Source organism: Streptomyces sp. HM190, assembly GCF_009857135.1.
Classification (GTDB): domain Bacteria; phylum Actinomycetota; class Actinomycetes; order Streptomycetales; family Streptomycetaceae; genus Streptomyces; species Streptomyces heilongjiangensis.
The window spans coordinates 7,400,025-7,514,100 of record NZ_CP047318.1 but is presented as its reverse complement, the minus strand read 5'-3'; the positions used below and the strand labels follow the sequence as shown (position 1 = coordinate 7,514,100).

96 protein-coding genes, 1 tRNA gene and 5 pseudogenes (2 of these 102 only partly in view) are annotated in these 114,076 nt (G+C 72.4%); 53 read left to right on the top strand and 49 right to left on the bottom strand.

Annotated elements, in window-relative coordinates:
* Positions 1–1,758, bottom strand: partial view of an ATP-binding protein gene (locus tag GSY65_RS32170; RefSeq protein WP_159775156.1) — the 5' portion only. It extends 915 nt beyond the left edge of the window; the window shows 1,758 of its 2,673 coding nt (coding positions 1–1,758); its start codon is at positions 1,756–1,758; its stop codon lies beyond the left edge, outside the window.
* Between the two features lie 238 nt (positions 1,759–1,996).
* Between GSY65_RS32170 and GSY65_RS32165 the strand changes: the two genes are divergently transcribed.
* From GSY65_RS32165 to GSY65_RS32155, 3 genes are all read left to right on the top strand, one after another.
* Positions 1,997–3,262, top strand: a complete 1,266-nt coding sequence (locus GSY65_RS32165) for an MFS transporter (RefSeq protein WP_236580149.1) — start codon at positions 1,997–1,999, stop codon at positions 3,260–3,262.
* A gap of 6 nt (positions 3,263–3,268) precedes the next feature.
* Positions 3,269–4,444, top strand: coding sequence for an anhydro-N-acetylmuramic acid kinase (locus GSY65_RS32160; protein WP_159775152.1), 1,176 nt, complete (start codon positions 3,269–3,271; stop codon positions 4,442–4,444).
* Positions 4,445–4,722: 278 nt separating this feature from the next.
* The gene (locus tag GSY65_RS32155; protein WP_159775150.1) at positions 4,723–5,757 is read left to right on the top strand and encodes a DUF2510 domain-containing protein; all 1,035 of its coding nucleotides are present in this window, start codon (positions 4,723–4,725) and stop codon (positions 5,755–5,757) included.
* A gap of 130 nt (positions 5,758–5,887) precedes the next feature.
* Here GSY65_RS32155 and GSY65_RS32150 read toward each other — a convergent pair whose 3' ends face one another.
* Positions 5,888–6,502, bottom strand: coding sequence for a TetR/AcrR family transcriptional regulator (locus GSY65_RS32150; protein WP_159775148.1), 615 nt, complete (start codon positions 6,500–6,502; stop codon positions 5,888–5,890).
* 260 nt (positions 6,503–6,762) lie between these two features.
* Here GSY65_RS32150 and GSY65_RS32145 point away from each other — a divergent pair, with 260 nt between their 5' ends.
* Both GSY65_RS32145 and GSY65_RS32140 read left to right on the top strand, forming a co-directional pair.
* Positions 6,763–7,647: a phosphatase PAP2 family protein gene (locus tag GSY65_RS32145; RefSeq protein ID WP_159775146.1), complete on the top strand. Its 885-nt coding sequence runs from the start codon at positions 6,763–6,765 to the stop codon at positions 7,645–7,647.
* On the top strand, positions 7,644–8,603 hold the full coding sequence (locus tag GSY65_RS32140; RefSeq protein WP_159775144.1) for a hypothetical protein: 960 nt from the start codon (positions 7,644–7,646) through the stop codon (positions 8,601–8,603). Before GSY65_RS32145 ends, GSY65_RS32140 begins: the two co-directional genes overlap by 4 nt.
* An 83-nt stretch (positions 8,604–8,686) precedes the next feature.
* On the opposite strand, the gene GSY65_RS32135 is transcribed toward GSY65_RS32140, so the two are convergent.
* On the bottom strand, positions 8,687–10,756 hold the full coding sequence (locus GSY65_RS32135; protein WP_159775142.1) for a phosphocholine-specific phospholipase C: 2,070 nt from the start codon (positions 10,754–10,756) through the stop codon (positions 8,687–8,689).
* Positions 10,757–11,443: 687 nt separating this feature from the next.
* On the opposite strand from GSY65_RS32135, the gene GSY65_RS32130 reads away from it, so the two are divergent.
* Positions 11,444–12,805, top strand: coding sequence for an MFS transporter (locus tag GSY65_RS32130; protein WP_159775140.1), 1,362 nt, complete (start codon positions 11,444–11,446; stop codon positions 12,803–12,805).
* Positions 12,806–12,900: 95 nt separating this feature from the next.
* Here GSY65_RS32130 and GSY65_RS32125 read toward each other — a convergent pair whose 3' ends face one another.
* From GSY65_RS32125 to GSY65_RS33440, 3 genes are all read right to left on the bottom strand, one after another.
* On the bottom strand, positions 12,901–13,506 hold the full coding sequence (locus GSY65_RS32125) for a 3'-5' exonuclease (protein ID WP_159775138.1): 606 nt from the start codon (positions 13,504–13,506) through the stop codon (positions 12,901–12,903).
* A 283-nt stretch (positions 13,507–13,789) separates the two neighbouring features.
* On the bottom strand, positions 13,790–14,719 hold the full coding sequence (locus GSY65_RS32120; protein ID WP_236580148.1) for an EamA family transporter: 930 nt from the start codon (positions 14,717–14,719) through the stop codon (positions 13,790–13,792).
* A gap of 224 nt (positions 14,720–14,943) precedes the next feature.
* Entirely contained in the window at positions 14,944–15,339 is a 396-nt protein-coding gene (locus GSY65_RS33440) for a hypothetical protein (protein ID WP_201452875.1), read from the bottom strand.
* A 48-nt stretch (positions 15,340–15,387) separates the two neighbouring features.
* Here GSY65_RS33440 and GSY65_RS34790 point away from each other — a divergent pair, with 48 nt between their 5' ends.
* Positions 15,388–15,555 (top strand): hypothetical protein, encoded by a 168-nt coding sequence (locus GSY65_RS34790; RefSeq protein WP_443043279.1) that lies wholly within the window; start codon positions 15,388–15,390, stop codon positions 15,553–15,555.
* Between the two features lie 49 nt (positions 15,556–15,604).
* Here GSY65_RS34790 and GSY65_RS32110 read toward each other — a convergent pair whose 3' ends face one another.
* Positions 15,605–16,309, bottom strand: a complete 705-nt coding sequence (locus GSY65_RS32110; protein WP_159775134.1) for a TetR/AcrR family transcriptional regulator — start codon at positions 16,307–16,309, stop codon at positions 15,605–15,607.
* Between the two features lie 82 nt (positions 16,310–16,391).
* Between GSY65_RS32110 and GSY65_RS32105 the strand changes: the two genes are divergently transcribed.
* From GSY65_RS32105 to GSY65_RS32090, 4 genes are all read left to right on the top strand, one after another.
* The gene (locus GSY65_RS32105) at positions 16,392–17,564 is read left to right on the top strand and encodes an FAD-dependent monooxygenase (protein ID WP_159775132.1); all 1,173 of its coding nucleotides are present in this window, start codon (positions 16,392–16,394) and stop codon (positions 17,562–17,564) included.
* A gap of 701 nt (positions 17,565–18,265) precedes the next feature.
* Positions 18,266–19,336, top strand: coding sequence for an aromatic ring-hydroxylating dioxygenase subunit alpha (locus tag GSY65_RS32100; RefSeq protein ID WP_201452737.1), 1,071 nt, complete (start codon positions 18,266–18,268; stop codon positions 19,334–19,336).
* The gene (locus GSY65_RS32095; RefSeq protein ID WP_159775130.1) at positions 19,333–19,551 is read left to right on the top strand and encodes a hypothetical protein; all 219 of its coding nucleotides are present in this window, start codon (positions 19,333–19,335) and stop codon (positions 19,549–19,551) included. The genes GSY65_RS32100 and GSY65_RS32095 overlap by 4 nt, the downstream gene beginning before the upstream one ends.
* Positions 19,548–20,501 (top strand): PDR/VanB family oxidoreductase, encoded by a 954-nt coding sequence (locus tag GSY65_RS32090; RefSeq protein WP_159775128.1) that lies wholly within the window; start codon positions 19,548–19,550, stop codon positions 20,499–20,501. The genes GSY65_RS32095 and GSY65_RS32090 overlap by 4 nt, the downstream gene beginning before the upstream one ends.
* A gap of 66 nt (positions 20,502–20,567) precedes the next feature.
* Here GSY65_RS32090 and GSY65_RS32085 read toward each other — a convergent pair whose 3' ends face one another.
* Positions 20,568–21,251 carry an MmyB family transcriptional regulator gene (locus GSY65_RS32085; protein ID WP_159775126.1) on the bottom strand — a complete coding sequence of 228 codons (684 nt, stop codon included), beginning with the start codon at positions 21,249–21,251 and terminating at the stop codon, positions 20,568–20,570.
* 274 nt (positions 21,252–21,525) lie between these two features.
* On the opposite strand from GSY65_RS32085, the gene GSY65_RS32080 reads away from it, so the two are divergent.
* From GSY65_RS32080 to GSY65_RS32060, 5 genes are all read left to right on the top strand, one after another.
* Positions 21,526–22,182, top strand: coding sequence for a helix-turn-helix domain-containing protein (locus tag GSY65_RS32080; protein ID WP_159775124.1), 657 nt, complete (start codon positions 21,526–21,528; stop codon positions 22,180–22,182).
* A gap of 32 nt (positions 22,183–22,214) precedes the next feature.
* Positions 22,215–22,754: a toxin-antitoxin system, toxin component gene (locus GSY65_RS32075; protein ID WP_159775122.1), complete on the top strand. Its 540-nt coding sequence runs from the start codon at positions 22,215–22,217 to the stop codon at positions 22,752–22,754.
* A 16-nt stretch (positions 22,755–22,770) separates the two neighbouring features.
* Positions 22,771–23,979, top strand: coding sequence for an MAB_1171c family putative transporter (locus tag GSY65_RS32070; RefSeq protein WP_159775120.1), 1,209 nt, complete (start codon positions 22,771–22,773; stop codon positions 23,977–23,979).
* On the top strand, positions 23,963–25,387 hold the full coding sequence (locus GSY65_RS32065; protein WP_159775118.1) for an FAD-dependent monooxygenase: 1,425 nt from the start codon (positions 23,963–23,965) through the stop codon (positions 25,385–25,387). Before GSY65_RS32070 ends, GSY65_RS32065 begins: the two co-directional genes overlap by 17 nt.
* Positions 25,388–25,498: 111 nt before the next feature.
* Positions 25,499–25,726, top strand: a complete 228-nt coding sequence (locus GSY65_RS32060; RefSeq protein ID WP_159775116.1) for a hypothetical protein — start codon at positions 25,499–25,501, stop codon at positions 25,724–25,726.
* A gap of 110 nt (positions 25,727–25,836) precedes the next feature.
* Here the strand turns inward: GSY65_RS32060 and GSY65_RS32055 are convergent, their stop codons facing one another.
* Positions 25,837–26,553 carry a 4'-phosphopantetheinyl transferase family protein gene (locus tag GSY65_RS32055; RefSeq protein ID WP_159775114.1) on the bottom strand — a complete coding sequence of 239 codons (717 nt, stop codon included), beginning with the start codon at positions 26,551–26,553 and terminating at the stop codon, positions 25,837–25,839.
* Complete coding sequence (locus GSY65_RS32050; protein WP_159775112.1) at positions 26,498–27,409, bottom strand: metallophosphoesterase family protein; 912 nt, start codon at positions 27,407–27,409, stop codon at positions 26,498–26,500. The genes GSY65_RS32055 and GSY65_RS32050 overlap by 56 nt, the downstream gene beginning before the upstream one ends.
* Before the next feature lie 275 nt (positions 27,410–27,684).
* On the opposite strand from GSY65_RS32050, the gene GSY65_RS32045 reads away from it, so the two are divergent.
* Positions 27,685–28,998 carry an ATP-grasp domain-containing protein gene (locus GSY65_RS32045; RefSeq protein WP_159775110.1) on the top strand — a complete coding sequence of 438 codons (1,314 nt, stop codon included), beginning with the start codon at positions 27,685–27,687 and terminating at the stop codon, positions 28,996–28,998.
* A gap of 278 nt (positions 28,999–29,276) precedes the next feature.
* Here the strand turns inward: GSY65_RS32045 and GSY65_RS32040 are convergent, their stop codons facing one another.
* From GSY65_RS32040 to GSY65_RS32030, 3 genes are all read right to left on the bottom strand, one after another.
* Entirely contained in the window at positions 29,277–32,324 is a 3,048-nt protein-coding gene (locus GSY65_RS32040; protein ID WP_159775108.1) for an alpha-mannosidase, read from the bottom strand.
* A gap of 93 nt (positions 32,325–32,417) precedes the next feature.
* On the bottom strand, positions 32,418–33,755 hold the full coding sequence (locus tag GSY65_RS32035) for a 6-phospho-beta-glucosidase (RefSeq protein ID WP_159775106.1): 1,338 nt from the start codon (positions 33,753–33,755) through the stop codon (positions 32,418–32,420).
* A gap of 315 nt (positions 33,756–34,070) precedes the next feature.
* Positions 34,071–34,820 carry a DeoR/GlpR family DNA-binding transcription regulator gene (locus GSY65_RS32030; RefSeq protein ID WP_159775104.1) on the bottom strand — a complete coding sequence of 250 codons (750 nt, stop codon included), beginning with the start codon at positions 34,818–34,820 and terminating at the stop codon, positions 34,071–34,073.
* Positions 34,821–34,947: 127 nt separating this feature from the next.
* Here GSY65_RS32030 and GSY65_RS32025 point away from each other — a divergent pair, with 127 nt between their 5' ends.
* The 8 genes and pseudogenes from GSY65_RS32025 (at position 34,948) to GSY65_RS31990 (ending at position 44,679) form a co-directional block, all read left to right on the top strand.
* Positions 34,948–35,967: a carbohydrate kinase family protein gene (locus GSY65_RS32025; RefSeq protein ID WP_159775102.1), complete on the top strand. Its 1,020-nt coding sequence runs from the start codon at positions 34,948–34,950 to the stop codon at positions 35,965–35,967.
* 55 nt (positions 35,968–36,022) lie between these two features.
* The gene (locus GSY65_RS32020; RefSeq protein WP_159775100.1) at positions 36,023–37,303 is read left to right on the top strand and encodes an ABC transporter substrate-binding protein; all 1,281 of its coding nucleotides are present in this window, start codon (positions 36,023–36,025) and stop codon (positions 37,301–37,303) included.
* A gap of 124 nt (positions 37,304–37,427) precedes the next feature.
* The gene (locus GSY65_RS32015) at positions 37,428–38,312 is read left to right on the top strand and encodes a carbohydrate ABC transporter permease (RefSeq protein WP_159776617.1); all 885 of its coding nucleotides are present in this window, start codon (positions 37,428–37,430) and stop codon (positions 38,310–38,312) included.
* Positions 38,309–39,178, top strand: coding sequence for a carbohydrate ABC transporter permease (locus GSY65_RS32010; RefSeq protein WP_159775098.1), 870 nt, complete (start codon positions 38,309–38,311; stop codon positions 39,176–39,178). Before GSY65_RS32015 ends, GSY65_RS32010 begins: the two co-directional genes overlap by 4 nt.
* 29 nt (positions 39,179–39,207) lie before the next feature.
* Positions 39,208–40,161, top strand: a complete 954-nt coding sequence (locus GSY65_RS32005; RefSeq protein ID WP_443043277.1) for an alkaline phosphatase family protein — start codon at positions 39,208–39,210, stop codon at positions 40,159–40,161.
* Between the two features lie 74 nt (positions 40,162–40,235).
* Positions 40,236–41,045, top strand: a pseudogene (locus tag GSY65_RS32000) (glycoside hydrolase family 2 TIM barrel-domain containing protein); the annotation flags it as partial.
* Positions 41,046–41,139: 94 nt separating this feature from the next.
* Positions 41,140–42,993 carry a LamG-like jellyroll fold domain-containing protein gene (locus tag GSY65_RS31995; protein ID WP_159775096.1) on the top strand — a complete coding sequence of 618 codons (1,854 nt, stop codon included), beginning with the start codon at positions 41,140–41,142 and terminating at the stop codon, positions 42,991–42,993.
* 24 nt (positions 42,994–43,017) lie between these two features.
* Complete coding sequence (locus GSY65_RS31990) at positions 43,018–44,679, top strand: PHP domain-containing protein (protein ID WP_159775094.1); 1,662 nt, start codon at positions 43,018–43,020, stop codon at positions 44,677–44,679.
* A 135-nt stretch (positions 44,680–44,814) separates the two neighbouring features.
* Here the strand turns inward: GSY65_RS31990 and GSY65_RS31985 are convergent, their stop codons facing one another.
* Genes GSY65_RS31985 through GSY65_RS31970 form a run of 4 tightly spaced genes read right to left on the bottom strand, consistent with a single transcriptional unit; the run spans position 44,815 to position 48,672 of the window.
* On the bottom strand, positions 44,815–45,270 hold the full coding sequence (locus GSY65_RS31985) for a MaoC family dehydratase (protein WP_159775092.1): 456 nt from the start codon (positions 45,268–45,270) through the stop codon (positions 44,815–44,817).
* Between the two features lie 32 nt (positions 45,271–45,302).
* Positions 45,303–46,805 carry an o-succinylbenzoate--CoA ligase gene (gene menE / locus GSY65_RS31980; protein WP_159775090.1) on the bottom strand — a complete coding sequence of 501 codons (1,503 nt, stop codon included), beginning with the start codon at positions 46,803–46,805 and terminating at the stop codon, positions 45,303–45,305.
* A gap of 50 nt (positions 46,806–46,855) precedes the next feature.
* Positions 46,856–47,734, bottom strand: a complete 879-nt coding sequence (locus GSY65_RS31975; RefSeq protein ID WP_159776614.1) for an amidohydrolase family protein — start codon at positions 47,732–47,734, stop codon at positions 46,856–46,858.
* Between the two features lie 20 nt (positions 47,735–47,754).
* Positions 47,755–48,672 (bottom strand): SDR family oxidoreductase, encoded by a 918-nt coding sequence (locus GSY65_RS31970; protein ID WP_159775088.1) that lies wholly within the window; start codon positions 48,670–48,672, stop codon positions 47,755–47,757.
* 221 nt (positions 48,673–48,893) lie between these two features.
* On the opposite strand from GSY65_RS31970, the gene GSY65_RS31965 reads away from it, so the two are divergent.
* Together GSY65_RS31965 and GSY65_RS31960 are read left to right on the top strand one after the other, a co-directional pair.
* Entirely contained in the window at positions 48,894–49,319 is a 426-nt protein-coding gene (locus GSY65_RS31965) for a MarR family winged helix-turn-helix transcriptional regulator (RefSeq protein WP_159775086.1), read from the top strand.
* A gap of 10 nt (positions 49,320–49,329) precedes the next feature.
* Complete coding sequence (locus GSY65_RS31960) at positions 49,330–50,211, top strand: IclR family transcriptional regulator (RefSeq protein ID WP_159775084.1); 882 nt, start codon at positions 49,330–49,332, stop codon at positions 50,209–50,211.
* Between the two features lie 38 nt (positions 50,212–50,249).
* Here the strand turns inward: GSY65_RS31960 and GSY65_RS31955 are convergent, their stop codons facing one another.
* Positions 50,250–51,350 (bottom strand): serine hydrolase domain-containing protein, encoded by a 1,101-nt coding sequence (locus tag GSY65_RS31955; RefSeq protein ID WP_159775082.1) that lies wholly within the window; start codon positions 51,348–51,350, stop codon positions 50,250–50,252.
* Positions 51,351–51,599: 249 nt separating this feature from the next.
* Here GSY65_RS31955 and GSY65_RS31950 point away from each other — a divergent pair, with 249 nt between their 5' ends.
* Positions 51,600–52,991 carry a glycoside hydrolase family 16 protein gene (locus GSY65_RS31950; protein ID WP_159775080.1) on the top strand — a complete coding sequence of 464 codons (1,392 nt, stop codon included), beginning with the start codon at positions 51,600–51,602 and terminating at the stop codon, positions 52,989–52,991.
* A 93-nt stretch (positions 52,992–53,084) separates the two neighbouring features.
* Here GSY65_RS31950 and GSY65_RS31945 read toward each other — a convergent pair whose 3' ends face one another.
* The gene (locus GSY65_RS31945; RefSeq protein WP_159776612.1) at positions 53,085–53,990 is read right to left on the bottom strand and encodes a helix-turn-helix transcriptional regulator; all 906 of its coding nucleotides are present in this window, start codon (positions 53,988–53,990) and stop codon (positions 53,085–53,087) included.
* A gap of 138 nt (positions 53,991–54,128) precedes the next feature.
* Here GSY65_RS31945 and tkt point away from each other — a divergent pair, with 138 nt between their 5' ends.
* From tkt to gnd, 6 genes are read left to right on the top strand one after another with little or no spacing between them, the layout of a single operon-like run.
* Entirely contained in the window at positions 54,129–56,180 is a 2,052-nt protein-coding gene (gene tkt / locus GSY65_RS31940) for a transketolase (protein WP_159775078.1), read from the top strand.
* Positions 56,181–56,199: 19 nt separating this feature from the next.
* Positions 56,200–57,357 carry a transaldolase gene (gene tal / locus GSY65_RS31935; protein ID WP_159775076.1) on the top strand — a complete coding sequence of 386 codons (1,158 nt, stop codon included), beginning with the start codon at positions 56,200–56,202 and terminating at the stop codon, positions 57,355–57,357.
* Entirely contained in the window at positions 57,354–58,907 is a 1,554-nt protein-coding gene (gene zwf / locus GSY65_RS31930; protein WP_159775074.1) for a glucose-6-phosphate dehydrogenase, read from the top strand. The genes tal and zwf overlap by 4 nt, the downstream gene beginning before the upstream one ends.
* The gene (gene opcA / locus GSY65_RS31925) at positions 58,904–59,842 is read left to right on the top strand and encodes a glucose-6-phosphate dehydrogenase assembly protein OpcA (RefSeq protein WP_159775072.1); all 939 of its coding nucleotides are present in this window, start codon (positions 58,904–58,906) and stop codon (positions 59,840–59,842) included. The genes zwf and opcA overlap by 4 nt, the downstream gene beginning before the upstream one ends.
* Positions 59,835–61,571: a glucose-6-phosphate isomerase gene (gene pgi / locus GSY65_RS31920; protein WP_159775070.1), complete on the top strand. Its 1,737-nt coding sequence runs from the start codon at positions 59,835–59,837 to the stop codon at positions 61,569–61,571. The genes opcA and pgi overlap by 8 nt, the downstream gene beginning before the upstream one ends.
* 1 nt (position 61,572) lies before the next feature.
* Entirely contained in the window at positions 61,573–62,454 is an 882-nt protein-coding gene (gnd, locus tag GSY65_RS31915) for a phosphogluconate dehydrogenase (NAD(+)-dependent, decarboxylating) (RefSeq protein ID WP_159775068.1), read from the top strand.
* Between the two features lie 389 nt (positions 62,455–62,843).
* On the opposite strand, the gene GSY65_RS31910 is transcribed toward gnd, so the two are convergent.
* Both GSY65_RS31910 and GSY65_RS31905 read right to left on the bottom strand, forming a co-directional pair.
* Positions 62,844–64,634, bottom strand: coding sequence for a bifunctional sugar phosphate isomerase/epimerase/4-hydroxyphenylpyruvate dioxygenase family protein (locus GSY65_RS31910; RefSeq protein ID WP_159775066.1), 1,791 nt, complete (start codon positions 64,632–64,634; stop codon positions 62,844–62,846).
* 132 nt (positions 64,635–64,766) lie between these two features.
* Complete coding sequence (locus GSY65_RS31905; protein ID WP_159775064.1) at positions 64,767–65,675, bottom strand: shikimate dehydrogenase; 909 nt, start codon at positions 65,673–65,675, stop codon at positions 64,767–64,769.
* Positions 65,676–65,798: 123 nt separating this feature from the next.
* On the opposite strand from GSY65_RS31905, the gene GSY65_RS31900 reads away from it, so the two are divergent.
* The 3 genes from GSY65_RS31900 (at position 65,799) to GSY65_RS31890 (ending at position 68,811) form a co-directional block, all read left to right on the top strand.
* Entirely contained in the window at positions 65,799–66,464 is a 666-nt protein-coding gene (locus GSY65_RS31900) for a TetR/AcrR family transcriptional regulator (RefSeq protein ID WP_159775062.1), read from the top strand.
* Positions 66,465–66,804: 340 nt separating this feature from the next.
* Complete coding sequence (locus tag GSY65_RS31895) at positions 66,805–68,148, top strand: MFS transporter (RefSeq protein ID WP_159775060.1); 1,344 nt, start codon at positions 66,805–66,807, stop codon at positions 68,146–68,148.
* A gap of 147 nt (positions 68,149–68,295) precedes the next feature.
* Positions 68,296–68,811, top strand: a complete 516-nt coding sequence (locus tag GSY65_RS31890) for a hypothetical protein (RefSeq protein WP_236580147.1) — start codon at positions 68,296–68,298, stop codon at positions 68,809–68,811.
* A gap of 4 nt (positions 68,812–68,815) precedes the next feature.
* Here GSY65_RS31890 and GSY65_RS31885 read toward each other — a convergent pair whose 3' ends face one another.
* Positions 68,816–69,268, bottom strand: coding sequence for a TIGR03618 family F420-dependent PPOX class oxidoreductase (locus GSY65_RS31885; RefSeq protein WP_159775058.1), 453 nt, complete (start codon positions 69,266–69,268; stop codon positions 68,816–68,818).
* A 130-nt stretch (positions 69,269–69,398) separates the two neighbouring features.
* Between GSY65_RS31885 and GSY65_RS31880 the strand changes: the two genes are divergently transcribed.
* Genes GSY65_RS31880 through GSY65_RS31865 form a run of 4 tightly spaced genes read left to right on the top strand, consistent with a single transcriptional unit; the run spans position 69,399 to position 72,029 of the window.
* Positions 69,399–69,977: a TetR/AcrR family transcriptional regulator gene (locus GSY65_RS31880; protein WP_159775056.1), complete on the top strand. Its 579-nt coding sequence runs from the start codon at positions 69,399–69,401 to the stop codon at positions 69,975–69,977.
* Positions 69,974–70,120 carry a hypothetical protein gene (locus tag GSY65_RS31875; RefSeq protein ID WP_159775054.1) on the top strand — a complete coding sequence of 49 codons (147 nt, stop codon included), beginning with the start codon at positions 69,974–69,976 and terminating at the stop codon, positions 70,118–70,120. The genes GSY65_RS31880 and GSY65_RS31875 overlap by 4 nt, the downstream gene beginning before the upstream one ends.
* A gap of 22 nt (positions 70,121–70,142) precedes the next feature.
* Positions 70,143–70,778, top strand: coding sequence for an MFS transporter (locus GSY65_RS31870; RefSeq protein WP_236580146.1), 636 nt, complete (start codon positions 70,143–70,145; stop codon positions 70,776–70,778).
* Positions 70,779–70,802: 24 nt separating this feature from the next.
* Positions 70,803–72,029, top strand: a complete 1,227-nt coding sequence (locus GSY65_RS31865) for a serine hydrolase domain-containing protein (RefSeq protein WP_159775052.1) — start codon at positions 70,803–70,805, stop codon at positions 72,027–72,029.
* 114 nt (positions 72,030–72,143) lie between these two features.
* Here GSY65_RS31865 and GSY65_RS31860 read toward each other — a convergent pair whose 3' ends face one another.
* From GSY65_RS31860 to ribA, 4 genes are all read right to left on the bottom strand, one after another.
* Positions 72,144–73,301 carry a saccharopine dehydrogenase family protein gene (locus tag GSY65_RS31860; protein WP_159775050.1) on the bottom strand — a complete coding sequence of 386 codons (1,158 nt, stop codon included), beginning with the start codon at positions 73,299–73,301 and terminating at the stop codon, positions 72,144–72,146.
* Positions 73,302–73,311: 10 nt separating this feature from the next.
* A complete protein-coding gene (locus GSY65_RS31855; RefSeq protein WP_159775048.1) occupies positions 73,312–74,349 on the bottom strand; it encodes a saccharopine dehydrogenase in 1,038 nt (345 codons plus the stop codon).
* Positions 74,346–75,491 carry an NAD(P)/FAD-dependent oxidoreductase gene (locus GSY65_RS31850; RefSeq protein WP_159775046.1) on the bottom strand — a complete coding sequence of 382 codons (1,146 nt, stop codon included), beginning with the start codon at positions 75,489–75,491 and terminating at the stop codon, positions 74,346–74,348. Before GSY65_RS31850 ends, GSY65_RS31855 begins: the two co-directional genes overlap by 4 nt.
* Positions 75,492–75,724: 233 nt before the next feature.
* Positions 75,725–76,384, bottom strand: a complete 660-nt coding sequence (gene ribA, locus GSY65_RS31845; protein ID WP_159775044.1) for a GTP cyclohydrolase II — start codon at positions 76,382–76,384, stop codon at positions 75,725–75,727.
* Positions 76,385–76,462: 78 nt separating this feature from the next.
* On the opposite strand from ribA, the gene GSY65_RS31840 reads away from it, so the two are divergent.
* Positions 76,463–77,245 carry a creatininase family protein gene (locus GSY65_RS31840; protein WP_159775042.1) on the top strand — a complete coding sequence of 261 codons (783 nt, stop codon included), beginning with the start codon at positions 76,463–76,465 and terminating at the stop codon, positions 77,243–77,245.
* On the opposite strand, the gene GSY65_RS31835 is transcribed toward GSY65_RS31840, so the two are convergent.
* From GSY65_RS31835 to GSY65_RS31815, 5 genes are all read right to left on the bottom strand, one after another.
* Positions 77,128–78,438, bottom strand: a complete 1,311-nt coding sequence (locus GSY65_RS31835; RefSeq protein ID WP_443043311.1) for a lysylphosphatidylglycerol synthase domain-containing protein — start codon at positions 78,436–78,438, stop codon at positions 77,128–77,130. The genes GSY65_RS31840 and GSY65_RS31835 overlap by 118 nt on opposite strands.
* A 242-nt stretch (positions 78,439–78,680) precedes the next feature.
* Complete coding sequence (locus GSY65_RS31830; RefSeq protein WP_236580145.1) at positions 78,681–79,670, bottom strand: class I SAM-dependent methyltransferase; 990 nt, start codon at positions 79,668–79,670, stop codon at positions 78,681–78,683.
* Complete coding sequence (locus tag GSY65_RS31825; RefSeq protein WP_443043276.1) at positions 79,667–80,944, bottom strand: glycosyltransferase family 4 protein; 1,278 nt, start codon at positions 80,942–80,944, stop codon at positions 79,667–79,669. The genes GSY65_RS31830 and GSY65_RS31825 overlap by 4 nt, the downstream gene beginning before the upstream one ends.
* Entirely contained in the window at positions 80,941–81,339 is a 399-nt protein-coding gene (locus GSY65_RS31820; protein ID WP_159775038.1) for a 6-pyruvoyl trahydropterin synthase family protein, read from the bottom strand. Before GSY65_RS31820 ends, GSY65_RS31825 begins: the two co-directional genes overlap by 4 nt.
* Positions 81,340–81,505: 166 nt before the next feature.
* Positions 81,506–82,486, bottom strand: a complete 981-nt coding sequence (locus GSY65_RS31815; RefSeq protein WP_159775036.1) for a zinc-dependent alcohol dehydrogenase — start codon at positions 82,484–82,486, stop codon at positions 81,506–81,508.
* Between the two features lie 108 nt (positions 82,487–82,594).
* Here GSY65_RS31815 and GSY65_RS31810 point away from each other — a divergent pair, with 108 nt between their 5' ends.
* Positions 82,595–83,413 (top strand): CDP-alcohol phosphatidyltransferase family protein, encoded by an 819-nt coding sequence (locus GSY65_RS31810; RefSeq protein WP_159775034.1) that lies wholly within the window; start codon positions 82,595–82,597, stop codon positions 83,411–83,413.
* 22 nt (positions 83,414–83,435) lie between these two features.
* On the opposite strand, the pseudogene GSY65_RS31805 reads toward GSY65_RS31810, so the two are convergent.
* Positions 83,436–84,095: pseudogene (locus GSY65_RS31805) on the bottom strand (NADP-dependent oxidoreductase); the annotation flags it as partial.
* Between GSY65_RS31805 and GSY65_RS31800 the strand changes: the two are divergent.
* A pseudogene (locus tag GSY65_RS31800) lies at positions 84,096–84,240 on the top strand (AraC family transcriptional regulator); the annotation flags it as partial.
* Positions 84,241–84,258: 18 nt separating this feature from the next.
* Here the strand turns inward: GSY65_RS31800 and GSY65_RS31795 are convergent.
* Entirely contained in the window at positions 84,259–85,287 is a 1,029-nt protein-coding gene (locus GSY65_RS31795; protein ID WP_159775032.1) for a LacI family DNA-binding transcriptional regulator, read from the bottom strand.
* Between the two features lie 136 nt (positions 85,288–85,423).
* Here GSY65_RS31795 and GSY65_RS31790 point away from each other — a divergent pair, with 136 nt between their 5' ends.
* The 3 genes from GSY65_RS31790 to GSY65_RS31780 all read left to right on the top strand — a co-directional run bounded on the left by GSY65_RS31790 (position 85,424) and on the right by GSY65_RS31780 (position 88,550).
* On the top strand, positions 85,424–86,590 hold the full coding sequence (locus GSY65_RS31790) for a phytanoyl-CoA dioxygenase family protein (RefSeq protein ID WP_159775030.1): 1,167 nt from the start codon (positions 85,424–85,426) through the stop codon (positions 86,588–86,590).
* Between the two features lie 95 nt (positions 86,591–86,685).
* Entirely contained in the window at positions 86,686–87,447 is a 762-nt protein-coding gene (locus GSY65_RS31785) for an SDR family oxidoreductase (RefSeq protein ID WP_159775028.1), read from the top strand.
* Positions 87,448–87,539: 92 nt separating this feature from the next.
* Complete coding sequence (locus GSY65_RS31780) at positions 87,540–88,550, top strand: Gfo/Idh/MocA family protein (RefSeq protein ID WP_159775026.1); 1,011 nt, start codon at positions 87,540–87,542, stop codon at positions 88,548–88,550.
* Positions 88,551–88,669: 119 nt separating this feature from the next.
* Here the strand turns inward: GSY65_RS31780 and GSY65_RS31775 are convergent, their stop codons facing one another.
* A complete protein-coding gene (locus tag GSY65_RS31775; protein ID WP_201452864.1) occupies positions 88,670–89,683 on the bottom strand; it encodes a LacI family DNA-binding transcriptional regulator in 1,014 nt (337 codons plus the stop codon).
* Positions 89,684–89,989: 306 nt separating this feature from the next.
* On the opposite strand from GSY65_RS31775, the gene GSY65_RS31770 reads away from it, so the two are divergent.
* Positions 89,990–90,955 (top strand): glycoside hydrolase family 6 protein, encoded by a 966-nt coding sequence (locus GSY65_RS31770; RefSeq protein WP_159775022.1) that lies wholly within the window; start codon positions 89,990–89,992, stop codon positions 90,953–90,955.
* A gap of 100 nt (positions 90,956–91,055) precedes the next feature.
* Here GSY65_RS31770 and GSY65_RS31765 read toward each other — a convergent pair whose 3' ends face one another.
* The 5 genes from GSY65_RS31765 to GSY65_RS31745 form a co-directional block, all read right to left on the bottom strand.
* Positions 91,056–91,331, bottom strand: coding sequence for a hypothetical protein (locus GSY65_RS31765; protein ID WP_159775020.1), 276 nt, complete (start codon positions 91,329–91,331; stop codon positions 91,056–91,058).
* Entirely contained in the window at positions 91,328–92,146 is an 819-nt protein-coding gene (locus tag GSY65_RS31760; protein ID WP_201452736.1) for a phytanoyl-CoA dioxygenase family protein, read from the bottom strand. Before GSY65_RS31760 ends, GSY65_RS31765 begins: the two co-directional genes overlap by 4 nt.
* A 162-nt stretch (positions 92,147–92,308) precedes the next feature.
* Positions 92,309–93,316 carry an NlpC/P60 family protein gene (locus tag GSY65_RS31755; protein ID WP_236580144.1) on the bottom strand — a complete coding sequence of 336 codons (1,008 nt, stop codon included), beginning with the start codon at positions 93,314–93,316 and terminating at the stop codon, positions 92,309–92,311.
* A 118-nt stretch (positions 93,317–93,434) separates the two neighbouring features.
* The gene (locus GSY65_RS34395) at positions 93,435–97,352 is read right to left on the bottom strand and encodes an nSTAND1 domain-containing NTPase (protein ID WP_159775018.1); all 3,918 of its coding nucleotides are present in this window, start codon (positions 97,350–97,352) and stop codon (positions 93,435–93,437) included.
* 177 nt (positions 97,353–97,529) lie between these two features.
* Positions 97,530–97,904 (bottom strand): hypothetical protein, encoded by a 375-nt coding sequence (locus tag GSY65_RS31745; RefSeq protein WP_159775016.1) that lies wholly within the window; start codon positions 97,902–97,904, stop codon positions 97,530–97,532.
* Positions 97,905–98,332: 428 nt separating this feature from the next.
* On the opposite strand from GSY65_RS31745, the gene GSY65_RS31740 reads away from it, so the two are divergent.
* The gene (locus GSY65_RS31740) at positions 98,333–99,703 is read left to right on the top strand and encodes a glycoside hydrolase family 43 protein (RefSeq protein WP_159775014.1); all 1,371 of its coding nucleotides are present in this window, start codon (positions 98,333–98,335) and stop codon (positions 99,701–99,703) included.
* 76 nt (positions 99,704–99,779) lie between these two features.
* Here GSY65_RS31740 and fusA read toward each other — a convergent pair.
* From fusA to GSY65_RS31720, 4 genes and pseudogenes are all read right to left on the bottom strand, one after another.
* Positions 99,780–100,115, bottom strand: a pseudogene (gene fusA / locus GSY65_RS31735) (elongation factor G); the annotation flags it as partial.
* A gap of 504 nt (positions 100,116–100,619) precedes the next feature.
* A pseudogene (locus GSY65_RS31730) lies at positions 100,620–101,126 on the bottom strand (glycosyl hydrolase); the annotation flags it as partial.
* A gap of 22 nt (positions 101,127–101,148) precedes the next feature.
* Positions 101,149–101,919 (bottom strand): class I SAM-dependent methyltransferase, encoded by a 771-nt coding sequence (locus GSY65_RS31725; protein ID WP_159775012.1) that lies wholly within the window; start codon positions 101,917–101,919, stop codon positions 101,149–101,151.
* 148 nt (positions 101,920–102,067) lie between these two features.
* Positions 102,068–103,066: an NAD-dependent epimerase/dehydratase family protein gene (locus GSY65_RS31720; RefSeq protein WP_159775010.1), complete on the bottom strand. Its 999-nt coding sequence runs from the start codon at positions 103,064–103,066 to the stop codon at positions 102,068–102,070.
* A 631-nt stretch (positions 103,067–103,697) separates the two neighbouring features.
* Between GSY65_RS31720 and GSY65_RS31715 the strand changes: the two genes are divergently transcribed.
* Complete coding sequence (locus GSY65_RS31715; protein ID WP_159775008.1) at positions 103,698–104,282, top strand: dTDP-4-dehydrorhamnose 3,5-epimerase family protein; 585 nt, start codon at positions 103,698–103,700, stop codon at positions 104,280–104,282.
* 85 nt (positions 104,283–104,367) lie between these two features.
* Here the strand turns inward: GSY65_RS31715 and rfbB are convergent, their stop codons facing one another.
* The 6 genes from rfbB to sucC form a co-directional block, all read right to left on the bottom strand.
* Positions 104,368–105,369 (bottom strand): dTDP-glucose 4,6-dehydratase, encoded by a 1,002-nt coding sequence (gene rfbB / locus GSY65_RS31710; RefSeq protein ID WP_159775006.1) that lies wholly within the window; start codon positions 105,367–105,369, stop codon positions 104,368–104,370.
* Positions 105,366–106,430: a glucose-1-phosphate thymidylyltransferase gene (locus GSY65_RS31705; RefSeq protein ID WP_159775005.1), complete on the bottom strand. Its 1,065-nt coding sequence runs from the start codon at positions 106,428–106,430 to the stop codon at positions 105,366–105,368. The genes rfbB and GSY65_RS31705 overlap by 4 nt, the downstream gene beginning before the upstream one ends.
* A 297-nt stretch (positions 106,431–106,727) precedes the next feature.
* A tRNA-Leu gene (locus GSY65_RS31700) sits at positions 106,728–106,812 on the bottom strand.
* Between the two features lie 228 nt (positions 106,813–107,040).
* On the bottom strand, positions 107,041–108,612 hold the full coding sequence (locus GSY65_RS31695; RefSeq protein WP_159775003.1) for an aldehyde dehydrogenase family protein: 1,572 nt from the start codon (positions 108,610–108,612) through the stop codon (positions 107,041–107,043).
* Position 108,613: 1 nt separating this feature from the next.
* A complete protein-coding gene (sucD, locus tag GSY65_RS31690; RefSeq protein ID WP_159775001.1) occupies positions 108,614–109,498 on the bottom strand; it encodes a succinate--CoA ligase subunit alpha in 885 nt (294 codons plus the stop codon).
* An 11-nt stretch (positions 109,499–109,509) separates the two neighbouring features.
* On the bottom strand, positions 109,510–110,640 hold the full coding sequence (gene sucC, locus GSY65_RS31685) for an ADP-forming succinate--CoA ligase subunit beta (RefSeq protein ID WP_159774999.1): 1,131 nt from the start codon (positions 110,638–110,640) through the stop codon (positions 109,510–109,512).
* Positions 110,641–110,784: 144 nt separating this feature from the next.
* Between sucC and GSY65_RS31680 the strand changes: the two genes are divergently transcribed.
* The 3 genes in view from GSY65_RS31680 to GSY65_RS31670 are tightly spaced (at most 12 nt apart) and all read left to right on the top strand, a layout consistent with a single transcriptional unit that may run on beyond the window.
* Positions 110,785–112,470, top strand: a complete 1,686-nt coding sequence (locus tag GSY65_RS31680) for a thiamine pyrophosphate-binding protein (protein ID WP_159774997.1) — start codon at positions 110,785–110,787, stop codon at positions 112,468–112,470.
* Between the two features lie 12 nt (positions 112,471–112,482).
* Positions 112,483–113,712, top strand: coding sequence for a formyl-CoA transferase (gene frc, locus GSY65_RS31675; RefSeq protein WP_159774995.1), 1,230 nt, complete (start codon positions 112,483–112,485; stop codon positions 113,710–113,712).
* A 3-nt stretch (positions 113,713–113,715) separates the two neighbouring features.
* A protein-coding gene (locus GSY65_RS31670; RefSeq protein WP_159774993.1) for an acetate--CoA ligase family protein crosses the window boundary here: on the top strand, positions 113,716–114,076 show its beginning. It continues 1,772 nt past the right edge of the window; the window shows 361 of its 2,133 coding nt (coding positions 1–361); it begins with the start codon at positions 113,716–113,718; its stop codon lies beyond the right edge, outside the window.

Sequence of the window (114,076 nt, the reverse complement as noted above, 5' to 3'; positions counted from 1 at the left end):
CTCGACGACCACCTCGGCGTTCTCGCCCCGGGTCATCGCGTCGTAGCCGCGCAGGATGAGCAGGGCGCGTTCGGAGTTGTCCCTGCCGGTGCAGGTCGACACGAGCCGGGCGAGTTCCTCGGAGTGCGCCGGCGGGAGTTCCTCACCGACGTGGATGGTGTCCCACATGTGGCGCACGGCCTGCAGCCGCATCCGGGCCGGCCCGGAGTCCGTCCGGGCGATCTCCGCGTCGACCGTGCGGATGGCCTCGTCCGACTGATCGTTGTGGAGCAGCGCCTGGGAGAGGCGGAACACCGCGTTCACCCGTTCCGCGCTGTCGAGGCCCGGTTCGGCCAGGGCCGAGCGGAGGTGTTCGACCGTCTTGGCGGGGGCGGTGAGGAGGGTGGCGCAGCCCAGTTCGTAGAGGACGCGTACGCGGACGTCGGGGCGGGGCGGTTCCTGCAGGGCGCGTTCGAGGCAGCGGCGGGCCGCTTCGGGGGCGCCGACGGCGAGGTGCTCGCTCGCCGCGGCCCGGAGTTGCTCGACGAGTTCGGGTTCGCCGTCGGGGAGCACCTCGATCAGGTGGCGGGAGGCCGCCGCCGGCCCGCGCCCGGACTCGGTGACGACGGTCGCGGCCACGCCGTGGAACGCGGTGCGGACGCTGGGCAGGATCGAGTCGTAGACGGCGGTGGCGATCAGGGGGTGGACGAAGACCAGGTCACCGTCGTCCGGCTGACGGTTGGCCGGATCGGGCGGCGTGAGGATACGGGCCTGGGTGAGCAGTTCGGCGCACTCCCGCGCCGTGGCCACGGGCAGCCCCGCGAGGCGGGCGACGATCTCCACGGTGATGCCGGTGTGCAGGATCGCGGCCGCCCAGGCGAACCGGGTGGCCTCGACGCCGAGTTCCTCCAGGCGCGCGACGAGTCCGTGGCCGCGCGCCGTCTTGTTGAGGGCGCGCAGTTCGGCGGCGGAGTCCTCCACCGGGTCCAGCTGGCTGTCCCTGACCTTGGCGAGGAGTTCGACGGTCTCGTAGGGGTTGCCCGCGGTGACTGCCCACACCTCGCGGCAGAACGCGTCGTCGGCGTGTTCGCCGACCGCGGAGCGGGTGAGTCCGGCGGTGGCGCCGGGCGTGAGCGCGCTGATCCTGGTGACGGGACCGGCGACGGCGGCGATCTCCTGCAGATAGCGGGCCGGTTCCCCGGTGGCCTCGCCGGGGCGGCGCGCGACCACCACGAGGACACACATCTCGGACAGCCGTCCGGTGAGCACGGACAGCCAGTGCAGGGTCTCCTGGTCGGCCCAGTGGGCGTCGTCGATCAGCAGGACGAGGGGCCAGGTCCGGCGGACGAGCCGGCCCACGGCGGCGACGAGGCCGTCGCACACGTGCCGGGGGTCGGCGGGTGTCACGCCCGGTTCGGCGAGTCCGAGGGCGGGGCCCGCGATGTCGTACCAGTCGCCCAGGTAGTCGCGGGTCTCGGCGTCCATCAGGGCCATCAGCGCGGGCTGGAGGAGTTGGCGCACCACGTTGAAGGGGACGGAGGTGACGGTCTCGCCGCCGCGCGCGTACCAGGCGGTGCAGCCACGCTCCTCGGCTATCCGGCGGGCCTCAGTGAGGAGGGCGGTCTTGCCGATGCCCGCCTCGCCCCGGAAGACCAGGACCCTGCCCGGTGACGCCTGGTCGGCGCGGAGCTCATCGATCGCCTCCGTGATCGCGGCGAGTTCCGCTTCGCGCTCCCACAGGGAAGCCGAGGCGGCCGTATCGGGCCGTCCCTCCGTCATCCCGCTACCTCCCCAGGTCGCCCAAACGACGTACAGGTGATTGAGCGTAGCCGTCCGGCTGCCGAAGTGGAGGCTGGTCGGGGCACCTATTGCCGTGTCGGGTGACAACGTGCTGCCGTGGGGCGACGCTTTCGGGCGCCCACCTGCCGTGTGGGAAGTGATGGGTAGTCAACTGAGCGCGACGGGGCGCTGGTTCGTTGGGCGTCGCAGGGCGCGGCCGCGGGGAGGCGACATGGGCATGACGCTCCAGGGGGGACGGTCCCGTCGGGCGCTGTTCGCGGGCTCGGTCGGCAACTTCATCGAGTGGTACGAGTTCGGGGTCTACGGTTCCTTCGCGACGATCATCGCGGCGCGGTTCTTCACCCCGGAGGGCGGCGGCGCGGTCGAAGGGCTGGTGAAGACGTACGCCTCGTTCGCGCTGGCGTTCTTCTTCCGGCCGGTGGGCGCGGCGCTGTTCGGCGCGCTCGGCGACCGGATCGGCCGCCGTCCGGTGCTGATCCTGGTGATCGGCCTGATGACGGTGTCGACGGCGCTGATCGGGGCGCTGCCGACGTACGCGGAGATCGGCGCGTTCGCGCCCTGGCTGCTGACCTCGCTGCGGGTGCTGCAAGGGCTGTCAGCGGGCGGCGAGTTCGGGGGCGCGGTGTCGGTGATGACGGAGTTCGCGCCGGCGGGCCGGCGGGGGCTGTACGGGTCGTGGCAGTCGTTCACGGTGGCGTTGGGCCTGCTGGGCGGGGCGGGGGCGGCGGCGCTGCTCGCGTCGGTCCTCAGCCCGGCGCAGCTGGAGTCCTGGGGCTGGCGGCTGCCGTTCCTGTCGGCGCTGCCGCTGGGGCTGGGCGCGCTGTGGCTCAGGTTGCGGCTGGACGAGACGCCTGTGTTCCGGCGGGCGGGGGCGACGGTACGGCCGCCGGCCCGTGCCCTCGCCCGCGCGATCGCCCTCGGCGCCGGCCGCGTCATGGGGTGGGCGGCGGCCGGTTACACCTTCCTCGTGGTGCTGCCCTCGTATCTGCAGAACAGCCTGCACGCGTCCTTCCGGCAGGCGCTGGTGGCCACGGTCCTCGCCAACGTCGGCTTCGCGGCCGTGATCGTCCCGGCGGGGTGGCTCAGCGACCGTGTCGGACGGCGGCCGGTGATGCTCGCGGGCGCCGTGTCGGTGGTGGCCCTGGCGGTGCCGCTCCTCAATCTCCTCCAGGACACGTCCACTTCGACCGCGGTGAAGGGCGTCGCGGTGTGCGCGGCGGGCGCGGTGGTCGGGCTGATGGCGGGGCCGGGCCCGGCGATGCTCGCCGAGATGTTCCCGACGAGCGTCCGCTGCACCGGGCTCGGACTCGCCTACGCCCTGTCCAATGCCGTGTTCTCGGGCTGCGCGGGCCTCATCATCACGGAGACGATCAAGCGGACGGGAAGCGTGGACATTCCGGCGTACTACGCTGCCGCGACCTGCGCGGTGAGCGCGCTGGCCCTGCTGACGCTCCGCAAGCCGGACGACGAGAACGGGAGTTGAGCGGGCGTGCGGGTGATCGGGATGATGTCGGGGACGTCGTACGACGCGGTGGACGCGGCCGCGGCCGATCTGGGGCTCGCCGGGGACACGCTCACGCTGGAACCGCTCGGGCTCGTCAGCCGCCCCTACGACGACGGGCTGCGCGAGGCGCTGGCCCGGGCGCTGCCCCCGGCGTCCACGACGGTCGCCGAGGTCTGCCGGCTGGACACCCTCATCGGGCGGGCGTTCGCGGCGGTGGCGGTCGAGGCGGACCGGGAACTCTGTTCGGGGCGGGCCGAGTTGGTGGCCTCGCACGGGCAGACCGTGCACCACTGGGTGGAGCGGGGCCGGGCCCGGGGCAGCCTGCAGCTCGGGCAGCCCGCCTGGATCGCGGAGGCGACGGGGCTGCCCGTGGTGGCGGACTTCCGCCCGCGTGACATCGCCGCCGGGGGCCAGGGCGCGCCCCTGGTGAGCCTGTTCGACCTGCTGTGGCTGCGGGGCCGGCCGGGGACGCCGGTGGCGCTGAACCTCGGCGGCATCGCCAACCTGACGGCGCCCGACGGCACGGCGTTCGACACCGGGCCGGCCTGCGCGCTGATCGACGCGGCCGTGCGGGACGGCACGGCCGGGCGCGCGGCGTACGACGTGGACGGCGCCCTGGCCGCGCGGGGCACGGTCCACGAACCGCTGCTGCGGCGCCTGCTCGACGAGCCGTACTACGCGCTGCCCGCGCCGAAGACGACGGGCAAGGAGCTGTTCCACGGTGGTTATCTGCGTGACGCCCTCACCGGGTTCCCCGGGCTGCCCGTGCGGGACGTCGTGGCGACCCTGACCCGGCTCACCGCGCGGACCGTGGCCGGGGCCGCCGTCGCGGCGGGGGCGACGGAAGTGATCGCGTCGGGCGGCGGCACCCGCAATCCGGTGCTGATGCGGATGCTGGCCGCCGAGTTGGCGGGGGTCCCGTTGCGGGTCTCCGACGAGCTGGGGCTGCCGGCCGCGGCGAAGGAGGCGCACGCGTTCGCCGTCCTGGGCTTCCTGACCGTGCGAGGGCTGCCGGGCACCGTGCCGCTGAGCACGGGGGCACGGCATCCGAGCCTCCTGGGGTCGGTGACACCCGGGCGGGCCGGGCTGCCGCCGGGGCCGCCGGGAGGCACACGACCTCCGGTCCGGCTGGTGATCGGACGGGCACCCGGCGGTCCCTGACGGGGACGGTGGGGCGGCGCACCCCGGCCGGCGCCGGACGGAGGCTCCAGGCGGCGCTCGCCGACCGGCGCCGGGTGAGGGCTCCGAGCGGTGAACGTCGGCCGAAAGCCCGGCGTCATCACCCATCAGCGGCACCGACGACACCGGCGGGACCGGCAGGACCGGCAGGACAGCAGATGATCCCCCAGAAGCACACAAGGAGGGCAGAACGGCGCTCGGTGCATCCCGTTCCGGTCCCCTCTCATCCGCTTTTCACTCCGGCCTCATACGGTGGCGTCATGACGCAGGTGACTCCTCCAGGCTGGTACCCCGATCCCGGCCAGACGAATGACGCGCCGCCCACCGAGCGCTGGTGGGACGGCAGGGCGTGGACGGACCAGGTCCGGCCCGCGGGCTCGGCCGGGGCGTTCGGCCCTCCGGCCTTCCCGCCGGCCGCCGGGCCGTACCCGCCCGGCGCCGCGCCGGCGTATCCCGGTTACCCGGCGTACGGCGCCCCGGCGCCGAAGCGCGGGCTCCGCACGGGCATAGCCGTCGCCTTGGCCGTGGCGGTCCTGGCGTGCATCGGCATCGGCGCGTACGCCCTGGTCGGCAACGACGGCGGCGACGGCAGCACGACCTCGCAGGGCCCCGGCGGGCCGGACGGCCGGGGCGGCGACGGCGGACGGGACGGCTCCGGCGGTCAGGGCGGGCCCGGCGGCTCGGGGGGTTCCGGCGGCTCCGACGGGCAGCCCCCGGCGCCGGACGGGTCCGGGAGGCCGCCGCAGACCGAGGACGGGTACGCCACCGACTCGGCGAGCGGCATCAGCATCCCGGTGCCGGACGGCTGGGTCACCTCGCCGCTGCCGGTCGGCGCTCAGGTGGTGACGGAGGCGTCGTACGAGTGCCCCGCCGACCCCTCGAAGACCTGCACGCGCGGTGGCGCCTACTCGATGCCGGCCAAGGAGCTCAACCTGAAGGCCACCACGGCGGAGGCGGCCGCCAAGGAGGACATCGCACAGAACGCCGAGGACGCGTACGGCACCGAGGGCTACGGCAAGATCAGCTCGCACAAGGAGCTGGCCTCGAAGGCGGTGACCGTGGCCGGCGAGAAGGGCTACCTGGTCCGCTGGAAGGTGGCGACCAGCAAGGGCGACGACGGGTACGTGGAGTCGCTCGCGTTCCCTTCCCCGGCGGACTCCTCGCGGCTCGTCGTGGTGCGCTTCGGCATCGACGTCAGCGACGAGGCGCCCGAGCAGTCGGTGATCGACGACATCACCAAGGGCATCAAGAAGGCGGCGATCACCAGCGGCGGAGGCAACGGCCAGGACGTGTGAGTCGGCCGGGCGGGGTTCCTCTCCGCTCCGGAGAAACCCCACCCGGCCGGGGGGTGCGCGCCGCCCCCGTCCCCACGGTGCGGCGCCGCCGGGCCGCCGTCCGGTCATCCCGTGAACGGCGGCCCGAGCATCAGGTGAGGCCGAGCGCGGGGAACACGGCTGCCTCCATGAATCTGATGATGTACGCCTCGTCCGCGTCCTCACCCTCCAGGACCGGGCGGGCCCGGAGGACGCCGAAGATCTGGGCCGGGACGAACTCCAGCGCGGGATGGTCGGCGGGCACCTCGCCGCGGGCGACACCGCGGTCGATCATCGCCTTGAGGGAGCCGATCTCGGGCTCGACCAGGGCGTCGCGCAGGGCCGCCCGCAGCTCGTCGTCCTGGACGACGGCCTGGCCGAGCGCCTGGTAGATCCGCCCCTCCAGGGCGAACCCCTCGCTCGCCTGCCGGGCCGCCTCGTACAGGTCTCCGCGCAGGGACCCGGTGTCGATGCCGCCGAAGCGCACGCTGCGGCGGGCGCGCAGCGCCGCGGCCACGAACTGGGGCTTGTTCTTCCACTGCCGGTAGAGCGTGGACTTGCTGCAGCGGGTGCTCGCGGCGACACCCTCCATGGTCACCGAGTCGTAGCCGCACTCACGGATCTGCTCGAGCACGGCGTCGAAGAACTCCCGCTCACGCTCCGGCGTGATCTTGGAGCGGCGCGAGGCGACGGCCGTGTCCGGCCCCTCCGCGGCCTGCGACGTCATGACTCTCGTCTCCTTCGGTCGGGTCACACCCCTGAGCCTGTCGAGACGCCACTGTACCGGAACGCCAACGTATCGGTACAGCGGCGTATCGATACCCCCCAGTTTCGGTACAGTGGCGTATCGGTACACTCGCGTATCGGAACTGCCTCGTATCGGAACTTCCCCGTATCGGAACAGGTCCGCATCGGTACACGTACGTGTCGTCCGTCGTACCGCCAGGGAAACAGCGCCACCAGCGCCGTCAGGGAAAGGGCCGGGGGATGGAATGCCGCACCGCGCCTTCAACGCCGTCAGAGCCGTCAGAGCCGTCAGATCGATTCGGGCCGTCGGAGCAGTCCGAGCCCTCGGGGCAGTCCGATGCCGGGGGGCCATCGGGGTCGGCCGCCTCGGCAGCGCGGCCGCCGCTCGTCCGTGAACTGCTGCTCGTCGCCGGTCTCTTCCTGCTCTACAAGCTCGGCCGGACGCTGACGAGCGGCCACACCGCCGAGGCCTTCCTCGACGCGGACCGCGTCTGGGGATGGGAACGCGCGCTCCGTCTGCCCGACGAGGGGGCCGTGCAGTCCGTGCTGCTCCACGGCGACCTGCCGGTCCACCTGGCGAACGTCCACTACGCGACCGTCCACTTCCCGGCCACCGCCGCGTTCCTGGTGTGGCTGTACCTGCGGCGCCCCGCGCACTACGTGTGGGCCCGCCGGGTCCTCGCGGCCGTCACCGCCGCCGCCCTGCTGCTCCATCTGGCGTTTCCGCTGGCCCCGCCGCGGATGCTGGAGACGGCGGGTCTCGTCGACACGGGGCAGGTGTACGGGCCGACGGTGTACTCGGCCGCCCCGGCGACCGACTCCCTGGCGAACCAGTTCGCGGCGATGCCCTCGCTCCACTTCGGCTGGGCCCTCGTGGTCGCGATCGGGCTGATCGCCGCGACCAGCTCCCGGTGGCGCGTGCTCTGGCTGCTGCACCCGCTGGTCACCCTGCTGGTGATCGTCGGCACCGCGAACCACTACTGGCTGGACTCGATCGTGGCGGGTGGGCTGGTGGGCGTCGCGCTCGCCGTGATCCGGGTGCCGCGCCCGGTGGCCGCGACCGCCCGGCGGCCGGTGGGACTCACCGCCGTCGAGGAGCCCGTGCCGGCCGGAGCGGGCCGATGAACGCCACCCTCGTCGCCGTCGCCCTCTCCCTCGTCTCGGCCGTGGCGTACGCGGCCGCCGCCGTCGCCCAGGAGCGGCTCGCCGCCCGCGACGCCGGCAGCGGGATACGGCGCATGCTGGCCAGCGGTGCCTGGTGGAGTTCGGTCGCGCTCAACGCCGGGGCCGCGCTGCTGCACGTGGTCGCCCTGAAGTACGGGCCGCTGACCGTGGTCCAGCCCTTGGGCGCGCTGACCCTCGTGGCGGCCGTGCCGCTGGGGGCGCGGCTGGCCGGGCGGCGGGTCGGCGCGGTGGAGTGGCGCGGTACGGCGCTCACCCTGGTGGGGCTCGCGGCGATCCTGGTCACCGCGTCCGGGTCCGCTCCGGACGACGTGCTGAGTGTGCCGGAGGCGGTCGCCGTCGCCGGGGCCACGGCCGTCCTGATCGGGCTGCTGTCCCGCCGCGGCACCGAGCCGGGGCTGCGGCACGCGACCGCGTCCGGGGTGGCGTCGGGCGTCGCGTCCGCGCTGACCCAGACGGTCACGGTGGCCGCCACCGACCCCTCCGGCGGGCTGCTGAGCGTCGAGGTCGTGGTGGTGGCCCTCCTCGTCGCGGCCTTCGCCGTGGGCGGCCTGTTCCTCTCGCAGACGGCCTACCGGGGTGGTCTGGGCGCCCCGCTCGCGGTGGTGACCCTGGCCAACCCGGTCGCCGCCGCGGTGATCGGCCTGTCCCTCCTCGGCGAGGGACTGCGGGGCGGCGCGGCGGGCGTGCTGCTGGCGGCGGCGGGGGCCGTCGTGGCCGGGCGCGGAGTGGTCCTCCTGACGCGCGTCCCTGCGGCCGGACCTCGACCGTCCGACGAACCCCGCCGGGTCGCACGACACCCGGCCGACGAACCCCACCCGGTGGCCGCGGTTCTTTCCCTGGAAACCCGGCAGGCCCCCGCGGAGCCGCCGTTGCTCCCGAACCTGACCCCTCTGTGAGGTCCGTCCGTGGTCCGGCCGGCGCGTGCCCGCGGAGGCCGGACCACGGCCCCCGGCCCCGATGCGTCCTCCCGGGGAGGAGGTCAGGCCCCGGAGCTGCGGCCCAGTGCGGGGTCGCTGACGCCGACGCGGCCGTTCTCCACGTGGCCCGCGAAGCGGCGGACCCAGCCGGGGGCCGCCGGCGTGGTCACCGTCAGGTCGTACCAGCGGTGGCTCGCCCGGAGGTCCACGACGCGCCGGACGGTGGCCCCGGCCCGCACCCTGACCGTACGGCCCCGGTCCGCGCCGTACCCGCTGCGGATCCGCATGCTCACCGCGCTGGAACCCTTGTTGGTGAGGGTCAGCTCCACATCCCCGCCGATGTGCCGCGCGGTGACCTCCAGCCCCGCAGACGGGCCCGTTCCCGGCCCTCGGAAGACCCGCAGGAAGCCGTTCGGTCCGTGCACCGTGAGGTCGTAGGAGCCGCCCGAGGCCGCCAGGTCCCAGGTGTCGGAGAGCGTTCCGCCCGCCCCGGTGGTGTAGGTCCACGGCCCGTCCGCGCGGTTGCCCGAGGTGACGAGGAACGCGGCGCCGGCCCGCGCGCCGGAGGCGAACGTGAGCGCGAAGGTCCCCGCGGCCGGGTCGGCCGAACCGTCCACCCTGGGCGCGTACAGCAGCGGCCGGGCGGGCCGCAGGCCCCGCTCCTGCCGCGGCATGCTCGGGTGGGTCGGCACGGTCGGCCGGTAGTCGGGGTGCCGCTCGCGGTCCGGCGGCTCGTACGCGTGCGTGTCGGGCAGCGCGGCCGGCCGGCTGTCCCGGCGGGAGAAGTCGAACGCGGAGGTCAGGTCACCGCAGACGGCACGGCGCCAGGGCGAGATGTTCGGCTCCCGCACCCCGAACCGGCGCTCCATGAACCGCAGGACCGACGTGTGGTCGAACGTCTCGGAGCACACGAACCCGCCCTTGCTCCACGGCGACACCACCAGCATCGGCACCCGCGGCCCGAGGCCGTACGGTCCGGCCACGTGCGTCGCGCTCCCGGCGAAGAGGTCCAGGCCGACGTCGACGGTCGACCCGCCGTGCGCGGCCGAGCGCGGCGGCAGCGGCGGCACCACGTGGTCGAAGAACCCGTCGTTCTCGTCGTACGTGATGAACAGCGCGGTCCGCGCCCAGACGTCCGGGTCGGCGGTGAGGGCGTCGAGGACCTGGGCGATGTACCAGGCGCCGTAGTTCGAGGGCCAGTTGGAGTGCTCGGAGAACGCCTCGGGCGCCGCGATCCAGGAGATCTGCGGCAGCCGGCCCGCCGTCACGTCCGCCCTCAGCCGGTCGAAGTAGCCGTCGCCGGCCTTGACGTTCGTCCCCGTGCGGGCCTTGTCGTACCAGGGGTCGCCGGGCTTGGCGTCACGGTACCTGTCGAAGTAGAGCAGGGAGTTGTCGCCGTAGTTGCCGCGGTAGGGGTCGGCGATCCAGCCCCAGGAGCCCGCCGCGTCCAGGCCGTCGCCGACGTCCTGGTAGATCTTCCAGGAGATCCCGGCCGCTTCGAGGCGTTCGGGGTAGGTGGTCCAGCCGTAGCCGCGTTCGTCGTTGCCGAGGACGGGGCCACCGCCGGTGCCGTCGTTGCCCGTGCAGCCGGACCACATGTAGTAGCGGTTGGGGTCGGTGGAGCCGATGAACGAGCAGTGGTAGGCGTCGCAGACGGTGAAGGCGTCGGCGAGGGCGTAGTGGAACGGGATGTCCTCGCGGGTCAGGTACGCCATCGTCGTGGTGCCCTTGGCGGGCACCCACCTGTCGTACTTGCCGCCGTTGTAGGCGGCGTGCCCGTCGGACCAGCCGTGCGGGAGGCCCTCCAGGAACTGCATGCCGAGGTCGTCGGCCTCGGGGTGGAACGGCAGGACGTCCCGGGTGCCGTCCGACTGGTGCCACACCGGCTTCCCGTTGTCCAGTGTGACCGGGTGCGGGTCGCCGAAGCCGCGTACCCCTCTCAGCGAGCCGAAGTAGTGGTCGAAGGACCGGTTCTCCTGCATGAGGACGACGATGTGCTCGACGTCCTCGATGGTGCCGGAACGGTGGTGCGCGGGCAGTGCGGCGGCCCGCTGGATACTGGCCGACAGAGCGGTGAACGCCGTGGTGGCTCCCGCCACCTGGAGGAATCGCCGCCGGTTGACTTCAGGCATGGGTGGATGACCTCTTGTCCTGACGTGGTGCGTCGGATGTGACCTGCGCGCCGGGGGTGCCGTGCGGGGCTCTCCGGTACCCCCGGGGGAATGGTCCAAGAGGAACGAAGGCCGGGGAAGGGGCCGTGGCGCGCGTGTGACCGACCGGGGTCCGGCGTGCGAACAGCGCCGGGCGGCTGTCCCCGGGGCGTCCGCCGGCGCACGTACGACGCCCCGGCCGCACGGCAGTCGAGCCCGCTCGGCGTCGCACCGCGCGTGGAGGGCTCCGTCGACAGCCCTCAGGTGCCGCCGCCCTTCCTGGTCGCCGGGACCCTGCGGGCGTGCGGGCCTAGAACTACGCAGAGTCGTTATAGGGACCCCGGGCGCGCGGGCGCGCGGCCGACGGGTGCCATCCAGCGCATGGATGATCCCCATCCCGGATCGCGATCGGAAGAGGGCTGGGCAGGGCCCGCGCGATACCCCATAGTCGACTCCACCCGGCGCCGGAGCCACCGCGCCCACCGCCGCCGGGAGGCGCGTACCCGGGGACCGGTGGGCCGGCCCCCGCGCCACCGCGGCAGTCACCGGCGCCCCCCGCTCCGGCACCGCCCGGCTCCGCCCCGTGGGCCGGGCGACCCCCGCCACGGGCGACCGGGCCCCTCTGTCCCGTCCCGTTTCCCGTCCCGCTCAGCCAGGTGGAGTTCCCGCATGCCCGCACCCGTGCCCCCGCCCCCGTCACCGACGCCGACGCAGACGCCGTCCGACGTCGCGGAGAACGCCCCGGCCGGGGAGATCAACCCGGCTGAGGAGAGCGCGCCCGAGACCACCGTGTCCGGCGCCGCCCACCGGCTGCGCATCACGCTGCTGATGGCCGGCAGTTGTCTGCCGATCCTGGGGGCCGTGCTCATCGCCCCCGTGCTGCCGCAGATGCGCGACCACTTCGCCGGCACACCGGGCGTCGACGCGCTGGTCCCGATGGCCCTGACGATCCCCGCCCTCTCCCTGGCGCTGCTGGCCCCCTTCGCCGGCGTGGTCGTCGACCGGCTCGGCCGCAGACGTCTGCTCGTCGTCGCCACCGTGCTCTACGCGCTGTTCGGCACGGCCCCGCTGTGGCTGGACTCCCTCGGCGCGATCGTGGCCTCCCGCGCGCTGGTCGGCGTCGTCGAGGCCGCCATCATGACGTGCTGCACCACGCTGATCGGCGACCACTACTCCGGGCGGCAGCGTGATCGGTACCTCGCCCTGCAGACGATGTGCGCCTCCGTCTCGGCGACCGCGTTCTTCGCGCTGGGCGGCGCGGCCGGTTCGGCGGGCTGGCGCACACCGTTCTGGGCCTACGCAGTGAGCCTGCTGCTCGCGCCCGCCATGGCGGCGGCCCTGCGCGGCCCTCGACCGAGCGAACCGACCACACCGCTCGAAGCGACCGCACCCGCGTCCTCCGTCGGCACCGCCCCCGCCGGGGCGACCCGGCGGGCCTTCCCCTGGCGGCCGCTGGCCGGGACGTGTGCGCTCACCGTCTTCGGCGCCCTGCTCTTCTACACCGTGCAGGTCGAACTGTCCTTCCTCCTGGACGACATGGGCGTGACCGACCCCGGCATGATCGGGCTGGCGTCGGCCGTCTCCAGCGCCGCGGTCGTGGCCGGTGCCGTCACCTTCGCCAAGTCGGGTCGCGGACCGGAGAGCTGGCTGCCCTTCGTCTTCGGCCTGTGCGCCGCCGGCTTCGCGGTGATCTGGTTCGCCCCCAACCCCGTCGTGCTGACCGTCGGTGCCGTGATCAACTGCCTCGGCGGCGGCATCATGCTGCCGAGTCTGCTCACGCTGGCGATGTCCCGGCTCGACTACGCCGACCGGGGCCGCGGCACGGGCCTGTGGACCGGCTCCTTCTTCATCGGCCAGTTCGTCTGCCCCCTCGTGGTGCTGGCGCTGGCCTCCGCCGTCGGTGGCCTGACCAACGCCATGGGCGTCCTGGCGGCCATGGGGGCGGCCGGCGCCGTCGGACTCGCGCTCTCGGCGCACCGGCGCCGCGCCCGGTCCGCGTCGGCCGCACCGATCCCCCGGCCGACCGCCTGACACGACCACCGCACGACCGTACTCGCCGAGGCGCACGCGCCCTGGACGACTGAGGCGGGCCGGTACGAGGGGCCTTGAGGAACCGGTACGAGGGCCTACGGGCGGGGCGACCCGACGACCGGTTCCGTGACCGGCCACGCCCCGCGGGCCACCAGGTCGAGGACGAGGGCGGCGATGTTCCACGCGTCGTCCTCGCCGCGGTGGTGGCGCCCCTCCAGCGGGAGTCCGGCGATCCGCAGCGCCTGGGCCATGCCCGGCTTCCCGCGGAGCCCGTGGGCCTCGGTGAAGACGGCCTTCGCGTTGGTGTGGGTGCGCTCCGTCGGAAAGCCGAACGGGTAGGCCACCCCGTCGGCCCGGCTCTGCCGCTCGAACTGCCGACGGTCGTACTCGCCCCAGCTCGCCCACGGGCGCTGCCCGGCGTCGTACTCCTCGACGAGGATCCGGCACGCCTCGGCGAAGGCGACGCCCCGGTCCACCTCGGCCTGGGTCAGTCCGGTCAGTTCCGTGCAGAAGTCGCTCACTGCCGATCGGACCGGGCGAACCAGGATGCGGTTCCGGGACACGCGGCGGCGCGCCGACACGTCCACCACGGCGAGACCGATCTCGATGATCTCGTTCACCGAGCCGGGCGGCGGCTGTCCGTCCCAGCAGGTCGCCTCCACGTCGATGACGTTCAGCAAGGAGGGTCGGTGGCGTCGCATGGACCGAGGGTACGACGGCCGTAGGGAGCCGTACGTGTCCCATGGACGGGGACGGCCCGGGCCGTCGACTGGTGCGTCGCATCCTCTTGGGGCACTTCCCGAGGCGGGCGGCGCTCCCGAGAGCCTGGCCGAGCCATCCGAAGCACTGCGCAGTGCGCATGCCCGACGATGTCACGTGCGAAGGGCTCCGGCGACGCCCACGCGGCGGAGGCGGCGCTACCGGTTGTCATGACGGGCGACGGCCTCAACGGCCGCCGCCCGCCTTGTGCATGGTGCTTGGGCGTCAGTCCTTCGTCGGCATGGCCGGGCGCGACTGGTGCTGACCGTGGTCGGCACTTGGGTCGGACGTCCTTCGGGAAGCCGCTCGGCCAACCCCCTCGTCAGCGGCGAGGAAGAGAACCGCGAACAGCAGCAGGGCCGTGCCTGTGAGAACGATCGCGTTGAGCCGCTCATCGAAGACCAGGATGCCGATGACCGCCGCGGTGAGCGGCTCGACCAGGGCGACCACGGACGCCGTGGTCGCCCGTACGGCGCCGAGGCCGGCGAAGAACAACGTGTACGCCAGGGCTGTAGGCGCAGCCCCCAGGTAGAGGATCAGAGCCAGGATCCATGCCGGTCGCTCCATGTCGGGCACCAGGCCCTCCAGCAGAGCCATCGGCAGAAGGCAGACCGTGCCGACCGCGAAACCGGTGACTGTGGACTCGAACGCGCCACCGGCGTTCTCCCGGCCGGAGAAGCGGCCCAGCAACGTCACGCCCGCGTACCCGGCGGCGGAGAGCAGCGCGTATCCGATGCCCAGGAGGGGAGCCGGGGCAGTGCTCCCATCAGCGCCCCCCATCAGCAGCACCAGGCCGACAACACCGCTCGCCAACGCGGCGGTTCCGGCGACGCCGGTCCGCTCGCCCAGCGTGAGCCGGGCTCCGACCGCGACCAGCACCGGACCCGAGCCCAGGGTCACCACCGTGGCCACGGTCAGCCCGGCCTGCTGCACGGAGGCGAAGTAGGCCGTCTGGTACACCGCCAGCCCGAATCCTGTGATCAGGGCCCGCCGCGGGTTCGCCGCGAACGTCGCACGCAGCGACAGCGCCGTCTCCGGCCGCCGAGACCGTCGCACCAGGTGAGCTGCCAGAAGCAGCCCGAGTCCGGTCAGGAACCGCCAGAAGGAAACAGAGATGGGGCCGATTCCGCCGACGTCGTACAGTTCAGCGGCCACCGCACCGCCAGTGCCCCACGCTGTGGCCGCCATCGCGACGTAGAGAACACCCTGCCGAACGGGCCGGGCGGAAGAGGACTGCAACTGAGGTCTCCTCGATTGATTGCCATCACGATGTCTCCGTGGGCAACCCGCGCGGCCACCCCGGGAGCCCCGGGATGGCTCTGCATGACCGCCCGCCTTAAGCGGCGGGCGGCGGAGGCGTCACAAACAGCTGCATGTGATCACCTTATCCAGCAATGGGCAGGCGCCCCAGCACGGGCCGGGACCTGTCCACCGCTCGGGGACAGGTCCCCTCGTGCGACCTGCGCGTTCTTCGAGCGCTGTCGGAGGCCGTCCACAGGAAGGGGAAGCGCGCTGTCGTACGGACCGGGCGGGATGTGGAGGGTGACGGTGTCGTAGTCGCCGCATCGCAGCACGTTGTCCCTGCGGTGCCGGCTGAGCGCGGCGATGTCGTCGGGGCTCAACTCCGAGGCCTGCGCGACCATCTGGCGCAGCGTGTCGGTCATGTCGACGGTGCTGGAGAAGATGCTGTTGGCCCCGGGATCCTTGCGGTGGCGGCAGGCGACGCCGTCGTCGCTCCGAGACTGACCGGACGCCCGCTGGACTCCCACGCCCATCGAGTCCTCCCTCCCGCCGCCCCCGCAGAGCCGCACACCGACCCCAGGGTGCGGACGCTGAGCGAGCGCGAGCACGAGGTCCTGGTGGCGATCGGCAAAAGCTGGGCCAACGCGGAGGCCGCCGAGGGCGGCAACGGGAGACTGTTCGAGTTGCCGGGCGCCGCCGTCGTCGTTGCGGAACGGTGTCGGGCCGGCCGCCGGCCCGCCCCGCGGTGATCACCGGCGCCGGGGACAGCGAAGCTGCGGCGGGCGCGGAGGGCCACCGTCAGGTCATGAGCGTGCCCCGGGCCGCCCCCAGGGCGGCGAGCACGTCCTGGGCCGCCTCACGGAGGACGGCCTCGTCCGGCGTGACGGAGGTTTCCAGGGCTGCTTTGATCGTGTGGCCGAGCAGGTCGGCCCGATGGTCCGGGCGGACGTCCTCGCCCGGGACGGCGAGGCCCCCCGTGATGAATCCGGTCAGCACCGCGTCGATCGTGTAGATCTGGTCCGCCGCCGGGGCCGTGACGGTCATCAGCCCATGCGTGCGCCATACCTCGACGAGGCGGGCGAGCAGGGTGTGGAAGCCGAGTTCCTGGATGACGGGACGGCCGGCCGGGGTGACGGCGAGCGCGCCGAGGATTTCGCTGTCACCGGCATGGATGGCCCGCGTGACGGGGTTGCGGGTTTGCTGCAGGAACACCTCCCGTACCACCTTGCTGGGCAGGGCGGCAGCGGAGTTCTCTCTGATCTCGGCAGCGAGGACGCCGAGCGCCTCGTGGAGTTCACGCCGCAGCAGTTCGGCGAACAGCGTCTGTTTCGTCTTCCAGTGGAGGTAGACGGTGCCCTTCCCGATACGGGCGCGGCGCGCGATCTCATCCACGGTGACCCGCTTGTAGCCCCACGCCAAGAGCAGTTCGCGCGCGGCGGCCAGGATGCGCTCGGCGCGTGCGTGGTCGGCCGGCGGGGCAGCGGCCGAGCGGTCCAAGGTCATGAGCACAGCATCCCACCCCCGTCACTGGATGACCAAATTTCGAATCTGGTCATCCAGTATCGATCAGGGGTACGATCGAGGCATGACCTCTTCGTCACTCCCCCCACAGGGTGTCCGTCGCGCCCTCATCGTCGGATCCGGCATCTCCGGACTGGCCGCGGCACTGAGCCTGCACCGGGCCGGATGGCAGCCCCTGATCGTCGAGCGGGCCCCCCAGCGTCGCACCGGCGGCTACTTCGTCCGCTTCAACGGCCCCGGCTACACCGCCGCCGAACGCCTGGGCATCCTGGACTCACTCCCGGACCGCCGCGACCCCGACGGGCGCATGTTCGAAGTCGATTCCCGCGGCCGTCTCACACCGGGCCTGACCTTCCCCGAACAGGTCAACGGCACCCCGATGCGACTGCTGCTGCGCAGCGACCTGGAGCGGGTCCTGTACGAAGCCGTCCAGGACCTGGTGGAGATCCGCTACGGCACCGGGCCCGCGACCATCACCCAGGACCGCGACCAGGTGACGGTGACCCTCACCGACGGGTCCGTGGAGAGCGCGGACCTGCTCATCGGGGCCGACGGCATCCACTCCACCGTCCGTTCACTGGTCTTCGGCCCCGAGGACCTCTACCGCAAGGACTTCGACCACGTCGTGGCCGCCTGTCTCATGGACGGCCCGCTGTCCGGTCTGCGAGAGGGCGACAGCGCGGTCGCCACCGCCCCCGGGCGCTCCGCCTGGATCAACAGCTATCGCGACCACCCCGCGGTCGCCTTCCTGCTCTACCGCACCGACTGGCCCGCCGCCGAGATCCGCAAGAAGCCCTCGGTCGCCCTGCGCGAGGCCTTCGCCGGCTTCGGCGGGGACCTCGTGCCGGCCATGCTGGAGGCGATGGACCGCTCCGAGTCCGTCCTGTTCGACCAGGTCAGCCAGATCCACATGAGCCGCTGGAGCCAGGGCCGGGTGGTCCTGCTCGGTGACTCCGCCTGGTGCATGACCCTGCACTCCGGCCAGGGTTCCGGCATGGGCATCGCCGGCGGCGAACTGCTGGCCCGGCTGCTCACCGAAGACGGTGACCTGGCCACCGCCCTGGGCAGCTGGGAACAGCAGATGCGCCCGCATGTCACCCGCCACCAGAAGGAAGCCCTGCGCATGCGGCACTTCTTCATGCCCGCCAACCGCTTGGGCCGCGTCGCTCGCAGCACCCTGATCCGCGCGATCTCCACCCCGGCCGGCGCCAGGCTCGGCAAAGCCCTGATGGGCTGACCCACCACACGAGACCGACTGGTGAGCCGTTTCCAGTTCGTTGAGGATCATCGCGCGCCTTCGGGGTCAAGCGGCCGTGCCGGGTCCTGGAGGCCTCCCGGTCCGGGTTCTACCGGTGACTGAAGGCCTCCCCGGCCCGCCTGGCGCGAGCCAGGGACGACGCCCGCCCAACGCCTGTCCAGCGGCTCGTCGGTCCGACTGCTCGCCGCGCCGCCCCCGTCCGCGATGCGATCCAGCACGTGCCTTCCCCCCTCCTGGCCAGCGGCGACACCCTCAACGGCGCGAAAGGGTGCGGATTCGAACCGGATTCGTCCCGAGGACCCCGGACTCCACAAGGATCAGGATCAGCAGTTGACCTGCAGTGATGCTGATTTCTTGCCGCGGTACCGAGCATCCGTCGGCAGCGGAGTCTCGCAATCGAAATCAAGGGGACATATTTGGCTGATCAACGCCACGCAGTGAGTAGTCGCTCTCGCTGTCGCCCTCTCCGACCACCCCCAAGCGCGAACCGAACGGCCGCACCACGCGGCCCTCCGCTCTGGCGCCTAGGGACGGACAGAGCAGGGCTGTGACCAGGTTCTTTACAGAAGTTCTTCCGCCTGGCAGAAGCCGCCTTGCCGAGCCGGTGCAAGTCTCACGACCCTGGTTCCCACCACGGCACGCGGGGTGACGACGCCCCGCCGACAGGGACGGGACCGCCCATGCCTCACATGACCGCCTTCGCCAGGAACCAGTGGTACGTCGCCGCCTACGCCCAGGAGGTCGGGCGGGAGTTGCTCGGCCGGACGATCCTCGGCGAACCGCTCGTCCTCTACCGGACGGAGGAGGAGGGCACGCCCGTCGCGCTGCACGACCGGTGCGTGCACCGGCGGTACCCGCTGTCCGAGACGCCCACCCGGCTCGACGGCGACCGGATCGTGTGCGGCTACCACGGCTTCACGTACGACACGACCGGGACCTGTGTGTACGTGCCGGGGCAGAAGCGCGTTCCGCGGACCGCGCGGGTGGCCTCGTACCCGGTGGTCGAGCAGGACTCGCTGATCTGGGTGTGGATAGGCGACCCGGCACTCGCCGACCCGCAGACGATCCCCCGGGCGAAGCACCTGGACTCCCCCGGCTGGGTCACCGTGCGCGGCATGGAACCGATCGACGCCGACTACGGGCTCCTCGTCGACAACCTGCTCGACCTGTCCCACGAGACGTATCTGCACGGCGGCTACATCGGCACCCCGGAGGTCGCCGAGACGCCGATCACCACCGAGGTCGACGAGGGCGCCGGCATCGTCCGGGTCAGCCGGCACATGGACGACGCCGAGTGCCCGCCGTTCTACGCCAGGTCCACCGGCATCACCGGCCGCATCACCCGCTGGCAGGACATCGAGTACTTCGCGCCCTGCCTGTACCTGCTGCACAGCCGGGTCGCCCCGGTCGGCGTGGTACCCGAGGCCGACGGCAGCGACCCGAACGGCTTCCACACCGAGGTCACCTACGCGATCACCCCGTCGACGGACGGCAAGGTGTACGACTTCTGGATGGTCTCGCGCGACTGGGCGACCGAGGACGACGAGGTCACCGAGTTCCTGCGGAACAACAACCACACCGTCGTCATGCAGGACGTCGACGCGCTCAACCTGCTGCAGAGGACGCTCGGCACGGAGCGCACCGGCTACCAGGAGCTGAGCATCAACATCGACACCGGCGGTCTGGCAGCCCGCCGTATCCTCGCCCGACTGGTCGAGGAGGGCGCGAAGCCCGAGGAGAAGGTCCGGTGAGCGCCTCCCCTGCCGCGCCCTTCCGTACGGGTGAGATCTACCGCGTGGACTGGCTGCCGGGCACAGACGTCCTGCACGGCACCTGCCACTGCGGACGCGAGCACACCGCGCAGGACCCGATCGAGATGTGGGAGTGGATGCTCGCCCATCCCCAGGGACACGAGCCCCGGGGACACGCCCCGCAAGGACACGAGCCGCAAGGGAACAGCTCATGACCCCCTCCTCGACCTCGTCGCCGCACGAGGCCGAACTCGTGGTCGCTGCAAGGGAGTTCGCCGCCGACGGCATCCTCGTGCTCACGTTGCGCCATCCGCTCGGCGAGGAACTCCCCTCCTGGGAGCCCGGCGCGCACATCGATGTGCTGCTCGGCCCGGAGCTGGAGCGGCAGTACTCGCTGTGCGGTGACCCGGCGGACCGGCACACCTGGCGGATCGGGGTCCTGCGGGAGCCCGACGGGCGCGGTGGATCGGCGTTCGTGCACACGGAGTTGCGCCAGGGCGACAAGGTGCGGGTGCGCGGGCCGCGCAACAAATTCGCCCTGGAGCCCGCGCCGCGCTACCGGTTCGTGGCCGGCGGCATCGGTATCACGCCGATCCTGCCGATGCTGGCGGCGGTCGAGGCGGCGGGCGCCGAGTGGTCGCTGCTGTACGGCGGGCGCAGCCGCGCATCGATGGCGTTCCGGGCCGAGTTGGCGCCGTACGGGGACAGGGTGACCGTCGCGCCGCAGGACGAGACGGGCCTCCTCGACCTGGGTCCGGTGCTCGACGGGCTGCCCGAGGACACCCTCGTCTACTGCTGCGGTCCCGGTCCGCTGCTCGACGCGGTCGAGGAACGGTGCCCGGGGCGGGCGCTGCGCGTGGAGCGGTTCCGGCCGAAGGAGCAGGAGACCGGCCCGGACAGCGAGTTCGAGGTGGTGCTGGAGCGGTCGGGGAAGACGGTGACCGTGCCGGTGGGGGTCTCCGTGCTGGACACCGTGCGGGCCGCCGGGGTGGAGGTGCTGTACTCGTGCGCGGAGGGCACCTGCGGGACCTGTGAGACCGATGTCCTGGACGGCACGCCCGACCACCGCGACTCGGTGCTGAGCGACCAGGAGCGCGAGGCAGGAGAAACCATGCTCATCTGCGTGTCCCGCTGCCGGGGCCCGCGGCTGGTGCTCGACCTGTAGGAGCGAGGGATTGACCTCCGGTGCCGTCGGCGACCTGAACGCCGGCGGCACCGGAGGGGGTGCCGCTCACCGGACGGGTGAGGGCACCACGCTGAGGTGTCCCGCGGTGGCCCGCCGGGAGCGGCGGGGCCTGCGGGGGGAGTCGGGCTGCCGGCGGGTCTCGCGCAGCACCAGGGTCATACGGGTGTAGCCCAGGTCGCGGAGGGTGTCGGGGGTCTCGTCGACGACCCGGCAGTGCGTGGCGCCCCAGCGGGGGTCGGGGTGGACGAGAGGACGCACGGCGCCGTCGTGCCGTACGGCGCCGGGGCCGACCGTACGGAGCCAGTGCGGCAGGCCGTGGCGGTAGGCGGCGTCCATGATGGGGTCCTGGGCTATGTCCCGGCGGATGGACTGCAAACCCCGGTCCTGGGCGTGCCGTTCCACGGCGGCGGCGAAGTGGGCGAGCATCGGCAGGCACCAACTCGACTCGTGGTCCCCGAGGACCGCGGCGGCGTCCGGGTGGAAGAGCACGAAGCGGAGGAAGTTGTCCTCCGGCATGGCCGTGGGGTGCGGCCCCACTCCGGTGAAGACCGCCCGGAACGCGGCGTTCGCGAGGACGACGTCCCAGCGGTGGTCGAGCACGACGGACGGGAAGAGGACCGAGTCCAGCATCACGGCGTAGTCCTGGAGATACGCCTGCGCTTCCTGGGCCTCGAGAGTGTCGGGGACGGGCCGCGGTACCGACCGCTGCCCTCCTGCCTGGTATGCCATCGGGAGGTCACCCCTCTTGCCTATGCGGCCTTCACGCGGCGCCTTGATCCTCCTGCCCCCGACAGAGCCATGTCAACTATCGTGGCATTTGGCGGCGGTTGACGGCTGGATCTCGCCACAGTTGTGGCGAGACCTGGATGTGAGTTCGACGAAGCGGCTAGTCTCCCCGCAGTTCACGGTGTACTTGCCGGGACCAGGGTCTCGCGCCAGGCTTGGATCCACGGATTCCGCAGTACCGCGAAATTGGCCTGAGAGAGACGTAGGAGATCTGTCGGTGACGGATGGCTTCGAGGTTCCGGACGCCGCGGCGACGGTTCTGCTGCCGGCCGTCGTGGCGCGAGTCACCGCGTTGGCGGACAAGCTGGACGTGGCGCACGCGGAGGTCTTCGACACCCGTCGGCTCTCGGTCGCGTCCGGCGTCCCCGAGGCGGTGGTGAAGGCCCTGCTGAGCGGGCAGCGCGCCGGCGAGCCCGACGTCCAGGCCCGCTTCCTGCAACGCCTGGACCTGCTGCGGCGCACCCGGCTCAAGCCCAACGGCCGCAAGTACACCCAGCAGGAGATCGCCGACGGCGCGGGGATGTCGCGCCAGCAGGCCGGTGCCCTGATCAACGGCGACCGGCGGCCCACGATGGAACACTGCGACGCCATCCAGCGCTTCTTCCGGGTCCACGCCGGTTTCCTCACCGCGGAGGACCCGGAGGCCCTGGCCAGCGCCCTGATGCGCACCGAGCAGGAACTGCTCCAGCAGCTCGCCGACCGTGAGCGCGCGGCGGCCGAGGCCGCCGACGACCCGCTCCAGCGGCTGCTGCAGAACCACGGTGTGCGCTCCATCGCATGGCGGGCGGCCCAGCTGCCCACCGACCAGCACCGCGACAAGGTGGCGGAGTGGCTGGACATGCTGCTGGAGAGCGTCAAGCGGCCCGAGTCCTGACCGGGGGAAGATCTGTGGGCATCGGAAAGGAAATGCGCCGTCTGTGCGGCGAGTTGGTCGGTGAGCTGACGCTCCCGGCGCCGGCGGACCCCGCCGACCTCTACAGCGCCCTGTGCGACGCCATGAGCAGACGCCGCGGCCGCCCCGTGCACTACCGTACGGCCGTCTTCCCGCCGGGCACGGCCAGTGGGCTGTGGCTGGACATGGCCGACCAGGACCTCGTCGTCATCGAGGAACGCACCGCCCCCGACCACCAGTTGGTGATCCTCGGCCACGAGCTGTGGCACATGCAGGCAGGGCACTGCGGCCACCCCGTGGAGGGCGCGGAGGGCGCCGCGGTCGCCGCACGCTTAGTGAACACCGACGCCGACCTGCAGGCGACGGTCCTGAAGGTGGCCGCGCGCACCCGTTTCGACCAGACCGACGAGCAGGAGGCGGAGAGCTTCGGTCTGCTGCTCGCCAGCAAGTGCCGTACCTGGCTGGCCGGTTCCGCGCTGCGCGGGCCGGTGCGACGTGATCACCTGGCCGGCCGGATCGGGGCCTCGCTGGGCTACCGCGGCCCGCAGGGCTGAGGCAGCCGCCGACACCATGGACGGGCACAGCTACTACGTACCGGCCGCCGCGATGGCGGTCGCCCTCGCCCTGAAGATGCCCGCGCTGCTGCGGAACTGGGGCGACCCCCTGATCAGGTGCGTGTGCGCCCTGATGACCCTGGCGACCCTGGTCTTCTTCTTCGCCGCGCCCCCGACGATCACCGAGGTCAACCGCCTGACCGGCATCACCAACCTGTCGGCCGCGCTGGTGTACGTCCTGCTGAGCGCGTTCAGCGGCTCCTGCCTGGTGCTGATCACCAACTGGCGGGGCGGCCCGCCCGAGGTCACCCGCCGGCTCTCGCGCCGCTGGATCGCCGGCTACGCCGGGGTGTGCGTGGCGATCGTGGTGCTGTTCGTGCTCGGGAACGCCCCGCTGGAGCGGGTCCGGGACTTCGACACGTACTACGCCAACACGCCGTTCCTGCGCGAGATGATCGTGCTGTACCTCGTCGGACTCACCGTCGCGGGCGTCGCCATGCACGTCATGTGCTGGCGCTGGGCGCTCCAGGTGAGCGGCTGGCTGCGCGCCGGGCTGCTGATCATCGCGCTCGGCTACCTCGTCAACGTCTCCTTCGCCGCGGCCAAGCTGGTCGCCGTCGCGGCCCGCTGGCTGGGCGCCGACCTGGACGGCCTGAGCACCTATCTCGCCCCCGTGCTGGCGTCGCTCGGCGCCCAGGTCAGCGCGGTCGGCTTCTGTCTGCCGCTCGCCGGTCAGCGCATCGGCGACTCCTGGACCACCTGGTCCACCTACCGCAGGCTCGGCCCGCTGTGGCGGGAGCTGCGGCCGGTGTGGGCCCAGGCCGGCCACGAGGTGCGGATCTCCTGGTGGGCGCCCGCGCAACTGCAGATGACGCAGCGGGAGTCCGACATCCACGACGGCATGCTCAGCCTGTATCCGTACTTCGACTCCGAGGTGCGCGCGAGGGCCTACGAGGCGGCCGTCGCGGCGGGCTCCGAGCCCGTGCAGGCGCGGGCCGAGGCCGACGCCGCGATGCTGACGGCGGCGGTGCGGGCCCGGCAGGACGACCCGGAGGGCCGCGTCATCAGCTCGGCCGTCGCCGCCACCCCCACCCTTCCCGCCGAGAACCCCCGTGACCTGGTGCGGATGTCCATCGCCCTGCGCCAGTCCCCCGTCGTAGCGGCCGCCCGCGAATGGGCCGCCGCGACCAGGCCAGAGAGCGACTTCCATGAGCGAACCCGTTAGCGGTCCCCACGCCCCCACGGCCGGCGCCGGCCGGCGTGCCGTCGTCGTCGGCGCGGGCCTGGCCGGTCTGCTGGCCGCCGCCGCGCTGCGCGACCACGCCGAGGTGACCGTCGTCGAGCGTGACGCGCTGCCCGAGGGGCCCGAGGCCCGCAAGGGCGTTCCGCAGGCCCGGCACGCCCATCTGCTGTGGTCCGGCGGGGCCCGCGCGATGGAGGACCTGCTGCCCGGCGTGACGGAGGCGTGGCTGGCCGCCGGGGCGCGGCGCATCCCGCTGCCGACGGGGCTGGTGTCGCTGTCGGCCCAGGGTTGGGTCCGGCGCTGGCCCGAGATGGAGTTCATGATCGCGTGCAGCCGGGATCTGCTGGAGTCGGTGGTCCGCGCCCGCCTGCTGGCCGGTCCCCGGGTCACCGTCCTGGAACGCACCGAGATCCTGGGGCTGTCGGGCGACGCGTCCCGGGTGACGGGCGTCCGGGTGCGGATGGCCGACGGTGAGGAGCGGCTGCTGCCCGCCGACCTGGTGGTGGACGCCGCCGGGCGGGGGTCGCGGGGCACCGCCTGGCTCGACGCGCTGGGGGTGCCGCCCGCGCCGATGGAGGAGGTCGACTCCGGGCTGGTGTACGCCAGTCGGATCTTCCGGGCGCCCGAGGGCACCGAGGAGTACCCCGTGGTGAACATCCAGCCGAACGCGGAGGATCCCGTGCCGGCGCAGAGCGCCACGCTCGTGCCCGTGGAGGGGGGTCGCTGGCTGGTCACCCTGTCGGGCACCCGGGGCGGTCAACCGACCGCGAAGGCGGAGGAGTTCGCCGAGTTCGCACGCAACGTCAGGCATCCGGTCGTGGGCGAGCTGATATCCCGCGCCGAGCCGCTGACCGATGTGGTGGTCACCCGCAGCACGATCAACCGGCGCCGCTTCTTCGAGAAGGTGTCCCGCTGGCCCGACGGGTTCGTGGCGATCGGCGACGCGGTCGCCACGTACAACCCGATCTACGGGCACGGCATGTCGGTCGCCGCGCAGGGCGCCCTGGGGCTGCGCGAGATGGTCGCCGAGCACGGGATCACCGCGCCGGGGCTGGCGCGCCGCATCCAGCGGGCGGTGGCCGTACCGGTGGCGCTCGCCTGGGAGTTGGCCACCGGCACGGACATCCGCTATCCGGAGGCCATCGGCAAGCAACCGAACGCCGCGCAGCGGCTGTTCGGGCTGTACCTGCAGCGGTTGATGCGTACGGCGGTGGGGCGGCCCCTGGTCTTCCGGGCCCTCCTCGGCGTGATCACCCTGTCCGCGTCGGCCGCCGCGCTGGTCCGGCCGGAGGTCGTGCTGGCGGTGCTGCGCGGCCCGGTCAAGGACCCGCTGACCGGGCCGCCGCTGACGGACCGTGAGCGGGAGATCGTGCCGGGCGCGGCGCGGTAGGGCGCGCGCCGTCCGCTGTCCGAGCGAACCGGTCTGCGGGAGAACGGGATTGTCAGTGCCGGGCGGCAAGCTGGGGGCGTGTCACTCATCCAACGAGGGGAGAGCCGTCCGATGCCGACCGCCGTACTGACCGACCGCGAGCGGACCGCCGTCCAGGCCTATCTGCGGCTGCTGGGGACCGTACGAGCAGTGTTCGACGGGCCGCCGGAGGGCCGCCGACCACCCGTCATGCCGACCGCCGCGCTCGCCGAGGCGGAGCAGGCGCTGGCGGAGGCGGGCCTTGCGGGCAACGAGGAGGAGTTCTTCCGCCTGCTGCGGAGCTGGTGTCCCGGGCGCTGACCCCGCCCGAGGATTCGCCCCCCCGACGGTCTGCCGCACCTCCGGCGGATCGTGCGGCCATCCGACCACGGCTCGCGGCCTGACAGCCGGCGGCCTCACGGCTCACGGGCTCACGGGCTCACGGGCGTGCCGGGTTCCCCCGGAGGGAAGGGGACCGACACCGACGTCACCACCAGCCCCCGGCGGACGCTCCAGCGGCCGTCGAAGGCCGTCAGCCGCCGGCCGTCCACCACCGGTCCGGGAACGAGGAGTTCGGCGCGCAGACCGCCGGTGTGGCCGCTGGGGTCGACGGACACCTCGATGTCGGCCTCGGAGAAGTCCAGCCAGCGGCCGGTGAGCGGGAACCACGCCTTGTAGACGGACTCCTTGGCGCTGAACAGCAGCCGGTCCCAGTGGACCGAGGGGTGGCCGGCGGTGAGGCGGCGCAGCCGGGCCTCCTCCGGAGGGAGCGCGATGGCCTCCAGGACACCCTCGGGCAGGGCGCTGTGGGGTTCGGCGTCGATGCCGAGGGAGGCGAGGTCGGTGGCGCGGACCAGGGCCGCGGCGGCGTACCCGTCGCAGTGGGTCATGCTGCCGGTCAGGCCCTCCGGCCAGCCGGGGGCGCCGCGCTCACCGGGCAGGATCGGCCGCGGCGGGACACCGAGCTTCTCCATGGCCCGCCGGGCGCAGGCCCGGACGACGGCGAACTCGCGGCGCCGCTTGGGCACCGCGCGGGCCACGATCTCCGCCTCCTCCGGGTACAGCTCGATCCCGTCGGCTCCCCCGGCCGTGTCAGCGTCGTACGCCTCCACGGCCACGACCGACTCCGGGAGCAGCTCCTCGATCAACGGTTCCGACCTCCATCGGCAGAATCCGGCGCAGCCTTCCCGGGGGTCCCGGGCGCGGGCGCCACTCGCGGGGGTAACCCACGGACACCTCTTCGAAGCGGACCCCGTCCAGCCAGGTGGTCCGCGGGATGTGCAGATGGCCGTAGACCATGACCTCGACGCGGAAGCGCCGGTGCCAGTCGGCGGTCAGGTCGGTGCCGCACCACATGGCGAACTCGGGGTAGCGCAGGACGTTCGTCGGGTGGCGGTCGAGGGGGTAGTGGTTGACCAGCACCGTGGGGAGGTCTGCGGGGATCTCGGCGAGCCGCCGTTCGGTCTCGGCGACCCGAGCGCGGCACCAGGCGTCGCGGCTCGGGTAGGGGTCGGGGTGCAGGACGTGCTCGTCGGTGCAGACCACGCCGGTGCCGTGCGCGTACTCCAGGCCCTCGGCCTTCGTCGCGCAGCCCCGCGGCAGGAACGAGTAGTCGTACAGCAGGAAGAGCGGCGCGACGACGACGGGACCGTCCGGGCCCTCCCACACGGGGTAGGGGTCCTCGGGGGTGACGACGCCCAACTCCCGGCAGAGCTCGACGAGATGCTCGTAGCGCGCGACACCCCGGTGCGGGACGGTCTCGCTGGGATGGGTCCACAGCTCGTGGTTGCCCGGCGCCCACACCACCTTCGCGAAGCGCCCGGCGAGGGTCCCCAGGGCCCAGCGGATGTCGTCCACCTTCTCGGAGACGTCACCGGCCACGAGGAGCCAGTCGTCGTCCGTCTCGGGGCGCATCTGTTCGACCAGGGCGCGGTTCTCGGGATAGCCGATGTGCAGATCGCTGATGGCCAGCAGGTTCCCGGGCCGGCCCACCGTCGACTCCACCCTCACTCCCTCCACGACACCTGATGGCAACAAGAGAACACACGTGTGCGCCGACGGACAAGAGTGACTGGCCGAGCGCTCGCCCACGCCGCGGCACGCCCGTCGCACGAGGATTAACACGAGCGTGACAGAACATGGGTCCCGGTGGCCTTATGATCTGCCCCAACACCACCGTCACGCCCGTCGTTCGCGTCGGCGGTTCGGCGTACCTCCATCCCCCCTGGCCGGGCACGGCCTGCTCCGCCGTGCCCGCGAACCGTAGAAAGGCGGCCTGCATGGTCTCTCGCGTACGCGTCTGGCTCAACCGCACGTACGCGGAGAACGTCTTCTTCATGGATCAGCTGCGGAATAATCCGCACGCTCGTCCGGTGGAGATCCATGCGACGCACGGTGACGCCGACTCCCCCGTACTGGCCGCCGCCGACACCGCCGATCTGGAGCCCGAAGGGCTCTCCCCCGCCGCGTACGTCGAGTACGCGCTCGACCAGTGCGCGAGGCGCGGCATCGACGTGTTCGTGCCGCGGCTGCACCAGGCGGCCATCGCCGCGCACCGCGAGGAGTTCACGGCCCTCGGTACGGCGCTGCTGGCGCCGCCCGCCGAGTCGATCGAGGTCTTCGAGGACAAGGTGACCGCGTACGAGGCCGTCCAGGCGTACGGGGTGCCCGTGCCGCCGTGGTTCCGGGTGACGGACGCCGACGAACTGATCGCCGCCGTGGAGGAGTTGGAGGCCGACGGGCACAGGGCGTGCTTCAAGCCGGCGTCCGGGGCGGGCGGTGTGGGCTTCCGTGTGGTGACCCGCACCCCGTTCTCGCTGGATCAGCTCAGCGGCTTCCCCGGCCCGTACGTGCAGCTCGACATGGTGGTCGCCGCCCTGCGGGAGGCCGGGGAGCCCGTCGACTGGCTGGTGATGCCGCGTCTCGGACAGCCGGAGGTCTCCGTCGACTGCCTGACCGGCACCGACGGACGGGTGCGGATGGCGGTGGGCCGCACGAAGAACGGGCGGCGGCGGGGCTTCTCGCTCAACCCGGCCTGGATCGAGCCGGCCCGGCGGCTCGCCGAGTCGTTCGCGCTGCACCACCTGACCAACATCCAGTTCCGGATGTTCGGGGACCGGCCGGTGCTGATGGACGTGAACACGCGTCCCGCGGGCGGCCTGCACCAGCTGGCGCTGTGCGGGATCAACGCGCCGTGGGCCGCGGTGCGGCTGGCGCTCGGCGAGGAGACCGGCGAGGTGCTGCCGACCCGGCTCGGGCAGGACTACACCGTGGTGTCGGGGCCGCGGCCGGTACGTCCGGTGACGCTGCCCCAGCAGGCCGAGGACGCGGCGACCGCCGACGTGGGCGCGGGCCTGGACGCGGGCGTGGGTGCCGGTGCGCCGGTGGGGGCAACCGCTCCGGTGGCCGCGGACATCCCGAGGGCCGTCGAGGTGCCGGGAGCCGTGGGTCTGCCGATGGTGGTCGAGGTCCCCGTGGGCGCGGTGGAGCCCGTGGAGGCCCACGCGCTCGCGGTGGCGCCCCCGGACGCCCCCACACGCGCCCAGTCCCCGACGACCTGCACGGCGTCCGCCGACCGCCCCTTGGCGGTCTGAGCCACCCAGGGACGGTACGCCGGCGATCCTGCGCCCCGGGCTGCAGGACGACGGGGCGGCTGTCCGGACCTGCGGGCACGAGCCCGCCGACGGGCGGGCCGCCCACCGGACGCACCGGGACGGGTCCCGGCCGGCCCCGGCTCACACCACACGGAACCGACACCTCAGGCGAACACGACCGGCCCTACCGCTGGTGACGGCCCGCGGGCCGCGGCCGGACGGGGGTCCGGTCGCGGCCCGGTGTCCCTGCGGGACTCGGCGCTCGCGGGGCGTCCGCGTCAGCGCTTCCCCACCGCGAGCCGCAGGGTCTGCACCTCGAACGGGCGCAGCGTCACGGGGACGCCGTCGCCGTCCGTGGCCGCCTCCGACAGGGGGCGCTCCAGCAGGTCGGTGATGTGCGCCCCGGCGAGCGGGAAGCCGGTGCGCAGGACGCCACGGGCACGGCCGCCGCCGGACTCGTAGAGGCGGACCACCACGTCGCCGGAGGCGTCGTCGGCGAGCTTGACCGCCTCGACGGTCACGCCCTCGCCCTCCACGGAGACCACCGGCTCGGGCGCGCCCGCCGCGTCGGCGACGCGCAGCGGCAGGTTGAGGGCGTAACCCTCGGCGACCGCGTCCTCGATGGTCGCGCCGGGCAGCAGCGCGTAGGTGAGGCGGTGCTTGCCCTGGTCGGCCTCGGGGTCCGGGATGCGCGGGGCGCGCACCAGGCTGAGGCGGACCGTGGTGGTCGTACCGCCGTCCTCGCGGACCGTGCGGGAGACGTCGTGGCCGTACGTCGAGTCGTTGATCACCGCGACGCCGTAGCCGGGTTCGCCGACGTGCACCCAGCGGTGGCCGGATACCTCGAAGCGGGCCGCCTCCCAGCTGGTGTTGGTGTGGGTGGGGCGCTGGACGTGGCCGAACTGGATCTCGGCGGAGGAGTGCGCGGCGCGGACGTCGATCGGGAAGCCGGCCTTGAGGAACTTCTCGGCCTCGTGCCAGTCGATGTCCGTCTCGAAGTCGATCCGGCGGCTGCCGGCCCGGACGGTGATCGTCTGGGTGATGCGGGAGCCCTTGCCGAAGGACCGCTCGACCCGGACGGCGCCGACGAGGGGACCGGCCTCGACGACCGTGACGGACTCGGCGTCCAGCAGGTCGGTGTAGCGGTTCCGGTAGTGCTTGTCGACGTCCCAGGCGTCCCAGTAGTTGGGGAGGTCGGTGTGCAGGCGCAGCAGGTTGCCCTGGTCGCCGAGGACCTCGCGGTCGGCGGCGAGGTCGCGGACCGAGGCCAGGGTGCCGTCCTCGGCGATCTCGACCCGGACCAGGCCGTTGTCGAGGGTGAGGCCGTCGACGGTGACGGGGTGCGGGGGCTCGGCGGGCGTGAGGGGCGCGCTGCCGTTCGCGGGGACCTCCACGTACACGGGTGCGCCCTCAGAGGTGCGGACGACCTCGGCCCGGTCCCGCGGGCTGGTGTTGAAGACCCGCGCGTCCCCGGCGCCGAGCGCCGTGACCGCCTGCGCCGTCAGCACCTCCAGTTCCTCGGCTACGCGCGCGTACTCGGCCTCCGCCTCGCGGTGCACCCAGGCGATCGACGAGCCGGGCAGGATGTCGTGGAACTGGTGGAGGAGGACCGTCTTCCACAGGCGGTCGAGCTTCTCGTACGGGTAGGCGTAGCCGGGCGCGTGGAGCGCGGCGGTCGTGGCCCACAGCTCGGCCTCGCGGAGCCTGTGCTCGCTGCGCCGGTTGCCCTGCTTGGTGCGGGCCTGCGAGGTGTAGGTGGCGCGGTGGAGTTCGAGGTACAGCTCGCCGTTCCAGACGGGGGCGTCCTCGTACTCGGCGCGGGCCTTGGCGAAGAACTCGTCGGGGTGCTCGATGACGACCTTCGGGGAGCCTTCGAGGTCGGCGAGGCGCCGGGCGCGCTCCATGATCTCGCGGGTGGGGCCGCCACCGCCGTCGCCCCAGCCGAAGGGGGCCAGGGAGCGGGTGCCGACGCCCTTCTCCTGGTAGTTGCGGACGGCGCGGTCCATCTCCACGCCGCTGAAGCGGGCGTTGTAGGTGTCGATGGGCGGGAAGTGGGTGAAGATGCGGGTGCCGTCGATGCCCTCCCACCAGAAGGTGTGGTGGGGGAACCGGTTCGTCTGGTTCCAGGAGATCTTCTGGGTGAGGAACCACTCGTTGCCGGCGAGCTTGGCGAGCTGAGGGTAGGCGGCGTTGTAGCCGAAGGAGTCCGGCAGCCAGACGCCCTTGGTCTCGATGCCGAGGTTCTCGATGAAGAACCGCTTGCCGTGGACGAACTGGCGGGCGACGGCCTCGCCGCCGGGCAGGTTGCCGTCGGCCTCGACCCACATGCCGCCGACGGGCACCCACTGGCCCTTCTCGACGGCCTTCTTGATGCGCTCCCACACCTGCGGGTAGTTGTCGCGCACCCACTCGTACTGCTGGGCCTGGGAGCAGGCGAAGATGAAGTCCTCGTACTCGTCGGCCAGCGCGGTCACGTTGGAGAAGGTGCGGGAGGTCTTGCGCTTGGTCTCACGGATCGGCCACAGCCATGCCGAGTCGATGTGGGCGTGGCCGACACCGGAGACGGTGTGGGCGCTGGCGTGGGCGGGCCGGGCGAGGACGGGGGCGAGGATCTCGCGGACGGCGGTGGCGCTGCCGGAGACGTCGTCGAGGTCGACGGCGTCCATGGCCCGGTCCAGGGCGTGCAGGATCTCGTGGCGGCGGGGCTCGTGCTCACCGAGGTGGACCATGAGTTCGCGCAGCACCTGGAGGTCCAGGTCGAGGTGGAAGACCTCCTCGTCGAGGACGGCGAGGTCGGCGCGCCGGAAGGTGTAGAGCGGCTTGTCGCCGGCGGTGAGGACGTCACCGAGCGGGGTGACCTTGGAGAAGTCGTCGGCGAGGATGTCGGGGTTGGAGGCGGCCTCGACGAGGTAGTCGATCACCTCGCCGCCGCGGACGGGGTTGCCGACCGGGACGTACTGGTTGAGCGGGTTGACCGCCTTCAGCGGGGTGCCGTCGGTGAGGTGGACGAGGGCCTCGGCCTGGTTGCCGGGCCAGTCGCCGACGAAGCCGAGGTCGATGACGGCCTCCACACGGCGGCCGGCCCACTCGGCGGGCACCCGGCCGTGCATGCGGAACCAGGTGGTGCCCCAGGGCGGGCCCCAGGGGGTGTCCATCGCGAAGGGGACGTACGGGGCGGCCGCGGCCTCCTCGAAGGGGACGGGCTCCCCGGGCGCCTGCCAGGCCTCGACCGTGAAGGGGACGGAGGCCGCGTAGATCGCGGGCTTGACGCGCTGGGTGTGGACGCGCTCTACGCGTTCCTCGATCCGGCGGCGTTCGTCGTGCATGAGAGGTCTCCAGGAAGAGGGCCGGGCAGGGGAGCAGGGATCGGTTCGGGCAGGCGGACGGAAAGCGCTTTCTCACTCCCGTCGCGGAGGAGCCTACTTCAGGTACTCCAGGCCAGGGTGCACCGCCGTGTACCCCTCCACCAGGCGTCGGGCCACGTTGACCGAGTCGATCAGCGGATGCAGGGCGAAGGCCTTGACCGCGGTCGTGCGGGAGCCCGACTCGGCGGCGGCGAGGACCTCGCGCTCGACGGCCTTGACCGCGCAGACCAGGCCGGTGGCGTGGTCGGGCAGCGGGGCGACGGCGACCGGGTGGGCGCCGTTGGCGTCGACCAGGCAGGGCACCTCGATGACGGCTTCGGTGTCGAGGACGGAGAGGGTGGCCCGGTTGCGGACGTTGAGGATGAGGGTGGTGCGCTCGTCGCGGGCGATGGCCCGCATCAGGGCGAGGGCGACCTTCTCGTAGCCGCCGGAGAGGTCGTCGGTGTCGCGTTCGCCGGCGCCGGCCGTCTCGCGGTTCTCCGCCATGTAGGTGGCCTCGCGCTCGGCGCGGGTGCGGTCCCACGCCTGGAGCGCGTGCGCGTCGGGGCGGCGCATCTCCTCGTAGAACCGGGCCTGCTGGTCCTTGAGGAAGGCGCCGCGGGTCTTCTCGGCGGCCTGGTAGGCGCGGACCGCCTCGCGGTTGAAGTAGTAGTAGTGCAGGTACTCGTTGGGGATGGCGCCCAGGGACCGGAGCCAGTCGACGCCGAAGAGCTTGCCCTCCTCGAAGGAGCCGAGCAGATCGCGGTCGGCGAGCAGGCGCGGGAGTTCGTCGCGGCCGGCGACGCGCAGTCCGCGGACCCAGCCGAGGTGGTTGAGGCCGACGTAGTCGATCCACGCCTCGCGCGGGTCGGCCCCGAGGACCCGCGCGATACGGCGGCCGAGGCCGACGGGCGAGTCGCAGATGCCGATGACCCGGTCGCCGAGGTGGCGGGACATGGCCTCGGTGACCAGGCCGGCCGGGTTGGTGAAGTTGATGACCCAGGCGTCGGGGGCGAGCCGGGCGACGCGCCGGGCGATGTCGACGGCGACGGGGACCGTGCGCAGCCCGTAGGCGATGCCGCCGGCGCCGACGGTCTCCTGGCCGAGGACGCCTTCGGCGAGGGCCACCCGCTCGTCGTGGGCCCGGCCCTCCAGGCCGCCGACGCGGATCGCGGAGAAGACGAAGTCGGCGCCGGTGAGGGCCTCGTCGAGGTCGGTGGTGGCGGTCACCCGGGGGGCGTCGGGGATACCGGCGGCCTGCTCGGCGAGGACGCGGGTGACGGCGGAGAGCCGCTCGGCGTCCAGGTCGTGCAGGACGACACGGGTGACCCGGCCCTCGGCGCGGTCCCCGAGGAGCGCCCCGTACACGAGGGGCACGCGGAATCCTCCGCCGCCCAGAATCGTCAGCTTCACGCAACTACCACCTTTGCCGATCGTGCATGTGTGCGGGCAGGCGCGGGGCCCGCCGTGCGGCCGTGGGGCCGCCCTGCGCGGAGGACCCGCGCCGTGGCGTGCGGGGCGGGTGCCGGTCGTCCGGACACGTGTCGACCCGGCGCGCCCCCGTGCCGCCGTGGTCGCGGTGACGGACGCGGGCGGGGCCGCCGTCGCGCACCGCACCGCCGCCCCGCTGGGGCATGCCGCCCGAGCCGTGGATCATGCCTCCGGCGGCGCGACTCGTGCCCGGTGCGCGGCTCGTGCCCGGTGCGCGGCTCGTGCCCGGTGCGCGGTTCATACAGCCACGACCTCCACCCCGGCCTCCTCCAGGGAGGAGCAGGTCGTCCGGTCCACGGGCGCGTTGGTGACCACGACGTCGAGGTCCCGGGGGCCGCAGACCCGCGCCATCCCCGTGCCGGGGAACTTCGCGGAGTCGGCGAGCAGGACCACCTTGTCGCTCGCCTTGATCATGGCGCGCTTGACCGGGACCTCGACGACGGTGGTGTCCATGACCTGGCCGCCGGGCCGCACCCCGCTGGTGCCGAGGAACAGCCAGTCCGCGTGCAGCTGACGGATGTTGTCCTCGGTGAGGAAGCCGACGAGGGAGCGGTACTCGCGGCGGACCATGCCGCCGAGCAGCACCAGTTCGATGCCCTCGTCATCCGCGAGTTCCTCGTAGACCACCAGGTTGCTGGTGATCACGGTGAGCCTGCGGCCGTGCAGCTGCCGGGCCAGGCGGTAGGCGGTGGTCCCGATGTCGAGCAGGACGGACTGGCCGTCGCGGACCATGGAGGCGGCCCGCGCCGCTATCGCGTCCTTCTCGGCCACCCGGACCTCGGCGACCTCGGCGAAGGGCTGGTCGCCCTCGTCCACGACCGCCCCGCCGTGCACCCGGGTGAGCAGCCCCTCCTCCTCCAGCTTGACGAGGTCTCGCCGGATGGTGGCCGGGCTCACCCCGAGCTGTTCGGACAGATCGGTCACGGCAGCGGGGCCGCCTGATCGCAGGGCCCGCAGGATGAGTTGGTGTCGTCTCTCTGCCAGCACACACTGAACAGTACTCGTCATCCTCAATCATTTCCATGCTCACTTCTGCTCGGGTATTGACCAATCTCTCGGATCAGCGCACGATTCCCCGCATCGAATTTGAAGAGTTCTGACGAGAGGTGCACGCGTGGACGACGACCGGCCCGATGTGCTGCTGACCGGGCTGCTCTTCTACGACCTCGTGCTCACGGGGCTGGGAGGGCCACCGACTCCCGGCGAGGAGATCTGGACCGAGGGCATGGGCTGCGGCCCCGGCGGCATCGCCAATCTCGCGGTCGCCGCCGCCCGGTTCGGCCTGCGGACCTCCCTGGCCACGGTCTTCGGCGACGACTACTACGGCGGCCACTGCCGCGAGGTCCTCGCCGGGCAGGAGGGCGTGGACCTCTCGCTCTCGCGCACCGCGGACGGCTGGCACACCCCCGTCACCGTCTCCCTGGCCCAGGGCCACGACCGGGCCCTCGTCACCCACGGCCAGGAGCCGCCGTACTCGCAGGACGCACTGATGGGCGAGCCGCCCGAGTCGCGCACCGCGCTCGTGCACATCGAGGCCGAGCCGCGCGAGTGGCTCGCCAAGGCGGCAGCGAACGGCACGCACATCTACGCGGACGTCGGCTGGGACCCGACCCGGCAGTGGTCGCGTGACCTCCTCGGCCAGCTCGCGCTGTGCCACGCCTTCCTCCCCAACGAGACCGAGGCGATGGCCTACACCCGCACCGACAGCGCGGTGGCCGCGCTCGGCACGCTCTGCGAGCTGGTGCCGGTCGCGGTCGTCACCCGCGGCGGGGCCGGCGCGGTCGGCGTCGACCAGACGACCGGCGAGTACGCCGAGGTCCCCGCCCTCGACGTGGACGTCCTCGACACGACCGGCGCCGGGGACGTGTTCGGCGCGGGTTTCGTCGCGGCCTCACTCGGCGGCTGGCCGCTGGAGGAACGGCTGCGGTTCGCCGTCCTGGCCGCCGGCCTGTCGGTACGGCACCACGGCGGGGCGCTCGCGGCCCCCGGCTGGTACGGCGTCGCGCGCTGGTGGCGCTCGCTGACCGACCCCGCCCTGAAGAGGACCTACGGCTTCCTCGCGGACCGCATCCCGGCGGACACCGGGCCCCCGGTGCGCCACGCCCCGGTCACCCCACCCGCACCGCTGCCCTGAACCCCCCGGAAAAACGCCCCTCAGCACCACGAACCGGAACAAACAGGAGTGTCCCGTGGACCTTTCTCGTAGAGGCTTCCTCCAGGCCGCCGTCCTCACCGCGGCAGCCTCCGGACTGACCGTCGCCTGCGGCGGCGGCTCCGCGTCCGGCGGTACCAAGAACGGCAAGAACCTGACCATGTGGTACTGGGGCGGCGCCCTCAGCGACAAGGTGGTCGCCGAGGCCAAGACGCACTTCAAGGGCCAGGTCAAGCTGACCAGCGCCTCCATCGGCGGCGACTTCAAGCAGAAGCTGACCACGACCCTGGCCGCGGGCGGCTCCTCCGTGCCCGACATCACCGGCATCAAGGGCGAGGACATCGCCTCGTTCCTGCCCAACGCCGACCGCTTCCTCGACCTGAACGACCTGGGCTTCAAGAAGGTCTCGTCCCGGTACCTGGAGTGGAAGACCAAGCTGGCCCGGACCAAGGACGGCAAGCAGATCGGGTTCCCGATCGACATCGGCCCCACCGCCCTCTTCTACCGCGCCGACCTGTTCGACAAGGCGGGGCTGCCGGACGCCCCGGCCGAGGTCGCCGCCGAGGCCAAGACCTGGGACGACTACTTCGCGCTGGGCACCGAGCTGAAGAAGGCGCTGCCCGGCACCTTCCTGGTCAACAACATGGGCTCGGTGTTCAGCATCGCGGTCGGCCAGGGCACCGTGCGGTTCATCGACGAGGACAACCGCTTCATCGGCGACCAGGACCACATACGCGCCGCGTGGGACACGGCGATCCGCGCCTACCGGCTCGGCCTCGACGCGAAGATCAACGACCAGAGCTGGAACTCCGCCATCGGCAAGAGCCTGACCACCGAACTCGGCGCGGCCTGGCACGCGTTGGACATCGAGTCGGCGGCCCCCGACACCAAGGGCGCGTGGCGGGTCTGCGCGACCCCGGGCGGGCCGGCGAACCAGGGCGGTTCCTACCTGACGCTGCCGAAGCAGTGCCGCAACCCCGAAGAGGCGTTCAAGATCATCAGCTGGATGCTGAGCCCCGAGAACAACGCCAAGAGCTTCACCGACGCCGCCATCTTCCCCGCCTCCCCCGCCTCGTACGCGATGCCGGCCATGACGGGCCCCGACGCCTTCTTCGGCGGGCAGAAGATCATCGAGGTGTTCGGGCCGGCCGCCGAGGCCATCCCGGTGAGCTACGAGGCGCCCGCCGACTCCGCGGTCATGGCGCCCTTCATGGCCGAGCTGACCGGCATCGAGGCCAAGGGCAAGAAGCCCGACGACGCCTGGAAGGACGCGGTCTCCCAGGCCCGGCAGATCGCCCGGCGACAGGGGGTGAGCTGAGGTGTCGTCCCCTCCGGTCACCGGCACCGCCGCGGTGCGCGAGCGCCGCGGCGGGCCGGGCCCGGCCCGCTTCCGCCCGCGGCGCACCCCGCCCGCGGGCGCCGCCCGGCCCGCGCGGCGCGGAGTGCTGTCGTACTGGCGGCAGTACCTGGCGATCTCGCCCTTCTACCTGGTCTTCACAGTCTTCTCCTTCGGGCCCGTCGTCTACTCGCTGTACCTGGCGTTCCAGCGCTACGACGGCCTGGGCACCAAGCAGTTCGTGGGACTCCAGCAGTTCGAGTTCCTCTGGAACGACCCGGTCTTCTGGCTGTCGATCCGCAACACCCTGGTCATCTGGGTGCTGTCGACCGTCCCCACGCTGTTCGGCGCCCTGGTGCTGGCGACGCTGCTGCACTCGGTGCGACGCCTCAAGGGCTTCTACCGCATCGCCCTGTACGTCCCGAACGTCACCTCGATCGTCGCCGTGGCGATCTTCTTCGGGGCGGTGTTCAGCAACGACTTCGGCCTGGTCAACGCGATCCTGGGCATGGTCGGCATCGATCCGGTGCCGTGGCTGAGCGATCCGTGGCTGATCAAGGTGGTCATCGCCCTGCTGATGACCTGGATGTGGACCGGCTACAACATGATCATCTACCTGGCCGGGCTCCAGGCGATCCCGCAGTCGGTCTACGAGGCGGCGCGGATCGACGGTGCCGGGCCCGTCCGGACGTTCTTCCGGATCACCGTCCCGATCATGCGGCCGATCATCCTGTTCACCGTCGTCGTCTCCACGATCAACGGACTGCAGAGCTTCAGCGAACCCCAGGTCCTGTTCGCCAGCAACGCCGCCAACCAGAACCTCGGCGGCCCCGGCCAGGCCGGTCTGACCACGCTCCTGTACTTCTACCAGTCGGCCTTCCTCGACAACGACTACGGCTACGGCGCCGCCATCGTGTGGGCCTTCTTCGTACTGATCATCGTGCTCGTCGTCGTCAACTGGCGCATCGTGCAGCGAGGGAGGACGTCATGACGGCCACGGCCACCACCCGGTCGGCCACCGGGGCGCGGCGGCCCCGCCGGCCCAAGGGACTGGGCACGCACGCCCTGCTCGTACTGGCCGTCGTGATCTCGGTCTTCCCGTTCCTGTGGACGATCGTGATGGCGACCAACACCACCCGGGACATCTACCAGAGCCCGCCGAAGACGACGTTCGGCTCGCACCTGCTGGAGAACATCCGCAACGTCCTCGACACGGTCGACTTCTTCGGGTCGATGCTCAACACGGTCGTCGTCGCGTGCGTCACCACGGTCCTGGTGCTGTTCGTCGACTCCCTGGCGGCGTTCGCCTTCGCCAAGTTCGACTTCCCCGGCCGGAAGATCCTCTTCGGCACGCTGCTGGTGTTCATGATGCTGCCGCTCCAACTGGCCGTCCTGCCGCAGTTCATCCTGATGTCGGAGATCGGCTGGGTCGGCATGCTCAAGGCGCTGGTGTGGCCCGCCCTGTCCAACGCCTTCGGCATCTTCTGGCTGCGCCAGTACATCGAGAACGGCGTCCCCGACGAGCTGCTCGACGCGGCCCGCATCGACGGCGCCGGGTTCTTCCGCCAGTACTGGAACATCGCGCTGCCGATGATCAGGCCCGCGATGTCCTTCCTCGCCATCTACGCCTTCGTCGGCGCCTGGAACGACTACGTGTGGCCGCTGATCGTGCTCACCGACCCGGACCACGTCACGCTCCAGGTGGAGCTGGCCCAGCTCAACGTCGGCCACAACACCGACTACAGCATGGTCATGGCCGGTGTGCTCATGGCGTCCCTGCCGCTGGTGATCGTGTTCTCCGTCTTCGCCCGCGGATTCATCGCGGGAGCCACCGAGGGTGCGGTACAAGGCACCTGACACACCGGCCGTCGAGAAAGAGGTGCACCGTGGTGGATGTCGTCGCAGCGGGACGACCGGAGCGGGGCAAGGTGCTCGTGGTGGGCATGGACGGACTGCGCTGGGACCGGCTGACGCGGTCGCCGTCCGCCGCGCCCGTGCTGCACGGCGTCATGGCCGCCGGTGCCTGGGGCAGCAGTCTGCTGCCGTACGGCGAGGCGGACGGCGAGGCCGGGCGCGGGCCGTCCACGAGCATGGCCCACACCGACTCGGGGCCCGGCTGGTCCAGCATCCTCACGGGCGTGTGGCCCGACCGGCACGGGGTGACCGGCAACGACTTCGTCGGTGCCGACTACGCCCGCTACCCCGACTTCCTCAGCCGCGCCGCCTCCGTGCGGCCGGGCCTGCGCACGGCTGCCGCCGTGTCCTGGCCCACCCTGGTCCGCCGCGGCACCCTCGGCCCCGGCATCGGCCGGCGGGTGCGCTTCAACGGCGAACGGCGCGGCTACGGAACGGCGGACCGGCTGGTCACCCGCACCGCCGTGCGCTGGCTCACCAAGCGGGACCCGGACGCACTGTTCGTGTACCTGGGCGCCACCGACGAGGCCGGCCACGACACCGGTCCCCTCTCCCCCGCCTACGACCAGGCCCTCCTCGACCAGGACGCCCACCTCGGGCGGCTGCTGGACGCCATCGAGGCCCGGCGCTCCGACCCCGCCCGCGCGGACGAGCGGTGGACGGTGCTGGTCACCACCGACCACGGGCACCGGGACGGCGGCGGCCACGGCGGCGACAGCCACGCCGAGCGCGAGGTGTTCGTCGTCCTCGCAGAGCCCGGCATGCCCGGCGGCACCCGCCTCGACGAACCCCGGCTCGTCGACATCGCCCCCACCGCCCTGGACCGGCTCGGCATCCCCGTCGCCCCGGAGTGGAACCTCGCGGGCCGCGTCCTGCCCCGGCCGGCCACACCCCGCATACCGGCCCCGAGCCCGGAGCGGTCATGACCGACGCGCTGCTCGCCCCCGTCCTCCCCCCGGGCCGGCCCCGCCGCCCGCGACCTCGCCGCGGAGGACGCCCGCCGATGAACGCCCCGTCGAGCCCCTGGCCCCGCGCCACCGATCCCCCGGCGCACGCGCTTCCCGGCGAGCAGACCAGGCCGCTGATCCGGTGCGAGTACGCGCACGCCATGGGCGAGAGCAACGGCACCCTCGCCGACACGTGGGCGGCCATCGAGGCGACCCCGGGTCTTCAGGGCGGGTTCATCGGTGAGTTCCGGGACCACGGCATCCTCCAGCGTGTGAACGACGGACGACCGGCCGGGCGTGGGGGCGCCGGGCTGTACGACAACGGTGTCACCGCCCCCGGACCGCGCCGGGCGTACGGCGGTGACGTCGACGGGACGATCCACGACGGCGCGTTCGTCGCCGACCCGGTGGTCTTCCCCGGCCGCACCCCGAAGCCGGTGATGTACGAGCACCGCGAGATCGCCGCCCCGGCACGGCTGTCCGTCGAGGGCGAGGGCGCCTGGCAGGTGCTGCGGCCGGTCGGGCACCACTCGGCCGCCGTCGACGAGCTGTTCACGCCGTGTCTGCGCCCGCAGGAGAGCGGTGGGCGGCACGGTGTACGGCACTTCACGCCGTCGGGGGCCGGTCACGAGCTGTCGGTGCGGCTCGACGGGCCCCGGCAGGTCTCCGTCAACCGGTACCGCGCGGCGGACCTCGCGGCCGTCGGGCACCACGACGAGCCGGTGCCCCGGCCGGGCTGTGTGGTGCACATCCACGCGGCGTACCGGGGCCTCGGCACGGCGTCGTGCGGGCCCGACACCTCACCGTCGTATCGCGTGCCGCCGGGCGTCCACCGCTGGTCGTGGACGCTGCGCGCGCGCTGAACCCACCCCCCTCCCCCCCTCTCACTCCTTTCCCCCTCGCTTCCCCCTCCCCCCTTTCCCTCGGACCTTCCACGGACTTCCCCACGGAGCACAGGTGTGTACTTCGCATGAGCACGACCAGGGCGAGGCGGCCCCGCAGGCCGGCGCCGGCAGACGGAACTTCCTGCGGGCGACCGCGCTGATGGGTGCGGCGGGGGCGGTCGTCCCGGCGGCCGGGACCGCGGGGGCCGCCGCCGAGTCGCCCGCGGTGGCGCGGTGGCGGCCCGACCCCGACAGCCGCCGGTTCACGCTGGCGGTGATGCCGGACACGCAGTACCTCTTCGACGGGCCGAGCATCGACAGGGCGCCCGTGGAGGCGTCCCTGCGGTACGTGCTGGAGCACGGGCGGGAGGAGAACATCGTCTTCCTGTCCCATCTCGGCGACCTGACGCAGAACGGCACACGGCAGGAGTGCGGGGCGATCGGCGAGGCGTTCCGGCTGCTCGACCGGAGGGGCGTCGGCTACAGCGTCCTCGCGGGCAACCACGACGTCCGCTCCTCCACCGACGACCAGCGGGGCCCGACCCCCTACCTGGATGTCTTCGGCCCCGAACGGTTCGAGGGACGGCGGACGTTCGGGGGCGCCTCCCCGGACGGCTACAACTCCTTCCACCTCTTCGAGGCGGGCGGGCGGCGGTGGATGGTGCTCGCTCTGGACTGGCGGCTGTCGGCGAAGGGCTACGCGTGGGCCGAGGCGGTGCTGGCGCGGCACCCGAGGACGCCGGTCGTGCTCACCACCCACGAGCTGGTCGACGCGGACGGCTCCCTCTCCCCGTACGGACAGCAGCTGTGGGACCGGCTGATCGCGGACCACGACCAGATCTTCCTCGCGCTGGGCGGGCACTACTGGCCGGCGGCCCGCGCGGTCCGGCGGAACGCGGCGGGCAACGACGTCCATCTGCACCTGACGAACTACCAGAACCGGTACTTCGGCGGCGCCGCGATGATCCGTCTCTACCGCTTCGACCTCGACCGGAACACCGTCGACGTGGAGACGGTCTCCCCGTGGATCCTCGGCCGGGCGGCCGAGGGCCTCAACGAGCTGGAGCGGCAGGAGGCCGAACTCTCAGGCCAGGCCGACCGGTTCACCGTCGGCCTCGACTTCGAGAAGCGGTTCGCGGGCTTCGCCCCGGTGCCCGCGCGTCCCGCACGGCCCGTGTCGAGGATGCTGGTGCGGGGCACACTCGCGTACTGGCGGTTCGACGGCGAGGCCGACGGGACGAGCGTCGACGGCCTCGTACGGGACCGTTCAGGGCACGGCAACGACCTCACCCTGGTCACCGTCCGCGGCGGCACCCTCACCTACTCCGCCGACCACCACCCGGACCAGCCGGGCCACGGCAGCCTGGAGTTCCGCGGCGGGAAGCCGCCGCTGACGGGCGCCTGTCTGCGGACGGTCGACGGGGCACCCCTGAACTCGGCGACGTTCGCCGACGGTTACACCATCGAGGCGTTCTACCGGCTGCCCGCCGACTGGGACCCGGCGCGCCACGCGTGGGCCGGCATCCTCGGCCGCACCGGCACGGGCGGCGCCGCGGGCAGGACCGAGGACGACCCGGACGAGCCGCTCGCCACGCTGTCGCTGTCGAACGACCGCGAACCGCAGTGGGCGGCGCGTCCGCTCAACCAGCAGGGCGTCGCGACCAACTGGGGCCACGAGACCCCGCTGGAGACGTGGTGGCACCTCGCGGTCGTCAACGACGGCCGGCACACCACGCTGTACGTCCAGGGCTGCCCGGTCGTCCGCAACCCCAGGGCCGCGGCCGTCGGCCTCACCTCCGTGGGACTGCCGTGGATCCTCGGCGGCTACGAGTACGCGGGGAGGATCGACCAGATCCTGCACGGACGGCTCGGTGACGTCCGCGTCGTCGGACGGGCCCTGCCCGTCACCTCGTTCATGAACCACTGACCTCCCGGAAGGCTTCGCACGACCATGTCCGAACAGCAACTGCCCGACTGGGCCGATCCGTCCGTCTCCCCCGCCGCTCTCGACGCGCAGGGCCTGTCGCGCCGTGGCCTCCTGCGCGCCTCGGGCCTGTTCGGCGCGGCCTTCGCCCTGGGCTCCGTGGCCGCGCCCGCGGCCGCCGCCCCCAGAGGCCACAGCGGCGACGACCCGCGCCTCGCCTACCTCGTAGGCGACCACCACGTCCACTCCGTGTACAGCCACGACGCCAAGTACACGTTCTCCCAACTGGCCGCGGCGGGAGCGAGGTACGGCCTCGACTGGATGGTGTTCACCGAGCACTCCAACGTCGGGCACGCCGACCTCGGGGCCGCGCTGGAGCACCGGGAGATCCTCCGGGCCCGCGCCGAGAACCCGCGTCAGCTGATCTTCCAGGGCCTGGAGTGGTACATCCCGGCCGCCGAGCACGGCACGGTCTTCACGACGCCCGGCCCCCACGAGGTCGACCTGCTCACCCGTTTCGAGCGCGCCTACGACGGCAAGCTGCTGGGCTACACCGACGGCTCCGTGGGCGGCGCGGACACGGCCCGCAACGAGGCGCACGCCGTCAAGGCCGTCCAGTGGCTGGCGGAGCAGCGCCGTTCGGGGTACGTCGACGACGTACTGGTGCTCGCCAACCACCCGATGCGGCTCGGCATCGACTCCCCGCACGAGCTGCGTGCCTGGCGGGACGCGGCCCCCGAGATCATGATCGGCATGGAGGGCGCGCCCGGCGCCCAGGGCGCCGCGATCCCCGGCTGGCGCGGCGCGAACTCCGTCCGGGGCGAGTACGAGAACAAGCCGTCCGCGCAGTCCTGGCCCGGCTACCCGGCGGAGGCGTACCTCACGTACGGCGGTTTCGACTGGTCGACGGCGACCGTGGGCGGACTCTGGGACTCCCTGCTCGCCGAGGGCCGACTGTTCTCGGTCACCACCAACTCGGACGCCCACCGGATCGTGTTCGACACCTGGAAGAACGGCGACTGGCCCGCCGGGCAGACCTTCGACACCACCGGCAAGCTGCCCGACCCGGTGAACACGGACACCCCGCAGCCCGGCAGCGACTTCTGGCCCGGCCAGTTCAGCCGCACCCATGTGGGGGTCACCCGCTACGGCTACCGGGCCGTGATGGCAGGCCTGCGGGCGGGCCGCGTCTGGCTGGACCACGGTCATCTGCTGGACGGCCTGGAGGTCCGGGTGAAGCGGGACCGCACCCCCGGCCGGGGCGTGACGCTCGGCGGCCGGCTCCGGGCCCGCAGGGGCGAGAGACTCACCCTGACGGTGACCGTGACGACGGCTTCCCGCCCCAACCCGCAGGGCATCCTGCCGGAGTTGGCCCACGTCGACGTCATCCGGGGCGCGGTGCGGGGCCGGGTGGCCGACCGGGACTCCTGGCGGGCGCCGGACACCAGGGTCGTGCACACCGAGGACGTCGGGGGCCGCAAGGGCACGTACACCCTGCGGGTGCCGATCACGGTCGGCGACGAGCCGTTCTACCTGCGGCTGCGGGGCAGCGACGGCAACCGCAGCGGCCCGGGGTACCTGGGGGCCTCCGTCGACCCCCACGGACCGATCCCGCACGCCCCGGGCGACGGCGACCCCTGGCAGGACACCTGGTTCTACACGAACCCGGTGTTCGTGGACGTGCGGTGAGCGTCGGGTCCGTTCGAGGGCGCGGGGGGGAGTCCGGCCGACGGCGGTCCGGCCGTCCCCGCGGGAGGGCGGAGCGCCCATGGGGGAGTGCTCCGCCCTCCGGCGTCACAGGGGTGCCCCGGTGCGGGGCCCCCGTCAGGCGTAGAACCGCGACAGGCTCTGCAGCACGGCCGCCGGCTTGGGAGCGCCCTCGATCTCGATGGTGCCGTCGACGGTGATCTGCACGCCGCCCGGAACGTCCTCCACCGAGGCCAGCCTGCCGACGAGGCGGATCTTGGCGCCGACCTTCACCGGGGAGGGGAAACGCACCTTGTTCAGACCGTAGTTGACCTTCGTGGACACGCCCTCGACGTCCAGCAGCTCGGTGAACAGCGGGATGAACAGCGACAGGGTCAGGTAGCCGTGCGCGATGGGGGCGCCGAAGGGGCCCTCGGCGGCCTTCTCCGGGTCGACGTGGATCCACTGGTGGTCCCCGGTCGCGTCGGCGAAGGTGTTGACGCGCTCCTGGGTGACCTCGATCCACTCACTGGCGCCGAGGTCGCTGCCGGCGAGCTTCTTCAGCTCGTCGATGCCGTGCACGGTGATGCTCATGTTTCCTGCTTTCGAGAGGAGTTGATGATCGGTCAGCCGTTGCCGTAGCGCTTGCGCACCCGGGCCTTCAGCAACTTGCCGGAGGCGGTGCGGGGCAGCTCCTCGGCGATCACGACCGACTTGGGGATCTTGTACTTGGCGAGCCGTCCGGCCAGTGAGGCCAGCACCTCGTCGGGGTCCAGGGCGGCGCCCTCGCGCGGGACGACCACCGCGCGCGGCACCTCGCCCCACTTGTCGTCGGGTACGCCGATGACCGCGCACTCGACGATGTCGGGGTGGGCGAGGAGCTGGTCCTCGATCTCGGCGGGGTAGACGTTCTCGCCCCCGGAGATGATCATGTCCTTGATGCGGTCGACGATGAAGACGTACCCGTCCTCGTCGACGCGGGCGGCGTCCCCGCTGCGGAACCAGCCGTCGGCGAACACCGCGGCGGTCTCCTCCGGCAGGCCCCAGTAGCCGGGCATGACGTGCGGGCCCCGGACCACGACCTCGCCGGGCTCGTCCACGCCGACCGGGGTCATGTCCGGCCGGACCACCCGCACATCGCTGAAGAAGTGCGGGACGCCCGCGGAGCCGGCCTTGCTCACGGCGTGCTCCGCGTCGAGGAAGAGGGTGCCGGGCGCGGCCTCCGTCATCCCGTAGCCCTGGAGGAAGGTGAGCCCCCGCTCCTGGAACGTCGCGATGAGCGGGGTCGGCACCGGTGAGCCGCCGCAGGACAGCATCCTGAGCGACGACAGGTCCGCGTCGGCCCAGCGCGGGTGCCGGGCCACCTGGTCGAACATCGTGGGCACGCCGAACATGAACGTGATCCGGTGCCGCTCGATGAGGTCGAAGGTGTCCTCCGGCACGAACGACTCGACCAGCACGCACGTGCCGCCCTTGAGCAGCACGGGCAGGGTGAGCATGTTCAGCCCGGCGGTGTGGAACAGCGGGGCGGAGACCAGGGCGCGTTCGTCGGCGATGACGTCCTGGTCGACGAGGACGTTGACGGCGTTCCAGATGATGTTGCCGTGCGTGAGCATCGCGCCCTTGGGGCGGCCGGTCGTGCCCGAGGTGTACATGATGATGCAGGTGTCGTCGGCGGTGACGGGCTGGTCGATCGGCTCGGTGTCCGCCCCGGCCAGCAGCGCCTCGTACTCGGCGCCGGTCTCGACGTACGTGCGGACGTCGGTGTCGCCCGGCAGTCCCGCGACGAGTGCGGTGAACCCGGGCGCGTACACGAGGGCCTTGGCGCCGGAGTCGGTGAGCTGGTAGGCGATCTCGGGTCCGGCGAGGCGGGTGTTGAGCGGGACGAACACCGCGCCGAGGGTGCCGGCGGCGAACAGCGTCTCCAGGTAGGAGGGGTGGTTCGGTCCCAGGTAGGCGATGCGGTCGCCGCGGCGGACGCCACGGGCGCGCAGGGCGTGGGCGAGGCGCGTGGTGCGCTCGTACAGCTCCGCGTAGGTGATGCCGGTGTCGCCGTGGATCAGCGCGGTGCGCTGCGGGGTCTTGCGGGCCCGCCGGGCGGGCCACGACCCCAGTCCCTCATTGCGCATGTCTGTGCCCCTGTCCGTCGTTGCACATGGGGGTGTCCCTCACGGCGTGGTCATGGCTTCGTCAGGCCGAGCAGCCGGGCGGCGTTCTCCTTGAGGATCTTCGGCTTGACCTCGTCCTTGATCGTCAGCTTCTCGAAGTCGGCGAGCCAGCGGTCGGGGGTGAGGACGGGATAGTCGGAGCCGAAGAGGACCTTGTCCTTGAGCAGGGTGTTCGCGTACTGCACCAGCTGCGGCGGGAAGTACTTCGGGGACCACCCGGACAGGTCGATGTGCACGCCCGGCTTGTGGGTGGCCACCGCCAGCGCCTCGTCCTGCCAGGGGAAGGACGGATGAGCCAGGATGATCTTCAGATGGGGGAAGTCGGCGGCGACGTCGTCCACGTGCAGCGGATTGGAGTACTTCAGCCGGATGCCGCCCCCGCCGGGGACACCCGCGCCGATGCCCGTCTGCCCGGTGTGGAAGAGGGCGATGGTGCCGGTCTCCTCGATGACCTCGTACAGGTCGTACGCCACCGAGCGGTCGTTGGGGAAGAAGCCCTGGATGCTGGGGTGGAACTTGAAGCCCTTCACCCCGTACTCCTCGACCAGGCGGCGGGCCCGCTTCACACCGGCCCGGCCGCGGAAGGGGTCGATGGAGGCGAACGGGATCAGCACGTCCGCGTTGGCGGCGGCCGCCTCGGCGACCTCCTCGTTGGGGACGGGCTCGGTGCCGGTCGCGGACTCGGCGTCCACCGTGAAGATCACGGCGGCCATCTTCCGCTCGCGGTAGTAGGCGGCCGTCTCCTCCAGGGTCGGCTTGCGCTTGCCCTCGACCTTGAAGTACGCGGAGGAGGCGTCGTGGAGGTGGTCGTCCAGCGACGACGTGCCCTTCTTCGACGACACCTCGGCGTGGGTGTGGACGTCGATCGCGACCAGTTCGTCGACGTTCATGACGGGACCTGCGGTGCTCATCACGCCTCCGGGATCCTCGGGGCGGGGATGCCCACGGTCTGCGGTTCGGCGCCCAGCGAGGTCGGCCAGACGTCGGCGAGCGCCTCGGGGGTCCAGCCGCCGTTCGCGTACGCCGTCTTGATCTCCTGCGGGTGCGACCAGAGTGCCACCTTGTCGCCGCCGATGCCGATCGCCTGGCCGGTGACACCGCGGGCGGCCTCGGAGGCGAGGAACGGGACCAGGGCGGCGCAGTCCTCGGGGGTGCCGAAGCCCTCGCCCTTGCGCAGGAAGTCCGGGAACGGCTTGCCCTCGCGCAGGGCCTCCACGTAGGGGGCGAAGACCGGGATGGTCTCGGTCATCGCGGTGGCGGCGACCGGGATGATCGCGTTCACGGTGATGTTCGCGCGGCCCAGCTCCATCGCCCAGGTACGGGCGAAGGCGGCGATGCCGGCCTTGGCGGCGGCGTAGTTCGTCTGGCCGAAGTTGCCGCGCTGTCCGGCCGGGGAGCCGACGAGGATCAGGGTGCCGCCCTCGCCCTGCTCGCGCATGCGGATCGCGGCGGCGCGGGCGCAGGTGAAGGTGCCCTTGAGGTGGGTGGTGATCACGGCGTCGAAGTCGTCGTCGGACATCTTCCACAGCACCTTGTCGCGGAGGATGCCCGCGTTGGTGACGAGGATGTCGAGCCGCCCGAACTCCGCCACGGCGCGGCCCACCAGCCGGTCGGCGGCCTCGGTGGTGCCGACCGGGACGACCTCGGCGACGGCCGTGCCGCCCGCCTCGGTGATGGCCTTCACGGCCGCTTCGGCCACGGCCTCGTCGATGTCGTTGACGACCACGGAGGCGCCGGCGGCGGCGAGGGCCTGGGCGTAGGCCAGTCCGAGGCCACGGCCACTGCCGGTGACGACGGCGACCTTGCCGGTGAGATCGATGCTGGGCACGAGTGGGGTCCCTTCGGAATGACAGCGCGGATGGCTGCGCGGCTTCGAAATCGAAGTTAAGAGCAATAGTTGTTGACGTCAATAGTTGTTGAGCCGAGGTCTTTGAGGCATCCTGTGGGGCAGTACGTACGTGCCGCCCCGCTGGGGCCTCGACCAGGGAGCCCGCCATCGCCGGCCAGCAGACTCAGAACTCCGCCTCGATCGACGCGCGCGAGCCGTGGATGCGCGGGCTGCACGCGGACACGGGGTATCTGCTGTACCGCCTGGGGCTGCGCTCGGGGCAGCTGTTCAACGCGTCGTTGCAGGAGTCGGGGCTCAGGCTGCGCCACTACGCCCTGCTTCGCTTCCTGACGACCACACCGGGCGCGCTCCAGCGGGAGCTGAGCGCCTCCCTCGGGTACGACCCGAGCGCGATCGTCGGCCTGGTCGACGACCTGGAGAAGCTCGGCCTCGCCGAGCGGCGCCCCTCACCCGACGACCGGCGCAGCCGGATCGTGGTGCTGACCGAGGACGGCCGCGCCTTCCTGCGGGACACCGACGAGGCGGGCCGGCGCGTCACCGACGAGCTGCTGGGGCCGCTGGACGCCGCCGAGCGTGACGCGCTGCACGCCCTGCTCCAGAAGGTCACCGAGGGCGGACTGGGGTGACCCGGTGCCGATGACCGCCGACGCGCTGCCGGAGCCGGGGGCCGCGCGCTCCGCCCCGGACCGGCTGCTCGCCGTGCTGGCGGCCTTCGACCACGACCATCCGGCGCTGACGCTGACCGACATCAGCCGCCGGGCCGGGCTGACCCTCACCACGGCACACCGCCTGGTGGGCGCGCTCACCGAATGGGGCGCCCTGGAGCGCGACGCGGACGGGATCTACCACGTGGGGCTGCGGCTGTGGGAGGTCGCGGCGCTCGCCCCGCGCGGACTGGCGCTGCGGCAGATCGCGCTGCCGTACCTGGAGGACCTGTACGAGGCGACGCACGAGAACGTGCAGCTGGCGGTGCGCGACGGCGACGAGGTCGTCTACATCGAGTGGTTCTCCGGGCGGTCGGCCGTCGGCGTCCACATCCGGGTCGGCGCCCGCTGGCCGCTGCACGCGACGGGCGTGGGACTGGCGCTGCTCGCGCACGGCGATCCCGAGTCCCAGGAGAGCTACTGCCGACGGGAGTTGGCCGCCTTCACGCCGTACACCATCACCGACGGCGCCCGGTTGCGCCGGGTCCTGGCCGAAGTACGGCGCACGGGAGTGGCGGTGAGCAGCCGTCAGGTCACGGAGGACGCCCTGTCGGTGGCGGCACCGGTCCGGGGACCGGGCGGGGCGGTGGTCGCCGCGGTGTCGGTGGTCGTCCCCCAGGCGGGCGCACAGGTCCCGGTGCTGACGCCCGCGGTACGGGTCGCGGCGAGGGGCATCTCCCGAGCCCTGGGCTGGCAGCCTGACGAGCCCCCGCACCCCGGAGCCCCCCGTGGCACGGGCCGCGGGTCCCTGATCCCGGGCCGCTCCGCCACGCCACCGACCCGACCGACGCCGACACCCGCCCCGCCTTCCTGAGGCGCGCCCGCGCCGACGCCGGGCGCCCCGGCGCAGGTTCAGGCGGTGAGTCCCTCGTAGACCGCCGCGAGGATCTGGAACGCGCGGTCGTCGACGAGGCCGCCGTCGTCGAGCATCTGGTTCATGGCGTAGGCGACGGACACCCGGGCGTCGAGGTCCACGAGGACGAGGGAGCCGCCCCAGCCGCCCCAGAAGCAGGTGCGGGGGTTGGGGAGGTGGCCGGTGTCCAGGGCGTAGCCGAGGCCCCAGCGCAGCGGTACGCCGAGGATCCGGTCGGTACCGTTGAACTGCTCCTCCAGCAGCCGCTCGCAGCCCTTCTCCGAGAGCAGCCGCACCCCCCGGGCCGCGCCTCCGCAGGCCGGCAGCGACTGTATCGCGGCGATCGAGCGGGCGTTGCCGTGTCCGCCCGCGGCCGGGATCTCGGCGCGCCGCCAGGCGAGGGTGTTGGCGGTGTCCGGCGGGATGACCGGGTTGGGCTTCGGGCCCCGGCGGGGTGGGGAGGAGGGCGGCGGGAGGATCGGTGCGACCCGGTGGTCGTGCTCGGCGGCGAGGCCGATGTGGAAGTCGGCGCCCAGCGGCCCGGCGACCTCCTCGGCGAAGAACGCGCCGAGGCTGCGGCCGGTGACCCGGCGGACGACCTCCCCGACGAGGTACCCCTGGGTGACCGCGTGGTACCCGACGTCGGTGCCGGGCTCCCAGGCGGGTGCCTGCGCGGCGAGCCGGGCGGTGGCCGTCGGCCAGTCGTAGAGGTCCTCCAGCGTGGTCGGCGCGTCGAAGACGGGCAGCCCGGCGGTGTGGGAGAGCAGATGGCTCACCCGCACGCCCTCCTTGCCCGCGGCGGCGAACTCGGGCCAGTACGCGGCGACCGGCGCGTCCAGGTCGAGGGCGCCGCGGTCGGCGAGGATCAGCGCGCACAGCGCGGTCATCGTCTTGGTGCTGGACCAGACGTTGACGAGGGTGTCCCGCTCCCAGGGGATCGTGCGTTCCGCGTCGAGGTGGCCGCCCCACAGGTCGACCTCCGGCTCACCGTCCACGAACACCGCCACCGAGGCCCCGACGTCCTTGTCGGCCAGGGAGGCGGCCAACGCCGCGCGCACCGGCGTGAATCGATCCGTACACGTGCCGTGAGTGTCCACCATGGGGGCAGGCTAGCGGGCGCCGCTCCGCCGGACCATGGAACAACGGGTCAGGCAGCGAACCGGTGATCTTCACAGGGTGAACTCGCCCTCCCCGCAAGCACTTTCTCTGCTTTAACTCTTGACGACCGGAGCCGCGGAGCGCACATTGGCCGCACGCTCTTCCGTGAGAGCGCTCTCAGGTACGGGACCGGCAGAGCGTTCTCCGCACGCGCACCTCACTCCGTACTCCCCCACCCCAAAGAGGCCGCCATGAGTGAACCCTCCGGCACACCCGTCGGGCGCCCCCGCCGCCCGCTCCGGCGCGTACTCCTCGCCGTCGTCAGCGCGCTGGCGCTGGCCACGGCGGGGGCGACCACGGCGCAGGGGGCCGCCCCCACACCGCCCTCCGGTTGGACCCAGGTCTTCCTCGACGACTTCAACGGCGCGGCCGGCTCCGGTGTGAACACCTCCAACTGGCAGTACGCGACCGGGACCTCGTACCCCGGCGGGCCCGCCAACTGGGGCACCGGCGAGGTCGAGACCATGACGAACAGCACCGCCAACGTCTCGCTCGACGGCAACGGCAATCTGCGTATCACCCCGCTGCGCGACTCGGCGGGCAGATGGACCTCGGGCCGTATCGAGACCAACCGCACCGACTTCCAGCCCCCGGCCGGAGGCAAGCTGAGGGTCGAGTCCCGGCTCCAGATGCCGAACGTGACGGGCACGGCCGCCGAGGGCTACTGGCCCGCGTTCTGGATGCTGGGCGCGCCCTACCGGGGCAACTACCAGAACTGGCCGGGCGTCGGTGAGCTGGACATCATGGAGAACGTCCAGGGACGCAACCAGGTGTGGGCCACCATGCACTGCGGCACCAACCCCGGCGGCCCGTGCAACGAGACGACCGGCATCGGCAACTCCACCGCCTGCCCGGGTACCACCTGCCAGTCCGGCTTCCACACCTACACCATGGAGTGGGACCGCTCGGTCACCCCGGAGACGATCCGGTTCTCCGTCGACGGCACGCAGTTCCACTCGGTCAACGCCGGCCAGATGGACGCGACGACCTGGAACAACGCCACCAACCACGGCTTCTTCGTCATCCTCAACGTGGCCATGGGCGGCGCCTTCCCCGACGCGTTCGGCGGCGGACTGGACGGCGACACCCGCTCCGGTGTCCCCATGGTCGTCGACTACGTGCAGGTGCTGTCGGCCGCCGGGGGCACCACCAATCCCCCACCGTCGGGCACCCGTGACGCGTACAGCACCATCCAGGCCGAGTCGTTCAACGGTCAGAGCGGGGTCAGCACCGAGAGCACGTCCGACTCCGGCGGCGGCCAGAACATCGGCTCCCTCGCGGGCGGCGACTGGGCGCTGTTCCAGAAGGTCGACTTCGGGTCCGTGGGGGCCACGCAGTTCGTGGCCCGGGTGGCAAGCGGGGCGAACGCCGGCGTGAGCGGACTCGTCGAGGTCCGCCTGGACAGCCGGTCCAACGCCCCCGTCGGCAGTTTCTCCCTCGCCAACACCGGCGGCTGGCAGTCCTGGCGGACGGTGCCCGCGAACATGAGCCGCGTCACCGGGACGCACGACGTGTACCTGACCTTCACGAGCGGCCAGCCGCAGGACTTCGTCAACGTGAACTGGTTCAACTTCGCCCGCTGAGCGGGTCGTCGAACCCCACGGGGAGGGGCTCCGTCCACGGGCGGGGCCCCTTTCCCGTGCGCGGCCCTCTCGGGTGCCGCCCGGACGGCGCGGTCAGCGCATCTCCGCCCGGAACGCCATGGGCGTCGTCCCGGTGTGCAGCTGGAAGAACTTGGAGAAGTTCGCCGAGTCGGGGAAGCCCACCGCCGCGCCGACGCGGCCCGTCGGCAGGTCGGTGTGGGCCAGCAGCCGTTTCGCCTCCAGGACCACCCGCTTGTCGATGAAGCCCTTCGGGGTCTCCCCGGTGGCGGCGCGCACCGCCCTCACCAGGGTGCGGCGCGAGTAGCCGAGGGCGTCGGCGTACGCGCTGACGCTGTGGTTGGTGGTGAACTCACGCTCCACGGCGTCCCGGAAGCGGGTGAAGGTCGTGTCGTGGTGACTCGGGGACGCCCCGGCCGCGCTGTCCGCGAGATGGGCGAGGCGCAGCAGAAGAGCCGTCAGGGAGTGCCGCAGCACGGCGGTGTGCAGGGTGAGCGGCAGGGTGGTCGTGTCGACGTACTCGCGCTCCAGATGTGCCAGGGAGGCGCGCAGGCCGGCGAGCCCGGCCGCGTCGGGGCGGAGCAGCGGGGGCAGGTCGTAGCGGTAGAGGCCGGTGGCCTCGACGGTCTCCCGGGGCAGGAAGCCGGGTTGCATGGTGAGGACGGTCCCGCGGTACCCGGTGGTGTGTGAGAAGCGATGCACCTGTCCGGGGCGGATCCACAGCAGATCGCCCGCGTCCGCCTCGTACTCGGTGAAGTCGACCATGTGGGTGACCGGGCCGTGGTCGAACAGCATCACCACGTGGAAGTCGATGCGGTGCACCCGTTCCAGGGGGACGTCCGCGTGCCAGGTGCGGCGGTCGCCCATGGGGCCGACCCGCATCCCGACGCCGAAGAGGCTGAGGTCCGCCGGGAACGGGACGGTGGTGATGCGGCCGCCCTCCCCGGTGCCGTCGCCGTCCCCGCTGTCCGTGTCCTTCATGCTCTCGCCCGCCCCGGTCCGCCGGTGTCCCAGTTTCACCGAAGGGTGGCACACGACAACCTTCCTTCTCAAAAGTCAGACTTTTAGCTTTGAAGGCACAAGAGCCAATCCGCCGCACCTATCGAGGACTTCTTGAAGATGAACTGGACAGAACTCGACCGACGTGCCGTCGACACCGCGCGCCTGCTGGCGGCCGACGCCGTCCAGAAGGTCGGCAACGGGCACCCCGGCACGGCGATGAGCCTGGCGCCCGCCGCGTACACGCTCTTTCAGAAGGTGATGCGACACGACCCCGCCGATCCCGAGTGGACCGGCCGTGACCGCTTCGTCCTCTCCCCCGGCCACACCTCGCTGACGCTGTACACCCAGCTGTTCCTCGCCGGGTACGAGCTGGAGCTGGACGACCTGAAGGCGTTTAGGACCCATGGTTCGAAGACGCCGGGTCACCCCGAGTACGGGCACACGGCGGGGGTGGAGACCACCACGGGTCCGCTGGGGCAGGGGGTCGCCAACGCCGTCGGCATGGCGATGGCCGCCCGCTACGAGCGCGGCCTGTTCGACCCGGACGCGCCCGAGGGCACGTCCCCGTTCGACCACACGGTCTGGGCGATCGTCTCCGACGGCGACCTGGAGGAGGGCATCTCCGCGGAGGCGTCGTCCCTGGCGGGCCACCAGAAGCTCGGCAACCTGGTGTTCCTCTACGACGACAACCACATCTCCATCGAGGGCGACACCGCCACCGCGTTCTCCGAGGACGTGCTGGGGCGGTACGAGGCGTACGGCTGGCACGTCCAGCGGATCGAGCCGGCGTTCAACGGGAACGTCGACGTGCACGCCCTGTACGACGCGCTGCTGGCGGCGCGGGAGGAGACCTCGCGTCCCTCCTTCATCGCGATGCGCACGATCATCGCCTGGCCCGCCCCCAACGCGCAGAACACCGAGGCCGCGCACGGCTCCGCGCTCGGCGCGGACGAGGTCGCCGCCACCAAGCGGGTCCTCGGCTTCGACCCGGACAGGACCTTCCAGGTCGCCGACGACGTCCTCGCGCACACGCGCCGGGCCCTCGACCGGGGCGCCGAGACGCACGCCGCCTGGGACAAGCGGATCGCCGAGTGGCGCGCCGCCCAGCCCGAGCGTGCACAGCTGTTCGACCGAGTGGTGGCCGGCCGGCTGCCCGAGGGCTGGGAGGCGCACCTGCCGGTGTTCGAGGAGGGCACGTCCGTGGCGACCCGCGCCGCGTCCGGCAAGGTCCTCCAGGCACTCGGCGCCGTCATCCCCGAACTGTGGGGCGGCTCCGCCGACCTCGCCGGTTCGAACAACACCACCATCGACAAGACGTCGTCGTTCCTCCCGGCCGACAACCCGCTCCCGGAGGCGAACCCGTACGGCCGCACCATCCACTTCGGCATCCGCGAGCACGCCATGGCCGCCGAGATGAACGGCATCGCGCTGCACGGCAACACCCGTGTCTTCGGCGGCACCTTCCTGGTGTTCTCCGACTACATGCGCAACGCGGTCCGGCTGTCGGCCCTGATGCACCTGCCCGTGACGTACGTGTGGACGCACGACTCCATCGGTCTCGGCGAGGACGGCCCCACCCACCAGCCGGTCGAGCACCTGGCCTCGCTGCGCGCCATCCCCGGCCTGAACGTCGTCCGTCCGGCCGACGCCAACGAGACCGCGATCGCCTGGGCGGAGATCCTGCGGCGGCACACCACGCGCCCCGCGCCGCACGGGCTGGCGCTCACCCGCCAGGGTGTGCCCACGTACGCGCCGAACGCCGACGCCGCGAAGGGCGGCTACGTGCTCCGGGAGTCCTCGACCGCGACGCCGGAGGTGATCCTCCTCGCCACCGGCTCCGAGGTGCGCCTCGCCGTCGCCGCGCGGGAACTGCTGGAGGCCGAGGGGGTCGGGACCCGGGTGGTGTCGATGCCGTCGGTGGAGTGGTTCGAGGAGCAGCCTCGCGCGTACCGCGAGAGCGTGCTGCCGCCGTCCGTGAAGGCCCGCGTGGCGGTCGAGGCCGGTATCGGTCTCACCTGGTACCGGTACGTCGGTGACAGCGGTCGCCTCGTCTCCCTGGAGCACTTCGGTGCCTCCGCCGACGCCGAGACCCTGTTCGCCGAGTACGGCTTCACCCCCGAGAACGTCGTCACCGCGGCGAGGGAATCCCTGGCCGCCGTCCGTGGTTGACGCGAGCGCCTGAAGGAAGATGATCACTGTGACCACCGAAACGACCGCGGCGACGGCCGCCGCGGACCCCCTGCGACGGCTCTCCGAGGAGGGCGTCTCCGTCTGGCTCGACGACCTCTCCCGCGCCCGCATCGCCTCCGGCGCCCTCGCCCGGCTCGTCGCGTCCGGTCACGTCGTCGGCGTGACCACCAACCCGTCGATCTTCCAGGCCGCGATCGGCTCGGGAGAGGGCTACGAGGAGCAGCTCGGCGACCTGGCGGTGCGCGGAGTGACGGTCGACGAGGCCGTCCGGATGATGACGACCGCCGACGTCCGCGCCGCCGCGGACGTCCTGCGCCCGGTGTACGAGGCGACGGACGGGCGGGACGGCCGGGTCTCGATCGAGGTGGACCCCCGGCTGGCCCACGACACCCGTGCGACGATCGCCGAGGCCAGGCAGCTCGTCTGGCTGGTCGACCGCCCCAACGTCATGATCAAGATCCCGGCGACGAGGGCGGGTCTGCCGGCGATCACCGAGGTCGTCGGCCTGGGCATCAGCGTCAACGTCACGCTGATCTTCTCGCTGGAGCGCTACGGCGAGGTGATGGAGGCGTATCTGGCGGGCCTGGAGAAGGCGCAGCGCAAGGGCCTGGACCTGTCGGCCGTCCACTCCGTCGCCTCCTTCTTCGTCTCCCGCGTCGACACCGAGATCGACAAGCGGCTGACGGTGCTCGGCACGGACGCGGCGCTCGCGCTCCGGGGCCGCGCCGCGCTCGCCAACGCGCGGCTCGCCTACCAGGCGTACGAGGAGGTGTTCTCCGGTGACCGCTGGACCGCGCTCGCCGGGGCCCGCGCCAACCGGCAGCGCCCGCTGTGGGCGTCGACCGGGGTGAAGGACCCGGCCTACAAGCCGACCCTGTACGTCGACGAGCTGGTGGCGCCGGGCACGGTCAACACGATGCCGGAGGCGACCCTGCGCGCCACCGCCGCGCACGGGGTGATCCGCGGCGACACCGTGACCGGTGGCTACGCCCAGGCCCGCGCCGATCTCGCGGCCGTGGAGGCGCTCGGCGTCTCCTACGACGAGGTGGTGCGGCAGTTGGAGGAGGAGGGCGTCGCCACGTTCACGGCGGCGTGGCAGGACCTGCTGGACGCGGTGGCGAAGTCCATGAACAGCAAGGGAGTTGATGGGGAATGACCGTGGAGACGACCGCTCTCGGGGCGGGCGACTGGGCCAACCCGCTGCGGGACGCCCGCGACCGCCGGCTCCCCCGGATCGCGGGCCCCTCCGGTCTCGTCATCTTCGGGGTGACCGGTGACCTGTCCCGCAAGAAGCTGATGCCGGCCGTGTACGACCTGGCCAACCGCGGGCTGCTCCCGCCGGGCTTCTCACTGGTGGGCTTCGCCCGCCGGGACTGGGAGGACCAGGACTTCGCGCAAGTGGTGCACGACGCGGTGCGCGAGCACGCGCGCACCGAGTTCCGCGAGGAGGTCTGGCAGCAGCTCTCCGAGGGCATGCGGTTCGTGCCGGGCGACTTCGACGACGACGAGGCGTTCCGGCAACTGCGCTCGGCCGTCGCGGAGTTGAACGCCTCGCGGGGCACCAGCGGCAACTTCGCGTTCTACCTCTCCGTACCGCCGAAGTTCTTCCCGAAGGTCGTCCAGCAGCTGAAGAAGCACGGGCTGGCCGACGCGCCCGAGGGCTCCTGGCGGCGCGCGGTCATCGAGAAGCCGTTCGGTCACGACCTGGCCAGCGCCATCGACCTGAACGAGATCGTGCACGAGGTGTTCGACCCGGACCAGGTCTTCCGCATCGACCACTACCTGGGCAAGGAGACCGTCCAGAACCTCCTGGCCCTGCGGTTCGCCAACCAGATGTACGAGCCGATCTGGAACCGGTCCTTCGTGGACCACGTGCAGATCACCATGGCCGAGGACATCGGCATCGGCGGCCGGGCCGGCTACTACGACGGCATCGGCGCCGCCCGTGACGTCATCCAGAACCACCTGCTGCAGCTGATGGCGCTCACCGCCATGGAGGAGCCGATCGCCTTCGACGCCGAGGCGCTGCTCACCGAGAAACTGAAGGTCCTCAAGTCCGTGCGGCTTCCCGCCGATCTGGGCGCCCACACCGTGCGCGGCCAGTACACGGGGGCCTGGCAGGGCGGTGAGAAGGTGGTCGGCTACCTGGAGGAGGACGGCATCGACCCGGGCTCCCGCACCGACACCTACGCGGCCGTCAAGCTGGAGATCGACAACCGCCGCTGGGCCGGTGTCCCGTTCTATCTGCGCACCGGCAAGCGGCTGGGCCGCCGGGTCACCGAGATCGCGGTCGTCTTCCAGAGCGCCCCGCACTCCCCGTTCGACTCCACGGCCACCGAGGAACTGGGGAAGAACGCGATCGTCATCCGGGTGCAGCCGGACGAGGGAATGACCGTGCGCTTCGGTTCGAAGGTGCCGGGTACCTCGATGGAGATCCGGGACGTCACCATGGACTTCGCGTACGGCGAGTCGTTCACGGAGTCCAGCCCGGAGGCGTACGAACGGCTGATCCTGGACGTGCTGCTCGGCGACGCCAACCTCTTCCCCCGCCACCAGGAGGTGGAGGAGTCCTGGAAGATCCTCGACCCGATCGAGGAGTACTGGGCCAAGCACGGCAGGCCCGCGCAGTACCCCTCGGGCAGTTGGGGCCCCGAGGAAGCCGACGAGATGCTCGCACGAGACGGACGGAGCTGGCGCAGGCCATGAAATTCGACCTGACGGACACCACGGCAAGCAAGATCAACAAAGCCCTGGTGCAGGGACGCCGGGCCATCGGCACGCCCGCCGTGGGCATGGTCCTCACGATGGTGATCGTGACGGACGAGGAGAACGCGTACGACTCGATCAAGGCGGCCGAGGAGGCCTCGCACGAGCATCCCTCGCGCACCCTGGTCGTCATCAAGCGGCACGCCCGCACCCCCCGCGACCGCACCCGGTCGCACCTGGACGCCGAGGTGCGGGTGGGCGCCGACGCGGGCACCGGCGAGACCGTGGTGCTGCGGACGTACGGCGAGGTCTCCGACCACGCCGACTCCGTCGTCCTGCCGCTGCTGCTGCCGGACGCACCGGTCGTGGTGTGGTGGCCGGTGGACGCCCCGGAGAACCCGGCGAAGGACCCGCTGGGCGCGCTGGCGCAGCGCCGGATCACCGACATGTACGCCGTCGACTCCCCGCTCGTCGCGCTGGAGCAGCGGCTCGCCTCCTACACCCCCGGTGACACCGACCTGGCCTGGACGCGGCTGACACCGTGGCGTTCCATGCTCGCCGCCGCCCTGGACCAGGCCCGCACGGAGATCACCTCGGCGGCCGTGGACAGCGAGGCCGACAACCCGAGCGCCGAACTGCTGGCCCGCTGGCTGGAGGCCCGCCTCGGGGTCGCCGTCGAGCGAGTCGTGACCGCCGGACCGGTCGTCACGGGCGTACGGCTCGGCACGGAGCACGGTGAGATCGTCATCGACCGCCCCGAGGGCCCGCTCGCCACGCTCACCCTGCCGGGCCAGCCGTCGCGCACCCTTGCCCTGAAGGTGCGCGCCACCTCCGAGCTGATCGCCGAGGAGCTGCGCCGCCTGGACGCGGACGAGATGTACGCCATCGCCCTGCGCGGCGGCGAGCACACCGGGAAGGGGGCCGGTGATGAGTGACGCCCCTCGTCTCAACCGGCGTCCGGAGTGGGCCGAGTTGGGGGACCACCGCGCGGGCCCGATGCTGCACGCCTCGCTGCGCGAGCTGTTCGCCGCCGACCCCGGGCGCGCCGAGCGGTACGTCGTCCGCGCCGGTGATCTGCGGATCGACTACTCCAAGCACCTGATCACCGACGAGACACTCGCCCTGCTCCTGGAACTCGCCGCGGCGAGTGATGTGTTCGGGCAGCGGGACGCGATGTTCCGCGGCGAGCGCGTCAACATCACCGAGGACCGGGCGGTCCTGCACACCGCGCTGCGCGCCCCGCGTGACGCCGTGGTGGAGGTGGACGGCGAGAACGTCGTCCCGGCCGTGCACGCGGTCCTGGACCGGATGGCCGCCTTCGCCGAGAGGGTCCGCTCCGGCGAGTGGACCGGTCACACCGGCCGCCGTATCCGCAATGTCGTCAACATCGGCATCGGCGGCTCCGACCTCGGCCCGGCGATGGCGTACGAGGCGCTGCGGCCGTACACCGACCGGTCGCTGACCGTGCGGTTCGTGTCGAACGTCGACGGCGCCGACCTGCACGAGGCGGTGCGCGACCTCGACCCGGCCGAGACGCTGTTCGTCGTCGCCTCGAAGACGTTCACCACGATCGAGACGATCACCAACGCGACGTCGGCGCGGTCCTGGCTGCTGCGCGGGCTCGGCGACGGGGGAGCCGCGCCCTCCGGCGACGCCGGGAGCGGGGCGGAGAAGGCGGTGGCCCGGCACTTCGTGGCGCTGTCGACGAACGCCGAGAAGGTCGCCGGGTTCGGGATCGACCCGGACAACATGTTCGAGTTCTGGGACTGGGTCGGCGGGCGCTACTCCTTCGACTCGGCGATCGGCCTGTCCCTGATGATCGCCATCGGACCGGACCGCTTCCGGGAACTGCTCGACGGGTTCCGCACGATCGACGAGCACTTCAGGACGGCACCGCCTCAGGCCAACGCCCCGCTCCTGCTGGGGCTGCTGGGGGTCTGGTACGGCGACTTCTTCGACGCCCAGTCGCACGCGGTGCTGCCCTACTCGCACTACCTGTCCCGGTTCACCGCGTATCTGCAGCAGCTGGACATGGAGTCCAACGGCAAGCAGGTGGGCCGTGACGGGCTCCCCGTCGAGTGGCAGACCGGGCCGGTGGTGTGGGGCACGCCGGGCACCAACGGTCAGCACGCGTACTACCAGTTGCTGCACCAGGGCACCAAGACGGTCCCGGCGGACCTCATCGGCTTCGCCCGCCCGGTCGCCGGGATGGATCCCGAACTCGCGGCGCAGCACGACCTGTTGATGGCCAACCTCTTCGCGCAGGGCCAGGCGCTGGCCTTCGGGAAGACCGCCGAGGAGGTGCGGGCCGAGGGGGTGCCCGAGGAGCAGGTGCCGCACCGCACGTTCCACGGCAACCGCCCCACGACGACCGTGCTGGCACCCGAGCTGACCCCCTCGGTCCTCGGCCAGCTGATCGCCCTCTACGAGCACAAGGTGTTCGTCCAGGGCGCGATCTGGAACATCGACTCCTTCGACCAGTGGGGCGTCGAGCTGGGCAAGGTCCTCGCCAAGCGCGTGGAACCCGCCCTGACCGACGGCGCCGACGTGCCCGGACTCGACCCGTCCACGGCGGCCCTGGTCGCCGCGTACCGCGCGCTGCGCGACACCCACGACTCCCGTGACACCCACGACTCCCGTGACACTCAGGAAGAAGTGAACTGACATGCAGCTCGGTCTCATCGGTCTCGGCAAGATGGGCGGGAACATGCGCGAGCGGATCCGCCGCGCGGGCCACACCGTCATCGGTTACGACCGCAACCCCGATGTCTCCGACGTGGGCAGTCTGGCCGAACTGGTCGAGCGGCTCGACGCGCCGCGCACGGTCTGGGTGATGGTCCCCGCCGGCGGCCCCACCCAGTCCGTCGTGGACGAGTTGGCGGACCTGCTGTCGGCCGGCGACACCGTCGTCGACGGCGGCAACTCCCGCTGGACGGACGACGAGAAGCACGCCGAGCAGCTGGGCGCCAAGGGCATCGGCTTCGTCGACGCGGGCGTCTCGGGCGGTGTGTGGGGCCTGGAGAACGGCTACGCGCTGATGGTCGGCGGCGACAAGGAGCACGTGGACCGTCTCCAGCCGGTCTTCGAGGCGCTCAAGCCGGAGGGGCCGTACGGGTACGTCCACGCGGGCAAGGTCGGCGCCGGGCACTTCTCCAAGATGGTCCACAACGGCATCGAGTACGCCATGATGCAGGCGTACGCCGAGGGCTGGGAGCTGCTGGAGGCCGTCGACTCGGTGACCGACGTCCGTGAGGTGTTCCGGTCCTGGCAGGAGGGGACGGTCATCCGTTCCTGGCTGCTGGACCTCGCGGTCAACGCGCTGGACGCCGACGAGCACCTGGAGAAGCTGCGCGGCTACGCCGAGGACTCCGGGGAGGGCCGGTGGACGGTCGAGGCCGCCGTCGACAACGCGGTACCGCTGCCGGCGATCACCGCGTCCCTGTTCGCCCGCTTCGCGTCCCGCCAGGACGACTCCCCGCAGATGAAGATGGTGGCGGCGCTGCGCAACCAGTTCGGGGGGCACGCGGTGGAGTCGACGAAGGAGTAGCCCGCCGAGGCTGGGGCCGGGGGGCCGGGGGCCGGGGATCTGGTGCGGGTGCGGGTGGGTGGTGACCGGTCGCGCCGACGCGGCGGGGCTGTGTGTGTCACCGTCTCGCGCCCCTGAGGGCCGACGAGGCCCCGGCGCTCGACCCGGTCCTCCGCCCGACGCTCACCGCCGGCCGTCGGTGAGCGGGGAGGCAGCGGCGGCGGTCCTTCAGCGTCGCGAGCCCGCCCGTGTCGGAGCCACGCCACGCGCGTGTGCGGCCGGTCGGAGGGATCGGCTTCATCGTAGGAAGAGCGGGGCAAGCCGCTCGTCGCTCCTCCGGACGATCCCGCGCTGCCTCGTTCGACGGACAGCGGTGGGGTCGGGTGTGCTCCGGTCGTTCACGGTTCGCGTCATCCGACCGAGCGCCGGCCGTGCTGGGCGGCGAGGCGTACGGGGGCGTTCTGGGCGCCGTAGCCCCGGTAGGCGCTGTCGCGTTGGACGAGTTCGAAGAAGACGCGGCCGACGGTCTCGGTGTAGCAGTGGCGGAACGTGCCGTCCGCGTCGCGGTCGTAGAGGATGCCCAGCTCGCGGTACGTCTCCAGCTCGCCGTCGGCGAACTCGAAGCGGGCGGCCAGGTCGTCGTAGTAGTTGGCGGGGACGGCCAGCAGCCGGCCCCCGGCACTGCGGAAGGCGCGGGCCGCGGTCACCACGTCGTCCGTCGCGAGGGCGATGTGCTGGGCGCGGGCGGAGTCGTCCGTGGGGGCCGGGCCGACACTCAGGGCGATCCGGACGCTGCCGTCGGCGTTGCTGACGGGGCGGCTGCGGAACAGGCCGTAGGGGTCGGCGACGTCGACGCTCTCGCGGGCGGGCAGGCCGAGCACGGTCCGGTGGAAGAGGGCCGCCTCGTCGAACTGGTGCCAGGGCTGGGTGAGGGCGAGGTGGTCCACACGGTGGAGGTGGCGGGCGGGCTCCGCGTGCGGCACGGCACGGAAGTCGTCCGTCCAGCTGGGGAGTTCGGGGCGGTCGGTGGCGCAGAAGAAGAGTTCGGTGCCGTCCGGGGCGGCGACCGCGTCGAGAGCGGTGTCCTGCGGGGCGCGGCGGCGGGGCAGCACCGGGGCGAGCAGGGCCTCCGCGCGGCGGGCGGCGCCCGCCGGGTCCGGTGACTCCAGGCCGATCGCGGCGAGCTGGGTGCCGTCGCGGCGGGCCGCCGGGCCGGTGTTGACCAGCACCCGTGCCTCGCCCTGCCGCCACAGGTCCACCGGCTTGCTGCGGTGGCGGGCGGTGCGGGCGAAGCCGAGGGCGCCGAGCAGCGCGGCCACGGGCTCGGCGTCGGGGGTGACGAGTTCGGTGAACGCGACGCCGGTGGGCACCACGGGTTCCGGCAGCGTGGCCAGGCCCGCCGCCTCCTGGAGCATCAGCAGGGAGCGGTGGGCGTCGACGGCGGTGGGGCCCGCCTCGGCCTGCCGGAACACGTCGTTGAAGACCTCCAGGGACAGCGGGCCCCGGTATCCGGCCGCCCGCACGTGCCGGACGAGGCCCGCGAGGTCGAAGCCGCCCTGGCCGGGGAAGCAGCGGTAGTGGCGGCTCCACTGGAGCACGTCCATCGCCATCAGCGGGGCGTCGGCCAGCTGCAGGAAGAAGATCTTCTCGCCGGGGATGTCCTCGATGCCCTTGGGGTCGGAGCCCCGGGCGAGGATGTGGAAGCTGTCGAGGCAGGTGCCGAGCGCGGGGTGGTCGGCCGCCTCGACGATGCGCCAGGCGTGGTCGTACGTGCTGACGTGCCGCCCCCAGGCCAGCGCCTCGTACGCGACGCGGATCCCGAAGTCCTGGGCGAGGCCGGCGAGCCGGTGGAGCTGCCCGGCGGCGAGGGCGTCGTCGTCCTCGGCGAGCGGGTGGACGCTGGAGCACACCAGGACCGTGTCGGCGCCCAGCCGCCGCATCAGCTCGAACTTGTGCCGGGCCCGCCGCAGGTTCTGTTCGAACACGTCCGCGGGCACGGCCTCGATGTCCCGCATCGGCTGGTACAGGTCGATGCCCAGTCCCAGGTCCGCGCACCGGGCCCGGATCTCCTCCGGGGAGAGCGGGCTGGCCAGCAGGTCGTTCTCGAAGATCTCCACCCCGTCGAACCCGGCCCGCGCGGCGGCCGTGAGCTTCTCGGTGAGGGACCCGCTGAGGGAGACGGTGGCGATGGCTGTGCGCATGGTGGTGCTCCTTCGATTCCAACTGTGCTGCCCACGACCGAGGGCTGGCGGCTGTGCTGCCGACAACCGGGGGCTGGCGGCTGTGCTGCCGACGACCGGGGCCGTCAGCGCGGGGGCGCGTCCACGGGACCCTCAGCGCGCGGCACCCGCGGCACCCGCGGCACCGGCCAGCTCGGCGATGTCGGCCAGCATCCGGGGCGCGTCCGCCTCCCTCCCCGTGAACAGGCGGAACGCGTCCGCCGCCTGGAACGCCGCCATCCCTCCCCCGTCCAAGGTGGCGCACCCGAGCGCGCGGGCCGTGCGCAGCAGCTCCGTCTCCAGCGGGCGGTACACCACCTCGGCCACCCACAGACCGGGGTGCAGCAGCTCCGCGGCGAAGGGGAGCCCGGGGTGCGCGGCCATCCCGGTCGGTGTCGCGTGCACCACCCCGTCGGCCCCGTCGAGCAGCGCGGGCAGCGCGTCCGGGGTCGCGGAGGCCGCGCGGCCCGCCCCGAAGTGCCGTTCGAGGGAGGTGGCGAGGCCGGCCGCGCGGTCGGGCATCGCGTCGACGACGGTGACGTGCTCGGCGCCGAGGGTGAGCGTGGCGTGGGCGACGGCCGCGCCGGCGCCGCCGGCGCCCAGCTGCACCACCCTCTCCAGCGGGACGTCGGGCAGACCGCGGGCGAAGGACGCGGCGAAACCGGTGACGTCCGTGTTGTGGCCGACGGCCCGGCCGTCCTCGAAGACCACGGTGTTGACGGCGCCGAGCGCGGCGGCCTGCGGCGCGAGCGCGTCGAGGTGCCCGAGGACCAGCTGCTTGCAGGGGTGGGTGATGTTCAGCCCGTCGAAGCCCAGGTCCCGGGCGGCGCGCACCAGGTCGCCCACCGCCTCGGGGCCGACCCCGACGCGGTCGATGTCGATCAGCCGGTACAGGTACCGCAGCCCCTGCCGGTCCGCCTCCCGCTCGTGCAGCGCGGGGCTGAGCGAGGGCCCGATGCCGGAGCCGACGAGGCCGACGAGATACGAGTCACGCGTGGGGACGGGATTCGAGACCTGGGGCACAGCGGGGCCTCCTGAGCGGCTCACTAATGTACGAACTAGTACGTTAGTCATAGCAGCCCCGCCCGCTCGGGGGAAGCCCTCTTCTACAATCGCGGTCACTGGCCCCTTGCCCGAAGGAACGCGATGACCAGCGTCGAAGAACCGGCACGACCGAACGGGCGCATCCGTGACGCCGCCCGCACCAAGGCCGAGATCCTCGACGTCGCGACCAGGGAGTTCGCCCGCTCCGGTTTCGCGGGGGCCCGGGTCGACGAGATCGCCGCCCGCACCCGCACCACCAAGCGGATGATCTACTACTACTTCGGTGGCAAGGAGCAGTTGTTCACCGCCGTGCTGGAGCGGGCGTACTCCGTGATCCGGCAGGCGGAACAGGAGCTGGACGTCGAGCACCTGGACCCGGTCGCCGCCATCCGGCGCCTGGCCGAGGTCACCTTCGACCACCACGAGCGGCACCCGGACTTCATCCGTCTGGTCAGCATCGAGAACATCCACGAGGCCGAGCACATCGCCGCCTCCGAGAAGCTGGGCAGGATCGGCTCGCCGGCACTGGAGGTGATCCGCCGCATCCTGGAGTCCGGACAGCGGTCCGGCCTGTTCACGGCCGACGTCGACGCCGTCGACCTGCACGCGATGATCAGCGCCTTCTGCTTCTTCCGGGTCTCCAACCGGCACACCTTCGGCGCCCTCTTCGGCCGGGACCTGGTCGCCCCCGATCAGCGCGAGCACTACCGCAAGATGCTCGGCGACATGGTGATCGCGTACCTGACGGCGGACCGCGCGACGGACTGACGACGGACTGACGACGGACGGACGACGGGCCGACCGCGGACCGCGCGGCGGGACCGACGGCGGACCGAAGGCGGCTCCCCGGCCCGCCCCGGGTCGGGAGGTTCGTTCCGCATCACCCCTTGACACCCGGGAAACGTCGGCGCAACATCCGTAGCCAACCGCTACTAACTATCCAGTGCGTTCATTAGCCGGGTCGCACCCGGCACGGCCGCCCCAGCACCCCCGGGTACCCGGCTCCCCTCCCCCGCCTCGCATCACCCTGCCCGGCCCAGTCTTGCCCTGCTTCGCCTTCCTCCGCTTCACTCCCTCCCATGGGGGAGATCCCTCGAAGGAGCACGCCGTGTCCGTCCCCGCCGCACCTCCCGGCCAGCCCAGGAAGGCCGCCACGGCCGCCTGGATCGGCAGCGCCCTGGAGTACTACGACTTCTTCATCTACGGCAGCGCCGCCGCCCTGATCTTCCCGACGGTCTTCTTCGACGAGTCCGACCCGGCGACCGCGACCCTGCTGTCCCTGGCCACCTTCGGTGTCGCCTACGCGGCACGGCCGGTCGGCGCGCTCTTCCTCGGTCACTTCGGCGACCGGCTGGGCCGCAAGAAGATCATGGTCTTCACGCTGATCCTGATGGGGCTGTCGACGTTCCTCATCGGCTGTCTGCCCACCCGCGACCAGGTCGGCACGCTCGCCCCGGTCCTGCTGGTGATCTGCCGCGTCCTCCAGGGCATCTCGGCGGCCGGCGAACAGGCCAGCGCCAACTCCATGACGCTGGAACACGCACCGGAGGACCGGCGCGGCTTCTTCACCAGCTTCACCCTGAGCGGGACCCAGGGCGGCCAGCTGCTCGCGACCCTCGTCTTCATCCCGATCGCCGCGCTCCCCGAGGACCAGCTGCTCTCCTGGGGCTGGCGCGTCCCGTTCTGGATGAGCATCGCGGTCGCCGTCGTCGGCTACGTCATCCGCCGCACGCTGGACGAGACCCCGGAGTTCACGCGGCAGCAGACCGCCTCCGAGGGGGTGGCGAAGCTGCCGCTCGCCGTGCTGCTGCGCGAGCACTGGGCGGACGTGCTGCGGGTGATCGCGGGCGCGCTGGTCGCCTCGGTCTCGACGATCTTCACCGTGTGGGCGCTGGCGTACGGCACCAGCGAGTCGGTGGGCCTGTCGCGGTCCTCGATGCTGTGGGTGGGCGCGCTGGCGAACCTGGTGGCGCTCGCCGCGATCCCGCTGTGGGCCACGCTCTCCGACCGTGTCGGCCGCCGGCCGGTGTTCCTGATCGGCGCGGCCGGCAGCGCGGTGATGATGTTCGTCTACCTGTGGGCGATCTCCACCGGCTCCTACCCGCTGGTCCTCGTCCTCGGCATTGTCGCCTTCGGTGTGGTCTACAGCGCCGCGAACGGCATCTGGCCCTCGTTCTACGGCGAGATGTTCTCCACCAAGGTCCGGCTGTCCGGCATGGCCATCGGCACCCAGATCGGCTTCGCCGTCGCCGGTTTCGCCGTCACGTTCGCCGCGCAGATCGCCGGCCCCGACGGGGACGACTGGTTCGCGGTGGCCCTGTTCACCGCGGCCCTGTGTGTGCCGCCGGTGCTCGCGGCCCTCACCGCCCGCGAGACGCACAAGGTCCCGACCGAACTGCTCGGCGTCCGCGCGGCCGACGCCACGCACGACCGGGAGCGGGTCGCGGCCTGACCTCCCCTCCTCCCCCGATGGCGGGCCCCGGGCACCGGTGGTGTTCGGGGCCCCGCGCGTGGGCACCCCGCCGCAGAGGTCCGCGCAGGCCGGGGGGATGATGGCGCCGGCACCGCGCCGAGGCGGGGCCGGCCCGGAGGGTGGAGGATGCAGGCAGAGCAGTCCCGCAAGGGAGCGCTGGTCGGCGTGATGATCGGGGTGGGGTGCCTGCTGCTGGCCCCGGTGCTGCTGGTCGTCGGGGCCGTCACGCTGATGCTGCTGGGGCGGGCGCTGAATCCGCTCCCGGTCCCGGACGGCGAGGCGCTCCTGCTGGCGGACGGGCAGCTCGTCGGCACGTGGCGCGACGACGCCGGCGGCCGGCTGGTGCTGCGCGAGAACGGGACGTTCACCTCGGACGGGGTGTGCGGCGACTTCCTCGGCGACGACCTCGCGCCCACCGCGGCGCCGGACCCCGGCAGCGGTAGGTGGGAGCACCGTGAGTCGGAGGAGACCGAGACCGGCTCACCCGTGTCGGCGGTCCGCCTCACCTTCGCGCCCGGCGAGGTCTGGACGCAGTACGAGGCGCGGGGGACGCCCGGGAAGGCCGTCCTGTGGATGTTCATCGGCGACCCCGACTCGGGGAACGTGTGCGTGCTCGACAGGGCCGCCGGGGCCGCCGGATGACACCTCAGCGTCTCGGGACGCCGTAGGCGCGCTCCACCCGCAGCCGCAGCACGAGCCGGCGGTCGCGGACCATCGCCGCGCGGTAGTCGTCCCAGTCGGGGTGCTCGCCCCGCATGTCGCGGTACAGCCGGACCAGTTCCTCGACGGTCTCGTCGTAGGGGTCCTCGGCCACCGGGGTGAGGTCGGCCGTGCCCTCGACAACCGTGTACGCCCAGCGGTCGGCGCTGGTCACGTGGTACGAGACGCGGGGATCGCGGCGCATGTTGCGGGTCTTGGCGCGCTCGTCGGTGACCGAGACCCGGATCGTGCGCTCGTCGGGGTAGTAGGCGTGGTTGACGTTCGACAGCTGCGGGCGGCCGTCCGTCTTGAGGGTGACGAGCACCCCGCCGTCGAGCTCGGAGACCAAGCCGAGCAGGGCGTTCTGGACGGCGTCCTTGTCATATGTGTCCGAGGTCATGAAAGGTCAACGCGCCGGCGGTGGTCCACGATTCCCCGTCCTGCCGCTAGCGCCGTCCCGTCATCACCGGTAGACACTGTCCACCCCCTTGCGGTAGACAGTGTCTACTCCCTTGTGGTAGACACTGTCCATGACAGAACGGGGCGCCGGGCTCAGGGCCCGACTGGTGGACGTGGGCGTCGAGCTGGTGACGACCGAGGGCGTGCAGGCGCTGTCGTTGCGGGAGATCGCGCGGCGGGCGGGGGTGTCCCACGGGGCGCCGCGCCGGTACTTCCCGACGCATCTGGAGCTGCTGTCGGCCATCGCGCGCCGGGGCTTCGAGGACCTCGCGGCCAGGGGGGCCGCGACCCTCGGCGACGGCACCGGGAGCCCGCGGCGGCAGGTGGCGACGCTGGGCCGGGTGTACCTCGACTTCGCGCTCACCCACCGGGGCATGCACGAGCTGATGTTCCGTCACGACCTGCTGGAGAGCGACACGTTGGGGCTGCGCGACGCCAGTCTCCCGGTGTTCGGCCTGCTCGTGGACCTCGTCGGCCGGGCCCGGCCGGACGTCGACGCCCGGCTCGTCGCCGGGGCGCTCCTGGCGAACCTGTACGGCATCGCCCAGCTGTGGACCTGGGGCAGCCTCCAGCTCACCACGGGGGCCGACGACGTCACCCCCCTGCTGGACGCGGCCCTCGACGCGCACCTCGGACGTGAGGACCGGTGACCCTGGCGGACCGGGAGGCCGACGCGGACCCGCGGCGGGCCGTGTCCGTGCCGCACCGCCGGCTGACGCTCGCGAACAGCGTGCTCGGCGCGGTGATCGTCGCCCTCGACGGGACCGTGCTGACGATCGCTCGTACGGCATGAACGGCGGGAGCCGGACCCGCTGTTGCCGCCCGCCGTGCTCGGCTCGGCGACGGCGGGCGCGGCACTCGGGGTGCTGGTGACCGCGTCGGCGGCGATGATGGGCGCGCTGTTCGTCGGCAGCCACCTGCTGCAGGACGTGCTCGGCATGGACCCGCTGCGTACCAGTCTGGTCGCGTTGCCCGGCGGCCTGATGATGATCGTCGGCGCCCCGCTCTCGGCGGTGCTGCTGCGCCGGTGGGGCGCCCGCACGACGGCCCTGACCGGGACGCTGCTGCTCACCGCCGGGGTGCTGGTGCTGTCGGGGGTGGGCCCGGACTCCCCCACGGCGGTGATCGGCGGCGGCTTCCTGCTCCTGGGCGGCGGATTCGGCGCGGTGATGGTGACGGCCACCACGGTCGTCGTCCGGGACGCACCACCGGAGTCGGCGGGGGTGGTGGGCGGGCTCCAGCAGACCGCGATGAACATCGGGCCGACGCTCGGCGTGGCCGCCGCGGCCACGCTGCTGCCGCTCGCCGCAGGACCCGCGTTCTGGCTGCCGGCCGGTCTGTCGGCGCTGGGTGCGCCACTTGCCGGACGAATGCCCCGACCCGCCCGTGCCCCGAGGGATGGATCGCGATCAGTACGGAACGATGAAGAAAAGGACGTCTGTGAGCCGTGACCGGGCCACCGGAGGAGAAACACCATGGAACGACTGCGCCGACAGAGCGAGCCGCGTGAGGCCGGCCTCGACCCGAAAACCCTGGCCCGCCTCGACGAGTACCTGGGCCGTCAGGTCGATGACGGCCGGCTGCCGGGCTATCTGCTCTCCGTCGCCCGGCACGGCCGCGTCGCCCACCTCACGACGTACGGCCGGCGCGACGTGGACGCGGGGCTGCCCGTCGAGACGGACACGCTGTGGCGGATCTACTCGATGACGAAGCCGGTCACGTCGGTGGCCGCGCTGATACTGGTCGAGGAGGGGCGGCTGTCCCTCTCGGACCCGGTCTCCCGCCATCTGCCGGAGTTCGCCGAGCCTCTGGTGTACGAGTCGGGCGAGGGCGCCGGCCTCCGGACCCGGCCGGCGCGCCGGCCGATCCTCGTCAGGCACCTGATGACCCACACCGCGGGCCTGACGTTCGGCTTCTACTACGACCACCCGGTGGACGCGCTCTACCGGGACGCGGGGCTGGAGCACTCGGTCCGGCCGGGCGCCGACCTCGCCCGGACCTGCGCGGAGTACGCGCGGCTGCCGCTGCAGTTCGAGCCGGGCGCGCAGTGGAACTACTCCGTCGCCAGCAACGTCCTCGGCCGGATCGTCGAGGTGGTGTCGGGGCAGGACCTCGACGTGTTCTTCGCCGAGCGGATCCTCGGCCCGCTGGGGATGACCGACGCGGGCTTCCAGGTCTCCCCCGAACAGGCCGGGAGACTGGCCCAGCTGTACGGCGAGCAGGAGGACGGCTCGATCGCCACGGTGCCGGGGCTGCCACTGCACGGCCGGCCCCGCTTCCTGTCCGGCAGCGGCGGCATGGTCGCCACCGCCCGTGACTACCACCGCTTCGCGGAGTTCCTGCGTCGCCGCGGCGAACTCGACGGAGTCCGCCTGCTGACCGCCGAGTCCGTCGACATGATGACCTCCAACCAGCTGCCGGGCGGCGTCGACATCCACACCTACGGCAGCCGCTTCCACCAGCAGCCGGGCAACGTGGGCGTCGGCTTCGGCCTCGGCGTCTCCGTCGTCATCGACCCCGAGGCCACCGAGACCCCCTCCTCCCTCGGCACCTTCGGCTGGACCGGCGCCGCCACCACCGTCTTCTGGGTGGACCCCCGCCGGGACCTGACCGTGCAGTTCATGACCCAGGTACGGCGCCGCTCGTCGTTCTCGGTCTACCCCGACCTGAAACGGCTGGTCCACGAGGCCGTGGTGGACTGAGCCACGCTCTCCGCCGCCGCACGCGCATCCCGACCGTCACAGTGATGGACAGCCATCACTGGGCGGCCTCCTGCTCCACCCACGGGGGCGGTCCCGACACCGCCCCCGCCCCCTTCAGTTCCGCACCCGCACCGTGAACTCCACCCCGTCCCGCTCCAGTTCCGTGAGCCATCTCCCGGAGCGTTCCGCCGTCTCGGCCGCGCGGAGGAGGCCCGGGGGCAGGGAGCCGTCGAGGATGTGGGTGACGCCGAGGGCCAGGGGGCGGGAGACGCACCGGGCCATGGCGCTCTCCTCCGCCGTGCCGGTCAGGTCGAGGAGGCAGCGGCCCGACCAGCGGTCGCCGGAAGCGGCGTCGACGTCGAGGGCGACGGCCAGGACCACACGGTCCCGGTCGGCCTCCGCCATCGGGTGCCGCGCGGCGAGTTCACCGGCCAGCTCGGCGATGCGCCGGTCGTCGTCGCGTTCGAGTTCCGCGAAGACCGGGGCCCACGCGGCGAGCCAGCCGGCGAGGCGCAGCGTGCCCCGGACGAAGGTGCGTGGTTCCCAGGCCGGCGGGAGGCCGTACTGGGCGACGAAGGGCACGCTGTCGCGGTTGGGGTAGGCCTCGAAGGTCTCGCCGTCGACGACATGCGGGCGGGTCGCCCGCCAGGGGCGCTCGGCCGTCGTCTCCGTACCGTCCTCGATGTAGCGGGCCGGTGCGCGCAGGGCGTTGAGGACTCCGGCGGGAGCCCAGCTGAAGCGGTACCGGAAGTCGTTCGGCACGGCCGGAACGCCGCCGCAGTACGAGGTCAGTGTGTACGAGGCGGCCGTGTCGGGCCCGATCGCGGCGGTCGCACGGGCGATCAGGCCGTGGGCGAAGAGGTGGTCGATGCCCGGGTCCAGACCCGCCTCGGTGAGGACGGTGACGCCCGCCGCCCCGGCCGCCGGCGCCAGGTCCCGGACCGCGTCGGAGACGTAGCTGGAGCAGGCGAAGTGCGCCCGCGCCCCGACGCACGCCCCGAGCAGCGGCGCGTGCTCCGGGGCCGGGAGCATGGAGACGACCACGTCGCCGGGGGCCAGTTCGGCCGCGAGCGCCGCGGGGGTGTACGCGCGGGGCTCGGCGCGGCCCGTGAGGCCGAGGGCGGCCAGGGCCCCCTCGGCGCGCTCCTCGGTGCGGTGCCACAGCCGGACGCGGGCGGCGGTGTCGCACAGCTTCGCCAGGCCGCTGCCCGTGGAGAGGCCGGCACCGACCCAGTGGACGGTGCCGCTCGCGGGGACCGCGTCATCAGCCATCCGGCAACTCCTATGTCGTCAGACCCAGTTCGTGGGACGCCAGGCGGAACCGGTCCAGGCAGCGGCCCCACGCGCCCCCCGTGCCGAGGTCCAGCAGCTGCGGCAGCAGCGCGGCGGAGAAGTCGGTGCTCGCCTCGCGGGGCAGCAGGGAGGGCAGGTTGTCGATCGCGATCAGGTCGAGGGGCGGGTGCTCGCGGAGCCGACGCACCGGATGGTCCCAGCCGGTGGTGGTGTCGTAGACCGGCAGGACGTTCATGGGCGAGCCGACGTCGACGGTGACGTCGGCGAGGGTGCGCAGCCGGCGGTCCGGTGCGTCGAGGTCCTTGTCCGTGAGGAACGGCGGCACCGGGCTCGTCGTCAGCACGGTGTTGACCATCAGGTCATGGGCGAGCAGGGCGCCCTTGTCGAGGTCGCGGGTCTCGGCGACGTCCCAGCAGGTGGGTTCGATCCCGGCCTCGTCCAGCGCGGCCCGCGCACCGCTCCCGCTGCGGCCCAGGGCGCCGATCACCAGCGCGGTCAGGTCGCCCTCGGAGGCGCGCAGCCGGGCCTCCATCTCCTCCTTGGCCATGGGCACGAGCGGCGTCTGCAGACCGCCCCGGTGGTGCAGCACCGCGAGGGCCGCGCCGAGATAGCCGGCCCAGAAGCCGAACGCGGCCAGCCTGCGCCCCTGCTCGTCCACCAGGTACTCCAGGTCCAGCAGCGCCCCGCCCCCGGCGGCGAACCTCCGCAGCAGGGCCTCGGCGCCGGGCTGGCCCTTGTAGGCGTGCCCGAAGAAGACGTGCCGGTGGGTGAGTTCGGCGGGCTCGTCGGGGAGTTCCTTGAGACCGACGATCACCGCGTCGGAGAGGGCCTGCGGCCAGCGACCCGGCTCGGTGACCTCGCAGCCCGCCTCCTCGTACGCCTCCGTCGGGAAGATCCGCTGCGGGGAGTCCTCGACGGTGATCCGTGCGCCGCTCTCGACGAGCCGCCGGGCGTCGGACGGGACGACCGGGGTGCGGCGTTCGGTGGTACGGGTCTCGTGGCGGAGCCACAAGTGGCGATCGGTCATACGAGGTTGGCCTCCGGGCGCAACGCGTCGGCCGTGAAGCGGTCGACGCTCAAGGGGCTGATGTCGACGAAGGGTACGCGGCCCAGATACAGGTCGCGGACCACCTCGCCGACCGCCGGCCCCTGGAGGAAGCCGTGGCCGGAGAAACCGGTCGCGTAGAGGAAGCGGGAGCATGAACCGGCTTCGCCGATGAGGGCGTTGTGGTCCGGGGTGATCTCGTACAGGCCCGCCCAGCCGCCCGTGCGGCGCAGGTCGAGCAGGGCGGGCGCCCGGTGTTCCATGGCAGCGCAGAGGCGGGGGATCCAGCGGTCGTGGGTGTCGGTGGCGAAGCCGGGCCGTTCGTCGGGGTCGGACATGCCGACGAGGAGGCCGGGGCCCTCGGTGTGGAAGTAGAGGCTGCTGGTGAAGTCGATGGTCATGGGCAGGTCGGGCGGCAGGTCCGGCACCGGTTCGGTGACCGCGATCTGCCGGCGCAGCGGCTCCACCGGCAGGTCCACGCCGACCATGGCCCCGATGGACCGGGACCAGGCGCCGGCCGCGCACACGACGGTGTCGGTGACGATGCGGCCCTTGCCGGTGACCACCGCGGTGATGGTGTCCCGCCAGGTCTCGATGCCGAGGACCTCGCAGTTGCGCAGGACGGTCGCGCCGTGGCGGCGGGCACCCGCCGCGTAGCCGTGCACCACGGACTCGGGGGTGCAGTGCCCGTCGTCGGGCGAGAACGCGGCGGCGAGCAGCCCGTCGGTGCTGATCAGCGGGGAGAGCCGCCGGGCCTCCGCGGGGTCGATCAGGCGGCTGGGCACTCCCAGGTCGTTCTGCAGCCGTACGCCGGCCTCGAACTGGGCGACCTCGTCGGGCGTCGACAGCAGGAAGAGGTAGCCGACCCGGCGGAGGCCGATGTCGTGGCCCAGGTCCTGTCCGAACCGGTCGAACGCCTCCAGGCTGCGGGCGCCGAGCTGGATGTTCAGTTCGTCGGAGAACTGCGCGCGTACACCGCCGGCGGCCCGTGCGGTGGAGCCGGAGGCGAGTTCGTCCCGTTCGACGAGGACGACGTCGTCCACTCCCGCGGCGGCGAGATGGTAGGCGATGCTCGTGCCGATGACACCGCCGCCTATGACGACGACCCGTGCGCTGCGGATCACGTACGCGGCTCCCTTCGTCCGGTCGTGGTCGGTTCACCCGACGGAGTCAGGTCTTCCACCACAGGCGAACGTTCATGCGGTACCGCAGCGGAGTCGGCGCGGGGGCGTGGGGGCGCGCCGTGCGATCCGGCCCGCCGGAACGTTACGGCGGGCGCGGCGGCCGATGTCGGAGGATCCGGTGACGGCCGCCGCGCGACCCCGTGCGACGTGCGGGAGCGTGCGTGGTACGGCGCTCAGGAGGAGTGGACCACCGCGTCCAGGTGGGGCAGGTAGTGGTCCAGCCGCTCGCGCTTGGTGCGCAGGTAGGTGATGTTGTCCTCGCAGGGCGTGATCAGCAGGGGCACCTGCTCGGAGACCTGGATGCCGTGGCGCAGCAGCGCCTCCCGCTTGCGCGGGTTGTTCGACATCAGCCGCACGGACCGTACGCCGAGGTCGTGCAGCATCTCGGCAGCCACCCGGTAGTCGCGGGCGTCCACCGGCAGACCGAGGGCGAGGTTCGCCTCGACGGTGTCCAGGCCCTCGGCCTGGAGCTTCATCGCCTGGAGCTTGGCGAGCAGCCCGATGCCGCGCCCCTCGTGGCCGCGCAGGTAGACGAGGACGCCCCGGCCCTCGGTGACGATGGCACGCAGCGCGCTGTCGAGCTGCTCCCCGCATTCGCAGTGCTGGGAGCCGAACGCGTCACCGGTCAGGCACTCGGAGTGCAGTCGGACGAGTATGTTCTCGCCGCCGCTGATGTCGCCGTACACCAGCGCCACTTGTTCCTCGCCGCGATCCTGGTCGAGATAACCTACGGCCTCGAAGTCGCCGTACGTCGTGGGAAGTGGTGCGTTGACCACGCGGACGGCACCGGAGGACTGGGCGTGGGCGCCGAGTACGCCAACATTTTCTGTCATGATCTGGTTCCTATCTGGTGAGTCCTGACGTCATGCGAAAATGACGGAGCATCAGCAGAGACGAAAGGCCGGGAAAAGATGAGCGGTTCGGGAGCGGAGTCCGGTGCGCGGCAGGAGGGACGGGGACAGCAGCCGACGGTATACGGTCTGCTGCCCGCCGACACCACCGCGGACGTGCGCGAGCGCGGCGCGGGGGCCGGACGGCAGGTCGCGGTGCTTCCGGTCGGCAGCTTCGAGCAGCACGGCCCGTATCTGCCGCTGGCCACGGACACGCTGGTGGCGTGTGCCATAGCGCGGGAGATAGCCGCCGCCTACCCCGTGCACCTGCTGCCGCCGGTGACCATCGCCTGTTCGCACGAGCACGCCGGCTGGCCGGGCACAGTGAGCATCTCCGCGACGACCCTGCACGCGGTGGTCCGCGACATCGCCGACTCGCTGCGCCGGTCGGGCGTGGAGGCGCTGGTCGTGGTGAACGGCCACGGCGGGAATTACGTCCTGGGCAACGTCGTCCAGGAATCCACCGCGGCGGGACATCGAATGGCGCTTTTCCCGGCGATGGAGGACTGGGAGGCCGCCCGTGAACGGGCGGGTGTCGAGACCTCGTTGCTCAGTGATATGCATGCGGGAGAAATTGAGACCTCCATACTTCTGCATTGCCATCCGGAATGGGTGAAGCCCGGTCACGAGACCACGGATTTCCTTGCCGACGACCGCCGTCATCTCCTCTCCCTCGGTATGTCGGCCTACACCGATTCCGGTGTGATCGGCCGTCCTTCGCTGGCGTCCGCCGCGAAGGGGAAGGAACTGCTGGCGGGGTTCGTGGAGTCGTTCGGGGCGTACTTCTCCGTGGTCACGGACTGACGGCGGGCCCGCAGCGCGCCGTACCAGCGGCCGACGAGGACCAGGGCCCCCGGCAGCGCCGCCGCGAAGCTGAGCACGCCGTAGACGACGGCCACGGTCAGGCCCTGGGAGGCGCCCAGGCCCGCCGCGCCGAACGACCAGGCGGTGACGCCCTCGCGGGGGCCCCAGCCGCCGACGTTCAGCGGCAGGCTCATGGCGATCAGGGCGAGCAGCGCGAGCGGCACCAGGGCCGCCGGGCCCGCGGGGGAACCGGCGACGCGCGCGGCGAGCAGGAACATCGCCACGTACCCGGCCAGCACCACCACGGAGGAGACGAGCACCGCCGGGCCGCTGTCGCGGTTCAGCAGGGCGCCGCGCGCCTCGACGAGGGCGGCGCGGACCCGGCCGGCCCCGCCGCGGTCGGGACGCGGCTCGCGGCCCATCCGCAGCGCCGCCCAGATCGCGACCGCGCCCAGGGTGACGAGCGCCAGGACGCCGGCCGCGCGGCGGGTCTGCTCCAGCACCGGGGAGGGCATGGTCAGCAGGACCGCCACACCCACGGCGGCCAGCACCAGCTGACCCGCCGTCCGCTCGATGACCACCGCGCGCACACCGCGCCCCATGTCGCCGGAGCTCTGTCCGTGCCGGACGGCCCGGTCCACGTCGCCGAGGACACCGCCGGGGAGCGCCGCGTTGAGGAACAGCGCCCGGTAGTAGTCCGCGACGGCCGGGCCGAGCGGCATCCGCAGGCCCAGCGCCCTCGTCACCGCGCACCAGCGCCAGGCGCTGACCACGGTCGTCAGCACACCGATACCGACGGCCGCGACCAGTGTCCCGCCGTCGATCCGCCGCAGGCCGTCCACGAACACACCGGTGCCGAGCCGCCACACGACGACCACGAGGATGATCGTTCCGGCGATGCTGCCGACGTGGGCCCGCAGCGCGCGGAGCACCTTGCCCGCGGCACGGGGGCGGGGATCGGCCGTGGTGTCGTCCGCCGCGGGCGAGGCCGCTGCCGCGGCGGTGGCCGAGGCGTCGCCGTGCGGCGGACGCGGTGCCGGTCGGCCGGATGCCGCGTCCGCCGCCGCCGTCCGGTGCCCGGCGGACGGTTCGGCGGGCGGACGGCTCACAGCCGGGGGGCCGGGCAGCGGGGCCGAGGACGCCCGGGGTGCCCGGACCGGCCCCGCCGAGGGGCGGCGGGCGGCCGGGGCCACCACGGTCGGGGGCACCGCCGGGGCGGAGTGCGGGGCGGACCCGTGTGCGTCGCGGGCGCCGGCCGGTGCCGCGGCGGGCCGCGTCTCGGTCGTCGCCCACCGGCGCGGGAGCGTGACGGGCGCGGTCGCGCGCATGCGCGCCCGCGCGGACGGGGCGCTCGCCCGCACGCGGGCCCGGACCCCCTTCGGGCGTACGCGGACCCGTCGTTCGCCCGGCAGCGCACGCGTGTCCGCCGGCGCCGTCATGAGGTGCCGCCCGTCGGCCGGGGCAGGGCCAGCAGGTCGCTGTGGTGGAGGGTGACGCGCAACTCGCCCGCCGCGCAGGCCGCGAGTCGGTCGCGGAGGTAGGCGTCGGCGCGCTCGGTGAGTTCGGGGCGCTGTTCGCAGGCCGCGCCGACCCAGCCGCGCAGCCACTCCTCGGTGAGGGCGATGTGCCGCTCGTCGAGCTGCCAGGGACTCGGGTGGACCCGGACCGTGGCGCCCCGCTGGGCGAACGCCTCGCAGGCCACGGTGATCGCGTCGGGGCCGAGCAGGTCGCTCGCGCGCTGGTGGGCGTTGAACGCCTCGGCGATCTCCTGGTCCATCGGGTGGGCCGGTACGAGGTCGGCCCGGCCGACGACGGAGAGCGTCAGCAGCGCGGGGACGCCGGCGTCCGCGCAGGCCCCGGCGAGGGTGTCGATCTCCTCGCGGGTGAGGACGTCGAGCAGCGCGGACGCGGTGACGAGGGAGGCGCCGGCCAGGTCGGCCGCCGTGAGCCGGCCGATGTCGCCGCGCCGGGTGGTGACCGTGACGGGGCTGCCGTCGGCGCCCGCGCGGGGCGCCCGCTCGATGGCCAGCCGCAGCAGGGCGGGGTCCTGGTCGTGCAGGACCCACTGCTGGGCGCCGTCGAGGCGGGGCGCGAGCCAGCGGCCCATCGAGCCGGTGCCGCAGCCCAGGTCGTGGACGACCAGGCCGGTGGCGCGGCGGGGCAGGTTCGCCAGACGTATCCGCAGCGGGTCGAGCAGGTCCACCGCGCGCGCGGCGGCGTCGGCGCTCTCCCGCAGCTCCAGCCACTGCGGGGCGTACTGGTGCCCCTCGGCCGCCGGGGTGTCGCCGCCCCGCCCGGCCATGCTGAGCGCCGCGGCGGACGCCGCCCCGCCCGCGGGGAGCGGCGTGCCCGCGCCCGTGCCGCGGGAACCCGCCGCGCCCGTGGACGCGGTCGTCGTGGTGGCCGTCGAGGCTGAAGTGGTCATGCCGCCCTCCGGGGTTCGTGGCGCAGACGTCCGAGGACGTGGGCCAGGCTGCGGGCCGTGGTCGCCCAGCCGTCGAGCGCGGCGCGGCGTCCGCGCGCCGCGGCCTTCAGCCGGCGCCGCACGTCGGCCTCCCCGAACCAGCCGCGCAGCTCCGACGCGATGGCCGCCGGGTTCTCCGGCGGGACGAGGATGCCGGGCACGCCGCCGTCGGGGGCGCGGCCGACGGCCTCCGGGAGACCGCCGACGTCCGTGGCCAGCACGGGGATGCCGCGGGCGAGGGCCTCGGTGACGGCCATGCCGTACGTCTCGGCGTACGAGGTGAGGACCATCAGGTCGGCGGAGGCGTAGCTGGCGTCGAGTTCGGCGCCCGCCTGCGGTCCGGCGATGTGCAGCCGGTCCTGCAGGCCGAACGTGGCGATGAGGCCGCGGATGTGGTCGACGTACTCGGGGTCCTGGTCGATGCCGCCGACGAGGACACAGCTCCACGGCAGGTCGGTGACCGTCGCGAGGGCCTCGACCAGCCGGTGCTGCCCCTTGCGGGGGGTGACCGCGGCGACGCACAGCAGCCGGGAGACGCCGTCGGTGCCGGAGGCGAGGGGGGCGATGTCGGCGCCGGGGGCGGCGACATGGACCCGCTCGGGGGCGAGGCCGTGGTGGGAGACCAAGCGGCGGACCGCCCAGTCGCTGGTCGCGATCACCGCGGACACGCCCCGCAGCGTCGTGCGTTCCTTGGCGTCGAGGTCGGCGGCCAGGTCGGGCTCCAGGCCGGTCTCGTCGCCGAGCGGCAGATGCACCAGGACGGCCAGGCAGAGGCGTTCGGCCTCGGGGAGGATGATCTCGGGGACCCCGCAGGCGACGAGTCCGTCCAGCAGGACGACCGTGCCGTCCGGGAACTCCCTCAGTGTGCGGGCGAGTTCGGCGCGGGCCTCCGCACCGGGGCGGGGCCAGCCGCCGGGCAGCGCGTGCCGGTGCACCTGCCAGCCGAAGCCGGGCAGGTCCAGGCAGATCCGGCGGTCGTAGGCGTTGCCGCCGCTGGGGCGGGCCAGGTCGTCGACGCCGCCCGGCATCACGAAGTGCACGGAGCGCAGCGACATGGGCACGATCGCGGCGTTCTTCAGGGCCGCGTTCTGCACGGGCACGTAGCCGAGCCTCACGTGCTCTCCCCCGCCTGCCTGGGCGGAACCGCCTGCCTGGGCGGCACCGTTCGCGTGGGCGGCACCGTCCGTCTGGGCGGCGTTGCCGAGGTCCGCCCGGTCGATGGTCGTGTCGGTCACAGGGCACGCTCGTAACTCGCCCAGGCGATGTGGGATTCGTGCAGGGTGACCGTGATGCCCGCGATGCCCTTGGCGTTCTCGCCCAGGGCACCCTTGTGGATCCGGGCGGCGAGCCGGTCCGCGATCACCTTGGCGAGGAACTCCGTCGAGGTGTTGGTGTTCGCGAAGTCGGGCTCGTTGTCGAGGTTGCGGTAGTTCAACTCGCTCACCACGGCACCCAGCTCCTGCGTGGCCAGCCCGATGTCTACGACGATGTTGTCGTCGTCCAGCTCGGCGCGCCGGAAGGTGGCGTCCACGAGGAAGGTGGCGCCGTGCAGGCGCTGCGCGGGTCCGAAGACGTCCCCGCGGAAGCTGTGGGCGATCATGATGTGATCGCGGACGGTGATGCTGAACAACGGACGACCCTCCAGTGCGGTACGTCTGCCCCCGGGCCGGGGCATGCCGTGTAGTACGGCTGCTCCCTACCCGTTGTTCAGCCGAGTTTTGCGTTTTCTTGGAGGTCAGCGTTCCGTCGGGGCAGTTCAGGGACGGGTGGGGCGGGTGCGCCGACCGGTCGGCGGGTCACTCGGCGGCGTACCGTACCCGATGGCAGAGCCCCGGCAGCTCCCCGCTCGCGAGCCTCGGCAGCACGTCCGGGAGTTCGTCGAAGGCACACTCCCCCGTGACGAGCGCGTCGAAGCGCGCGTCGGCGAGGAGTTCGAGGGCGAGCGCCAGCCGGTCGGCGTAGGTGCGGCCGGGGCGTGCGGCCGGCGAGACGGTGCCGACCTGGCTGCTGCGGATCGTGAGCCGGCGCGAGTGGAACGCCTCGCCGAGCGGCAGGGCGATCCGCCGGTCGCCGTACCAGCTCAGTTCGACGACGGTGCCCTCGGCGGCGAGCAGGCCGAGCGAGGTGACGAGGCCCTGCTCGCTGGCGCTGGCGTGCACGACGAGGTCGCACTCCCCGAGCGCGTCGCCGGGCAGCGCGAAGTCCACGCCGAGAGCGCGGGCGGTGTCGGCGCGCGCGGGGTCGGCGTCGACGAGCTGGACCCGTACGCCGGGGTGGCGGGCGAGGAGGGCGGCGACCGAGCAGCCGACCATGCCGCCGCCGACGACGGCGATCCGGTCGCCGATGAGGGGCCGGGCGTCCCACAGGGCGTTGACGGCGGTCTCGACGGTCCCGGCGAGGACGGCGCGGGCCGCGGGGACGGACTGCGGCACGACGGTGACGGCGCTCGCCGGGACGACGTAGCGGCTCTGGTGCGGATACAGGCAGAACACGTTCCGGCCGACCAGTGCGTCCGGCCCTTCCTCGACCCGGCCGACGCTGAGGTAGCCGTACTTCACCGGTGCCGGGAACTCTCCCTCCTGGAAGGGCGCGCGCATGGTCGCGTGCTGGTTCTCGGGAACGCGACCGCCGAACACGAGGGTCTCCGTGCCACGGCTGACACCGGTGTACAGCGTGCGGACGAGCACCTCGCCGTCGGCCGGCGCGGCGAGGTGCTCGTCACGGATCTCGCCCTGTCCCGGGGAGCTGAGCCAGAAGGCGCGGGCTGTGTGTTTCATGGGGGTCTCCGTGAACGGTCGGGCGGTCCGCCACGTACGCAGCGGTGGACGTCGCGGAACGGTACGCGGCGGTGATCGACTCTTCCACACACGTTCGGAAGGTTTGCGGTGGCCCTGAACAACACTTACGACGGCCGGCTGGTGCTCTCTGAGACGGCGGTGGGCGCGGGCGCCCAGGTGCTGCTCCTCGCCTTCCTGGGCACGGCGATCGGACTGGGTCCTGCGGGCTGGCTGACCGGGCTGGCGTTCGCGTTCGCCACCTGGGCGGTCCTCAACCGCGCGCTGCTGCGCACCCGGCCCCGCTCCTTCGGCCCCGCGAACCGGGTCACGCTCGGCCGGGCGGTCCTGGTGGGCGCGGTCACCGCGCTGGTCGCCGACTCCTTCCAGAGTTCGCCGCCCGTCTCGCTGTTCGTGGGTCTGACCGCCGTGGCCCTGATACTCGACGGCGTCGACGGCAAGGTGGCCCGCCGCACGGGCACGTCGACCGCGCTGGGTGCCCGCTTCGACATGGAGGTCGACGCGTTCCTGATCCTGGTGCTGAGCGTGTACGTGTCGATGTCGCTCGGCCCGTGGGTGCTGCTGATCGGTCTGATGCGGTACGGCTTCGTCGCCGCAGCCAAGGCCATGCCGTGGCTGAACGGCTCCCTCCCGCACAGCATGGCCCGCAAGACGGTCGCCGCGATCCAGGGGGTGTTCCTGCTGGTCGCCGCCTCCGGGCTGCTGCCGTACGCGGCGAACCTCGTGGTCGTCGCGGTGGCGCTGGGTTCGCTGGTCTGGTCGTTCGGGCGGGACGTGGCCTGGCTGTACCGCAACCGCGAGGGCCGGGGGACGGCGACGGCCACGGTGACCGTGCCGGAGCGGGTGACCGTGGCCGTGACCGTGGGGGCCGGCGCGGAGCGCCGCGACGCCGAGCTGGTGTCGAGCTGACGCCGGGTGCGCCCGGCGGGGCTCAGCGCACCGTGAGGACGATCCTCCCGGTGGTCCGGCCGGTCTCCCCGAGGACGTGTGCCCTGCCCGCCTCGGCGAGCGGGAACGCGGCGTCGACGTGGAGGCGCAGTTTCCCCTCCGCGACGAGGTCGGCGACGGCCCGCATGCCCGCCCGGTCCGCCTCGACCAGCAGCACAGCGAGCCGCACCCCCGGCTCGGCGGCGTTGCCCGCGTCGTCCTCGAAGCCCGTCGGCACGATCGTGACGAGGGTGCCGCCCGGACGCAGGACGTCCAGGGAGCGGGTGCTGACGTCCCCGCCGAGGGTGTCCGGGACCACGTCGACGTCGTTCGCCCGCGCGGCGAAGTCCGCGGTCCGGTAGTCGACCGGCTCGCCGGCGCCCAGTTCACGCGGCAGGTCGTGCTTGCCGCCGCCGGCCGTACCGATGACGTACGGGCCCCCGGCCCCGGCGCTCTGCACGACGAGATGGCCCACTCCCCCGACGGCCGCGTGGATCAGCACCCGACTGACCGGGCCGTACGCCGGCGGTGCCCACGTGGGCCTGGTACGCGGTGAGCGCGGCCCACGGCAGCGCGCCGGCCCCGACGTGGTCGATGTTCGCCGGCTCGCGGGCGAAGACGCGGTGGCCGGTCCCGTGACGTACGCGGCGCAGGCGCCCGCCCCCCGCGAGATTCCACGGACCTGCCGGTCCGACGAGATCGCCGGCCATGTCGGCTTCGCCGCCGGAGCGTCCCTGCCCCGGCACCCGCACGCGGCGATCGGGGTGCCGCCGCCGGCCTACCGGCGCACGTTCCGCACCGGCGTCTGAACGCCCCGCCGCCGTCGGCTATCCACCTCCGGGCGGCATGTTGTACGGGGTGACCACCTGGATCGCCGACGGCAGGGACGGGCCCTCGTCCGGGAGGGCCTGGTGGGCGCGCATGATGGTCTGGCAGGCGCGGCGCAGGTCCTGGCGGAGGTCGTGGTGGAGCACCGCGGACAGCCGGCCGGCCCGCAGCAACCGGGTGTTGTCGTGGTCCAGGTCGTGCGCGACGAAGACGTGCGGCTCCCGGCCCGCGGCGGCGAAGGCGTCGAGCGTCGCGGTGTTGCCGCCGCCGATCGAGTAGACCGCGGCCAGGTCCGGCTCCCGCTCCAGCGCGCCCCGGACCAGGTCCCGCTGGGTGGCGTCGAGGCCGTCGCTGTCGGTGACCTCCACGAGCCGCCGGGCCGGTTCGGCGGCCCGCATCGCCGCCCGGAACCCCATCTCGCGCTCCTCCTCGTTGCGGTAGAAGCCCCGGCTGATCGTCACCAGGACGGCGCCGGGCCGGTCGCCGAGCCACTGCCGGACCAGATACGCGGCGGTCGCCCCGGCGGCCCGGTTGTCGATGCCGACGTACGCGCTGCGCGGGCTGCTCGGCAGGTCCGTCGCGAGCGTGACGACGGGGACGCCGGCCGCGACCAGCCGCTCGATGGCGGCGGTGACCTCCGGCACGTCGGGGGCCTTGAGGATCACGCCCTGCGAGCCGCGCCGCCCGATCCGGTCGAGCATCCGCACCATCTCGGCGGCCGGCCCGGTCTCCCGGAAGTGGAAGCGGGAGCGGACGACCGCCGGGTGCAGGGAGGGCAGTTCGGCCTCCAGGGCCTCCCGCACGGCCGTGGAGAACCGGTCCGGCGACTGCATCACGATGTCGACCATGAACGTACGGCCGCCGATGCGCACCTGGGTCCGCTGCCGGTCCAGGTCCTTGATCGCCTGCTCGACCTCGCGGGCGGTACTCTCCCGCACCCCGCCGCGGCCGTTGAGGACCCGGTCGACCGTGGCCAGGCTCAGCCCGGCCTGACGGGCGATCTCACGGATCGTGTAGGGGTGTCCCATGGCTGCTGTTCCCGGCTGTGAATGAGGGGTTTTTGAGGGGCTACTGAGGGTTGAATGAGGGTGGTGCGGGCCCAAGACTGACAGAGTCGGCGGCGCGACGGAAGACCGGCCGACCAGACCAGGGAAAGGATCCGGCATGGCCCTCACCGCTGCGGGCTCGGCGATCTGGCTGTCCGACGAGGACTGCGACCTCGACGCGTTCCGTGCCCTGGTCGAGCGCACCACCGATCCCCGCGACCACCCGTACGCGGAGGGGGTCGAGCGGAACGTCCCCGTCTACGACAGCGAGCGGCTCCGCGCGGCGCCGGACCGCCGCGCCGTGCAGGCGGAGCTGGTGCGGACGATGCTCGACGGCCCCGGTGTCGTCGTCCTCAGGCGGGCCTTCCCGGACCCGCGGGTCGTGGACGCGGCCACCGCCGCCTTCACCGCGCTGATCGAGCGGGAGCGGGCCTCGGGCGCGGCCCGCGGCGACCACTTCGCCAGGCCCGGCGCCAACGACCGGGTGTGGAACGCGCTGGAGAAGACGGCCCTGCGCGCCCCGGAGGCGTTCGCCGACTACTACGCCAACGACATGCTGGCCCTGGTCTCGGAGGCGTGGCTCGGCCCCGGCTACCAGGTGACGTCGCAGATCAACGTGGTCAACCCGGGTGGCGCGGCGCAGAGCCCGCACCGCGACTACCACCTCGGCTTCCTCGGCCGGCGGCAGGCGGCCGGATACCCGGCGCACGTGCACCGCCTCTCCCCCGTGCTGACCCTCCAGGGCGCGGTGGCCCACTGCGACATGCCCGTGGAGTCCGGCCCGACCCTGTACCTGCCGTACTCGCAGACGTACGAGCACGGCTACCTGGCCTGGCGGCTGCCCGCGTTCGCCGGGTACTTCGACGCCCACCACGTGCAGCTCCCGCTGGAGAAGGGCGACGCGGTCTTCTTCAACCCTGCCCTGTTCCATGCCGCCGGGCACAACCGCTCGACGGACATCCGGCGGATGGCGAACCTGCTCCAGGTGTCCTCCGCCTTCGGCCGGGCGATGGAGACGGTGGACCGCGAGGCCGTGGCGAACGCCGTGTTCCCGGTCCTGCTGGCCCGCAGGGCCGAGGGCGCCCCCGAGGACTGGCTGCGCCGCGTGGTCGCGGCGACCGTCGAGGGCTACGCCTTCCCCACGAACCTGGACCGGGACCCGCCGGTCGACGGACTCGCCCCGCCGTCCCAGGCGGACACGCTGTGGCGTGCGGTGTCGGAGGAGTGGAGCCCGGAGCGGCTGCGCGCGGAACTGCGGGCCGGCGCGGAACGCCACCGCACCTGAACCACGGGCGCCGCTCCCGGAACCGCCGGCGGCGGCCGACTGCGGCTCCGTGACCGGCCGAGGCGCCGGAACAGAACGAAAGGAAACACCCCCGGATGGCACTCCTGGAGGACAGGGTCGTCCTGGTCAACGGCGGCAGCCAGGGCGTCGGCGCGGGCATCGTCCGCGCGGCCCTGCGCGAGGGCGCGACCGTCGCGTTCACCGGCCGCCGCGCCGAGGTCGGCGAGAGGCTGGCGGCGGAGACGGGCGCCGCGTTCGTCCGCGCGGACCTCACGGACCCGGAGCAGGTGCGCGGCAGCGTGGACCAGGTCGTCGCGGCCCACGGCCGGGTCGACAGCCTGGTGAACGCGGCCGGGCTCACCTCGCGCGGCTCGCTGCTCGACACCACGCCGGAGCTGTTCGACGCGCACATCGCGATCAACCTGCGCGCCCCGTTCTTCGCCATGCAGGCGGTGGTGGCGCATCTGGTGGCCCGCGGGGCGCCCGGCACGATCGTCAACATCGGCTCGAACTGCGCGCACGGCGGCCCGCCGTTCCTCGCGCCGTACTCCGCCGCGAAGGCCGGCCTGGCGGGACTCACACGCAACGCCGCCCACGCCCACCGCTGGGACCGGATCCGGATCAACGACCTCAACATCGGCTGGACGGAGACCGAGGGCGAGGACGCGGTCCAGCGGGAGTTCCACGGCGCGGGGGCCGACTGGCGGGAGCGGGCGGCCGAGCGGCTGCCGATGGGGAAGCTCGGCCAGGTCGACGAGATCGCCGACTTCGTGGTCTTCCTGCTCTCCGACCGCAGCGGTGTGGTCACCGGTTCACTGATCGACTGGGACCAGAACGTCGTGGGCACGACCGACTGACCCTCTGACCTGCACGTACCCTTCTCCTCGTTTCTTTCTCCCTTCTTTCTTTCTCCTTCATCTCCCCGTACCTCTGAAAGGGACACTCGATCATGCGCATTGGCATCCTGGGGCTGGGCCGTATCGGCGCCTTCCACGCAGGGACACTGTCCGGGCTGGACGTCGTGGAGGAGCTGGTGGTCTCCGACCCGGTGGCCGCGGCGGCGACCGCCGCGGCGGAGAAGTTCGGCGCCACCGTCGCGGACTCCCCCGAGGCGGTGTTCGCCTCCGGGATCGACGGAGTCGTGATCACGGCCGCGACGGACGCGCACCCCGGTCTGATCCTGGCCGCCGTCGAGGCGGGCATCCCGGTGTTCTGCGAGAAGCCGGTGGCGAAGACGGTGCAGGAGAGCCTCACCGTGCTGCGCGCCGTCCGGGACAGCGGTGTCGAGGTCCAGATCGGCTACAACCGCCGCTTCGACGCGGGCTGTATGACCGCGCGTGAGGCGGTGCTCAGCGGTGAGCTGGGCGCGCTGCACACCGTGCGGTCGACGACGCTGGACCCGGCCCCGCCGCCGGCGGCGTACGTGGCGGTGTCGGGCGGCATCTTCCGGGACTGCGCGGTGCACGACTTCGACATCGTGCGCTGGGTGACGGGCCGCGAGGTCGTCGAGGTGTACGCGACGGGCGGCAACAAGGGCGCGGAGTACATCAAGGAGGCCGGTGACGTCGACACGGCGTCCTCGCTGCTCACCTTCGACGACGGCACGATCGGCGTCATCTCCAACACCCGTCACAACGCCCGTGGGTACGACGTGCGCCTTGAGGTGCACGGCATGAAGGACAGCATCGCGGCGGGCCTCGACGGCCAGCTCCCCCTGCGCTCCGCGGAGCCGGGCGTGACGTTCCCGGCCGGTCCGCCGCACAACTTCTTCATGGACCGCTTCGCCCCCGCGTACCGCGCCGAACTGGCCGCGTTCACCGAGGTCGTCGCGGGCACCCGCCCCTCCCCCTGCACGGTCGCGGACGCGATCGAGGCCGGCTGGATCGCGGAGGCGTGCACCCTGTCGGTGGCCGAACGCCGCCCGGTCCGGCTGGAGGAGGTCCGCAGGAACGCGGGCTGAGTAGCCGGGAGGCCGCGTGGGGGTCGCGCTGCCCGACCGGACGGCGCCGGGCGCTCTCGCCCGCCCTCTCGTCACCGCGCCCCCTGGCCCGAGCCCTCGTCCCGGCCGGCCCCGTCAGGTCACGCGCTGGCGCGGCGGACCAGGTGGGTGGGGAGGATCAGCGGGGTGGGCGTCTCGCCGTGGACGAGGGCGACGAGCATGCGGGCCGTCTCGCGCCCCAGGGCCGCGATCGGCTGGTGGACGGTCGTGAGCGGTGGATCGGCCATGCGGGCCGCGGCCAGGTCGTCGAAGCCGACCACGGCGACATCGGCGGGGACGCGTCGCCCGGCCTCCCGCAGGGTACGCAGTGCCCCCGCCGCCATGTTGTCGTTGGCGGCGAACACCGCGTCGAGGTCGGGGTGCTGGAGCAGCAGCGCGGCCATGACGTCGGCCCCGCTGGGCTCGGTGAAGTCGCCCTCGTTCGGCGGGAACGGTTCGAGGCCAGCGGCCAGCATCGCGTCCCGGTAGCCGCGGTACCGCGCGCGGCCCACCTCGGTGTCCAGCCGCCCGCAGATCACGGCCACCCGGGTCCGGCCGCGGGAGAGCAGGTACTCCGTCGCCTCGCGCGCTCCGCCGGTGTTGTCGACGTCCACGTACCAGCGGGGCGCCGTGCCGACGGGGCGGCCCCCGAACACCACGGGCATCTCCGCCTCGTCGGCCGTCCGTGCCAGCGGGTCGTTCTCGCGCAGCGCCATCAGCATGACCCCGTCGGCGCCCTTGCCGCGGAGGAGTTCCTCCACGCGTCTGCGGCCCCGGTCGGTCGCGGCCAGACACAGCATCAGATGCAGGTCGGCCTCCTCCAGCGCGGCGGACGCCCCCACGATCACCTGCGCGAAGAACGGGTCCGCGAAGATCGACGGATCCTCGCCGGAGACGACCAGCGCGGCCGCGCCCGTCTGGCGGGTGGCCAGCGCGCGGGCGGTCGGATTGGGCACGTAGCCCAGTTCCCGGACGGCCCGCTCGACGGCCTCGCGCTTCACCCGGCTGACGTGCGGCGCGTTGTTGAGGACGCGGGAGGCCACCGAGCGGGAGACACCCGCGAGTTCGGCCACGGCCTCCAGTGTGGGCTGCCGACGGGGCGGATCGTCCGCCATCACCATGTGCCTCTCCCCCCTGGCCGAAAACTGGGAGCGCTTCCGGTCACAGCGACCGTAGAGCCTCGAACTCGCCCTGTACAGAGGGGGTTTCACACCTCGACTCTTGACAGTTCTACCAGTCAGCCACACGATACCGACCACACCCCAAAGGTTCTCAGCACCGTACGCACCACTGGAAGCGCTTCCAATGGGAGCGCTCCCACCCCCTTTCCGGGCACGTCGAACCACCGCACTTCCTCAGCGCGTCGCACGCTCGGGACGAGAGCGCGCGCCGCATCCCTGCCAGGAATCCGAGGTGAAGTCATGCGCCGCAGGCTCCGCGTCCTGATGGCAGCGCTCTGCGCTCTGCCGCTCGCGCTCACCGCCGCCCCCTCCGCCCATGCCGCCGACCCGACCAGCATGACCAGCGGGTTCTATGTGGACCCCGACAACAGCGCGAAGCGGTGGGTCGCGGCCAACCCCGGCGACGGCCGGGCGTCGGCGATCAACAACTCCATCGCCAACACCCCGATGGCCCGCTGGTTCGGCTCGTGGAGCGGCTCGATCGGCTCCGCCACGAGCTCGTTCACGGGCGCCGCGGACAGCCGGGACAAGCTGCCCATCCTCGTCGCGTACAACGTCTACAACCGCGACTACTGCGGCGGGCACTCCGCGGGCGGCGCCTCCTCGCCGTCCGCATACGCGAGCTGGATCTCCCAGTTCGCCGGCGGCATCGGCAACCGTCCGGCGCTGGTGATCCTGGAGCCGGACTCCCTCGGGGACTACGGCTGCATGAACCAGTCGCAGATCGCCGAGCGTCAGAGCATGCTCAGTGGCGCCGTCTCCCAGTTCAGCCGCCAGGCCCCCAACACCTGGGTCTACATGGACGCCGGCAACCCCGCCTGGACGGACGCCGCGACCATGGCCAAGCGGCTGCACGAGGCGGGCCTGCGGCAGGCCCACGGCTTCTCGCTGAACATCTCCAACTACCTGACCACCGGCGAGAACACGGCCTACGGCAACGCCGTCAACAGCCAGCTCAGCTCCCGCTACGGCTACACCAAGCCGTTCGTCGTCGACACGAGCCGCAACGGCAACGGCTCCAACGGCCAGTGGTGCAACCCGTCGGGCCGCCGGATCGGCCCGGCCACCCAGATGGGCGGCGGCGCCGAGATGCTGCTGTGGATCAAGGTGCCGGGTGAGTCGGACGGCAACTGCGGTGTCGGTTCCGGTTCCTCGGCCGGCCAGTTCCTGCCCGAGGTCGCCTACAAGATGATCTACGGCTACTGATGAGCGCGGCCGGCGTCCGCGGGCACGGCTCGCGGTCGCCGGTCCTTGACTCCCGTGGCCCGGCGCGTACGCCCCACGCCCGGGTCACGGGGCTCGCCGTTCAGCGGGGTGCGGTCTCCTCCAGCTTCTCGAAGAAGAACTCGTGCTTGAGGAAGGAGACGTCGTACTCGTGGCCGGGCTGGGGCGGCAGCAGTTGCGACGCCTGGAACAGGCGCCATCCGTCGAGCAGCGCGTCGAGCCCGGTGTCGTAGGGCGGTTCGTCGCTGTCACCGGCCGTGGGGCGGGTCCGGCCGGTCCCGTCGTAGCGGGACCAGCCGACGACCGGGGAGTCGAGCGCCGAGGTCGACAGGTAGAGGACGAGGACCTGTTGTCTCATGCGTGGCTCCTCAGGGCGGGCCGGTTGCTGACGCGGGTGACCCAGTACTCGACGTCGAACGACGGGTCGCCGGTCAGGGCCCGCCACAGCAGGGCCCTGTTGTGGATCTCCAGTCGGCCGGTGGCCTGCTCGTACCAGGGGAAGGACGTGTTCAGCTCCGCCGTGACGGCCGGGTCGTACAGGTCGGCGGTGTCCCACAGGCGCACCTGCGGCACGGTCGGGTTGAGGCGCAGCTTGTACATCGAGCGGCGGCGGTCGGTGTCGTTGCGGCGGCCACCGTGCCAGATGCCGTGGTGCAGGAGGACGACCGTGCCCGCGGGGCAGGTCAGCCGGGTCTGGCCGCGCAGGTTCTGGACGCGGCCGATGTCCGTCTCGTTGATCCTGCGCAGATGGCTGCCGGGCACGCTGAGCGTGCCGCCCATGTCGGCGGTCACCTCGTGCGGGTAGTACATGAGCTGGATGTCGAAGGCGTCCGGCCGTACGTCGATGATCGCGTCCGCGTGGAGGTCTTGCGCGTGGCCCTCGTGGGGTTCGCGGACGTGCACGGCGTGGTGGTCGACGGTCGGTCCGGGCCCGACGAGGCTCTCCACGGCGCCGGCGACGACGGGCAGGTCGAGCAGGTCGCGGACGAAGGTGCCGGCGGGGAACGCCTCGCTCAGCGGGGTGCCGTAGGGCACGCCGGGCAGGCCCGCGGCGAGCGCGGCGAGGGCCCGTTCGTTGGTCTCCTGCGGCACCACCGCGTCCAGGCGCAGGAACCCCTGCGCGACGAAGCGGGCCACCTGGACCGAGGTCAGGAGGTGCTTGCTGGTTGGCATACGGCGAACGTACGGGCCGCGCCCGGCCCTGTAGTGGGCTGAAATCGTCCTCTGGTGGTCGTTTTCGGTGACCGGCGTGAGGGCGTGCTCGCGCCGGTGGCCGCCCCCCGACGGTCACCGGCGCGATGTGTCACCGGCGCGACGCGTCGTCCGCGCGGTCGGTCACTGGCCCGGCGGCGGGAACGGCACGTCCTTGCAGTCGGGTACGTCCGCGAGCCACGCCGGGCCCTTGATGTAGATGTTGGTGACCCACGCCTTGTAGTCCGGCAGGTAGGACCAGGCGTCGTTCTCGTAGCCCTCCGCGTTGACCTTCTCCGCGTGCTTCTGGCAGTAGACCCGGATGGTGGTCGAGTACGGGAAGGCGTAGACGCGCTCGGCCGCGAGGCGGGGCTCGGCCTTGGTCCACACGCCCGTGCCCCACGTCTGGTGGATGTGCCCGGTGACCTGGCCGGTATTGACCCGGACGGCGCCGAAGTAGTCACCACCGAGGCGGACGTCACTGACCATCAGCCTGGTGCCCGACTGCTTGGCCTCGACCATCCTGCCCGCGCCGAGGTAGATGGCGATGTGGTGCAGGTCGCTCTTGGTGCCGTACGCCAGCAGGTCGCCCGGCAGCAGCGGGGCGAGGCCCTGGGCGGCGGTGAAGCGGGCGGCGGCGCGGTGCGTGTAGTACTGCTGGCTGGCAACGCCGTTGAGGATGTCGGAGCCGGCGGCCTGGGCGTACGCGTACCGGACGAGACCGGAGCAGTCGAAGCCGCGCCGCTCGGGGTCGTGTTCGCTGGCCGGGTCGGTGGGGTCGACCTGCCCGTAGGTGGCGCCGGGCTGGGGGCCGTGGCCGCCGCCCCAGGTGTACCAGGTGCCCGCGGCGACCTCGGCGCAGGCGGCGGCGATCGCCCGCTCCGCGGCGGCCGAGGCGCCCGGCGCGAGGACGCCGCAGCCGGCGGCGGGAGCGGCCGGTGCCGCCTGCGCCGCGGCGGCCGTGGACAGCGGCGCGCAGAGCAGCAGGGCCATGAGTGCGATCAGTGTGCGGATGAGACTGGTCCGGCTCACCATGCCGGAACCCCCGTTTCCTGTCGGTCCGATGAACTGTCCGATGAACTGGTGGTGGTCGGCAGCAGCCTGCTCGACCACCGCCCCGCGCGTCGAGGGCCGGGTGTCGCCCCATCCCACCGGGCAACGGGAAACACCCGGGAAACCCCTCCTGAGCAGGGCGGTTGCCGAGCGGCGTGGAACGGGGCGGAGAGTCCCGGCGGGTCGCGCGGCGGCCGGAGGCGGCCCGGTGCGCCGCTCAGCGGCCCCCGCAGCTGCCCGAGTCCGCCGCGAGGGGCACCCCGGGCAGCAGTGTGGCCTGCTCCTCGGGGCCGATGTCGGCGCGCAGCCGGCAGACGTCCGCCAGCCGCGCGGCGGGGTCGAGGTCCCACAGCCGTACGGTGCCGTCGGTGCTGCTGCTGGCGACCGTGCGCCCGTCGGGGGCGAAGTCGACGGCCCACACCGCGCTGGAGTGGCCGGTGAGCGTCGCCCACGGCCGCCGCGCGGCCACCTCCCACAGCCGGACCGTGCGGTCGTTGCCGCTGCTGGCGAGGGTGTGGCCGTCCGGACTGAACGCCACTCCGCGCACCGCGCCCGAGTGGCCGGTGAGGGCGGCCTCGAAGCGGCGGTGCCGGACGTCCCACAGCCGTACGGTGCCGTCGTTGCCGCTGCTGGCGAGGGTGCGGCCGTCCGGGCTGAACGCGACGCCCCGGACGGCGCCCGAGTGGCCGGTGAGCGCGCCCAGTTCGCGGTGCGAGGCGACGTCCCACAACCGTACCGTCAGATCGTCGCCGGCCCCGGCCAGGGTGCGGCCGTCGGGGCTGAAGGCGACATCGTTGACGAAGTCCTCGTGGCCGCGGAGCACGGTGATCTGACGGCGCCCCGCCACGTCCCACAGGCGGACCGTGTGGTCGGCACCGGCCGACGCCAGGGTCCGCCCGCCGGGGGCGAAGGCGACGGCGAAGACCTGCCCGGCGTGCCCGGTCAGCTTCTTCAGCGCCGCGCGCCGCGCGACGTCCCACAGCCGGACCGTGCCGTCGGAGCCCGCGGACGCGAGGGTCCGCCCGTTGGGCGAGAAGGCCACCGAGAACACGGTCTCGGTGTGCCCCTTCAGCGCCGCGACGAGGGCGTGCGTCCGCGCGTCCCACAGCCGTACGGCGTGATCGGCGTCGGCGGTGGCCAGAAGCCTCCCGTCGGGGCTGTACGCGGTCTGCCAGACCTCCGTGAACGGACGGGACGTCAGGACCGGCCCGGCGAGGTCCCACAGGGCGACGGACTGGTCGAACCCGGCCGTGGCCAGCAGGGCGCCGTCGGAGGTCACGGCCACGCCGAGGACGTAGTCGGTGTGACCGGCGAGCACCGAGGTCTGCCGGCCACTGCGCACGTCCCACAGCCGGGTCGTGCCGTCGCCGACCGCGCCGACGACCGTCGTGCCGTCCGGGGTGAAGACGACGGCGTTGATGTCGTCGCTGCTCCCGGTGAACGTGGCGGTCGGCCGTCGGTCGCGCACGTGCCACAGCCGTACGGTCCGGTCGACGCCCGCGGACGCCACCGTGGCGCCGTCCGGGGAGAAGGCGACGCCGAGCACCTCGTCGGTGTGGCCGTCGAGTTCGTCGACGGGCCGGTTCCGCCGGGTGTCCCAGAGCCGTACGGCGCGGTCGGCGCCGGCGGAGACGAGCATCCGCCCGTCGGGGGCGTAGGCCAGAGCGTTGACGCTGCCCCGGTGGCCGCGGAAGGTGGCGACGGGCCGGGGCGGGCGGGCCCCGGTGTCCCACACCCGGACGGTGCCGTCGGCGGCCGCGACGGCCAGCCTGCCGCCGCGCGGGTCGAAGGCGACGGCCCGCGCGCCCCTCGTGGCGTCGGAGAGCGCGCCCGTCCTGCGGTGCGCGGTGGTGCTCCACAGGGTCACCGGTCCGTCGGTCGACGTCACCGCGACCGTCCGGCCGTCGGGGCCGAAGGCGACCGAGCGGGCCCGTCCGGGCACGGCGAACCGGGCGAGGACGCGGTGGGCCCCGGCCGTGGCGCGCAGGAGCACCGTGCCGTCGGAGCTGGCGGTCGCGAGCATCCGGTCGCCGGGGGCGAACGCCACCGCGTTGACCGGTCCGCGATGGCCGTCGAGGCGGGCGGAGAACGGCTGTGCCTGGGTGCTGAGCAGGGCGCCGCGGGCCTCGGCGGTGGTCGCGGCGCGGTAGGCCTCCCCGGCGAGCAGCATCGACGCCTCGGGCCGGCCCCCGGCGAGGGACGCGGACCGTGCGGCGAGGGCCTGGGAGCGGGCGACACGCTCCTGGTCGAGGGCGCCCTCGCGCTGCTGGTAGGCGAGCCCGCCGGCGGTCACGGCGAGGCCCAGCAGCACGGCGAGGGTGGCGAGCATGGACTGCCGCAGCCGTACCTGCCGCCGGGCCTGCCGGCGGCGGCCGTCCTCCTCGGCCTGACTGACCGTCAGGAACGCCCTCTCGTCGGGGGCGAGCCTGTTCCAGCCGTCGGACTCGTCGGCCCACGTCCGTACGGTGTCGAGGCGGGTACCCCGGTAGAGGGCGGACGGGTCGCGGTTCTCGCGTTCCCATTCGGCGGCGGCGTGGGCGAGTTGCTGGTGGAGGAGGAGCCCGGCCCGGTCGGCGTCGATCCAGTCGCGCAGCCGGGGCCAGGCGTGCAGCAGGGCCTCGTGGGTGATCTCGACGGTGTCGCTGTCCAGCGTGATGAGCCGGGCCCGGACGAAGGCGTCGAGCGCGGCGGCGGCCCCGTCGGCGTCGCCGAGCTGCGCCATCAGCGCGGCGCGGCCCATGCGGCGGCGGGTCGCCCCGGCCCCGTCCATGACGAGGACCAGCCGGGACAGGATGCGGCGGATCGTCCTCTGCTCGGCGGGATACAGCCGGGCGAACACGTTCTCGGCGGTGCGGGCGACCGCCCCCTGGATGCCGCCGGCCCGTTCGTACCCGTCGACGGTCAGTGCGGAGCCGCGGCGCCGCTGCCAGGTGGCGAGCAGTGCGTGGGAGACGAGGGGGAGCGCGCCGGAGGGTGTCGCGTCGGAGCCGGTCGCGGGGGTCCGGGGGCCGGTGCCGGGGTCGTCGCGGAGTCCGGCGTCCCGCAGCAGCAGGGGGACCAGGCCGGGTTCGAGGGTGACCCCGGCGAGTTCGGCGGGGCGGGTGATGGACTCGCGCAGTTCGGCGACGGTCATCGGGGACAGGACGAACAGTCCGTCGGTGAGGGCCCGGGCCAGTTCGGGGAGGTCGAGACAGCGGCCGGTGAAGTCGGCGCGCACGCCGAGCACCACGACGGCGGCCGGGTGCAGCTGCTCGGCGGGCCGGGAGGTCGCGAGGGCGCACAGCACGCGGACGTACGAGCGGCGTTCGTCGTCGTCGGGGCAGAGCGTGAAGAGTTCCTCGAACTGGTCGACGATCAGCACCGGCCGGGGCGGTGGGGGTTGCCGGTCCCCCTCGGTCCGCGGCGGGGTCTGCGCGCGGGCCCGTACGGCGCCGAGCAGGGCGCCCGGGTTGTCCCGCACCTCGTCGGCGGTGACGCCGAGGTCGCTGCCGAGGGCCTTCGCGACGCGTTCCAGCAGTTCGTCCAGGGGGCGCGAGGTGGGGGTGAGCAGCACGACCGGCCAGCGGTCGGCGCCCGGCATGGGGAGGTCGCCGCGGCGGAGGGCCGGGACGAGTCCGGCGTTGAGCAGGGACGACTTGCCCGCGCCGGACGGGGCGACGAGCATCAGGGGGCCGCCGCCGATCCGTCCGAAGATCCGCTCCACCAGTGCGGCCGTCGCGCGGTCCCGGCCGAAGAACATCTCCGCGTCCTGCGGGGTGAACGCGGCCAGACCGCGGTAGGGACAGCTCTCGTCGGACGACCGCTCCACGGGCTCGCCGTCGCTACGGGGATCGCTGTCGGTGCGGGACGCGCCGTCGCGGGGCGGCGCCTGCTGCACCAGCCGCAGCAACGCGCCCTCGGCGCCGAGTACTTGGTCGCACAGCCGGGCGACGTCGACGGTCGCGCGCTTCGTGCCGGTCTCGATCTTGCTGAGGTAGCCCTTGCTGTAGTGGGTGCGCCGGGCCAGGTCGGTGAGGGACAGTCCGCGCTCGTGTCTCAGCCGTCTGAGTTGTGCCGGGAAGGACAGCGTGGTCAGCGCGTCCCGGTCCCGTCCGTGGTGAGGGTCTGGTTGCTGTCCGTGCTGCGGGTCCCCCAAGGTGTCCCCCAAGGCAGTGCGGCCGTGAGACGGCGGACGCCCAGGTTACTTCCGGGTCCGCGGGGGCGGCCAAGTCTTTCACCCGGAGTGGCGAAACAGGAACGAACCCGGAACCGCGGGCAGCCGGTTCCGGGTTCGTTCCCCCGCGGGGAAGCGGACTTCCTCGCCGAGCGGTCGCTACGGGCGGTTGAGCCGGATGGAGTTGACCGGCGTCAGGTCCGCCCAGACGCCGCTCTGCGCCCTGATGTTGTAGTTGCAGTTCTGGCCGTTGAAGTTGAGGCACAGGTCCGCGGTCGCGCCGCCGGTCTGGTTGTTGAGGACCCAGTGCCACCCGACCTGGTTCCTGAGGTTGTGCGGCCCGTAGGCCCAGTAGACGTCGCTCGGGCTGACGGCCGGGTTCTGGTTCTGCGGGTAGATGCACACCGCACCGGACGGACATCCGGCCCAGTCGGCCGCCGGCGCCGCCGGCTTCGCCTCGGCCGTACCGCCGAGCGCCACGACCGCTGCCGCAGAGGTCACGAGCGCGGCGGCGCCGCGGAACATCTTGCGCATGTCTCCCCCTTTGAGGATCTTCCTGCTTGGTCCTGCAGGCCCTGCTGCTGACGACCCCAGACTTGCCCTCCCGCTCACCGGGGACCACGGGTTTCCTGTTGCCCTCCGTGCGGCCGGCCGGGAAACAAGGTGGGACCAGGCAGGACACGGAGGCGGAGGCAACGCCGTGGACGGGCGCGGGAACAGGCACGGGGGCGTACGCGGGGACGGACACGAGGGCGTACACGGAGACGGGCGAGCGGCACAGACGGGCCTCAGCGGAGCCACAGGGCACTCGAAGCGGAATCACGCTTCGCAGAAACCCCTGCGCCATCCATTGACGTGCACATTACTCCCTCCTATCTTCTGACCGAAGTTCCGCACGAGGTACGACATTTCGAACAACCTCCCCACGCCTCAGGGCAGTTCACGCAGAAATGGGACGAGCGTTGAACAGAACCCTCAGGGCGGTCCTCGCCCTGCTGACCTCGGTGGCCGCCCTGCTGGGCCTCACCACCGCCTTCGCCGGACCGGCCGGAGCCGCCCACCCACCGGCGGGCCAGGCGACGCGGTACACGATGACCGCGTTCACGAACACCAGCGAGTCGAACATGTACGTGTACGACTCGCCGGACGCCACCGGCTTCACCCTCCGCAAGGGCCCGGCCTACACCCCGCCCTCCGGGCTGATCCGCGACCCCAGCATCTTCAAGCACACCGACGGCTACTACTACCTGACGTACACCACCCGCACCTGGTCGGCGCTCTCCACCACCATCGGCTTCGCCCGCTCCACCGACCGCCTGAACTGGACCTTCCTCTACGACTACACGGTCCCGATCAGCGGTCTGCAGCGTGCCTGGGCCCCGGAGTGGTTCGTCGACAGCAACGGCAGCGTCAACATCATCCTGTCCGCGTCCGTCGCCGCCGACGGCGAGTGGATCTTCAAGCCGTACAAGCTGACGGCCACCAACTCCTCCCTCACCGCGTGGTCGGCGCCCACCGTGCTGTCCGGCATCGGCCCGAACTACATCGACACCTTCATCGTCAAGGTCGGCTCCACGTACCACGCGTTCACCAAGAACGAGACGACCAAGTACATCGAGTACGCCACCGCCTCCAGCCTCACCGGCCCCTACACCTTCCGGAAGACCGGCGACTGGGCGGGCTTCGGCAGCTACGTCGAGGGCCCGGCGCTCGTGCCGCTCGACAACGGCGGCTGGCGCATCTACTACGACGCCTACTCGGCAGGGAAGTACTGGTACAGCGACAGCTACGACAACTTCGCCACCTGGTCCACCCCGACCGAGCTGCCCGGACTCACCGGCTTCGTCCGCCATCTGACCGTCCTGAAGGAGACGGTGTCCGGCGGCGCGACCCTGCCGGCCAACACCACCCGGTCCCTGCAGTCCGTCAACTACCCCGGCCGCTACGCCGTGGTCCGCTCCGACAGCCTCGGCTACGTCGACCCGGTGACCTCCTCCAGCACCACCGCCGTCAAGCAGAGCGCCACCCTCACGATCGTGCCCGGTCTGGCGGACGCCAACTGCTACTCCTTCCGCGACTGGGCGGGCCGCTACCTGCGCCACTGGGACTACCGCGTCCGCTTCGACACCAGCAACAACACGGCCGTCTTCAACAAGGACGCCACCTACTGCGCCCGCCCGGGCAGCACGTCCGGCTCGGTCGGTCTGGAGTCGTACAACTACCCCGGCCGCTATCTCCGCCACTACAACTACGAACTCCGCGTGGACCTCTACCAGGCCACGGACACCTTCCGGGCCGACAGCTCCTTCACCGCGGTGACTCCCTGGGCGTGAACCGGGACGCGTCCCCGCGCCACCGAGAAGGGCGCGGGGAACCGTGTGCGGGGAGCGGGGCCGCGGGCGCGGTCCCCTACCGCTCACTCACCCCCGCGGTGGCGGGCGCCACCGCGTATCCGGCGGGGCGCGTCGTGAACGTCCCCCGCCCCTGCGTACGGCTGCGCAGCCGTGTCGCGTACCCGAACAGCTCGGCCAGCGGCACTGTCGCGCCGACCACCACGGAACCGCCGCGGGCCTGCGAGTCCGACACCCGGCCGCGCCGCGCCGCGAGGTCCCCGAGGACCACGCCCACCGCGTCCGCGGGCACCGTCACGGTGACCTCGGCGACGGGTTCCAGCAGCGCCATCGTGCTGCCCCGCAGCGCCTCGCGCAGCGCGAGCCGCCCGGCCGTGCGGAACGCAGCCGAGCTGTGTCAGGGCAGCGCGATTCCCGTGCGGGGCGAGGGACGAGGAGGGCACGCCGAAGGACGGGCACGGGACAGGTCCGTCACCGCGTCTCGGCGCGTGGGGTCGACGTCAGACCGGCGTCACGGGCATCCGGTACCGGCCGCGCAGCGGGCACCGGACGGGCGAGGACACGAGGATCACCTCGTACAGGGACGAGGGGACGACGACAGCGGTGCGGTCGCACACGGCCGGTCCCCTCTCTCTGGTCACAGGTCACACGTCATGTGGAGCGCGCCGCGATCTCGTGCGGCGCGCGACGTGTGCCGAGTCCAGGGACGGCGACGGGGCCGGGTCACCGCGTTTTCGTCGGCCGGGGCGACGGCCCTGAGGGCGTCCACGTGCACGACGCCCTGGGTCACGGTGCCGCCGCCCCGGCAGAGGTACAGGGTGAACGCCGTCAGCTTGGCCGGCCGGGCCGCATCGAGCACGGCTCCGGCGTGGGTGGTGTCCCAGGGGCGGGCTGGAACTCACCGAAGGGCACCGTGATCTCCTGCCCGGCCGTGTCGGCCGGCGGGAAGCGGTACCTGGAACGGGATGCCGTCGGCGACGATCTCCACCGCCACGCCGTTGTCGGAGCCGTCGCCCCACCAGAACCAGCCGCCGCTGTTCGCGTGGAAAAGGCGGAGGATCACGGGGATGGCGGTGCCGTCCGGTCGGCGCGCGCCCTTGGCCGCCTTCGCGACGCGGTCGCGGAAGGCGTCGAAGGCGGTGTGCTTCGCGCCGCCGGGCAGGATCTGCCGGACCACGCGGCCCGTGGTGCCGTAGGAGTTCCCGCCGGTGACGAAGTTCGGCAGGTGGGCGCTGAGGGTGTTGATCCCGCCGCGTGCGTCGCCCTGGCGGATCCAGCGGCTGAGCGCGGCGAGGTTCCCGGCGTGGGTGCCGTCCTCGACGCCGGGGCGTTCGTCGCCGTCGAGGACGAGGGTGTCCCAGCCGAAGATGACGGGGTGGTCGCCGACCGCGGCCCGGGTGTCGGACGCCCTGCTCCGCGCTCCTGTCTCACTCGCCCCATTTCAGGTAGATCACCGGGGGCTCGCGGCCGGGCAGTTGGCGCAGCGGGGCGTGGTCGAGGCCGAGCACCTCGCGCAGGGCCACCGTCTCTCCGGGCCACTTGGGGTGGGCCAACTCGTCGAAGGCGAGGATGCTGCCCTTGGTCAGGTACGGCTTGATGACCTCCAGGAGTTCCCTGGTGGGCTGGTAGAGGTCCAGGTCGAAGTAGGCGAGGGCGATGACCGTCTCCGGGTTGTCCTCCAGGTACTTCGGGACCGTCTCCCGTACGTCCCCCTGGACGAGGAAGGAGCGCTGCGTGTGGCCGAACGGCTCACTGGCCTCGTGGGCGGCGAGCACCTCCCGCAGGTGGTCCACCTCACCGTCGGGGACCGCGAAGCGCCCGGGGACCGCGCTGGTGCTGACCCGGTCCACGTCCTCGATGTCGGGGAAGCCGGTGAAGGTGTCGAAGCCGACGATACGGCGCAGCGAGTTGTAGGGCTCGTAGATGCTGCGCAGTGCCGTGAGCGTGACGAGGTGCCTGCCGTGCAGCACCCCGAACTCCATGATGGTGCCGGGGACCTCGGGCAGCATGCGGTACAGGGCGTCCATGCTGAGCAGGTCGGCCAACTGGTGGCGCCGGAGATAGACCGGAAGGTTGTCGATCAGGTACTTCGGCGGGATGGGGCTGTCGACGAACAGCTTGGTCAGCCGCTCACGGACGTCGCGTTCCCGGTCGGACTCGTGCGGCACGATCCGGGGGTCGGTGAACTTCTCAGTCATGGACGCGTTTCCCCTTCGGGGTTTCTCGGTGGCTGCTGATGAACATACGGACGACGGCTCGGGGCTCCCACCCCTAACGCCCCCTGTCGATCCGGAACAGGAATCCGGAACAGGACTCAGGAAGCAGGAAGCAGAAAGCAGGAAAGGGTCAGCCCGATGGACGTGCGGAGATCCGGCGCTTTCGGTACCAGTCCGCCGTCTGTTCCAGACCCTCCCGCAGACCACGCGGTCGGAAATCGATGATTCCGCCGAGGCGGGTGAGGTCGAGTGTGCGACTGGACCGTCCCGTGGGCTTCTCCCGGTCGAACGTGATGCGGTCCGGCTTTCCCAGGACGGCACACACGAGATGTGCCAGCTGCCGCATGGAAACCGTTTCCGAGGTCCCCATGTTGACCGTGTGGTGGGTGTTCTTCTCGACCATCCGCAGAACCGCGTGCACGAGGTCGGTCACGAACATGTAGGTGCGGGTCTGGCTTCCGTCTCCCCAGATCACGATCTCCTGGTCGGCCGCGGCTCTGGCGAGCATGGCGGGGATCACCCGGTCCGCGCCCGGCGCGAAGTTGTCACGCGGCCCGTAGACGCCGGTGAGCCGGGGCCGGAAGACGTTCATCCCGTGCTCGTGCCGGTAGGTGTCCGCCAGCATCTCCTCGTAGAGCTTCGCCAGGTAGTACCCGTCGGTCGCGTACCGCACCCCCGTGCGGAAGTCGTCCTCCTCCTTCAGCGGGCGGGTCGCGGACGACCGGTACACCTCGCCGGAGCCGAGGAGGACGACGTCCGAAGTCCCGTGGTCGCGAGCGCACTTGAGGACGTTGGCGGCGGGCCGGAAGTTGGCCTCGAAGACGGTCGCGGGGTGGTCGTACCGGAATCCCGCGCGTCCCCACATGGCGGCGCAGTGGACCACTGTGTCCACGCCCCGCTCCGCCCCGTCGAACACGCGGCGGAGCGCGGTCTCGTCGCAGAGGTCGACACGGACACTCAACAGCCTTTTGGTGACAGGAAGCTGGGCCAGCCTGTGCCGGTCGTCCGTCCGGTACAGGCAGATCACGTGGGCCTGACGCGCGAGCAGTTCCTCGACGACGTGCGATCCGATGAAACCGGTACCGCCCGTCACGACGACCGTCCGGTCGGCCCACGCTCGCGCTGACATGTGACCGGCTCCTTTTCGTGTTCGGGCAGGCAACTCGGGAGGGGGAGGAGAGAGGAGGGAAGCGCGACGGCGGGCGCCGGACCGCAGACCATCCGCACGGAAGGTCTCCTTCCGGTTGGGCGGCGTGCGATCCATTCAAGTGCCCGGCGCGAGACGGAGACCAGGGTCCCGGCCCCCTATCCGTGGCGTGCGTTCCCCCTCCTCCCCGTCCGGGGGGTGAGCGCGTGCGCCACGAGGGATTAGGGGTTGATCACCTCCAGGCCGCGGAGGAGCATCGGCGGCGGAGCACCCGTGGCCTCGGAGCTCCGGGTCCCCGCCGCAGCTGTGCCGCCGCCGGCGCGATCCGCGACCCACGATCCGCGATCCGCGGCCCGCGGCCCGCACAGCCGGGGACGACGCCGGCATCGACCGGACGAGCGACACGACGTCCATGACGGTGCGGCTGCCGCCGGGCCGACGGCCTGTGCGGCGTCGACCTTCCGGCATGCCCCTCGGAGAAGGCGGCATGCCCCTCGGAGAAGGCGGCACCGCATGTCCCACCGACCCCGACCGAGATGGGATCACCTGACCATGACACATCGCGTTCTCCCGCCGAGCGGGCCCGCCGGACGACCGGGAAGGGGTGAGCGGCGTGCGGGCGCGTGAGCTGGCGATCGCCGGTGCCTTCGAGTTCACCCCGGACGTCCACGCCGACCAGCGGGGCCTGTTCGTGGCCCCCTACCAGGAACCGGCGTTCGTCGAGGCGGTGGGCCGGCCGTTCTCCGCCGCCCAGCTCAACTACAGCCGGTCCGCGCGGGGGGTGATCCGGGGTCTGCACTTCACCCGGACACCTCCGGGGCAGAGCAAGTACGTGTACTGCGCCGGCGGACGCGCGCTGGACGTGATGCTCGACGCCCGGGTCGGCTCGCCGACCTTCGGGAAGTGGGACGCCGTCGAGCTCGGGGGCGGGTCCTTCCGGGCCGTGTACTTCCCTCTCGGCGTCGCGCACAGCTATGTGGCGCTGGAGGACGACACCGTGATGGCCTACATGGTCAGCGGGAGCTACGTCGCCGAACAGGAGTTGGCGATCCACCCGCTGGACCCGGAGCTGCACCTGCCCTGGCCCCAGGACATCACCCCGATCCTCTCCCCGCGCGACCGGGCCGCCCCGAGCCTCGCCGAGGCGCTCGCCACCGGTGTGCTGCCCCGCTACGAGGACTGCGTCCTGGCGCGATAGGGGGCACCGGGGCCTGCCACGGCCGGTCCCCCGCGGGCATCCGTCGGTCCCCTGCCCGCGAACGGGCAGGGGACACGGGTCACCGTCAGGCGTCGTTCCCGCGCCGCGCGCGGGCCGCTCGTGCGGTCGTGAGCGGCTTCCACCAGCCGGGGTTGTCGCGGTACCAGGCGACCGTGTCGGTCAGTCCCGCGTCGAAGTCGATCCGGGGGGCGTAGCCCAGTTCCTCGCGGATCTTCGTGGAGTCGAGCGAGTAGCGCAGGTCGTGTCCCGGCCGGTCCGCCACCGGGTGGACCATGGACGGCGGGGCCCCGCACAGCTCCAGCAACCGCTTCGTGAGCCACAGGTTCGTCCGCTCGGCCCCGCCGCCGATGTTGTACACCTCTCCGGGACGCCCCCGGGTGAGCACCAGCTGCAGCGCCCGGCAGTGGTCGTCCACGTGCAGCCACTCACGGACGTTGGAACCGTCGCCGAACAGCGGGACCGGCCGGCCCTCCAGCAGATTGCTGACGAACCGCGGGATCAGCTTCTCCGGGTTCTGGTACGGGCCGTAGTTGTTGCAGCAGCGCGTCACGGAGACGTCGAGGCCGTGGGTGCTCCAGTACGCGCGGGCGATCATGTCAGCCCCCGCCTTGGACGCGGAGTAGGGGGAGTTGGGCGACAGCGGCCACTCCTCGGTCCAGGACCCCTCGGTGATCGAGCCGTACACCTCGTCGGTGGAGACGTGCAGCACCCGGGGGACTCCGGCCCGCAGACAGGCCTCCAGCAGGGTCTGGGTGCCGGCCACGTTCGTCCGCACGAACACCGCGGGATCGTCTATGGAGCGGTCCACGTGCGACTCGGCCGCGAAGTGCACTGCGACGTCGTGTCCCGGCAGCAGCTCCATCAGGGCCGTCAGGTCGCAGACGTCACCCCGGACGAACCGCATCCGCGGGTGGGCCCGGGGCAGGCTGCCGCGGGTGCCCGCGTAGGTCAGGGCGTCGTAGACGGTGATCTCGGCGTCCTCGAAGCCCTCGTAGCCGCCCGCCAGCATGGTGCGCACGTAGTGGGAACCGATGAATCCCGCGCCTCCGGTGACGAAGACCTTCATGCGGCCACCTCCACGCGGGCATCGTCGCCGATGATCAGCCGGTGACCGGGGCTCTCCCGGCCCGTGCCGACGACGGCGGACCGGCCGATCATGGAGCCGTGCAGGTTCGGTACGTCCGTGACGGTCGCCCCGTCGAGGGTGATCGAGTGGCCGATGCCGGAACGGCGCAGCACACAGTCGCGGCCGATCGACGTGTACGCGCCGACCCGGCAGTCCTCGACGGTGCTTCCCGCGCCGATGATCACCGGGCCCTCGATGCGGGAACGCACGATCCGGGCTCCCGCCTCCAGTACGACGGGCCCGATCAGTACGCTCCGGTCGTCCACCTCGCCGACGATGTCGCCGGTGAGGCCGGCGAGGAGGCGGCGGTTGCACTCCAGGACGTCGTCCACCCGGCCGGTGTCCTGCCAGTAGCCGTTGTACTCGCTGGCCCGCACGTCGGCGCCGGAGGCCACCAGCCACTGCAGGGCGTCGGTGATCTCCAGCTCGCCCCGGGCGCTGGGCGTGATGGCGTCCACGGCCGCGTGGATGTGGACCGTGAAGAAGTACACACCGATGAGCGCCAGGTTGCTGCGCGGGTTCTGCGGCTTCTCCACCAGCCGGGCCACCGAGCCGTCCGGACGCAGTTCCACCACCCCGAAGGCCCGCGGGTCGGGCACCTTGTGCGTCACCAGCTGCGCGGCCGGGCGTTCGGCGCGGAACGTCTCGGCGACAGCGCTGATCCCGTTGGGAAGGATGTTGTCGCCCAGATACATGACGAAGTCGCTGTCGCCGAGGAAATCCCGTGCGATGCGCACACAGTGGGCGAGGCCCAGCGGGCGCTCCTGGCGTATGTACACGATCCGCACCCCGTAGCGGGAACCGTCACCGAGTACTTCGCGTACGCGTTCCTCCCAGTCGCCGACGACCACGCCGACCTCGGTGACACCCACCCGGCCGATGTTCTCCAGCACGTGTTCCACCACCGGTTTGTTGGCGACGGGAAAGAGCTGTTTGGGCATGGAGTGACTGAAAGGGCGCAGACGGGTTCCCGTCCCGCCGGCCAGGACTAGGGCCTTCATCGCGGTCCTCTCCTCACTGCCTGCCGCATTCACGGCCGCGGCGAAATGACAGGGAAATTCCGGCTCGCCGATTTCGGCAATGTGCCGAGGCGGGATGACTCAACGCATTACTGAAGGCCCCGTTCGGAAACCTGATGAGGAGGCTATAGAGTCCCGGAATTGCCCACCACCCCTACATCCCCTTATCCGCCCTCGCCCTCCTCCCCTCCCCTCGCCCGTCGCCCCCTGTCCTCCGGACACCCTCCGGACATGACGAAGCGGGCCCATCGTCATCACGATGAGCCCGCTTCGCAGGTGTGTCCGAGGGGGGACTTGAACCCCCACGCCCGATAAAGGGCACTAGCACCTCAAGCTAGCGCGTCTGCCATTCCGCCACCCGGACGAGGTGTCTGCCGCCTGGCCGGGGGTGTTCCCCGCGGCGACATGGACAACAATACCAAGGTTTCGGGGTGGCTTTCACCTGCGTATCCGACCCCGGGGCGGGGTCGTGCGGGCCTCGCCGAGCAGGCTCGCACGACCCTCACCAGGGGTGATCGGTGGATCACGGTCGGACGGTCAGGCCGGACGGTCACGGTCAGGCACTCACGGCCGGACGGTCACGGGCCGGCGGTCACGGCATGAGGTGGTAGTCGGGGAAGTTCCCCGGCAGCCGCTCCCCCGGCGGTCCCTGGGTGACCGTCTTCACCAGCAGTTCACCGCCGACGAAGGCGCCCCGCCAGGACGCGCCGAAGCCGCCGAAGAGTTCCTCGCGGTCCCCGCGCGAGCGGGGTGTGCCGTGGCCGACCTTGAACGCCCGGATCTGCGGGGCCAGCCGCTCGTACGTCGCCCGGTCGTCGGTGGACAGGGTGGCGACGAGCGCGCCGTTGGAGGCGTTCATGGCGGCGAGCAGTTCCGCCTCGGTGTCGACGAGGACGATCGTGTCGACCGGGCCGAAGGGTTCCGCGTGGTGGAGCGGCGAGGACGGCGGCGGGTTCAGGAGCGTGACGGGCTGGACGTACGCGCCGGTGTCCTGGCCGGGCAGGAAGCGGGCGTCGGCGGGTCTGCCCCGGTACAGCGGGACGGCGCCCCGGTCGACGGCCTCGGCGACCTGGTCGGTGAGTTCCTTGGCCTTGGCCGCGTTGATCACCGGGCCGAAGTCGAGCCGCGGGAACGGGTCGTCCGGCTGCTCGACGGCCAGGGGGTGGCCGACCCTGAGGGTGCGGACCGCCGGGAGGTACGCGGCGAGGAAGTCGTCGAACAGTGCGCGCTGGACGACGAAGCGCGGGTAGGCCGTACAGCGCTGTTTGCCGTAGTCGAAGAGCTTGGGGAGGACGGCGGTGAGCGCGTCCCAGCCGGTGTGGTCCCAGATGCCCCAGGTGTTCAGGCCCTCCTGTTCCAGGACGTGGCGTTTGCCGCGGTCGGCGACGGCCGTGGCGACCGCGGCGCCGGTGTCGCGGCCGCCGACGAAGGAGACGCAGCCGATCTCGGGGGCCCGCACCAGCGCCTCGGACAGCTCGCCCCCGCTGCCGCTGACGAGGGTGACGGGGATGCCCTCGCGGGCGGCGAGCGCGCAGGCCAGGGTGAGGCAGGCGACACCGCCGTCGGTCGGGGTCTTCGCGATGACCGCGTTCCCGGCGAGGGCCTGGACCAGCATCGCGTGGACGAGCACGCTCATCGGGTAGTTCCAGCTGGCGATGTTGGACACCGGCCCGTCCAGCGGGGCCCGGCCCTCGACCATGGGCTCGATGCCGTCGACGTACCAGCGCACGCCGTCGACGGCCCGGTCCACGTCGGCCCGCGCGAGCCGCCAGGGCTTGCCGATCTCCCAGACGAGCAACAGGGCGAGCAGGTCGCGGTGGTGGGTGAGGGCGTCGAGGGCGGCGGCGACCCGGGCCCGGCGTTCGCCGAGGGGGACGTGGCGCCAGGCCCGGTGCTGGTCGAGACAGGCGCGGACCGCCCGGTGCGCGGCGGCCGCGTCCAGGCGGGGCGGGCCCGCGACGGGGCGGCCGTCGACGGGGCTGGTGGCGGGCAGCGCCCGGCCGTCGGCCCGCCAGGCGGCGCCCCAGAGGTTGAGGACGCGGTCCTCCCGGAACGCCTCGGGGGCGACGGCGAGACAGCGCCGCCAGGCGTCGGACCAGGACGTGCCGGCTTTGAGGGTGAGGGCGGGGGCGGGGGCGGTGTTCGGGGTGACGGCGGGTGTCATGTCACGCGCCGTCTTCCAGGGCGGCCAGGACCAGCCGGGCCGTCTCGGTGGGGGTGCTCCCGACGCGTACGCCGGCCGCCTCCAGGGCCTCCTTCTTGGCCTGGGCGGTGCCGGACGAGCCGGAGACGATCGCCCCGGCGTGCCCCATGGTCCTGCCCTCGGGCGCGGTGAACCCGGCGATGTAGGCGACGACGGGCTTGGTGACGTGGTCGCGGACGTACGCGGCGGCCCGTTCCTCGGCGTCGCCGCCGATCTCCCCGATGAGGACGACGATCTCGGTGTCCGGGTCGTCCTCGAACGCGGTCAGGCAGTCGATGTGGGTGGTGCCGACGACGGGGTCGCCGCCGATGCCGACGCAGGTGGAGAAGCCGGTGTCGCGCAGTTCGTGCATCAGCTGGTAGGTGAGTGTGCCCGACTTGGAGACGAGGCCGATGCGGCCCGGCTTGGTGATGTCGGCCGGGATGATGCCGGCGTTGGACTGGCCGGGGCTGATCAGCCCGGGGCAGTTGGGGCCGATGACGCGGGTGCCCCGGGCCCGCGCGTGGGCGGTGAAGGCGACGGCGTCGTGGACGGGGATGCCCTCGGTGATGACGACCGCGAGGCCGATGCCCGCGTCGGCCGCCTCGGTGACCGCCGCCCTGGCGAAGGCGGGCGGGACGAACACGACGCTCACGTCGGCTCCGGTGGCGTCCATGCCCTCGTGGACGGAGCCGAAGACGGGGACGGCGTGGTCGTCCAGGTCGACGGTACGGCCGGCCTTGCGGGGGTTGACGCCGCCGACGACGGTTGTGCCGGCGGCGAGCATGCGGCGGGTGTGCTTCATGCCCTCGGCACCGGTCATGCCCTGGACGAGGACCTTGCTCTCCTGGGTGAGGTAGATGGCCATGTCCGGGCTCCTCAGGCTGTGTGGGCGAGTTCGGCGGCGCGGCGCGCGGCGCCGTCCATGGTGGTGGCCTGCTGGACCAGCGGGTGGGCGCGGGCGTCGAGGACGGCACGGCCGCGCGCGGCGTTGTTGCCGTCGAGGCGGACGACCAGGTGCTTGGTCGGTCGGACGCTGTCCAGGGCCCGCACGATGCCCTCGGCGACCGCGTCGCAGGCGGTGATCCCGCCGAAGACGTTGACGAGGACGCACTTCACGTCGGGGTCGGCGAGGACGACGGACAGGCCGTCGGCCATGACGTGGGCGGAGGCGCCGCCGCCGATGTCGAGGAAGTTGGCGGGGCGGGCGCCGCAGCCGGCGACGACGTCGAGGGTCGACATGACGAGGCCGGCGCCGTTGCCGATGACGCCGACCTCACCGTCCAGCTTCACGTAGGTGAGTCCCTTGGCGGCGGCCGCCGCCTCCAGCGGATCGTCGGGGGCGAGTTCCGTCTCGCCCCAACGGGTCTGCCGGAAGGCGGCGTTGTCGTCGAGGGTGACCTTGCCGTCGAGGGCGAGGATCCGGCCCTGTTCGGTGCGGACGAGCGGGTTGACCTCGACGAGGAGGGCGTCCTCGCGGACCAGCACCTCCCAGAGCCGTACGAGGACGTCGACGGTCCGCGCGGGCAGTCCGGCCGCGTCGGCGATCTCGGCCGCCTTCGCCGAGGTGACGCCCTGCGCCGGGTCGACGGGGACGCGCGCGACGGCCTCGGGGCGGGTGGCGGCCACCTCCTCGATGTCCGCGCCGCCCTCGGCGGAGGCGATCGCGAGGAAGCGGCCGGCTCCGCGGTCGAGGACGTAGGAGACGTAGAACTCGCTCTCGATCGCGACGGGTTCGGCGACCATCACCGTGCGGACGGGGTGGCCCTTGATGTCCATGCCCAGGATCTGCCGTGCCGTCAGTTCGGCGGCGGCCGGGTCGGCGGCGATCCGCACCCCGCCCGCCCTGCCGCGTCCACCGGTCCTCACCTGGGCCTTGACGACGACGCGTCCGCCGAGTCGGCGGGCGATCGCGCGTACCTCCTCGGGCGAGTCGGTGACCTCCGCCCGCGGCACCGAGATGCCGTGTTCCTCGAAGAGTTCCCTTGCCTGGTGTTCGAACAGGTCCATTCCGGCTCCTGACTCAGAAGTGCCGCACGCCCCCTGGACACCACCCACCGGATGCGGGATAACAAGCTTCATACAGTATTCGTCGACTGTATGCAATCAACCGCGAGAGCGTTCCAACCCCCTACGAAGGGACAGGACTTCGCCATGCCCGACGGCAACAGCCAGGAGCTCATTTCCGGTGGTCACCTCGTAGCGAAGGCACTCAAGGCGGAGGGTGTGGACGTCATCTACACCCTGTGCGGCGGCCACATCATCGACATCTACGACGGCTGCGTCGACGAGGGCATCGAGGTCGTCGACGTACGCCACGAACAGGTCGCCGCACACGCCGCCGACGGATACGCGCGCGTCACGGGCAAGCCCGGCTGCGCCGTCGTGACCGCCGGCCCCGGCACGACCGACGCCGTCACCGGTGTCGCCAACGCCTTCCGGGCGGAGTCCCCGATGCTGCTGATCGGCGGTCAGGGGGCGCACACCCAGCACAAGATGGGGTCCCTCCAGGACCTGCCGCACGTCGACATGATGACGCCGATCACCAAGTTCGCGGCGACCGTGCCCGACACGGCGCGCGCCGCGGACATGGTCTCGATGGCGTTCCGCGAGTGCTACCACGGAGCCCCCGGCCCCTCCTTCCTGGAGATCCCGCGCGACGTCCTCGACGCCAAGGTGCCCGTGGAGAAGGCGCGGGTGCCGAAGGCCGGTGCCTACCGTGCCTCGACCCGCTCCGCCGGCGACCCCGAGGCGATCGAGCAGCTCGCCGACCTGCTGGTGCACGCCGAGAAGCCCGCGATCCTGCTGGGCAGCCAGGTGTGGACGACCCGCGGCACCGAGTCCGCCGTCGAACTGGTGCGCACGCTCAACATCCCGGCGTACATGAACGGCGCAGGACGCGGCACGCTGCCCCCCGGCGACCCGCACCACTTCCAGCTCTCCCGCCGCTACGCCTTCTCCAACGCCGACGTCATCGTCATCGTCGGCACGCCCTTCGACTTCCGCATGGGCTACGGCAAGCGGCTCTCGCAGGACGCGACCGTCGTCCAGATCGACCTCGACTACCGGACCGTCGGCAAGAACCGCGACATCGACCTCGGGATCGTCGGCGACGCCGGGCTGGTCCTGAAGTCGGTGACCGAGGCGGCGTCCGGGCGGCTCAACGGGGGCGCCTCCAGGCGCAAGGAGTGGCTGGACGAGCTGCGCGCCGCCGAGCAGACCGCCGTCGAGAAGCGGCTGCCGCAGCTGAGGTCCGACGCCTCCCCGATCCACCCGTACCGCCTGGTCAGCGAGATCAACGACTTCCTCACAGAGGACTCGATCTACATCGGCGACGGCGGCGACATCGTCACCTTCTCCGGCCAGGTCGTCCAGCCCAAGTCGCCCGGCCACTGGATGGACCCCGGCCCCCTCGGCACGCTCGGCGTCGGCGTCCCCTTCGTGCTCGCCGCCAAGAAGGCACGGCCCGACAAGGAGGTCGTCGCCCTCTTCGGCGACGGCGCGTTCTCCCTCACCGGCTGGGACTTCGAGACCCTCGTCCGCTACGACCTGCCGTTCGTCGGCATCGTCGGCAACAACTCCTCCATGAACCAGATCCGTTACGGCCAGAAGGCCAAGTACGGGGAGGAACGCGAGCGGATCGGCAACACCCTCGGCGACGTCCACTACGACAAGTTCGCGCAGATGCTGGGCGGTCACGGCGAGGAGGTCCGCGATCCCGCCGACATCGGGCCCGCGCTGCGGCGCGCCCGCGAGTCGGGCAAGCCGTCGCTGATCAACGTCTGGGTCGACCCTGACGCGTACGCCCCCGGAACCATGAACCAGACGATGTACAAGTGAGGTGACCCCGGCATGACCAAGGCTCTCGCAGGCATCCGCGTCCTCGACATGACGCACGTCCAGTCCGGTCCGTCGGCCACCCAGCTCCTCGCCTGGCTCGGCGCGGACGTCGTGAAACTGGAGGCACCGGGCGGCGACATCACCCGCAGGCAGCTGCGCGACATCCCAGACGTCGACTCGCTGTACTTCACGATGCTCAACTGCAACAAGCGGAGCATCACCCTCAACACCAAGACCGAACGCGGCAAGGAGATCCTCACCGAGCTGATCCGGCGCTCCGACGTCATGGTGGAGAACTTCGGCCCCGGCGCCGTCGACCGGATGGGCTTCACCTGGGACCGCATCCAGGAGATCAACCCGCGGATCGTCTACGCCTCCATCAAGGGCTTCGGCGACGGCCCCTACACCAACTTCAAGGCGTACGAGGTCGTCGCGCAGGCCATGGGCGGGTCGATGGCCACCACCGGCTTCGAGGACGGGCCGCCGCTGGCGACGGGCGCCCAGATAGGGGACTCCGGCACGGGCGTCCACGCCGTCGCGGGTATCCTCGCGGCGCTCTACCAGCGGGAGAGCACCGGCCGCGGTCAGCGGGTCAACGTCGCGATGCAGCACGCCGTGCTCAACCTGTGCCGGGTGAAGCTGCGCGACCAGCAGCGGCTGGCGCACGGCCCGCTGCGGGAGTACCCCAACGACGACTTCGGCGACGAGGTCCCGAGGTCCGGCAACGCCTCCGGCGGCGGGCAGCCCGGCTGGGCGGTCAAGTGCGCGCCGGGCGGCCCCAACGACTACGTGTACGTGATCGTGCAGCCCGTCGGCTGGCAGCCGCTCAGCGAACTCATCGGCCGGCCCGAGCTGGCCGAGGACCCCGAGTGGGCGACCCCGGAGGCCCGGCTGCCGAAGCTGGGCAAGATGTTCCAGCTGATCGAGGAGTGGTCGTCCACCCTGCCCAAGTGGGAGGTGCTGGAGCGGCTCAACGCCCACAACATCCCCTGCGGGCCCATCCTGTCCACGAAGGAGATCATCGAGGACGACTCGCTGGTCGCCAACGAGATGGTCGTCACCGTGCCGCACCCCGAGCGCGGCGACTTCGTGACCGTGGGCAGCCCGCTGAAGCTCTCCGACTCCCCCGTGGACGTCACCAGTTCGCCGCTGCTCGGCGAGCACAACGAGGAGGTCTACGTGGGCGAGCTGGGTCTCGGCGACGAGGAACTGCGCCTGCTCAAGTCGAACGGGGTGATCTGAGTGATGGCCGAGGACCGGAAGCCGCGGGTGCGCGCGCTCCTCGACACCGTGCGCGCCGAGGGCCGTCGCGCGCTCACCGCGCCCGAGGGCAAGGTGATCGCCGACGCGTACGGCATCGCCGTACCCGGCGAGGAACTGGCGCGGGACGTCGACGAGGCCGTGAAGCACGCGGCCCGCTTCGGCGGACCGGTGGTCATGAAGATCGTCTCCCCGGACATCCTGCACAAGACCGACGCCGGCGGGGTGGTCGTCGGGGTGGAGGGCGCCGTCGACGTGCGGGCGGCGTTCCACACCATCGTCGACAACGCCCGCGCGTACGCCCCCGAGGCACGCATCGAGGGCGTCCAGGTGCAGGAGTTGCTGC

Coding starts and splice junctions, on each gene's coding strand:
- GSY65_RS32090 (WP_159775128.1), top strand. CDS start 19,548: ATGACCCCCTCCTCGACCTCGTCGCCGCACGAGGCCGAACTCGTGGTC.
- pgi (WP_159775070.1), top strand. CDS start 59,835: ATGAGTGACGCCCCTCGTCTCAACCGGCGTCCGGAGTGGGCCGAGTTG.
- zwf (WP_159775074.1), top strand. CDS start 57,354: ATGACCGTGGAGACGACCGCTCTCGGGGCGGGCGACTGGGCCAACCCG.
- GSY65_RS32125 (WP_159775138.1), bottom strand. CDS start 13,506: ATGCGACGCCACCGACCCTCCTTGCTGAACGTCATCGACGTGGAGGCG.
- GSY65_RS31975 (WP_159776614.1), bottom strand. CDS start 47,734: ATGAACGTCGACGAACTGGTCGCGATCGACGTCCACACCCACGCCGAG.
- GSY65_RS31955 (WP_159775082.1), bottom strand. CDS start 51,350: ATGGTGGACACTCACGGCACGTGTACGGATCGATTCACGCCGGTGCGC.
- GSY65_RS31950 (WP_159775080.1), top strand. CDS start 51,600: ATGAGTGAACCCTCCGGCACACCCGTCGGGCGCCCCCGCCGCCCGCTC.
- GSY65_RS31880 (WP_159775056.1), top strand. CDS start 69,399: ATGACAGAACGGGGCGCCGGGCTCAGGGCCCGACTGGTGGACGTGGGC.
- GSY65_RS32100 (WP_201452737.1), top strand. CDS start 18,266: ATGCCTCACATGACCGCCTTCGCCAGGAACCAGTGGTACGTCGCCGCC.
- GSY65_RS31890 (WP_236580147.1), top strand. CDS start 68,296: ATGCAGGCAGAGCAGTCCCGCAAGGGAGCGCTGGTCGGCGTGATGATC.
- opcA (WP_159775072.1), top strand. CDS start 58,904: ATGAAATTCGACCTGACGGACACCACGGCAAGCAAGATCAACAAAGCC.
- GSY65_RS31725 (WP_159775012.1), bottom strand. CDS start 101,919: ATGACTGAGAAGTTCACCGACCCCCGGATCGTGCCGCACGAGTCCGAC.
- GSY65_RS31795 (WP_159775032.1), bottom strand. CDS start 85,287: ATGGGACACCCCTACACGATCCGTGAGATCGCCCGTCAGGCCGGGCTG.
- GSY65_RS32110 (WP_159775134.1), bottom strand. CDS start 16,309: ATGACCTTGGACCGCTCGGCCGCTGCCCCGCCGGCCGACCACGCACGC.
- GSY65_RS31885 (WP_159775058.1), bottom strand. CDS start 69,268: ATGACCTCGGACACATATGACAAGGACGCCGTCCAGAACGCCCTGCTC.
- GSY65_RS31705 (WP_159775005.1), bottom strand. CDS start 106,430: ATGAAGGCCCTAGTCCTGGCCGGCGGGACGGGAACCCGTCTGCGCCCT.
- GSY65_RS31780 (WP_159775026.1), top strand. CDS start 87,540: ATGCGCATTGGCATCCTGGGGCTGGGCCGTATCGGCGCCTTCCACGCA.
- GSY65_RS31695 (WP_159775003.1), bottom strand. CDS start 108,612: ATGACACCCGCCGTCACCCCGAACACCGCCCCCGCCCCCGCCCTCACC.
- GSY65_RS31840 (WP_159775042.1), top strand. CDS start 76,463: ATGAGCGGTTCGGGAGCGGAGTCCGGTGCGCGGCAGGAGGGACGGGGA.
- tal (WP_159775076.1), top strand. CDS start 56,200: ATGATCACTGTGACCACCGAAACGACCGCGGCGACGGCCGCCGCGGAC.
- GSY65_RS32060 (WP_159775116.1), top strand. CDS start 25,499: ATGCCGACCGCCGTACTGACCGACCGCGAGCGGACCGCCGTCCAGGCC.
- GSY65_RS31775 (WP_201452864.1), bottom strand. CDS start 89,683: ATGGCGGACGATCCGCCCCGTCGGCAGCCCACACTGGAGGCCGTGGCC.
- tkt (WP_159775078.1), top strand. CDS start 54,129: ATGAACTGGACAGAACTCGACCGACGTGCCGTCGACACCGCGCGCCTG.
- GSY65_RS32155 (WP_159775150.1), top strand. CDS start 4,723: ATGACGCAGGTGACTCCTCCAGGCTGGTACCCCGATCCCGGCCAGACG.
- menE (WP_159775090.1), bottom strand. CDS start 46,805: ATGCGCAATGAGGGACTGGGGTCGTGGCCCGCCCGGCGGGCCCGCAAG.
- GSY65_RS31945 (WP_159776612.1), bottom strand. CDS start 53,990: ATGAAGGACACGGACAGCGGGGACGGCGACGGCACCGGGGAGGGCGGC.
- sucC (WP_159774999.1), bottom strand. CDS start 110,640: ATGGACCTGTTCGAACACCAGGCAAGGGAACTCTTCGAGGAACACGGC.
- GSY65_RS31960 (WP_159775084.1), top strand. CDS start 49,330: ATGACCGCCGACGCGCTGCCGGAGCCGGGGGCCGCGCGCTCCGCCCCG.
- GSY65_RS31745 (WP_159775016.1), bottom strand. CDS start 97,904: ATGCGCAAGATGTTCCGCGGCGCCGCCGCGCTCGTGACCTCTGCGGCA.
- GSY65_RS31855 (WP_159775048.1), bottom strand. CDS start 74,349: ATGACCGATCGCCACTTGTGGCTCCGCCACGAGACCCGTACCACCGAA.
- GSY65_RS31815 (WP_159775036.1), bottom strand. CDS start 82,486: ATGAAACACACAGCCCGCGCCTTCTGGCTCAGCTCCCCGGGACAGGGC.
- GSY65_RS32010 (WP_159775098.1), top strand. CDS start 38,309: ATGACGGCCACGGCCACCACCCGGTCGGCCACCGGGGCGCGGCGGCCC.
- GSY65_RS32105 (WP_159775132.1), top strand. CDS start 16,392: ATGACCTCTTCGTCACTCCCCCCACAGGGTGTCCGTCGCGCCCTCATC.
- GSY65_RS32130 (WP_159775140.1), top strand. CDS start 11,444: ATGCCCGCACCCGTGCCCCCGCCCCCGTCACCGACGCCGACGCAGACG.
- GSY65_RS31770 (WP_159775022.1), top strand. CDS start 89,990: ATGCGCCGCAGGCTCCGCGTCCTGATGGCAGCGCTCTGCGCTCTGCCG.
- GSY65_RS32070 (WP_159775120.1), top strand. CDS start 22,771: ATGGACGGGCACAGCTACTACGTACCGGCCGCCGCGATGGCGGTCGCC.
- GSY65_RS31910 (WP_159775066.1), bottom strand. CDS start 64,634: ATGCGCACAGCCATCGCCACCGTCTCCCTCAGCGGGTCCCTCACCGAG.
- frc (WP_159774995.1), top strand. CDS start 112,483: ATGACCAAGGCTCTCGCAGGCATCCGCGTCCTCGACATGACGCACGTC.
- GSY65_RS31785 (WP_159775028.1), top strand. CDS start 86,686: ATGGCACTCCTGGAGGACAGGGTCGTCCTGGTCAACGGCGGCAGCCAG.
- GSY65_RS32040 (WP_159775108.1), bottom strand. CDS start 32,324: ATGCACGACGAACGCCGCCGGATCGAGGAACGCGTAGAGCGCGTCCAC.
- GSY65_RS31680 (WP_159774997.1), top strand. CDS start 110,785: ATGCCCGACGGCAACAGCCAGGAGCTCATTTCCGGTGGTCACCTCGTA.
- sucD (WP_159775001.1), bottom strand. CDS start 109,498: ATGGCCATCTACCTCACCCAGGAGAGCAAGGTCCTCGTCCAGGGCATG.
- GSY65_RS32165 (WP_236580149.1), top strand. CDS start 1,997: ATGACGCTCCAGGGGGGACGGTCCCGTCGGGCGCTGTTCGCGGGCTCG.
- GSY65_RS32145 (WP_159775146.1), top strand. CDS start 6,763: ATGGAATGCCGCACCGCGCCTTCAACGCCGTCAGAGCCGTCAGAGCCG.
- gnd (WP_159775068.1), top strand. CDS start 61,573: ATGCAGCTCGGTCTCATCGGTCTCGGCAAGATGGGCGGGAACATGCGC.
- GSY65_RS31860 (WP_159775050.1), bottom strand. CDS start 73,301: ATGGCTGATGACGCGGTCCCCGCGAGCGGCACCGTCCACTGGGTCGGT.
- GSY65_RS32045 (WP_159775110.1), top strand. CDS start 27,685: ATGGTCTCTCGCGTACGCGTCTGGCTCAACCGCACGTACGCGGAGAAC.
- GSY65_RS32065 (WP_159775118.1), top strand. CDS start 23,963: ATGAGCGAACCCGTTAGCGGTCCCCACGCCCCCACGGCCGGCGCCGGC.
- GSY65_RS31865 (WP_159775052.1), top strand. CDS start 70,803: ATGGAACGACTGCGCCGACAGAGCGAGCCGCGTGAGGCCGGCCTCGAC.
- GSY65_RS32075 (WP_159775122.1), top strand. CDS start 22,215: ATGCGCCGTCTGTGCGGCGAGTTGGTCGGTGAGCTGACGCTCCCGGCG.
- GSY65_RS31990 (WP_159775094.1), top strand. CDS start 43,018: ATGTCCGAACAGCAACTGCCCGACTGGGCCGATCCGTCCGTCTCCCCC.
- GSY65_RS32140 (WP_159775144.1), top strand. CDS start 7,644: ATGAACGCCACCCTCGTCGCCGTCGCCCTCTCCCTCGTCTCGGCCGTG.
- GSY65_RS31900 (WP_159775062.1), top strand. CDS start 65,799: ATGACCAGCGTCGAAGAACCGGCACGACCGAACGGGCGCATCCGTGAC.
- GSY65_RS31765 (WP_159775020.1), bottom strand. CDS start 91,331: ATGAGACAACAGGTCCTCGTCCTCTACCTGTCGACCTCGGCGCTCGAC.
- GSY65_RS31985 (WP_159775092.1), bottom strand. CDS start 45,270: ATGAGCATCACCGTGCACGGCATCGACGAGCTGAAGAAGCTCGCCGGC.
- ribA (WP_159775044.1), bottom strand. CDS start 76,384: ATGACAGAAAATGTTGGCGTACTCGGCGCCCACGCCCAGTCCTCCGGT.
- GSY65_RS32150 (WP_159775148.1), bottom strand. CDS start 6,502: ATGACGTCGCAGGCCGCGGAGGGGCCGGACACGGCCGTCGCCTCGCGC.
- GSY65_RS33440 (WP_201452875.1), bottom strand. CDS start 15,339: ATGGGCGTGGGAGTCCAGCGGGCGTCCGGTCAGTCTCGGAGCGACGAC.
- GSY65_RS31720 (WP_159775010.1), bottom strand. CDS start 103,066: ATGTCAGCGCGAGCGTGGGCCGACCGGACGGTCGTCGTGACGGGCGGT.
- GSY65_RS32135 (WP_159775142.1), bottom strand. CDS start 10,756: ATGCCTGAAGTCAACCGGCGGCGATTCCTCCAGGTGGCGGGAGCCACC.
- GSY65_RS32085 (WP_159775126.1), bottom strand. CDS start 21,251: ATGGCATACCAGGCAGGAGGGCAGCGGTCGGTACCGCGGCCCGTCCCC.
- rfbB (WP_159775006.1), bottom strand. CDS start 105,369: ATGAAGGTCTTCGTCACCGGAGGCGCGGGATTCATCGGTTCCCACTAC.
- GSY65_RS31760 (WP_201452736.1), bottom strand. CDS start 92,146: ATGCCAACCAGCAAGCACCTCCTGACCTCGGTCCAGGTGGCCCGCTTC.
- GSY65_RS31790 (WP_159775030.1), top strand. CDS start 85,424: ATGGCCCTCACCGCTGCGGGCTCGGCGATCTGGCTGTCCGACGAGGAC.
- GSY65_RS31965 (WP_159775086.1), top strand. CDS start 48,894: ATGCGCGGGCTGCACGCGGACACGGGGTATCTGCTGTACCGCCTGGGG.
- GSY65_RS31830 (WP_236580145.1), bottom strand. CDS start 79,670: ATGACCACTTCAGCCTCGACGGCCACCACGACGACCGCGTCCACGGGC.